This is a genomic window from Ruminococcus sp. RTP21484sp1_RTP21277st1_D2_RTP21277_210401, assembly GCF_040924225.1.
GTDB lineage: Bacteria > Bacillota > Clostridia > Lachnospirales > Lachnospiraceae > Blautia_A > Blautia_A faecis.
Genome location: NZ_JBCOMJ010000010.1, coordinates 1 through 115343 on the forward strand (window position 1 = coordinate 1; position 115343 = coordinate 115343).

Genomic DNA, 115343 nt, shown 5'->3' on the forward strand with positions numbered 1-115343 from the left:
TTGATTTTGGCATGAAAAATACCTCCAAAGTAACAGATTTTTATATTTAATCTGTCTACTTTAGAGGTATCATATCAGTACTAATGGCGGCTGTTTTGATGAAACTTAAATAAATTGACCGAAATCCCATCTGGGAGTATAATTGTGTCAGAAAAGTGAAACAGTAAAAATCCCCATAAAAGCCAAAGTTCACCCCTCTGTTCAAGGCCTTCCAGATAAGGTAAAATGAAGATTGCAAAGTGGGAGATCATCACAAAACGGATTTGTTGCCTATTTGTGACATCACTATATATGAGAGTCAGCTGTAGAGCGGGACTTTCACAGGATATTACAGTATAAAAGGAGAAAACAGAAATGGCAGTTACAGAGAATAAATATCAGCTTGGAACAGCTGAAAACCAGAAATTTCTGCAGGATGTTAGAGATGGCTTATTAAGCTTCGGACATCAGTTTCCGTCACCAGGAGGAAGCTCCTATTATCTTGGAGATGACGGCACTCCCTGGAAAGACCGTAACCGTGAAACCTGGATCACAAGCCGTATGACACATGTGTACAGCATTGGTTCCATGCTTGGACATGAAGGCAGCGAGGCATTGGCTGATGCAGCGTTGAAGGGGCTTAGAGGCGAGCTTCACGATGATCAAAATGGTGGTTGGTATGCAGGTCTTACAAAGGACAATGAAATTGTTCCAACCAAGCAGTGCTATGCCCATGCATTTGTAATTCTGGCAGCTTCTTCCGGCGTGTTGGCCTGCAGAGAAGGGGCAGCAGAGCTTTTGAAAGATGCCTTGGCACTTTATGATCTGAGATTCTGGAATGAGGAAGAAGGACTTTCCTGTGATACCTGGAACACAGAATTTACAGAGCTGGATTCCTATCGAGGCTTGAATGCAAATATGCATACCGTTGAGGCGTTTCTTGCCGCAGCTGATGTGACCGGGGATGAGAAATATCGTGTACGTGCAGGCAGGATCATCGACCATGTTCTGGTATGGGCAAAGGACAATAACTGGCGTATACCGGAGCATTTTTCCAGTGACTGGGTACCGGATCTGGAATGCAACAAAGACCGCCCGGACGACCAGTTTAAGCCATACGGCGCAACTCCGGGACACGGAATTGAGTGGGCAAGACTGATCACACAGTGGGCGCTTTCTACATATAAAGAGGACAAGGCTGGCGCAGCACCTTATATTGAAGCTGCAGAGAATCTGTATAACCGCGCAGTTGCTGACGCATGGAATGCAGACGGTGCACCGGGAATCTGTTACACAACAGACTGGAACGGCAAACCTGTAGTCCATGACAGAATGCACTGGACTCTTGCAGAAGCAATCAACACCTCTTCCGTTCTGTTCCATGTAACAGATAATGAGAAATACGCAGCAGATTATGCAGAGTTTATGAAATATCTGGATGAGAAAGTTCTGGATCACGTAAACGGTTCCTGGTTCCATCAGCTGGACAGAGAGAACAATCTTCTGGAGACCGTATGGCCTGGAAAGTCTGATATTTATCATGCACTGCAGGCTACATTGATTCCATATTATGCTCCCGGTCTGTCCATTGCAGTGGCAGTGAAGAAGCAGGCAAGATAAAACAAAAATATTTTGTAACTGAGAAGGTTCTGACCAGGTACAGTGATAAAATTAATGGGGAGGCTTTGCCTCCCCATTTTGGACTTATTAGGTAAGTCAGTGAAGTCTGGAACGTAAGCGGACATTTCAAACACTCACGGTAAACTTCATTCATCCCACCCATCATACAACCGGATGTTCACCTGGATATTTCTGACCACATCCTCATCTTCTAATTCCATATCATCTGGATCTGTGATCGGAGGCAGCTCTGGAACTTCTTCGGAGAGCTCTACAGAAATCCAGTCGAATGCAGCAGCGTTAGCGCTTTCGATAGCTTCGTCTAAAGTGTCTCCTTCTCCGAAGCAGCCTTCCAGGTCTGGGAAAGTTCCCTTATAACGACCATCTTCGGTTTTCTTAAAAACAGCAGGATATATAAATTTCATGATAAACCTCCCGAAAATAAAAATAACATATTGAAAATTAATTTCAATTATAAGCGTTTGAGCTGGTAAATACAAGATAAGAAAAAACTTGTATTTAAGAAAATACGAAACGAGAAAAGACGTGGCAGCGGAGCCAAAAAGAATCTAAGAAACAGGATTGTCAAATATAGGGGAAAATGATATTCTTACAGCAAGAGACTTTAGAGCGTGTTTGAAAAATCATTCCCGCAATCTGCACGCCCCACTTTGCGGTATATTTCACCCGAATTCGGTTGCCGTAGCCCGCTACGGCGCCCTCATCCGAGCGAAATCTCCCACAAATTGTGACGCACATCTTGCAGAAAGCCTTTTTCAAACACGCTCTAGCCGGTTCGGAACTGAAAGAAAATGGCGCGGCTTTATAGAAATATACCTGCCGGAGGTGAAATCTTGGAATTTCAGCATGAATTGATCATACCAAACGAAGGTCTTCCTTTCAAAATCTTTTTATTTGAAGGCAGACACGGCAATTACGAAAGAGAAAAACACTGGCATACCTCAATTGAGATTTTTGCAGTGCTAAAAGGCAGACTGACTTTTTTTCTTAATGAAGAAGAGTACCCCCTGGAGGCTGGCGGGCTGATCATCATCAATTCCAATGAGATCCACTCCATTCACGCCCCCAGGAAAAATGAGACTGTGGTTTTGCAGATTCCACTGAAGCAGTTTGAAAAATATTTTACTGCCCAGCGGTTTATCCGATTTACAAGTGCAGCCCGTGTGGCAAAGGATCAGAAGTCCAAGGCTCCGGATAACCGGAAGCTGGCATTTTTTATTGAGGAGCTTTATAAGGTGTACTGTGCCCGTGAAGAAGGATGGGAGTACCGGACTATGGCACTGTACTACAATATTTTGTACCTGATGGTAAGGGATTATCGTGAGACCGAGGCTGCACAGGAGGAAATTCAGGACAGCCGACGACTGGATGCTTTGTCAAAAATTACCACTTATATGCGTGAGCATTATACAGAAGAACTGAAACTTTCTGAGATGGCAAATTTATTTGGCTATTCAGACGCTTATTTGTCGCGAATGTTCAAAAAGTATGCAAAAATCAATTTTAAGACTTATTTACAGGAAATTCGCATGTCTTATGCATGTCGGGAACTGATGAATACAGAGAAAACAGTGAGCCAGATTGCCCTGGACAACGGTTTTGCCAGCAGCAGAGCCTTTTCCAGAGAGTTTCAGAAGAAATATAACAGACTTCCAAGCGAAGTAAGACAAAAATTTAATACAACTCCAAAAGAATAAAATGTCAAAAAAGTGCTATAGATAAGACAAGAAAACCGTCGTAAAGCATACCAGAATATGGTATGCTTTTTTCATGCAGAAAGAACCAGGGCAGACTGAGATCAGCAGCTGGTTCGGGAATCTTGAGTATGAGCATGTTGGACTGCTGTGAGAGTGGCAGATAGCAGCCATGTCCGCATTCTGATATGCGCAAAAGGAGGTTAATCGTGAAGATTCAGAAAGTAACAGATCCGGCATTCCGTAAATATGGACAGGTGCTGGAGGGATACGACTTTACAGGTCTTATCAAGGAGATGAAACACACTCCGGTTCCAGAGGACGTAATCTACGTTCCATCTGTTGAGGAACTGGAGGCACTGGATATTATGAAAGACCTGCAGAACAAGGGATACGGCGGGCTGCCGGTCCAGATCGGATACTGCAATGGCCATAACAAGAAGCTGAATGCAGTGGAGTATCATCGCAATTCCGAGATCAATGTAGCGGTTACAGATCTAGTCCTTCTTATCGGACATCAGCAGGACATTGAGCCGGATCACACCTATGATACATCTAAGATCGAGGCATTCCTTGTACCGGCAGGAACCGGAATCGAGGTATACGCTACCACACTTCACTACGCACCATGCCATGTGAATGAGGGCGGTTTCCAGTGTGTTGTCGTACTTCCGAAAGGAACCAACACAGACCTTACTTTCCAGACTGAGAAGACAGGAGAGGACAGCCTGATGACAGCCAAGAACAAATGGCTGATCGCACATGAGGATGCGAAGATCGCTGGCGCATTTAATGGTCTGAAGGGTGAGAATATCACAATTGACTGATAAAATAATTCATAGTTGCTCATTTTTTCAGAAGATAAACCGACACGTTGTTGGTGGGCAATTACTAAAGTCTGTTTGAAAAATGAATATTGAGACCTGAGGTGCTTACATAGCTACCACAATTGAAAGTTTCTAAAAAAATTAAAATATGGAGGAATACCAATTATGAACAATATACCAGTAGTAAAACTTGGATTAATCGCAGTAAGCCGTGACTGTTTCCCGATTCAGCTTTCTGAGAAGAGACGCGCAGCTATCATGGACGCTTACAAAGGTGAGCTTTATGAATGTCCGGTAACTGTTGAGAATGAGAAAGACATGGAGAAGGCTCTTGATGATGTAAACAAAGCTGAGTGTAATGCACTTGTTGTTTTCCTTGGAAACTTCGGACCAGAGACTCCAGAGACCCTGATTGCTGAGAGATTTGACGGACCTTGCATGTATGTAGCTGCTGCTGAGGGCGATGGCGATATGATCAATGGTCGTGGTGATGCTTACTGCGGTATGCTGAACTGCTCCTACAACTTAAAGATGCGTCATCTTGAAGCTTATATTCCGGAATATCCGGTTGGAACTGCAACTGACATTGCTACCATGATCGCTGACTTCGTACCAGTTGCACGTGCCGTTATCGGTGTTCGTAACCTGAAGATCATTACCTTTGGACCACGTCCACAGGACTTCTTCGCATGTAACGCACCGATCAAAGGACTCTATGAGCTGGGTGTTGAGATCGAAGAGAACTCTGAGCTTGACCTTCTGGTTGCTTACAAAGAGCATGAGAACGATCCTCGTATCCCAGAGGTTTGCGCAGATATGGCAAAGGAAATGGGCGAGGGCAGATACTATGCTGACCTTAGTGAGAGAATGGCACAGTTTGAGCTTACTCTTCTTGACTGGGCTGAGGCTCACAAGGGAGCAAGAAAATACGTTGCATTTGCTGATAAATGCTGGCCTGCATTCCCGTCACAGTTTGGATTTGAGCCATGCTATGTAAACAGCCGTCTTGCTGCAAGAGGAATCCCGGTATCCTGTGAGGTTGATATCTACGGAGCTCTTAGCGAGTACATCGGACTTTGCATTTCCAATGACGCTGTTACACTGCTTGACATCAACAACTCCGTTCCTCAGTACATCTATGATGAGGATATCAAGGGCAAATATGATTATAAGCTTACCGATACATTCATGGGCTTCCATTGCGGAAATACTCCGGCCTGCAAGATGTGCGATTCCAGAGCTGTTAAATATCAGCTGATCCAGCACAGACTTCTTGAGCCGGAAGGATCTGAGCCAGATTTCACAAGAGGAACTCTGGAGGGAGATATCGCTGCTTCTGATATTACATTCTATCGTCTGCAGTGCAACTCTGAGGGAGAGCTTGTTTCTTATGTTGCAGAAGGTGAAGTTCTTGACGTACCTACAAGATCCTTTGGTGGTATTGGTATCTTCGCAATCAAAGAGATGGGAAGATTCTACCGTCACGTACTGATCGAGGGCAACTACCCGCATCACGGTGCAGTTATGTTCGGACATTATGGAAAGGCATTCTACGAAGTAGTGAAATTCCTTGGACTTGATGTTAAGAAGATCGGTTACAACCAGCCAGCTGGTGTAAGATATCCTACAGAGAATCCATGGGGCTAATGCTTAAATAAACAGTAAGTAATTGCTGTGTACAAAGTTGAGAGCAATGTAGAATGATTGCTTCTTGCTTAAAAAGCAGGAAGGGACGATTTGAATAGAATTATAGGCGTATATAGAAACGGCCGTACCACTTTATGCGGTACGGCTGTTTTTAGAATAGGCGGGCAGAGCATTCTAAGAGGGTTCTGGCCGGAAAGCCTAGAAGGAACGCCTAAGGTATGAACTTAAGGAGGATAAAAATGTATTTTATCGGTGTTGATCTTGGTACTTCCGCAGTAAAACTTCTTCTTATGGAAGAATCCGGAAAAATCTGTAATATCGTATCAAAAGAATATCCATTATTTTTCCCGCATCCGGGCTGGTCTGAGCAAAATCCGGAAGACTGGTATACCCAGAGTATGGCTGGTATGAAAGAACTGACAGAGGGCATTGACCGCTCCCAGGTTGCCGGAATCAGCTTCGGCGGACAGATGCATGGATTGGTAACTTTAGATGATCAGGATCAGGTAATTCGTCCTGCAATTCTGTGGAATGACGGACGTACTTCTGAAGAGACAGATTATCTGAATAATGTGATCGGAAAGGACAAGCTTTCCCAGTATACTGCAAATATCGCATTTGCCGGCTTTACTGCTCCGAAGATCCTGTGGATGAAGAAAAATGAGCCAGAGAAATTTGCAAAAGTTGTGAAGATCATGCTTCCAAAGGATTACCTGGCTTATCGTTTAAGCGGCTCCTTCTGCACAGATGTATCTGACGCTTCAGGTATGCTTCTTCTGGATGTAAAGAATCGCTGCTGGTCTAAAGAAATGATGGAAATCTGCGGTGTGAAAGAGGAGCAGCTTCCGAAGGTTTATGAGAGCTGGGAGGTTGTTGGAACACTGAAGCCAGAGGTTGCTAAAAAGCTTGGCTTCTCTGAGAATGTAAAGGTTATCGCTGGTGCTGGAGACAATGCGGCAGCAGCTGTTGGTACTGGAACAGTTGGTGATGGACAGTGTAATATTTCCCTTGGTACTTCTGGAACTGTATTTATTTCCAGCAAGAATTTTGGTGTAGATGAGCACAATGCCCTTCATTCTTTCTGCCATGCAGATGGAAGCTATCATCTGATGGGATGTATGCTCAGCGCTGCTTCCTGTAATAAATGGTGGGCCGAGGAGATTCTTGGAACGAAGGACTTCGCAGCAGAGCAGGCGCCTATCCAGAAGCTTGGTGAGAATCACGTATTCTTCCTGCCATACCTGATGGGCGAGCGTTCCCCACACAACGATCCAGATGCAAGAGGCGTATTCTTCGGCATGTCCATGGACACCTCAAGAGCAGATATGACTCAGGCTGTATTGGAGGGAGTTGCTTTCGCACTTCGTGATTCTCTGGAGGTTGCAAAGAGTCTTGGAATTAAAATTGAGCGTACCAAGATCTGTGGCGGTGGTGCAAAGAGCCCGCTGTGGAAGCAGATTATTGCAAATGTTATGAATATTAAGGTTGACGTTCTGGAAGTGGAAGAGGGACCATCCCTTGGCGGTGCTATGCTGGCAGCAGTAGGATGCGGTGTTTATCCGGACGTTGAGACTGCTGGCAAGAAGCTTGCAAAAGTAGTGGATACTGTAGAGCCTACTCCAGAACTGGCTGCGAAATATGAGGAGAGATACCAGAAGTTCAAAGAACTGTATCCGGCTATGAAGCCGCTGTTTAAGAATCTGTAAGAGATATAGCAAGGCGGACATAATTTGGTTTAAAACAGATTAATAGAATGGTGATTGTGTTGAATGTGAAATAATTAACACAATCACCATTTTTGTATAGTCATGATTCTATAAAACAAATTTCTCCAGAACTTCTGCAACACCATCCTCATTGTTAGTGCGTGCAGTGATATAATCCGCAGACTCTTTCACGCCATCTGGTGCATTTTCCATGGCAACGCCAAGGGCAGCATAGCGGATCATGGAGAGGTCATTGAAACCGTCGCCGATAGCGATAGTTTCAGCGGGGGTGAAATCGTAGAGCTTACCAATGCAATCAATAGCTGCAGCCTTTGACACCTTACTGTTGAAGAACTCCAGATAGAAGGGCTTGGAGGTGCAAAAAGTTACGTTATGAAAATGAGCTGTTTTCCGTAGCTCTTTTTCTATTTGCTGAATTTGGGAAACATCGTCATACCAGAGAATTTTCGTAATCCCCTGCGCCAAAAGCTTGTCGATAGATGGCATGAGAAGGGGCGTTACCTTGGTAGCCTGGCTGTATTCCTGAATCCGGTCATTCAGCTTGTTCCCATATAATTTATTGTCCGACCAGATGCACATGGTAGTATCATAGTTCAGTCCTGCTTCCAGAATCAGACGCGCATCGTCAGCTTTCAGCTCCTGTCTATACAGAACGCGTCCGTCAGCAGAATCCAGGATCATAGCCCCATTATAAGTGATCACAGGTCCCTGAATGCCCAGCTGTTTCTGATAGCGCTCCACTCCCTGAATGGGGCGCCCGGTGCAAATGGAGAAAATCAGTCCCTGTGCGGCTGCCTGCCGGATTGTTTCAATGGTGTATGGTGTAATTTCGTTTTTGTCATTTAATAAAGTACCGTCCATGTCGGCGGCTGCAAATTTATAGATCATAGTGCCTCCTGGAATATATGGTAAATTAGTTTTGTGAGCTGAAATGCCCCTCGCAGGCAGAGTATCCTGCTGGTTGTTTTTTCTTATTATAAAACGAAGATAGTGTAGGAATCAATCACTTTGAATGGATACATGTGAAGATTCACATGGATTTCGGGAAAAGATGCCTTGATTTCGGCATTTAAGAGAATTGTTTTTTTGTTTGCAAAATGGTAAAATAATTGGGTGCTGTAAAAGCGGAAACAGGCAGGCTGAGATTGTGAAACAGTCATGCCTTTGGGACTTTTACAAAAATGAAAAATAGAAAAGTGATGAGGTGTAAAGCTATGCAGGAAATGAAGCCAGTTAAAGAAGGCAAAGTACGCGAGATTTACGACAACGGAGACAGCCTGATCATGGTTGCGACAGACCGTATCAGCTGTTTTGATGTGATCCTGAACAACGAAGTGACGAAGAAAGGCACTGTTCTTACACAGATGTCCAAGTTCTGGTTCGATATGACCCAGGATATCCTGCCGAACCACATGATTTCTGTTGATGTAAAAGATATGCCGGAGTTTTTCCAGCAGGATAAGTTTGACGGAAACAGCATGATGTGCCGCAAGCTGGATATGATCCCGGTTGAGTGCATCGTTCGTGGATATATCACTGGAAGCGGCTGGGCAAGCTACCAGAAGAATGGTACAGTTTGCGGAATTACTCTTCCGGAAGGTCTGAAAGAGTCTGACAAGCTGCCTGAGCCTATTTACACACCTTCTACCAAGGCTGAGATTGGCGACCACGATGAGAATATTTCTTTTGAGCAGAGCGTTACCCATCTTGAGAAATACTATCCGGGACATGGTCAGGAGTATGCAGAGAAGATTCGTGATTACACCATCGCATTATATAAAAAATGTGCTGAGTATGCTTTAAGCAAAGGTATTATTATTGCAGATACCAAATTTGAGTTTGGACTTGATGAAAATGGTAATATTGTTATTGGTGATGAGATGCTTACACCGGACAGCTCCAGATTCTGGCCGGCAGATGGATATGAGCCAGGTCATGGCCAGCCATCCTTTGACAAGCAGTTTGCCCGTGACTGGCTGAAAGCAAACCCGGACAACGACTGGACTCTTCCACAGGAAATCGTGGACAAGACAATCGACAAATATCTCCAGGCATATGAGATGCTTACAGGGGAGAAGCTGAAATAAGCAATATACAAATACTGCCAGGGCATTTGTCCCTGGCAGGCTGATAAAATCCTTTATTTTATTTTCAAAGGATACACTTTGCTTGTATGTAAAAAGCGCCCGGGAGTTTGGGTCTCCCGGGCGTTGATTTTTGTGAGCAACGTGCCAAATCCATGTTTACACGGAAACCTGGCTGACATGTAAAAATCAGAACAGTCCTGTGATCTTACCTGTTTCGTCTACATCGATTTTCTCAGCAGCCGGAACCTTTGGAAGACCTGGCATGGTCATGATCTCTCCTGTGAGGGCTACGATGAAGCCTGCACCTGCAGAAATCTTCAGGTTACGAACAGTTACTTCAAAGCCTGTCGGAGCACCAAGCTTGGTCTGGTCATCTGTTAAGCTGTACTGTGTTTTTGCCACACAGATCGGGCAGTTTCCGAATCCAAGCTCTTCCAGCTGTTTTGCCTGCTTCTGAGCATTAGCTGTAAGAACAACTCTCTTACCGCCATAGATCTTCTGAACGATCTGATTCAGCTTATCTTCGATAGAGCCTTCAAGCTCATAGGAATATGTGAAGTCGTTTGGCTCTTCAACAAGACGGATTACTTCCTCAGCTAATTTAATACCGCCTTCGCCGCCTTTTGCCCATACTTCAGAAAGTGCAACATTAACGCCAAGCTCTTTACATTTTGCTTCTACCAGGTCAAGCTCTGCCTTGGTATCTGTCGGGAATGCATTGATTGCAACAACACATGGAAGCTTGTAAACATTTTTGATGTTGCTTACGTGTTTCAGAAGGTTTGGAAGACCTTTCTCAAGAGCCTCAAGGTTCTCATTGTTAAGATCAGCCTTCGGAACGCCGCCATTGTATTTCAGTGCACGGACAGTAGCAACGATAACAACTGCATTTGGTTTCAGACCAGCCATACGGCATTTGATATCAAGGAATTTCTCGGCACCAAGGTCAGCACCGAATCCAGCCTCTGTGATGGTGTAATCAGCAAGCTTCAGAGACATCTTGGTAGCGGTTACGGAGTTACATCCGTGAGCGATGTTTGCGAATGGTCCGCCGTGAACGATTGCAGGTACATGCTCCAGTGTCTGAACAAGGTTTGGTTTCAGAGCATCTTTCAGAAGTGCTGTCATAGCACCCTCTGCATGAAGATCACCAGCTGTTACCGGTTTCTGCTCTGACGGTTTGCCATATGTATAACCGATGATGATTCTGGAAAGTCTTTCTTTCAGGTCTTTGATATCACTTGCAAGACAGAGAACAGCCATGATCTCGGAAGCTACCGTGATGTCATAGCCGTCTTCACGAGGCATACCGTTTGTTCTTCCGCCAAGTCCGTCTACTACATTACGAAGCTGACGGTCGTTCATATCTACACATCTTCTCCATGTGATCTTACGTGGGTCGATGTTAAGAGCATTGCCCTGGAAAATATGGTTATCGATCATTGCTGCAAGAAGGTTGTTTGCTGCGCCGATTGCGTGGAAGTCACCTGTGAAGTGAAGGTTGATATCTTCCATCGGAACTACCTGGGCATATCCGCCGCCTGCTGCACCGCCTTTTACACCGAATACCGGTCCAAGGGATGGCTCACGAAGAGCTACCATAACGTTCTTGCCAAGCTTCTGCATAGCGTCTGCCAGACCAACTGTAGTAGTGGTTTTTCCTTCTCCGGCAGGAGTCGGGTTGATAGCGGTAACCAGAATCAGTTTGCCATCATTCTTATCTGTTTCTTTCAGAAGATTGTAGTCGATTTTTGCTTTGTATTTACCATACTGCTCAAGATATTTGTCCGCAATACCTGCTTTAGCTGCAATCTCAGTGATTGGTTTCATTTCACATTCCTGTGCGATTTCGATGTCACTTTTAAACCCCATAATAAAAGCTCCTTTCGTTGTGTAAGATTAAATGGTTTTTATATGACCGCTTCTTAAAAAGACAACGGTATTTCCCTCATGTCAGAGGTACCTCCCGGTAAAAAAAGGGCAGTATCTGATGATTCAAATACTGCCCAGACGGTCGGCTGGAAATTACGGTCTATGCTGTCTGCAAAATATGGTGCAGCGGCTGTAAACAGTAATCTTCATGATCTGCTCCTGAAGTCCCTGTGGTTAACTCCACGATCCGTCAGTATTCAGAAGCTTTTCAATTGATGTGTTCATTGTATCATTAAAAAAACATTTTGTCAATAAATTAACAGACAGCATTATTGTCAAAAAAGACGATGTATATTTGTGAAATATAACAAATGCTTTGAATGTGGAGAAAATCTGTCTGAATGGAAAAATATAATCTCCGCTTCAGACTTCATAAAAATTTTATGACTTGGATAGTTGCGTATGAGGGCAAGTATTGTTAGAATAGAAAATGCACAGAGCCTGTTTGAAACAGGATAATGATTCGTGGTTTTATATAAGAAAGGTTGAATAATTGAATGAATAGAACAGAATTTCTGGATACATTGAGAAGTCAGCTGTCCGGACAGATGCATGAGGGTAAGGTGGCGGCGCATGTGCGTTACTATGAAGATTATATTCAGTCACAGGTACGTAGTGGACGTGATGAGCAGCAGGTTCTTGATGAACTTGGAGATCCAAGGCTGATCGCCAGGACTTTGCTGGATACAGATGTGGATAACGGGCAGCTGGATTATGAGGAGTACAGCACCTATTCGGATGACGCACAGAATACCCAGAGCTCCAGCCGGAATCATGTACATGTATGGCGGTTTGATACCTGGTACAGCAAACTTCTGGGCGTGGTGATCCTGCTGATAGTCGTCTTTTTGCTGTTTCATATTCTGGTGGCAGTGATTCCGTTTTTTGCGGTACTGGCGTTGATTTTGTTTATTGTGTCACTGATAAAAAATCGGAATTAACATGATACTATGAACGTCACGAACGGCAGATGCGGGAGTGTCGCAGGCGCACAGCAGCTGATTTTCATATATAGAGATGTCGCCGATAGACGACATGTCCGTTTTGTAACAAAAAAATGTCGGACATGCTTTAGAGAATCATATGTTACTGTTCACTCCGTTCACAGTAACGCGCTTCGCGATGCACAGAAATCATGCATTCGCATGATTTCGCGCCGCAATTCTCGGGTTTTCTGTGAACTTTGTTCACAAAAAACGCCTCGCGGAACGTGACCAGTGAACAGTAACAATCATATTCAGCAAGGTTTCTTCTGAGCAGGAATGAGTTACAGTTTTGTTGAGATCGTGATATAAAGTATGGACATTATAGAATATATTCAGGGAAGGATTTAAATGAGCAGTATAACAATAGAAGAATTAAAAAAGTTACCAGCGGAGTCCTATCAGATCATTGATGTCCGCGACGAGATTGAGATTTCCCATGGCGCTGTTAAGGGGGCTTTGGCCTGTAAGCCAGAGGAAATCATGGAGAATCCGGAAGTGGATAAGACCAGAAAACTGGTTATTTGCTGCAGCCGCGGAATCAATAGTAAAGAAATCGCTAAGAAGCTCGAGGAAGAGGGGCTGGATGCAGTAAGCCTTGAGAAAGGGTACATTGCCTGGCTTATGGATGCCATGAAGAGTTCACAGGACGAAGATTTTGTGAAAAATGTGGAGATCAGTCTTCGCAAGAAATTTAAGAAAAAAATCTGGTCCAGGTTTACCAAGGCAATCAATACTTACGAGCTTGTGAAGCCGGGAGATAGGATTGCAGTCTGTATTTCCGGCGGCAAGGACTCTATGCTGATGGCAAAGTGCTTCCAGGAACTGAAGCTTCATAATAAATTTGATTTCGAGGTGAAATTTCTGGTTATGGATCCGGGCTACAGTCCGGCCAACCGTCAGGTAATCGAGGAAAACGCCAGAAGGTTAAATATTCCTATTCGTATTTTTGAGTCTGATATTTTTGAGTCTGTATTTAATGTGGAGAAATCTCCTTGTTATCTTTGCGCAAGAATGCGCCGCGGGCATCTCTATGCTTTTGCAAAAGAAATGGGTTGCAACAAGATTGCACTGGGTCACCACTATGATGATGTGATTGAGACCATTCTTATGGGCATGCTTTACGGTGCCCAGGTACAGACTATGATGCCCAAGCTTCACAGCACCAACTTTGAGGGAATGGAACTGATCCGTCCATTGTATCTGGTGCGGGAGGATGATATTAAGGCATGGCGTGACTACAATGATCTCCATTTTATTCAGTGTGCATGTAAATTTACAGATACCTGCACTACCTGCAATAACGAAAATCGCTCCAAACGTGTAGAAATCAAGGAACTGATCCGTGACCTGAAAAAGGTGAATCCGTTTGTAGAGGGCAACATTTTCAAGAGCGTAGAGAATGTAAATATTGATACAGTTGTGGGATATAAACAATATGATGTGAGACATTCTTTCCTGGAAAATTATGATGGGGAGCCCGGTTCTGCCTCTGAGAATGCTGCTGATGCAGTAGAGTAACAGAGAGAAAATGTGGATTTTAGACCTGCACACTCGGATCTACATCCTACGCGATTGGTATAGTTATTTACGAAACGATGTATTAGTAAAAATATTGAGCCAAGGTCAATGCTGCATGTGACCTTGGCTCGTTTTTTGTCGGGGATGAAAAGAGAAGCGCTATAGATATATTGGAGTATTTATTTTCCGATTTTTCCGAGAAGCCATACACAAAGAATGATGAACAGAATGGCAGTAAAGATTCCTGCCATTCCTTTTGCCATGATTTCAAGTGCAATAATGATATTGGATGTATTCATAGATAAGACCCTCCTCATTATAAAAATTTTTTTATAAAAATTTTGTGACCAGGTTGATAACCATGCCGCCTGCGATTACAGAAGCAATCTGTCCGGACACGTTGGCACCGGCGGCCTGCATGAGAATTACATTTGTGGGATCTTCTTCCATGGCCATTTTCTGAACAACTCGGGAGGACATTGGAAATGCAGAAATTCCGGCACCGCCAATCATTGGGTTGATCTTTTTTTTCAGGAAAAGATTCATAAATTTTGCCAGGAGAACGCCGCCGATGGTGTCCATGACAAAAGCAAAAAGTCCAATCACCAGGATCAGTAAAGTCTCTTTTGTTACAAACTGGTCTGCACGCATGCTGAAGGAAATGGTGATTCCAAGAAGCAGGGTGATCAGATTTGCCAGAATATTCTGGGCTGTGTCGGACAGGGTGCCCAGGACGCCGCATTCCCGGATCAGGTTGCCGAACATGAGAAATCCAACCAGCGCAACAGATTGAGGTGCTACCAGCCCAACGATTACAGTAACTATAATGGGAAAAGCAATTTTCATGGTTTTGGAAACGGATTTCGGATTATATTCCATGTGAATGCAGCGTTCCTTCTTTGTAGTGACAAGCCGGATGGCAAAGGGCTGTACAATTGGGACAAGTGCCATGTAGGAATAGGCGGCAACTGCAATGGCGCCGATATATTTGGAATTCAGGACCTGGGATACCAGAATGGAAGTAGGTCCGTCGGCAGCACCGATGATTCCGATAGAAGCAGCGTCTTTTAGGTCAAATCCAAGGATGGTGGACAGTAAAATTGCAGCAAAAATTCCAAGCTGTGCACCTGCGCCAAACAGGAACAAAGAGGGATTGGAAAGCAGGGGACCGAAGTCGATCATAGCGCCAATTCCGATGAAAAGTAAAATCGGCATGACTTCTGAGGCTTCAATTCCCACATGGAACAGCCATTCAATGACTCCGTTTGCCTGGATCCCGCCAGCCAGAGTCTGGTTTAAAACTCCGGAAAAAGGCAGGTTCACAAGTATGGCACCAAAGCCCATTGGCAGAAGCAGGGCTGGTTCAAATCCCTTTTTGATAGCCAGCCAGATCAGGGTGATTCCGACGGCAAACATCACAATTTGCTGCCAGGTTAATGCAAGGATTCCGTCTGTTAAAAATTCCATTTCTTTTTCCTCCTTTTGGGTGTTTGAATGTAAGTGCTTAAATAGATAAAAATACTTGCATAATGTTAATATTGTTATAAAAATGAAAGCTTTGTAGGGAAGGAATTTTATAACCTGTTTTTGGGGTATAAAAAAGACTTTTATTACAATACTGCATATCTGAAGATATGCGACTATTGTAATAAAAGTCTTGCCATTTCAATTTTCTGCGGGCGACAGATTCATGGAACTGTCTACCGTTCTGACGCATGAAAATCCATATACAAAAATGCACTAAAACAGAAACAATGCATTTGATATGCCAGCTACTCCCTTTTATTGAAGCGTGACTGCAAATGTATTTTGTTGTGGTAATTATAATTCGGCAAAGGTGGGAATGTCAACCCTGAATTATATAAAAGAAAGAATTTATTGGCCATTTGGTTACGGAACTGTTATCCGGAAACATTTTTCTTGTAAAAAATTCAGGGCAGGTATATGATTAAAAAACGAAATCAAAGTAAAATATACCTGTATGGTACAAGTGAAAAATATGAAACAAAGGAGTTACATCATGTTGTATTTTGAAAATGATTATTGTGAAGGTGCTCATGAGGCAATCTTAAAAAGATTAATGGAAACCAATATGGAAAAGGTTCCGGGATATGGACAGGATCCTTTCTGTGACAAAGCGAAGGAAAAAATAAAAGAGGCATGTGGCTGTCCAGATGGGGAGGTCTATTTCCTGGTAGGGGGTACCCAGACAAATGCAGTGGTGATCGCGTCCGTGTTGAACCGGTATGAAGGAGTGCTTTCCGCAGTTACCGGTCATGTAAATGCGCACGAAGCCGGAGCAATTGAATTTACCGGACATAAAGTTCTTCCACTTCCCCAGGACAATGGTAAAATTTCTGCCGCAAATCTGAAAGATTATCTTCAGACCTACTATGCAGACGGAAGCTATGACCACATGGTTTTTCCGGGCATGGTTTATATTTCACATCCGACAGAGTACGGAACTCTTTACACAAAGCAGGAACTGGCAGATATTTCCAGTGTATGCAGGGAATATGAGATCCCGTTATTTCTGGACGGAGCCAGACTGGGCTATGGACTGGTGGCAGAGACAGATGTGACTTTGAAAGATATTGCAAATTATACAGACGTATTTTATATCGGAGGAACCAAGGTTGGTGCCCTGTGCGGTGAAGCAGTCGTTTTTCCGAAGAAAGCACCGAAACATTTCTTTACTATGATCAAACAGCAGGGAGCGCTTCTTGCGAAAGGCAGACTGCTTGGAATTCAGTTTGATACTCTTTTCACAGGAAATCTGTATCTGGAAATCAGCAAAAATGCTATCGAAACCGCTGCAAAACTGAAAGCTGCATTAAAAGAGAAGGGCTATGAATTTTTCATTAATTCCCCAACCAATCAGATTTTTGTTATCCTGGAAAATAAGAAAATGGAGGAATTGGGCGAAAAAGTGAAGTTCAGCTTCTGGGAAAAATATGATGATAGTCATACAGTAGTCCGCTTTGCAACAAGTTGGGCAACGAAAATGGAAGACATTGACTCGCTGATTGAGACATTGTAATAAAACAAGAAAAAGTTATGTTTCGCGAGTGTTGTTTGTTATCGTGCAGGCGGTAAGGTCCTGTGAAAGCATGAATTTCGGATGCCCATTGTGTAAATGAGATAACACTTGTGTAAAACAGATGGCTATGTAAGCGTTGATTTACATAGCCATTCTGTAAATAAAATCTTATGTTTTCACTTCTTTCATTTTAGAATCCCCAACATTTGTTAAAAAAGCATAAAATATAGCTGATTATTTTGTATACAATATCCAAACACAACAACTTGTCCGTATGTGCGTACAAGTTGTAAGATGGAAACAGGAGGAAGGAAGAATGACTGAAAATGGCAAGCCAAAATATTTTACTCTGATGGAAGAACTAAAAGAGAAGATCATTTCCGGCAGGATTCAGCCAGGAGAGAAGCTGCCATCAGAGAATCAGTTTACAGTACAATATTCCCTCAGCCGGCATACGGTGCGAAAGGCACTTAGTCTTCTGGAACAGGAAGGCTATATAGAAGCCTGCCATGGAAAAGGAACTTTTTGTTCCGAGAAAATGCGCCATATGAAAAAGTCCAGAAACATTGCGGTAGTGACAACTTATATTTCCGACTACATTTTTCCAAGGCTGATTCAGGGAATGGATAATGTACTGTCTGAGCAGGGCTACAGCATCATTTTGAAAAATACAGGTAACAGCCGTCAGAAAGAGGCAAAATGTCTAGAAGAGCTTTTTCAGAAAGATATTGATGGTCTGATCATAGAGCCAAGTAAAAGCCAGCTTAGCTGTCGGCATCCTGGCCTTTACGAAAATCTGGAGAAATATCAGATTCCATACATTTTTATCCAGGGAATTTACACGGAAATGAAGGACAAGCCCCACATTCTTATGGATGATGCCAGGGGCGGCTATCTGGTGACAAAGTACCTTTTGGAGCAGGGACACCGCAGGATTACCGGTTTTTTCAAGGCAGATGACATTCAGGGTATCCAGAGACATAAAGGGTATGTGAGGGCATTGCAGGAGGCTGGTATTCCTTATGATCCAGATCTGGTAGTATGGTTCCACACCGAAGATCGGCGGAGTAAACCATCTATGATGGTAAAAGAAATGGTAAAAACCGGATCGCTTCCTCATGGAATCGTCTGCTACAATGATCAGATTGCTGTACAGGTGATTGAATCTCTTGAAGATTGTGGTCTTCAAGTACCAAAGGATATTTCCGTCACAGGCTATGACAATTCCCTCTATGCCCAGCGCGGAACCGGAATCACAACCATTGCCCATCCACAGGAGCGGCTTGGAGAGATGGCAGCAGAATTGATATTAGAAAAAATCAATGGAGTGTCAGAAGAGGATAGCAAAGTAGAACGTCTGATTCAGCCGGAATTAATTGTTCGTGGTTCCTGCAGAAGGCTTAAATGATATTTTCTGCAAAGAATTACTGATAATTGTTTCCTTGCAATTGGAAATATACATTGCAAACCATCACCTGAAAATTGAATCAATAACAATATTTACAAAAATATAATAAACAGGAGGATTTTTACAATGAAAACAGGAAGAAATTACAAATTCTGGTTTTGTACAGGTTCACAGGATCTTTATGGGGATGAGTGTCTCCGTAAAGTAGCTGAGCATTCCTGTATTATTGTGGAAGAGCTGAACAAATCCGGTATGTTTCCATACGAGATTATATGGAAACCAACCTTGATTACCAATGAACTTATCCGTAAGACTTTCAATGAGGCAAATGCTGATGAAGACTGTGCTGGTGTGATCACCTGGATGCATACTTTTTCCCCGGCAAAATCCTGGATACTTGGTCTGAAAGAATATAGAAAGCCTCTTTGCCACCTTCACACACAGTTCAACCAGGAAATCCCTTACGACACCATTGACATGGACTTTATGAACGAGAATCAGTCCGCACACGGTGGCCGCGAGTATGGTCACATGGTAACCCGCATGGGAATCGAGCGAAAGGTAATTGTGGGCCACTGGGCTGACAAAAAGGTTCAGGAGCGTCTGGCTTCCTGGATGCGAACTGCTGTTGGCATTATGGAGAGCAGCCACATCCGAGTTTGCCGTGTGGCCGACAATATGCGAAATGTTGCCGTTACAGAGGGGGATAAGGTAGAAGCTCAGATTAAATTTGGCTGGGAAGTTGATGCCTATCCGGTAAATGAAATCGCAGAATATGTGAACGCTGTTTCCAAGGGAGATATTGACGCTCTTGTGGAAGAATATTATAATAAATATGACATTCTTTCTGAGGGAAGAGACCCGGAAGAATTCAAACGTCATGTAGCAGTACAAGCAGGAATTGAGATAGGCTTTGAGAAATTCCTGGAAGAGAAAAACTATCAGGCAATCGTAACTCATTTCGGTGATCTTGGAGCACTGAAGCAGCTTCCGGGACTGGCAATCCAGAGACTTATGGAGAAGGGCTATGGATTTGGCGCAGAAGGTGACTGGAAAACAGCTGCAATGGTTCGTCTGATGAAGATTATGACAGCAGGCATGAAGGACGCTAAGGGAACCTCCATGATGGAAGATTACACCTACAATCTTGTTCCTGGAAAAGAGGGAATCCTGCAGTCACATATGCTGGAGGTTTGCCCATCCGTAGCAGATGGCAAGCCGGCTATCAAAGTCTGCCCGCTTAGCATGGGTGAGAGAGAGGATCCTGCGAGACTTGTATTTACATCCAAGACAGGCTCTGCAATCGCAACATCCCTTGTTGATCTGGGGGATAGATTCCGTCTGATCATCAATGATGTAGATTGCAAGAAGGTTGAGAAACCTATGCCGAAGCTTCCTGTAGGAAGTGCATTCTGGACACCACAGCCAGATCTGGCTACCGGCGCAGAAGCATGGATCCTTGCAGGTGGAGCACATCATACTGCCTTTACTTATGATCTTACAGCAGAGCAGATGGGTGACTGGGCTGCAGCAATGGGAATTGAAGCTGTATACATTGACAAAGATACTACAATCCGTAACTTCAAGAATGAGCTTCGCTGGAATGAAATTGCGTTTCGAAGGTAAAAACGCATAGAATGGCAAACACGCTCTGGAGCCTGTTTACGGCGTTGGGTTGAACAGTGAAGAATGTTACACATTATAAAAAGACAACGGGAGGATTTTACACATGGGAGCAGCAGAAGCAAAGCAGGCAATCCTGGACAACAGGACATCACTTGGAATCGAGTTTGGTTCCACAAGAATTAAGGCAGTTCTGGTAGATGGAAATAATGCACCAATCGCATCCGGCGGACACGAGTGGGAGAACCGCTATGAGAATGGTGTATGGACATACAGTCTGGAAGATATCTGGTCCGGTTTGCAGGACTGTTATCAGCAGATGGCAAAGGATGTAGAGGAGAAATATGGTGTGGAGCTGACAAGCGTTGGTGCTATTGGAATCAGTGCCATGATGCACGGCTACATGCCATTTGACAAAGAAGGAAATCTTCTGGTTCCGTTCAGAACCTGGAGAAATAATATTACGGGAGAGGCAAGCAGAAAACTGTCCGAACTTTTTCAGTATAATATTCCTCAGAGATGGAGTATCGCACATCTGTATCAGGCAATTTTAAAAGGCGAGCCTCACGTAAAAGATATTGATTATATTGCCACTCTGGAGGCATATGTACATTGGAAACTGACTGGAAAAAGAGTTCTTGGAATTGGCGATGTTGCAGGAATGTTCCCGGTGGACAGCACTACCAGGGATTACAATGAAAAAATGGTTCAGCAGTTTGATGAGCAGGTTGCTTCTTATGGATTCCCATGGAAGCTTCGCGGCATTCTGCCGAAATGTCTTGTTGCGGGACAGGATGCTGGCTGCCTGACAGAAGAGGGAGCAAAGCTTCTTGATGTAACAGGCAGGCTGAAAGCCGGAATTCCTATGTGCCCGCCAGAAGGTGATGCTGGCACTGGAATGGTAGCTACAAACAGTGTTGCAAAGCGTACCGGAAATGTTTCTGCAGGTACTTCTGTATTTGCCTCTATTGTTCTGGAGAAGGAGTTATCTGCACCATATTCTGAAATTGATATGGTTGCGACTCCATCCGGACATCCGGTTGCAATGGCACACTCTAATAACTGTACTTCTGATCTGAATGCATGGGTAAATATTTTCCGTGAGTTTGCAGAGGCAATGGGTATGGAAGCTGATATGAACAAGCTTTTCGGAACTTTATACAACAAGGCTCTGGAAGGGGATGTGGACTGCGGCGGACTTTTATCCTACTGCTATTTCTCCGGTGAGCATATGACTGGATTTACAGAGGGAAGACCGCTGTTTGTACGTTCTCCAGAGAGCAAATTCAACCTTGCCAACTTTATGAGAACCAATCTTTATACCTGCCTTGGTGCTATGAGAGTTGGTCTTGACATCCTGTTTAAGAAAGAAGGGGTAAAGGTTGACCGTCTTCTTGGTCATGGCGGACTGTTTAAGACAAAAGGTGTTGGACAGCAGATCCTTGCAGATGCTGTAAATGCCCCGGTTTCTGTTATGGAGACTGCCGGTGAAGGCGGTGCATGGGGAATTGCAGTGCTCGCTTCCTATCTTGTAAATAAAGAGGAAAATGAGACTCTGGAAGACTTCCTGGATACCAAGGTATTTGCAGGAAATCAGGGAAGCACCCTGAATCCGGATCCGGAGGGTGTAGAAGGCTTTAATATGTTCATGGAAAGATATATGAAAGGCCTGCCGATCGAGCGCGCAGCTGTGGACTCCAGAATTTGGTAAGTGGCTTGGAATGAGGAGGGTATGCCTCAGATCATTCCCGCAATCTGCATGCGAAAAAAGTTCTGTGTAGTTATAAAACGAAATAAGTGAGAACGGATGGATTTTTCTCTCAGTTAAAAACGGAGACCTTTCTCATACCAGAATGTGAATTTTTTCAGGATACTGGTATGGGGAGGGTCTTTTATGTTATAATACTGAGCATTGACAGACAAACATGCTCCAGAGCCTGTTTGAAAAATAAAGGAGATACACATGGTTTTCAGCTCGATGCTCTTTCTATGGATCTTTCTGCCCTTAGTACTGGCAGCATATTATATAAGTCCCGGAAAAATCCGAAATGGAATCCTGGTATTTTTCAGTCTGCTTTTTTATGCATGGGGAGAGCCACTTTATGTTTTTCTTATGCTGTTTTCCGTAGCGGTGAATTTTACCGGTGGAATTCTGATTGAAAAATATCAGACCAGAAAAAAAAAGATTCTTGTGGCAACTTTGCTTATTAATCTGGGGCTGCTGGGATATTTCAAGTATTTTGGAACTCTGACAGAAGCCATAACCGGACTTTTTTCAGCAGATGGAACAGGAACCACTCTTTTTCAGGTGGCGCTTCCGATCGGAATTTCTTTTTATACTTTCCAGGCGTTGTCCTATGTGATCGATGTGTACAGGGGAGAGGTGCCGGCACAGCACAATTTCTGGCATATGCTTTTGTATATTTCCTTTTTCCCACAGCTGATCGCAGGACCTATTGTAAAATATCGCGACATTGCAGCTCAGATTACAGGAAGAAAAGAGACTACCCGAAAATTTGCAGCCGGGATAATGCGTTTTTGCTGGGGACTTGGGAAAAAGGTTCTTCTTGCCAATTCCTTTGCCCGTGTGGTGGATGAAATTTTCAAATATGGTCCATACGCGGTATCCAGGAAGGCTCTGTGGCTGGGCGCAATTCTTTACATGATGCAGATTTATTATGATTTTTCCGGATATTCCGATATGGCCATTGGTCTTGGAAAAATGTTCGGATTTGAATTCCAGGAGAATTTCAATTATCCTTATACAGCTGGTTCTGTGCAGGAATTCTGGCACAGATGGCATATTTCCCTGTCTTCCTGGTTTCGCGATTATGTCTATATTCCTTTGGGAGGAAATCGCAAAGGCGCGGCATGCACCTATCGAAACCTGCTTATCGTATTTTTCCTTACCGGAATGTGGCATGGGGCTGGAATAGCGTTTATCCTCTGGGGGCTTTATCATGGCCTTTTTCTTATACTGGAACGTGTGTGGCTTGGAAAAAAACTGGAAAAACTGCCTGGAATTGTGGGCTGGGGCTACACGGTGACCGCGGTGTTTTTTGGATGGATTCTGTTCCGTGCAGAAAATATTTCCCTGTTTTTTACTTATGTGAGAAATATGTTTGTGGCACATGGAGGAACCATTCTTCTTTCTGCATATCTTGACAGCAAAATGATCTTTCTGATCGTTATGGGTGTTTTATTTGCAGGAGTTTTGCAGAAGATATATGAGAAGGTCCGGGTACATTCAGATGGAAAAATCCCTGCCAATGGAATGGTGACAGTTCCGAGAATGATCGCCTGTCTGGTGATTTTCTGGCTGAGTGTAGCGGCACTTGTAAATAACAGCTATAACCCGTTTATTTATTTCAGATTTTAACAGGAAGCATATGAGAAAACAGAAAATTCTGATCGTATTATTTGCAGGAAGTCTGGTTCTGCCAGGAGTGGTGTGGACTGGATTTTCCGGCAGATTTGATACGGAAAACAATGAAAACAGAAAACTGGCTGAATTTCCGGAGGTGAATCTGGAATCTCTGGGAGACTTCCCGGAGCAGTTTGAGGCGTATTATAAGGATCATGTGCCCTTCAAAAATGACCTGGTGAAGTTCTGCAACTTTATTGATACGGAAGTTTTCCGCAATACAAAGATCGGGGATGTGGTGATCGGAGAAGATAACTGGCTGTTTTACCTGCCGGAAAGGGAGGGAGAAAATGCCATGGCAGATTACCAGAAAACCAATGTGTATACACTGGAACAAAGTGCGGAAATTGCATCCGGAATTGCAAAAGTGCGGGACTGGTTTCTGGACAGGGGTGTGGAACAATTCCATTACTACGTGGCTCCCAACAAAGAGACACTTTATTCGAAGTATATGCCGGAGAAGCCAAAGGTGATTGGAATCGGGGATTCCAGAATGGAGACTTTTGCAAAATATATGAAAGAAAATTCCGACGTGGAATTTGATTTTCTGGCAGATTATCTGAGGGAGTTTACTGAAAAATACCAGCTGTTCCGAAAATATGATACTCACATGAACAATTTAGGCGGATATATTACCAACGAGAAAATTGTACAGGATATGACAGGTGAAAGTCTGCCCATCGAAGATATTCAGGTTATGATCGGGACTAAGCCTTGCAGGGGGGATCTGTCCAGGATGATCGGGCGATATAAAGAGCTGGATGATGACAGGGAATATGGGTTGAAGTATTTTCACGATGGTATCCGTTACAAGGTGAAAAAAGAGGAGAGCGAAGGCGGCGAGGAGATCCTGAAAGTGTTTAAATCCAATTCGGATAATGAGAAAACTTTAATGGTGATCGGGGATTCTTTTCGCCTCCGCCTTGAAAAATACATGCCCTATCGCTATCAGAAAACCTTATTTGTGAGAATTGATGACTTTGACCAGGAGCTTTTGGATAAATATGAACCGGACGACGTGATTGTGATTACTGTTGAGCGTGATCAGAGGTATATGGAAAAGCTGGATAGTTATATTATACAGGACAGCGGAGAGTAAATGGTACAATATAACATATCAGAGCCTGTCCGGAATTATAGGATTTGTTTGTGGGAAAAATTTTTGTTTTATTGGTCACAGATGGAACAGTAACCTTTTTTGTCACGGGAATCGTCAGAATATTTATGGGTTATTGACAATAAGTTCGGCAAATGCTATTCTGATATTAACTTGTTTTGTCAGATATGTCTATTATGGATCATTGTATGGTCTGTAGCGGATCATTGACAGAAACCGGCTGTTTTACTGGTAATGAGAGCAGTTGGGAATGTTACTAGAGCCTGTTTGAAAAATCATTCCCGCAATCTGCACGCCCCACTTTGCGGTATATTTTGCCCGAATTCGGTTGCCGTAGCCCGCTACGGCGCCCTCATCCGGACAAAATCTCCCACAAATTGTGACGCACATCTTGCAGAAAGCCTTTTTCAAACACGCTCTAGTGAACAGCAACGGAAAGATTGCAGAATCCGTAAGGATTTATACCAAAGGAGGATCTTATGAAGAGAAAGAAAATTACCGCAATTTTGTTAGCATCCCTTATGGGAATCAGTGCAGTACCGGCTACCACATGGGCAGCAGATTCTTACAAGGAAACTGAGAAAGCAGCCTTTGCCAAAATGATCGAGGAATTTGGTGCAGATTACGCAAAGAGCCTTTCTGAAATGGATACAGAAGAAGTTAAGGGAAATGCGGAAATAAAGGTCAGTCTGGAAGATGGTGGAAAAGCAATTCTGGGAATGCTTTCTCCTGTGGATATCTCCTGGCTGGCGGATGCTTCCATCAGTGGAAATGTAAGCATGTCTGATAAGTCCATGACTGAGTTTATGGATGTGAATGTAAATGGAACCAAGATCTGTACAATAGAATATTATTTTGATACAGAGAATTCTGAAATTTATATGAGAATTCCGGAGCTGAGTGATGGCTATATTAAAATGAACATGGAGCAGATGACTCAGGAAGCTGTGGAAGAGGCAGATCAGGAACTGGATTCTTCCTTTACCACGAGTCTTGATCTGGCAGATAGCATGAACAGTTATTTTTCCACTCTGGAGAACCTTCCGGAAGCAGACTTAGTGACATCTATTCTTACAAGATACACAGATATTATTTTTGATAATGTTGCAGATGCTGAGAATCCTGGAGCACAGGAAGCTGTTGCAGGAGATGTAAGTCAGGAGCTTAGCGTTCTGGAAGGACATGTTACACAGGCAGAGGCACTTCCAATGTTCCAGCAGATTCTGGATACAGCCAAGTCTGATGAAGAACTGAAGGGGCTTATTGAGACCTGGACAGAAGCCATGAATGATCCGGATTATACTTATGAGACTTTCCTGGAAGCAATCGAGGATATGGAGAAAGATCTGGATACAGAAGCTGATGAGACTGACGAGTCCGGATTTATTTTAAGGGCATGGGTTGACAGTGATGGAGAGGTTGTTGGACGCCAGTTCCTTCTGAATGATGATGAGCAGGAGGAAGAGCTTTTCGGATATCTGTGTACAGCGGATGGAGAGAAGAGAGGATTTTCCATGCAGCTGGGTTCCGGAGATGACAAGGTTGCCATTGAAGGAAGCGGTGAGCTGAATGGTGATCTGTTAAGCGGAACTTACACGCTTTCTTCCGGTGACGCAGATGCTGCTGTTATTGATGTTGCAGACTATGATACCAAGGCAGTACAGGACGGAATCTGGAAGGGAACTTACACAATTTCCGGAGCACCTGTGGAAGATGAAGATGGAAATTCCTATGATCCATTTGGTGGAATGCAGCTGATCTTTACAGCCGATGGTGCAGATGAGGACAGCATTGACTGGAATCTTGCTATTGCAGCAGGTGGTGCGACTCTTGGTTCAGTTTCTCTGACCGGCGGCAATGGCGGTGAGACACTTGCCGCAGTTGATGTTGCTTCTCTGACAGATGTTTATGATTTCAGTAATGATGATGAAGTTGAGGCTTATACAGCTTCCATGAATATGGATGCAATCACAGAGAATCTGACCAACGCAGGCATGCCTGAGGGATGGCTGGACGATGTGATCGCTGCTACAGGCGACAGTGATATTGAGAGTGCGGAGACAGATGGTGTTGCTGAGTCCGAAGAGCAGACAGATATGGCTGGAGATACACTGGATGACAGTGAGACACCGGCAGCTTAATCAGTAATTTATGCGAGCAGGCGACCGCATAATAATTACCTGCAGCAAGGCAAATACAGCGGGGCAGACGAAGTAATTTGTCTGCCCCGTAATTTTTTATAACCAGAAAGTAAAGGTTTAGTGAGTTCGGTGCATTACGGAGCGTGTAACTGTGAAGGTACTGAACCGTTACGATTTTCTTATTGAAATGAGGGGGAGAAGGAATTGAAAAAAAGAAGCTTTGGGATTATCTGTTTTTTGTTTTTGATATTTACCATGTGTTCCTCTTCGGTGTGGGCCGCTTCTTATGTGAAGGCTTCCAATACGACTGTGAGTATCACTTCGAAAAAGCATGGATGGGTGAAGCGGGGGAAAGACTATTATTTTTATAATTCCAAGGGAAAACTGCTTTGGGGAAAAATTACCTACAAAGGTCAGCGTTATTACAGCACAAAGAATGGCAAACGCTATACAGGCTGGCTGAAATCAGGCGGAAAACGGTATTATTATAACCGGAAGAATGGCATTATGTTCCGTAACCGCTGGGCTACTGGAACAAAATACTCTTATTATTTTAATAAGTCAGGTGTTGCAATTGCCAACCGCTGGCTAAGCTACGGAGGAAAGCGATATTATTTCCTTCCTAATTCCAGAATGGCAACAGGATGGCAGAAAATTGGTGAATATCGTTATTATTTTGATAAGAAAACAGGTGCTTTGTATACAAATGTGTGGGTGGGGAAATATTATGTAAATGATAGCGGGAGAAGAACAGGACAAACCAGACCGGATGTGAAGGTGAATGATAACCGCTATACATATAAAAGCAGCTCTCTTAATATTGATCTGCGCAGAAAATTCACACATAATGTTCCTTACTGGGTAGCGCTGATAAAGATCAAAAATTCCAGACAGCTGAAATCTGCTCTGTCTTATGGAAGCTATGGTGGTGCCAGACAGACTACCTCCGGTGCAGTTTCTGGTAATGGGGGTATTATCGGAGTGAATGGAAGTGCGTTTAGTTACCAGACAGGGCGGCCGTCACCTCTTGGAATGTGCATCAAGAATGGTGTGATTTATGGAAATTATGAGACCAGTTACAGTGTAATGGCTGTAAGGTATGATGGCACTATTTATACACCAAAGCAGGGATTGAAAGGCGAAGCTCTTCTGGAAGAGGGGGTAAAAGATACCTATAATTTTGGCCCAATCCTGATCAAAGATGGCCAGGCCCAGCCGGCCTGGTCAGAAACAGCCAAATATTATCCGAGAACTGCTGTGGGAATGGTGAAACCTGGCATTTATGTGCTTCTTGTCACCGACACTGGCAGTTACGCCGGCCTGAACCACTGGGATCTTGTTAATATCTTCAACAGCTATGGCTGTCAGTACGCTTACAACCTGGACGGCGGCGGCTCCGCCACATTGTATTACAATGGTCAGGTCATGAATAAGCTGATTAATAATTACGAGAGACCATGTGGGGATTTTCTTTATTTTACGAATTGATGTGTTGACAATGAAAAGCATTTAAGGATCATGTTGTTTGAACGACGGTAGTGTAAAACGAATTAAGAAAAAATTATCTCTTTTTTCCTTGGTGCTGACCAAGTATATTTTACTTACGGAAACCCCGTCAAGGCTGAATTTTACGGGCTTTCAGCCCGGCCTTGACAGGTTTTCCAACGTAAAATTAAGGTCACCTAAACCAAAGAAAGGGGAGGTAAAGGCTATATAGCCCAGAATCGTTGATTTTACTGGGGGTGAGCCGATTTTGGAGGTATGAAGTTGACACTACCTCATGCATTTTTGAGGTATAAATATGATATACACATACAAATATAAATCGCCGTTAGGGCATATTTTACTGGCGGCAGATGAAGTGGGAATTACTGGTCTATGGTTTGAAGGACAGAAATATTTTGGGAATACACTTCCAGACAAGCATATTCCACAGGAAACAGAGATTCTCACGGAAGCGAAAAAATGGCTGGATGTTTATTTCTCCGGTGAAGAACCGAAATTTACTCCGCCACTTCATCCGGACGGCTCAACATTCAGACAGGCAGTGTGGAAGATTTTATTGCAGATTCCCTATGGACAGACGATCACATACGGAGAAATTGCCCGCAAAATGGCAGAGATGAAAAATGTATCCCGCATGTCTGCCCAGGCAGTTGGAGGTGCGGTTGGACACAATGAAATTTCTATTATCATTCCCTGCCATCGTGTGATAGGCACAAATGGAAGTCTGACAGGGTATGCCGGGGGAATTGATAAAAAGCTTTCGTTGCTTGAACTGGAACACGCGGATATGAGTTATTTATTTGTTCCAAAGAAAGGGACAGCATTGTAGGAGGCAGTGATAAAACTGTCCTCATTTTGGGTTATTTTGGAGAGCCAAGATTGGACGGAAAATAGAATCTTGGACATATTTTGGACATATCTATTAAATGTTACAGAAATATTACGAGAATGGTGAACCCCAAAACCCCGCAAACCCTTATAAATCCAAAGAGAAACACCCGGTAGGGGAGCTACCGGGTATTTCGAGGGGAGTATAAATAATTAAATAAGGGGTTATGTAAAAAAATTTTTGAAGGGTAAATTCTTTTACAAAGCCAATTATAATATAAATTGGAAAAAAAAGCAATATCATTTTGATGAATATTCTTTCTGCAATTGGTTACAATACACAAAGTAATTTGAAAACAGCTGCTGGGTGCGGAACAGAACGCGAACAGCGGCATTCAACAGGAGGAATACTCAAATGGCAAAAAATTATGAGTCTGAAAACAAGAACAGCAAAAATTCAACAAACAGATCTTATGAAAATGAGATGAATTCTCAGGATTGCAAGAATTCTTACTCAAAAAACAGCAGCAAAAACAAGAGTCGTAATTCTTACGAGTCTGGGGAAGATACTACTTCCAGATATTAAAATATTTTAAGAAAGGGCGCAGGGTCTGTTGACTCTGCGCCCATGTTGGGAGGTTTAATGTATGCCGGAGGTTTTTGATGAGCAATGCGGAAGAAAATCCAGAGCCTTTTTCAGACACGCTCTAACGTTGCACGCGTCCTGCACCGTCGCTTTCAATCATGGAAAGAACTTATGATTCAGTAATATATTTAAGCCAGTGCTTTCATTACTTCATACGCACCATTTTCACGGATCTGAGTTAAGTAATTGCATACAGCTGCTTCAAATCCGGAAATCTGTGTCAGATCTTCGCCCCAGAAGGAAGTATTGGTGCAGACTGCATGAACAAGATCCGCTGCGGAATCATCTTTATGTGCAAGGTAGAATTCGAGAACTGCTTTGTCATCTTTTACAGTGTATTCATTAGCTGCTCTTTTGGCTGTAAGTCCGTCTTCGCTCATAGCATATCCGTTATAGAATGCAATGTAGAAGGCGAAAGAAGCTGTGATGCATGCAGGAAGTGTACCTTTGCGTTCAACATATTTTTTGAGTGACGGCATAACACGTGCTTTCCATTTGGATGTAGAGTTCAGAGAAATGGAAAGAAGAGCGTGATCGATAAATGGGTTTTTGAAACGTTCTGTAACAGCAGCGGCAAAATCTTTGAGCTCTGCTTTTGGAAGGTCCAGAGTAGGGATGATCTCATCATAAATAGTTTTGTTCATAAATCCACAGATCACATCGTCGTTCATGCAGTCTCTGACAATATCCTGTCCTGCAAGGTAAGCACCCAGTACAAAGGAGGTATGAGCACCATTTAAGATACGTACTTTTCTCTGCTTGTATGGTTTGTGATTGTCTGTGATCAGGATTGGAAGGTTCGCTTTGTCAACCGGGAATTCGTCTTTGATTGACTGAGGTCCTTCGATTACCCAGAAGCCGAAGATTTCACCTGTGTCGATCAGGTTATCTTTATAGCCAAGTTCTTCACAGATTGCAGCAGCTTCATTTCTTGGATAACCTGTTACAATACGGTCTACAAGTGTAGAGCAGAAGATGTTTTCAGCTTTGATCCAGTTGATAAAGTCTTCACCAAGATTCCACTGTTCAGCATATTTTAATACACATTTTTCAAGCTCTTTTCCATTATCATCGATCAGCTCACAGGAAAGAATGATAAATCCTTTGCCGGCTTCCTGACCGAATTTCTGGAAACGGCGATACATAAATTGAGTAAGTTTTCCAGGATAGCTGCCAGCCGGAACATCAGTAAACTGACAGGAAGAATCATAAGTAATTCCGGCTTCTGTTGTATTACATGCGATAAAACGGAGGTCCGGGTTATCTGCACATGCGAGAACTGCTTCAAAATCCTTATATGGATTGAGACAACGGCTTACACAGGAGATAACACGCTTTTTATTTATTTTTTTGCCATCCTGGAATCCACGGAGAAATAAGGTATAAAGACCCTCTTGTTCGTTGAACCTGTCATCGAGATCTGGAGCGATTGGCTGGCACAGAACAACTTTGGAGTTGAATCCGGCTTTTTCGTTTAACTCATCTATAAAATAATCTACAAATGCACGGAGGAAGTTTCCTTCACCAAACTGAAGTACACGTTCCGGCGCTGATTCAAGAAGGTATCCATCATAGCCCTGTTCTTTTAAAACAGCATAAGATAATTTTTTCATTTTCATTTTTCCTCATATATAATGATATGAGTGTTAAAAGGTCTTTTGACACTCATTTGATATCCGGATTGCTACGCAGCTACGCTGCTTCCGCAATTCGATTTATGTTTTATAAAGTAACGCCCTGTTTGAAGATTGCCATATCATGGAAACCTGCTTCTTCGGATTTTGATTTCTTTCCGGATGCAATCTCAAGGACAAAATCCAGAAGATTTTCTGAAAGCTCATCAAGAGGAGTATCATTTACCATGACTCCACAGTTGAAATCAATCCAGTTCTGCTTCTTTTTTGCAAGCTGGTTATTTGTGGAGATTTTTACTGTAGGTACAGGACTTGCAAATGGTGTTCCGCGTCCGGTGGTAAAAAGTACAATGTGTGCACCGGATGCAGCAAGGGCAGTAGAGGCGACAAGATCATTGCCAGGTGCACTCAGCAGGTTTAATCCTTTTTCCTTTACAGGTTCTCCATAAGAAAGAACTCCCATGACAGGTGCACTTCCGGATTTTTGCGTACATCCGAGAGATTTATCTTCCAGACTGGAAATACCGCCTTTTTTGTTTCCAGGAGAAGGATTTTCATAAATGGTCTGGTTGTGACTTTTAAAATAGTTTTTGAAATCGTTGACAAGGGCAACTGTCTGGTTGAACAGATCTTCTGTCTCGCAGCGGTTCATAAGTAATTCCTCAGCACCGAACATTTCAGGAACTTCTGTAAGAATTGTAGATCCTCCCATAGAAATCAGTTTGTCAGAAAATGCACCAACAGTAGGGTTTGCCGTGATTCCGGACAAACCATCAGAGCCGCCGCATTTCATACCGATTATCAGTTCAGATGCACGGATTGGTTCACGTTTAAATGAGGATGCATAGGAAATCAGTTCTTTGACAGTTTCAATACCATCACGGATCTCGTCTTCACATTCCTGGGCAACGAGAAAACGTACACGCTCAGGATCATAGTTTCCGATAAATTTCTTTAATTCATCGATGTTGCTGTTTTCGCAGCCAAGTCCAAGAACCAGAACACCGCCTGCATTGGGATGGTTCACTAAATCAGCAAGAATCTGACGTGTGTTATTCTGATCATCACCCATCTGGGAACATCCGTAAGGATGGGGAAAAGCGCAGACACCATCAATCTGGTCTGTCATGTATTTCTGTGAGGCCCGCTCAATAGCAGATGCGACATTGTTAACGCAGCCTACTGTAGGGATGATCCAGATTTCATTACGTACACCAACACGGCCGTCTTTTCTGCGATAGCCCTGGAAGAATTTTGGCTTCTGGTGTGGAAGCTCTGTGACATTTTTATTGTATGTATAAGTAAGAAGATCTCCCAGCCCTGTTTTTAAATTGTGAGTATGAATCCAGGAACCTGCGGAAATTTCTGTGGTTGCACATCCAATGGGATTACCATATTTAATAATGGAATCACCAGGCTTGAGATTTTTTAATGCAAACTTGTGTCCCTGCATGATGTCTTCTGTAAGAGTGAGTGTGGAGTTATCAAGTTCGATCACAGTGCCTTTCGCCAGAGGCTGAAGCGCAACGGCTACATTATCTGAAGGATTAATTTTAATAAAAGATTTCAAGAAATCAACAACCTCCTTTATGTGAAAATAATATATGTAAGAGCTTACATTCAAATTACATCAACAAAACAGGAACGTCAATAGAAAATGGAAAAAAAGCTAAAAATGGTAAAAATACACAATATATCATGCGTAAATTTGGCTGTTCTTCAAATGCTGTATGAATTGAAAATGACACTTATTTATCGTATACTGTGATTAAAATGTAAGACCTTACATTTTCGCTGGAACGGATAGAGAGAAGAGGAGAATTATTCTATGAAAGCATTTATGGACAAAGATTTTTTACTTTCAACAGAAACTTCAAAAAAGTTATTTCATGAGTATGCAGAGACAATGCCAATTGTAGATTACCATTGCCATATCAATCCCCAGGAAATTGCAGAGGACCGTAAGTTTGAGAATATTACCCAGGTGTGGCTTGGCGGTGATCATTATAAATGGCGTCAGATGCGGTCAAATGGAGTAGATGAGTACTACATTACTGGTGGTGCCAGTGACCGTGAAAAATTCCAGAAATGGGCAGAAACTCTTGGTAAAGCAATCGGAAATCCGCTCTATCACTGGAGCCATCTGGAATTGCAGAGATATTTCGGATATACAGGATATCTGAACGGAGATACAGCCGAAGAAGTGTGGAACCTGTGTAACAAAAAGCTTCAGGAAGATGATATGTCTGTAAGAAACATTATTCGCAAATCCAATGTAAAATTAATCTGTACAACAGATGATCCGATAGATGATCTGAAATGGCATAAAGTTCTTGCAGAAGATGAAAGCTTTGAGGTAAAAGTGCTTCCTGCATGGCGTCCGGACAAGGCAATGAATCTGGAAAAACCGGAATATCCGGAATACATGAAAAAGCTTTCACAGGTTAGTGGCGTTGAAATTGCTGATTTCGCAGATCTGAAAGAAGCCCTTCTTAAGAGAATGGAATTCTTTGCACAGATGGGATGCAGTGTATCTGACCATGCACTGGAATATGTTATGTATGCGCCTGCGGCAGAAGAAAAAGTAAATGAAATCTTTAAAAAGAGACTGAATGGCGAAAGCATCTCAAGAGAAGAAGAAATGATCTTCAAGACAGCTTTTATGCAGTTTGTTGGAAAAGAATATCATAAAAAGAACTGGGTAATGCAGATCCATTATGGATGCAAGAGAGACAACAATGCATTTATGTATGAGCAGCTCGGACCGGATACCGGATATGACTGCATCAATAACTATGCGCCAAGTGCTCAGACAGCAGATTTCCTGAACTCTCTGATCGCATCAAATGAACTTCCAAAGACAATCCTGTACTCCCTCAATCCTAATGATAATGAGGCAATCGGAACAATCCTTGGCTGCTTCCAGGGAACAGAGGCAGCAGGCAAAATTCAGCAGGGAAGTGCATGGTGGTTCAACGATCACAAAACCGGTATGATCGCACAGATGACATCACTCGCAAATCTGGGACTGCTTGCAAACTTTGTTGGCATGCTTACTGATTCAAGAAGCTTTTTGTCTTATACCAGACATGAGTATTTCCGCAGAATTCTTTGCGAGCTTATTGGCGGATGGGTGGAAAATGGAGAGTATCCAGCTGATTATAAAACTTTAAAGGAAATTGTGTGCGGAATTTCGTACAATAATGCAGTAGACTATTTTGGATTTGACCTGTAAAATTATTGATGTTAAAATAAATAAACAGCTTGATAAAAGCATATCAGATATGAATCTGTCTGATATGCTTTTTCAATAGAATGTATTAAGCGAATGCTTATTTTCTATTATTACCAGAACGAACAGGAGAACTATAGTGAATATATATGATATTGCAAAGCTGGCAAATGTTTCCATCGCAACAGTATCCAGAGTGGTCAATAACAGTCCGAAAGTCAGCCCGAAGACAAAAGAAAAGGTTCTTACGGTTATGAAAGAAAATGAATACACGCCGAATGCGTTTGCCAGAGGCCTTGGTCTTGGATCGATGAAAACAGTAGGAATCATCTGTCCAAACATTGACGATATCTATATGGCAAAAGCAGTATCTTATCTGGAGCGAAATCTTCATGCTCATGGATATGACTGTATTCTTGGCTGCAGTGGATTTAAACAGGAAGAAAAGGAGGATTATGTCAGACTCCTTTTGTCTAAGAAAATAGACACGCTGATACTGGTTGGTTCTACATATGCAGGAAATGGTAAAGATGAATCTGACACAGATTATATTCGGGAGGCAGCGGAACAGGTTTCCATATTTATGATTAACGCAAAGGTTTCAGGCGATAATATTTACTGCACCTATGCGGATGATTTTCAGGCTACTTATGAAGTGACGAAAGCCTTTATACGGAGAGGAAAAGAGAAAATTCTTTTTATGTATGATTCAGAATCCTACAGTGCCAGGCAGAAAATGGCGGGATACGAAGCTGCATTGCAGGAAGCCGGATATCCGATTTGTGGAAATCTGAAATTCAAGACCAGAAATGACATTGAATATACACGGGATATGCTGCTTGAATACAACCGGACCCTTGATTTTGACAGTGTCCTTGCAACGGAGGATGGAATTGCAATCGGAGCAGTAAAGTATGCAAAGATTAAGGAACTGGCGATCCCTGAAGAGCTTCCGGTTGCCGGATATAATAATTCAATTCTTGCAATCAGCAGTGATCCTGAGCTCACGTCGGTGGACAGTAAGCTGGGCGTAATGTGCAAAAAGACAGTGGAACGAATGATCGATCTTCTTGAGAGAGAAATACAGATTGAAAAGAATGTGTGTGTTCCGTGCGAAATAGTCCGCAGGTGTACAACGGATTTCTGATCTTGATTTATATTTAACCGAATCAAGTAAGTCCCCTGCGGAGGTTACGAAAAGCAATACTTAAAAAAGGTGCATTTTGGCACCTTTTTTGTATTTGCGGATATACTGATAAAAAAGGGGATTTTCCATGTTTCCTGTAGAGCCGATTTCCGGAAAAATGCTGGATTATTATGTTGGACGGAAAGATTCCTTTCTTATAGATTTGAGAAATCCGAAAGAGTACCATACCGGACATATAAAGGGAGCGGTAAATGTGCCATATGAGAAGTTTGAAGAAATGCAGACATATGATTTTCCAAAAGGGAAAATACTGGTGCTGTATTGCGACAGAGGCGGGGCAAGTCTTCAGGCAGCCAGGATTCTGGCGCGAAATGGATATAAGACAAAAACGGTGATCGGGGGAATGAAGGAGTACAGAGGGAGAAATCTGATATGCGATATATGAGAAAAAATTCAAAAGAGTACTATCTTGTAATTTCCATCAAGGCATGATAATGTAAAGAAGAAAAATGTCCTTTTCATGAGGTTATGTAAACCGAAAAGGAGAGAGACAATTCGAACACTAAAAACAGAGGAGAAACCAAGTTTATGAAATATATGTTTGCTTCTGACATCCATGGTTCTGCTTACTATTGCAGGAAAATGCTGGATGCTTTTGAGAAAGAAGGGGCAGAGCGCCTGGTTCTGCTGGGCGATCTGCTTTATCACGGACCAAGAAATGATCTGCCAAAAGAATATGCACCGAAGCAGGTGATCCCCATGCTGAATGCCATGAAAGACAAAATTTATGCTGTGCGCGGTAACTGTGAGGCAGAAGTGGATCAGATGGTTCTGGAGTTTCCGGTGATGGCAGATTACTGCATTCTGTCAATTGACGGCAAGACACTTTATGCGACGCATGGACATGTTTATAATCAGAATAACCTTCCGCCTTTATGCAAGGGAGATATTCTGATCCATGGTCATACCCATGTTCTGAAAGCAGAGCAGATGGAGGGATACATTCTTTTGAATCCGGGTTCCGTATCCATTCCGAAAGAAGGAAATCCGCCTACCTATGCGGTGCTTGAGGACGGTGTTTTTTCCATCATGGATTTTGACGGAAATATTGTAAAAAGCATAGTGCTTTAAGAAGGGAAAAACGGTGAATGAGTACAGAAAGATTTGAACTGATCGCTCCCTGCCATTTTGGCCTGGAAGCGGTTTTGAAAAGAGAAATACTGGATCTGGGATATGAGATCAGCAAGGTGGAGGATGGCAAGGTTACTTTCCTGGCAGATGCCCAGGGAATTGCAGATGCCAATGTTTTTCTGCGTACTACAGAGCGTATTCTTCTGAAGGTTGCGGAAGTGAAAGCTGAGACATTTGATGAGCTTTTTGAGGCAACGAAGGCTTTGCCATGGGAACGTTATATTCCAGCAGATGGCAAATTCTGGATTGCGAAAGCCAATTCAGTGAAGAGTAAGCTGTTCAGCCCGTCTGATATCCAGTCTATTATGAAAAAAGCCATTGTAGAGCGTCTGAAGGGCGTATATAACGTGTCCTGGTTCCCGGAAGACGGAGCAAGTTTTCCTATCCGTGTGGCGTTTATGAAGGATGTGGCAACTATTGGAATCGATACTTCCGGTGTTTCTCTTCATAAGAGAGGATATCGTCAGATGACCGTGAAGGCACCTATTACAGAGACTCTTGCCAGCGCATTGATTATGTTAACTCCGTGGAAAAAGGACAGAAGTCTTGTGGATCCCTTTTGCGGAAGCGGTACTTTTCCAATCGAGGCGGCTATGATGGCTGCAGATATTGCACCGGGTATGAACCGTTCTTTCCTTGCAGAGGACTGGAAGCATGTTGTGCCGAGAAGATGCTGGTATGAGGCGGTAGAAGAGGCTCAGGACAGAGTGAATCTGAAAATCGAGACGGATATTCAGGGCTATGATATTGATGCTGAGGCACTGAAAGCGGCCAGGGCAAATGCGAAAATGGCAGGAGTAGAAAGCCTGATCCATTTTCAGCAGCGTCCGGTGAAGGAGCTTCATCACCCGAAGCCATACGGATTTATCATTACGAATCCCCCTTATGGCGAGCGTCTGGAAGAAAAAGCAGCTTTGCCGCAGCTTTACCGCGAGATCGGTGAGAGCTACCGCGGTCTGGATAAGTGGTCAATGTATCTGATCACTTCTTATGATAAAGCTGAGAATGACATTGGACGCAAGGCAGATAAGAACCGTAAAATCTATAACGGAATGCTGAAAACATATTTTTACCAGTTCCTGGGACCAAAGCCTCCAAGACGTGCGGCACAGGAAAAGAAAGAGGGCACTGATAAATGAAGAAGATAATTTTTGCAACAGGAAATGCAGATAAAATGAAAGAAATCCGTAAAATCCTGGCAGATCTGGATGCAGAAGTGGTATCCATGAAAGAGGCTGGAATCCAGGCGGATATTGTAGAAGATGGCAAAACCTTCGAGGAAAACGCAGTGATCAAGGCGACTGCCATCAGCAAGCTTACCGGTAATGGCGAAATTGTACTTGCAGATGACTCGGGGCTTGAGATTGATTATCTGAATAAAGAGCCGGGAGTTTATTCTGCACGTTATATGGGCGAGAATACAGACTATCATATTAAGAATGCAAATTTGATCCAGAGACTGGATGGCGTGCCGGATGAGCAGCGTACAGCCCGTTTTGTCTGCGCTATTGCAGCTGCCTTTCCAGACGGAAGAGTGGAAACTGTGCGCGGAACCATGGAAGGCCGTATTGGATATGAGGAAAAGGGTGCCAATGGATTTGGGTATGATCCTATCTTTTTCCTGCCGGAATATGGCTGTACATCTGCAGAGCTGTCTATGGAAGAAAAAAATAAAATCAGCCACAGAGGAAAAGCTTTGCAGGCAATAAAGGAAGAATTACGATGAAGGTGCTGGTTGTCAGTGATACTCATGGGAGAGATGAGTCACTGGAGATGGCAGTAGCTTTGGAGCAGCCCTTTGATTATCTGATCCATTGCGGCGACGTGGAGGGCAGGGAATTTTTTATTGAAGCGCTGGCAGAATGTCCCTGTACCATTGTGGCAGGAAATAATGATTTTTTCAGTGATCTTCCAAGAGAGGACGAGATTTTGCTGGAAGGACATAAGATCATGGTGACTCATGGGCACAATTATGGTGTGTCCATGGATCTTTATGGGGTTTCGGAAGAGGCGGCAGCCAGAGGCTGTGAGATTGTTTGCTTCGGACATACCCATAAGCCAGTGGTGGAGAAGAAAAATGGTGTACTGGTGATCAATCCGGGAAGCCTTTCTTTTCCGAGACAGGAAGGCCGCAGACCAAGTTATGCGGTGATGGAGCTGTATAAAGGGGAAGAGCCGGAAATTGAAATTCGGTATTTGTAACTGAAAAATACCTGTATATTTGACTGTGGAAACGAAATATTTTTTGAAATATTTTTTTGAAAATTGTCGAAAAAGAGAAAAATGCAGATGGTGGAGAACCTGGAAACCCGCATTTTTAGCGGGTTTTCGGGAATTACATCTTTTTTCGAAAAAAATATAAAAATTTATAAAAAAGGTGTTGACAAATGGGAGACCATATAATATAATAACTCTTGCCTTGAGCGAGAGAAAAGAAATTCTTGAGAGCACAAGGAACGACAACTTCATAGAAATGATGTTGTAAGACATCGGGGTGTGGCTCAGTTTGGCTAGAGCGCCTGGTTTGGGACCAGGAGGCCGCAAGTTCGAATCTTGTCACCCCGACTGCTGTAACAACATTACCGTTTCAGCGTAAATGCGGGTGTAGTTCAATGGTAGAACACTAGCCTTCCAAGCTAGATACGTGGGTTCGATTCCCATCACCCGCTTCTCTGATGAAGAGAGATATGTGTCAGTAGCTCAGCTGGATAGAGCAACGGCCTTCTAAGCCGTGGGTCGGGGGTTCGAATCCCTTCTGACACGCTGTGGTGGGTATAGCGCAGTTGGTTAGCGCGCCAGATTGTGGCTCTGGAGGCCCAGGGTTCGAATCCCTGTATCCACCCTTTGCCTTTGGGCTATCGCCAAGCGGTAAGGCACAGCACTTTGACTGCTGCATTCGCTGGTTCGAATCCAGCTAGCCCAGTCCTATATGGAGCATTAGCTCAGTTGGTAGAGCACTTGACTTTTAATCAAGTTGTCCGGGGTTCGAATCCCCGATGCTTCACTTGCGAATGAGAACCGGAAGCCTTATGATTAGGGCATTCCGGTTTTTTAAATAATATATATGCGGATGTGGCGGAATTGGCAGACGCGCCAGATTTAGGTTCTGGTGTTTACGACGTGCAGGTTCAAGTCCTGTCATCCGCAGGAAATGAGGAATGATCTGGATCGGATTTTCGAGATGAAAATTAGATCGGGGTCATTTTTTTAATTTGTTTGTTGCTGTTCACTGGTAACGTTCCGTGAGGTGTTTTTTGTGAACTAAGTTCACAGAAAAACCGAGAGTTAAGTTTGCGCAGCAAACGCTACTTCTTGTGCTTGTCACAAGAAGGTTCGTCTTTCTGTGCACCGCGAAGCGCGTTACTGTGAACGGAGTGAACAGTAATGCCTTGATTTTACAGGACGGATTTGTTATAGTTTACACAACGAAGAAGCATGGAGGAATAATATGGACGTTGTTCAGTTTCAGGAGAAATTAAGGGATATTTGTGAGCTTGGAAAGCAGAATGGAAATATGCTGACTCATGAGCAGATCCGGGAGCATTTTGCAAGTACTGATCTCGAGACCAGTCAGATGTTAAAAGTACTGCAGTATCTGAAACTGCAGGGAATTATGATAGAGGGAGACACTGCCCCGGTGGAGACAGAGGAAGTGGCTGAGACGGAGCCGGAGTCAAAAGGAACCAGCATCCCGCTTACTTCAGAGGAAGAAGCATATCTGAAGGATTACCTGGCAGAGGTAAGCAACGGTAAGGAAGTAAGCCAGGAGATGCTTCACACACTGTTTGAGAATCTGGCAGATGGGGATGCCATTGCAGAGGCAGCTCTTACCAGCATTTATCTGCCGGTAGCAGCAAATATGGCCGCTGATATGAACTGTACAGAGATTCAACTTGCAGATCTGATTCAGGAGGCGAATGTGGTGCTGCTCACGGCTCTTTCCGACCCGGAGACAGAACGTAAAGATGATGCTTGGCTACGTCTTCAGCTTCGCAAGGGAATTATCGCTGCCATTGAGGAGCAGACACAGAAGAAATTCCAGGATGACTGTCTGGTAGCTAAGGTGGAGAAGCTGGAATCGGCAGTGAAGGATCTGACGGACGATGACGGGGAGAACCGTTTTACCATTGATGAGCTGGCGGTTATTCTCGATATGAATGTGGATGAGATCCGGGATATTCTGCGCCTTACAGGAGACGATAAATAATTATGGCAAGTGAAATACCGGGAAAATTATGGAGATAAGGCTATCCTGTCGGAAATGAAAAGAATGCTGTAGAATTGATGGAAACACCGGAGGTGATTTAAAAGTAAAAATCATCTTTGGTGTTTTTTTGTCTTTTCCGGATGTTTTGAAATTTACATTGAAATTTCACTGTACAAGTGTTACTATCATAAATAATAATCAAAATATTTTTGCGTGTAATAAATATTATTTGACAAATGAAAGGAGGATATATATGAATTTGGAAAAATATCAGCAGTATTCCAGAATTGCAAGAGGTTTGGAAAAGGCAGATCTGGTATTGAAGGATGCGAGGATTGTGAACGTTTTTACTGAAGAGATCATCCGCGGAGACATTGCCATACAGGATGGGATTATAGCAGGAATTGGAAGTTTCCATGGAAAGGAAGAACGTGATCTGGCTGGCAGATATGTATGTCCGGGATTTATTGACAGCCATCTTCATCTGGAATCTACACTGGTTACACCGGCTGAACTGGTAACGGTTGCCTCCAGGCACGGAACCACTACTTTTATCGTGGATCCCCATGAATCAGCCAATGTGTCCGGTCTGGCAGGAATTGATTATATTCTGGATCAAACCGAAGATGTGAAAGCAAATGTATATGTGATGATGCCATCCTGTGTTCCTGCTACTGCCATTGATGATAATGGATGCACTCTTACTGCTGAAGATATGGCTCCTTACCTTCATAACAGCCGGATTCTTGGACTTGGAGAAGTAATGGACAGCATTTCTGTGGTACAGGGAGATAAGACCATGCATGACAAGCTGGAGCTGTTTGAGGGCAGAATCCGTGATGGTCACGCTCCGTTTCTGGAAGAGGGAGATCTTCAGGCATATGCCATGGCAGGGATTGCTACAGACCATGAGTGCAGCTTCTTTGATTATGCCATGCGAGAACGGCGGAACGGTCTTACCATTCTTGTAAGGGAAGGCAGCGCTGCCCGAAATCTGGAGGCGCTTGTTGGCGGTCTGGTGCAGAGACATATGAATGGTGACGGATTCTGCTTCTGCACAGACGACAAGCATATTGAGGATATCCAGCGGGAAGGGCATATTGACCATAACGTGCGAAAAGCTATCCGTCTTGGCATGAATCCGGTTTCCGCTATTAAGATGGCAACCATTAATGCAGCTGACTGTTATGGACTGAAAGACAAGGGTGCAGTGGCACCCGGCAGACAGGCAGATCTTTTGGTTCTTTCGGATCTTGTCAGTGTGACCATAGAAGACGTGTACTTTAAAGGTCAATTGGTGGATAAAAATGCAAAGATTGTTATAAAGCCGTGTGCCCCTGAATTGAAAAATACAGTGCATGTGGCTGAATTTTCCAGCGAGGCATTTCAGCTGGAGTCTGCAGATGGAATCTTTCCGGTGATTCTGGCAGAAGAAGGACAGATTACTACCAGAAAGGGAACTCTGAACGCAGGGGATGGTCCTTGCAAATTCCAGTCCGATGACGATTATCAGAAGATTGCAGTTGTAGAACGTCATAAGATGACAGGGAAAATCGGCTGCGGCGTGATCGGAGGTTTTGGTATCCGCGGTGGAGCAATTGCGTCCAGTGTATCCCATGATTCCCACAATATTATTGTGATCGGAGATAATGATGAGGACATGGAGCTTGCTGTGCGGGAGCTGATGCGTACTCAGGGAGGCTATACGATCGTAGAGAATCATAAAGTATTTGACACTCTTGCCCTTCCTGTAATGGGACTGATGAGTGATAATGGTTTTGAGAAAGACAATGAGACTCTTGGGCGAATGATCCATAAAGCTCATGAAATGGGTGTGAAAGACGGTCATGATCCGTTTATTACGCTGTCCTTTATGGCTTTGCCGGTTATTCCGCAGATCCGAATTACACCGAGAGGCGTTTTTGATGTGGAAGCGTGGAAGTTTTTATAAGATACCAGGATTGCGGGAGTGCAATACACGAGACGGTTGTCTTGTTTTGAACGAAACCCCGAAACCTATTTAAGAACTGTGACGGAATATAAACCCGTAGATTTTCAGCCCTCTGCCTTTTCATTGGCAGAGGGCCGTTTTTTGCTTAACAGTTATTGAGCATCCCTTAATTGCTCTACAACACTGCATTTCGCTGCGTTGTCATACATCATGCAAGGAATCAGCCACCCCAGCAGAAGAAATACCGGAATTGTCAGCAGGACAGGCAGAATGGTGAATCGATACTCAAAGAACCAGAACATACTGCCCAGCATTTTTCCCGCAAGAGGTCCCACCGCCAGCGACAAAATAAAGGCCGCCGCTACAGAAGACATTGCGTAAAACAACCCCTCGTAGATCAGCATGGTTTTGAGCTGCCGGTTCGTCATTCCTACAGCCTGAAGCACAGCAAATTCACGGCGGCGGGAAAGAATACCGGTCATCATGGCGTTGAAGAAATTTAAGAGTCCCACCAGCCCAATGATAGCACAGAGGATACCACCTATCAGAAGGAACATCTGCCGGAACTGAGCAAATTCAGAGCGAGCCGTGGCTTTGCTTTCATACATCAAGGGCGAAAACTCACCGGCAGTGAGCTTCGATAGATATTGCTCTGCTTCGGCCTCGTCAACTTCGTCCGCTGTGTCGAACAGGTAGAGCATCGGAATGGCTGCACCACCGCTGTCCCTCTGTGCGGTGTCCACAGACAAAACTGCGTCATATCCAATACCACCATAACGATAACTCATGGAATTCGGAAGTTCTACCAAGGCGCAGACCGTGTACTCTACATCTCTGGCTCCATACAATTTTGCCTGAAAGTACTCCTCCGGTGTATCTTCGGTGCGGAGTTCCCCGGTGCGGCTGTCGATATATTTCACATCATCCGCATAGGTAGCGGTAATCGTGTCCCCCACCTTGGGGTAGTATTCAGGATTGAGCAGATTGCCGTAATCATCCAAAGAAACCGCAATGGCAATAGCGTTATTGTTTGGCTCCAGCATAGGAGAAATATCTCCGTCGAGCACTTGCAGCTTGTCAAACAGACTGTTATCCAGAGCCTCGATTCTGGTATCTCCCATCACCATATTGCCCCGGTGCTCCAGACGGCTCATATGGCTGTCCAACTGCTCAGCACTTTCGTACCTTGCATAGTCCTGCCGCAGAGCATCCTCCGTCATCCACAGGTATGCGGGTTTTCGCACAGCATATCCCGTGCCGGAAAGATTGGCCTTTGTGTTTGCTGCGATCTCTTCGATTTGTTCTGGCGTGATGAATTCATCTGCCGGGTTGTAACGGAAATAGTCGGGCGTGCTGACGATAAAATCGGCGCAGGTCATGGAGGATACATACTTCTCCATGCTGAAGCCTCCCACAAAGGCACACAGCGCATTGAACAGTGTCACCGACAGTGCCAGAGACACCACCACCAGCACCGTCTTTTTCTTGTTTCGTCCCAGATTGGCAAAGGCCATCTGATGGAGCTTGGCTCCCCGGGTGCTGCGCTGTTTTTTCTTAGTCTGCATTGCATCCGTATATTTGGTAGCCTCTACCGGAGAGACCCTGGCTGCCATTTTTCCGGGCTTGGAACAGGACAAAAGCACCGTCAACAGGGCAAACAGCATGGAACCAAGGAAGATCACAGACGAAGTGCTGATGGTGGTGATGCCTGCATCCAACTGGGTGGAGCGCAAGACAACAGGTACCAGAACAGCGCCGATGCCGTAGCCCAGCAACAGTCCTGCCGGAATGCCGATCAGACAAAGTAGAAGTGCCTGCTGGCGAATGATACGTTTGAGCTGCCGGGGCGTTGTGCCAATGGTTTTCAGAAGTCCGTAAAACCGGATATCCCCTGCAACAGAGATCTGAAAAATGTTATAGATGATAAGATACCCCGTGAAAATCACCAGCAGCAAAAAAGCTGCTATGGCGATCATCAGCTCTGGATCGAGCTGTGACTCCAGCTGGGATGAGGTATATCCCCAGTTGACGCCGATCCGGACGCTGTTGGGATCGGTATAGCTGTCCCATGTGTAGCCAAGATCGGTATCCACCTGCTCCATCTGCCCTTGAATATTTGTGCTGGAGGCCAGCATGACATTCAAATCGGTGCGGAAAGGCTGTAACCCTGTTTTCACTGCCTGCGCTTCGATGTCATCTGCGTAATCACGGCTGATGTTGATGTAATGAACAGGCATTAGTTCATCATAGTCCCAATAGCCCACCAGCGTAAAGGTATCTGTTACAGTAAAGGCGGTTTGATCCTTGTCCGTGATGGAATAGGAAACCGTGACCTCGGCGCCCAGCTCCGGCGTTACGCCAAGCAGCTGCAACGCTGCCGTATCCATGGCTACTTCTTTGCCGCTTTCGGGCATCCGCCCGGTAGTAGGGGTGGCATAGCTCCATTTGGTGCAGTTGGCATCCATGTAGCTGATCTCTGCAGGCGTTTTGGAAAAGACACCATCCACAGTGATGCCGATCACCTTCCGTGCCCCCGCAGCCTTCACCTTTGGGTGGGCAGCGATACGTTCCGCCTGCTCGGGGGAAACATCTTTAAAGGTACCGTGTGCATAGCCACCTACCTGCCGAAACTGGTAGGTTTCATAACTGGCGTTCAACGACAAGACAATGGTGAACATGGACGTAAATAGCATCGTTGTCAGCGCAATGGCAAAAATGGCGATCAGATTGCGGCGGCGGTTCGCATAAAGGGATTTTAAGCTGAGCTTTCGAATACATTTTCTGTTTTTGACATTCATCGTAGCCACCTCCCGTTAGTTCTGGGAGACGATCCGACCGTCTTCGATACGGATAATGCGGTCTGCCATCTGCGCAATTTCTTCGTTGTGGGTAATCATTACGATTGTCTGGGCGAACTTTTGACTGGTTACTTTCAAAAGGCTCAATACATCCTGGCTGGTTTTGGAATCCAGATTACCTGTCGGTTCATCTGCCAGAATGATAGCGGGTGCTGCCGCCAGCGCACGGGCGATTGCCACACGCTGCTGCTGACCGCCCGAAAGCTGATTGGGCAGGGCATCCAGACGCTCATCCAGCCCAAGGGTCTGCACGATCTGCTGTACGAAATCCTTGTTGACCTTGCCGCCGTCCAGCTCAATGGGTAGAACGATATTTTCATACACATTCAGCACCGGAACAAGATTATATGCTTGGAACACAAAGCCTATTTTTCTGCGGCGGAAGATGGTCAAGGCTTCATCCTTCAGGGAGAAAATATCCTGTCCGTCCACCATGACCGTGCCGCTTGTAGGGCGATCCAGCCCGCCCAGCATATGCAGCAGTGTGGATTTGCCGGAGCCGGATGTGCCGACAATCGCCACAAATTCACCTTTCTGCACACTTAAATCCACTCCGTCCAACGCATGAACCGCATTATTGCCGGAGCCATAAATTTTTCTCAGGTTTTTTGCCTGTAAAACTTCCATAAACGAGTACCTCCATGAAAAAATCTGTATGTATGCAAAGAAATCATCCTTTGATACATACAGATTATCGCATAGGATTCTTTCCACATTCTTTCCAGCGGAAAATGAAATCTAACAGTTTTGAAAGAATGGATGCTATTTCGGCAGAAATATGGAAAACGTACTTCCTTTTCCCGGAACGGAAGCGACCTTGATATAACCGTCCTCGCCGGATATGATCTGTCGGGCAAGGTATAAGCCGATGCCTACACCTTCTTGTTTCCGCACACTATTTGAGCGGTAAAAGCGAGCAAATATCTTCGCTTGCTCGCTTTCCGAAATGCCCGAACCGGTATCCGATATATCGATCCTTGCAAACATTTCATAGCTTACAGCAGAAATCCTGATTGTGCCATGCTCTGTATATTTGATGGCATTATCTACGATATTAGCCAGTGCTTCCGCTGTCCATTTGAAGTCGAATACAGCAAAAGCATCGGTATCTTGCAGTTGCAAAGACAATCCTTTTTCAGAAACCTTGGCGGCATATTGTTCTGCAATACCTTGAAGCAGTGGCTGTAATGCTGAGCGCTGCGGCGATAGTGAAATAATTCCGTTTTCCAGCCGGGACAGCTTTACAAGCGAGTCAATCAAAAATCGCAATTTCTCCGATTGATTGTACAGTGCCTCCATATTTGCCTTCGCCGATACAGGCAGAGTTTCCTCCATCAAAAGCTCGCTGTATAACAGCAGGTTTGCAATCGGCGTTTTTGTCTGGTGGGAGATGTCCGCAATCAAGGTCTTAATTCTGTCCTTCTCCTGTGCTACATTTCGAGAGGAAGTTTCTGCTGCGGAAAGATAGTGTGCAAACTTTGTTTCCAAAGCAGACAGCTGGCTTTCATCAAAAGTGGCTTCAGAAAAGGAGCCGGTCATGGCAGCGTCCAGCATCCTTTCGATTTCTTCTATCGTTTTTCTGACCTTTCTCCGCTCCCATAATACAGTAGCTATCGCCGCCAGAAAACATAGCAGTATGATCACAATGCCGGTTTTATTCATCTTTTGTCACCCAGCTATAACCGATTCCATAGATGGTTTTAATGTATTTCTGTGCACCAAGCTTATCCCTCAGACGCTTGATCGTAACAGACAAAGCATTTTCATCCACATATTCTGCGCCATCTGTCCAGATCCGGTCGACAAGGTCTCCACGGGTCATGGTTCGACCACGGTTTTCAACAAGCAGACGCAGTAATTTTTGTTCTGTTTTACTCAATTCCACTTTTGAATCTCCCACATAAAAGGTCATAGCCTCAAAGTCAAAGTGAAATAGATCCATATGGAACGGCGCATTTTTTTGGTTTGACGCTTGCTTTCGCAGTTGGGTATTCACCCTTGCCCGCAAAACCGAAAGAGAAAAGGGCTTGGTAATGTAATCATCAGCGCCCCGCTCCAGTCCGTCTACGATGTCCAGATCAGTGTCATTGGCAGTCAGCAGAATAACAGGAACTCCGGGCAGGTTTTTCTTGACCTCCCGGAGCAGCTCAAGCCCACTGCCATCTGGTAGATTGATATCCAGCAGGATCAGGGATACACTACCGCAAAGCAATTGCTCTCTTGCCGCTTTTAGCTCATGGCAGGATATAATTTGACGGTCATCTGCTTTTAGTGCTTTACTTAAACCTTGATTCAACCCTATATCATCTTCAATAATCAATAATTGTTCCATGTATCTCACTCCCTCGTTATTCAAAGGCCGCCATCATTTCCTTGGGCAATTTTTCGTTCTCACAGTTCAGAAGATAGGCTATTGGCTATTGCTCTGTTTGCAAATTTGTTTGTTTTCGCTGTATCCCAATCAGCAAGCCGGATGATCTATGCTGTGCCGTTTTTTTACTTTCTTAATTGTATCATGCTAATGTAAAGAAATCCATATTCTCTAAAAAGTTGTCCTGTTTTTTGAAACAGGGTTGTTACTGTTCACTGGTAACATTCCGCGAGGCGTTTTTTGTGAACAAAGTTCACAGAAAACCCGAGAATTGCGGCGCGAAATCATGCGAATGCATGATTTCTGTGCATCGCGAAGCGCGTTACTGTGAACGGAGTGAACAGTAACACAGGGTTAGCCCCTGAACAGCAACAAGGCATTAATAAGAACTGAAAAACATAAAAAAACATCTTGATTTTCATGAATACTTATGATATGATATCGCTCAAAGAAAAGGGAGTAGCGGCCATGAAGAGATAAAAGGAAATCCATTTTTTCTGAATGGTGCATAAATGCGTCAGAACGGTAGATGAAACTACCCGCATTATGAGATAATCAGCGAGACTTTTATTTCAGGCATTATAACAGTGCCTGGGATAAAAGTCTTTTTTTTCCCTTTTTGAACGCTTTACAACTATTGTTAGTAAGAGAGATGGAGGAGAAAAATGAGTAAGCGAAATGGAAAAATGAAATATCTGGCAATCGGTGCTATTGGGCTTATAGCGGCAGGGGGATTGGCTCTGGATACAACTTACCAGATTCAGGAGCAGGAACAGGCAGTACTCACAACCTTTGGAGTGCCAAAGGCAGTGAATGAAACGGGATTACATTTCAAAGTCCCTTTTGTACAGCAGGTGCAGAAGGTAAATACCACGATCCAGGGATTTCCAATAGGATACAGTATGGGGAACAATGCGGTGGTGGAAAATGAAGGAATCATGATCACTTCGGATTACAATTTTATTGATGTGGATTTCTTTGTAGAATATCGAATTTCAGAACCTGTAAAATACCTTTACACCTCTGAGCAGCCGGAAGAGATTTTAAAAAATATTGCGCAAAGCTGTATCCGAACTGTAATAGCAAGCTATAACGTGGATGAGGTTCTGACCACCGGAAAAGGAGAAATCCAGAGCAAGATCAAAGAAATGATTTTGAATCAGATGGAGGAACAGGATCTGGGAATTCAATTGGTCAACATAACAATACAGGATTCCGAGCCGCCTACTGAAGAAGTGATGAAAGCATTTAAAGAGGTGGAAACTGCGAAACAGGGAAAAGAAACGGCGCTTAACAATGCTAATAAATACAGGAACGAAAAGCTTCCCGAAGCGCAGGCCCAGGCAGACCAGATTATTCAGGATGCGGAGGCACAAAAACAGGTGAGGATCAATGAGGCAGAAGCTGAGGTGGCAAGATTTAATGCAATGTATGAGGAATATGTGAAGAATCCGGAGACCACAAAAATGCGAATGTTCTATGAAACCATGGAAGATGTGCTGCCTGGTATGAAGATTGTGATCGACAACGGAAGTGGCGTGGAAAAGATATTGCCGCTGGATTCTTTTTCCGGAGACTGGAAAACAGAAGAAGATACAAGTGAAGAAACTAAGTGAAGTTAAGATAAGTATCTGATAGAAAGGATAAAAAATTATGAAAATGAAAAAAGCGGCACTTATAGCAGGCATTCTCGGAGCAGTAATAATCGGTTCTTCCATAACTATAACCCAACAAAATGAATACAAGCTGATCCGTCAGTTTGGTAAAGTTGACAGAGTGATCTGCGAACCGGGAATCAGCTTTAAAATTCCATTGATAGAAAGAACACAGTCTTTACCAAAGGAAACGTTGTTATATGATTTGGAAGCATCTGATGTGATTACCAAGGACAAGAAAACCATGATCAGTGACAGCTATGTTTTGTGGAGAATCACAGATCCCCTTAAATTTGCACAGACTCTGAACTCTTCTTTGGAAAACAGCGAGAGCCGAATTAATACGGCCGTATATAATGCCACAAAAAATGTGATCAGCAGTCTTTCCCAGGACAGAGTGATCACAAGCCGTGACGGAGAATTATCGGATATGGTGATGGAAGCCATTGGAGATAATATGGAACAATATGGAATAGAGCTGATTAAATTTGAAACAAAGCAGCTGGATCTGCCGGACGATAATAAGGCTGCTGTGTATGAGAGAATGATCTCAGAGCGTGATAATATTGCTGCTACATATAAAGCAGAAGGCGATTCAGAAGCAAAAGTAATCCAGAACAAGACGGATAAGGAAGTGACCATTCAGATTTCAGATGCGAAGAAGCAGGCTGAGATTTTGAAGGCAGAAGGGGAACAGGAATATATGAAAATTCTTTCCCAGGCTTATGGGGAAGATGAGAGAAGTGAATTTTATTCCTTCGTAAGAAGTCTTGAAGCACTGAAAGCTTCTATGCAAGGAGAAAACAAGACCGTTATTTTGTCATCGGATTCCCCGATTGCTCAGATTTTTGAGGGAAAATAATAAAAATTCTTGCATCTGCCGGTATTGACGTATATCATAAGGTACATAAGGAGTGACAAAAGATGGCGATAGTGAGAAAACACATATATTTTTCCGGGCAGGTGCAGGGCGTTGGATTTCGTTACCGTGCCAAAAATGCGGCGAGAGCCAATGATCTTACCGGCTGGGTGGACAATCTGTGGGATGGCAGAGTGGAAATGGAAGTCCAGGGAGAGCTTTCCGGAATTGAGCGTATGATTCAGGAAATCGAGATGGGAAGTTTCATCCGGATTGAGAATTATCAGATGGAAGACCTGCCTGTGGATGAAAGGGAGTGGAGCTTTTATTCGAAATAAAAAGGGATGCCAGGAGCAATGGGAATTTTGCTTCTGGTATTTTTTTGTGTAATAGGAATATTACGGAGTAATTTCCTATTACACAAAAAACGCTCCGCGAGCAAATAGCAAAGCGGATATTGAAAAAACAGGATTGACATTCAGAAACATGCCCCTTATAATTAGTTCGTGCACGAACAGTTCGAACCCGAACAGTTCGCACATGAACTATTTTGTATGGAAGTATATGAAAGAAGGGAAAGATGGAGAAAAAGAAGAAAACTGGTCCTGATGAGTGCTGCAGGGCGGAACGGCAAATAGGGTATGAGGTTCGTACTCTCAATCAGGTAATTGGGCGTCTGGTGAATTCGTATCAGTCCAAGGTGGATGAAAAAGCCGGAATTAACCGCATGCAGGGGTGGATCATTGGTTATCTGTACCGACATTCAGAAGAGGCTGTTTTCCAGAAAGACCTGGAAGCAGAATTTCAGATGGCGCGTTCTACTGCTTCAGGAATCCTTCAGGCAATGGAGAAGAAAGGGCTTATTACCAGAGAACCTATTCCAAGAGATGCCAGACTGAAGCGTCTGGTGCTTACAGAAAAGGGAATGGAATTTCAGATGGAAATTATGGAGAATTTTGACCGGATCCAGAAAGTATTGAAGTCTGACATTCCCCAGGAAAAACTGGAATGCTTTATGGAAGTTCTGGACATAATCCGGGAAAATGCCCAAAGAGAGTGCTGTCTGCGGGATGAAAACTAACAAAAAAGAAAGGGGAGAACCTGATGATAAAGACATTACTTGCCCAGGTAAAGGAGTTTAAGAAGGCCTCCTTCCTCACACCGGTATTTATGATACTGGAGGTTGTGGTGGAGACAATGATTCCTCTTGTAATGGCAGATATGATCGACAACGGTGTGGAAACCGGTAATATCAGTTATCTTTACAGAAAGGGTGCCATTATGGCGCTTCTTGCTGTTGCAGGACTTGTTACCGGTATTCTTGGGGGAAAATATGGAGCATACGCATCCTCCGGCTTTGCCCGTAATCTTCGTAAAGCAATGTATACTAACATTCAGACATTTTCATTTTCAAACATTGACAAGTTCAGTACTGCAAGTCTGATCACACGTCTGACTACAGATGTGACCAACCTGCAGAATGCATACCAGATGATCCTGCGTATGTGTACCCGTGCCCCGGCCAGTCTGATCTGTGCCATGGCGATGGCGTTTATGATCAATGCAAGGGTTGCCAGCATTTACCTTATTGCCGTTATTTTTCTTGGATGTTTTCTCGTATTTATTATGAAAAAGGCGACTAAGTATTTCCGGGAAGTATTTGAAAAATATGACGATTTAAATGCCAGCGTGCAGGAGAATATCAGCGCAGTCCGCGTTGTGAAGGCTTATGTACGTGAAGAATATGAGACCACTAAGTTTCAGAAAGCCTGCAATAAAGTTTACGAAATGTTTGTAAGAGCTGAAAAACTGGTAGTTATGAATATGCCGGTTATGCAGTTTACAGTATATGCATGTATTCTTGGAATCAGCTGGCTGGGTGCGAATATGATCGTTGGCGGCAGTCTGACTACAGGTGAATTGATGAGTCTTCTTACATATTGTATGAATATTCTTATGAGCCTTATGATGCTTTCCATGGTATTTGTTATGGTCACCATGAGCGCAGCAAGTGCAGAGCGTGTAACTGAGGTTATCAATGAAACAGCAGATCTTCATGATCCGCAGGATCCGGTTATGGAAGTTGCAGACGGAAGTATTGAATTTGATCATGTGGATTTCAGCTATAAGAAGGACAGTAAGGAGCCGGTGCTGAAGGATATCAATCTTTCTATCCGCGCAGGAGAAACTATTGGTATTATCGGTGGAACCGGAAGTGCCAAGTCCAGTCTGGTAAACCTGATCAGCCGTCTTTATGATGTGAGCTCCGGATCAGTGAAAGTTGGCGGCGTGGATGTGCGTGACTACCATATGGATAGTCTGCGTAACCAGGTAGCAGTTGTACTTCAGAAGAATGTGCTGTTTTCCGGTACCATTCTGGAGAATCTGCGCTGGGGAAATAAAGAGGCTTCGGAGAAAGAGTGCCGCAGAGCGTGTCAGCTTTCCTGTGCGGATGACTTCATTGAGAAAATGCCGGACAAATACAATACTTATATTGAGCAGGGCGGAACCAATGTTTCCGGCGGTCAGAAACAGCGTCTGTGTATCGCCAGAGCTCTTCTTAAGAAACCCAAAGTACTGATTCTGGATGATTCCACAAGTGCGGTAGATACTGCCACAGATGCACGTATCAGAAGAGCTTTTGCAGAAGAAATTCCGGATACTACCAAGCTGATCATTGCACAGCGTATTTCCAGTATTCAGAGTGCGGACAGGATCATTGTCATGGATGAGGGAAAAATCAGCGGATTTGGAACTCATGAGGAACTAATGAAAACCAATGCCATTTATCAGGAGGTTTATAATTCACAGATAAAGGGTGGTGGAGATTTTGATGAGAATAGAGGAGGTGAGCAGGCATGAGCAATGAAAGACCGATAAAGAAGCCAGGCCGCAGCGGGGCAGCCTTCCGTTCAGGCCCTATGGTAGAGAATCAGGGCAAGATGCTTGGAAGACTGATGGGGTATATTTTTAAGAACTACAGGATCCATATTATTGTAGTTGTGATCGGCATTGTGGTAAGTGTTCTTGCCAATGTGCAGGGAACCATGTTTATGAAGACTTTGATTGACCAGTATATCATGCCTATGCTTCAATCTGAGACTCCGGATTTCCATCCTCTTGCAATGGCAATTCTTCGTGTAGCCTGTTTTTATGCAATTGGGGTGGCGTGCACATATACGTACAACCGTCTGATGATCTATGTCAGTCAGGGCACCCTACGCAATCTTCGAAATGAGATGTTTGAGCGCATGGAAACACTTCCTGTTAAATATTTTGATACACATGCACATGGCGATATCATGTCTATCTACACCAATGATATTGATACACTGCGCCAGATGATCAGCCAGAGTATTCCACAGCTGATCTCCAGTGTGATTACCATTGTCAGTGTATTGGTAAGTATGCTTATTTTGAATGTGCCTCTTACCATCGTGACTCTGGTCATGGTTGGAGTGATGCTGGTGGCAAGTAAGAATCTTGCAGGACTCAGCGGCAAGTATTTCATGGAGCAGCAGAAGAATCTTGGTATTGTAAATGGTTACATCGAGGAAATGATGGAAGGCCAGAAGGTTGTAAAGGTATTCTGCCATGAGGAAGAAAGCCTTGAGAAGTTTAATGAGCTGAATGACCAGCTGTTTGAGAGCGCGAATAATGCCAATAAATTTGCAAACGTGCTGATGCCTACCTGTGCACAGATTGGGAATATCAGCTATGTGCTGTGTGCCATTGTTGGCGGCGTGCTGGCAGTAAATGGTGTGGGTGGATTTACTCTTGGCGGCCTGGCAAGTTTTCTTACTTTTAACAAGAGCTTCAGCCAGCCGATCAACCAGGTAAGCCAGCAGTTTAACAGTATTGTTATGGCACTTGCCGGAGCGAAGCGTATCTTCGACCTTCTGGACGAGAAGCCGGAGGTAGATGACGGATATGTGACCCTGGTAAATGTGAAAGAAGAGAATGGTAAGCTGGTTGAGTCCAAGAAACGTACAGGACGCTGGGCATGGAAGCATTTTCACAAAGCCACTGGCAAAACAGATTATATCGAATTGAAAGGTGATATTGTTCTGGATGGCGTTGACTTCGGATATCGTGATGACAAGATCGTGCTTCACGATGTGAAGATGTATGCGAAGCCAGGACAGAAAATTGCATTTGTCGGCTCCACGGGTGCCGGTAAGACGACAATTACCAATCTTCTGAATCGTTTCTATGATATTCAGGATGGTAAGATCCGTTATGATGGCATCAATATAAATAAGATCAAAAAGGGTGATCTGAGACGTTCCATGGGTATCGTTCTTCAGGATACTAATCTGTTTACTGCTACCGTTATGGAGAATATCCGTTATGGAAAACTGGATGCCACAGATGAGGAAGTTATTGCAGCTGCCAGGCTGGCGAATGCGGATGGCTTTATCCGAAGACTGCCGGATGGTTATCATACTATGCTTCGCAATAATGGTGCTAATTTAAGCCAGGGACAGAGACAGCTGCTTGCAATCGCCAGGGCGGCAGTAGCAGATCCGCCGGTTCTGATCCTGGATGAGGCTACCAGCTCTATTGATACCCGTACAGAGAAGCTTGTACAGGATGGTATGGATAAGCTGATGGAAGGCAGAACTACATTTGCAATTGCACATAGGTTATCCACAGTCAGAAACAGTGACTGTATTATGGTTCTGGAGCAGGGACGTGTTATTGAGAGAGGCTCTCATGATGAGTTAATTGCGCAGAAAGGTAAATATTATCAGCTGTATAATGGGTGATATGGGGTAAATAAGTAAGAGGTAACGTTTGGAAGGTTCAAGCGTTACCTCTTACTTTTGGTTTTGGAAGATTTAGAGCGTGTTTGAAAAAGGCTTTCTGCAAGAATTTTTCAAACAGGCTCTAGAGCGCGTTATTTTTCACTGGCAGTTTCTTTCTGCGGCAACTGGGCAAGAACGATAGCCCCGAACATTACCACACAACCGATGATTTCCCGGGTGCTTAATTTCTGTCCTAAGATAATCCAGCCGGCGAGGACAGAGATGCAGGATTCCAGACTGAGAATCAGGGAGGCTACGGTTGGGTTCATATTTTTCTGGCCCACGATCTGGAGGGTGTAGGCGACACCGCAGGACATAACGCCGGCATAGAGAGTAGCGCCCCAGGCACCACTGAATGAAGAAAGATTGGGATGCTCCAGAATTATGGCTGGGATAGCAGTGAGGATTCCGCAGACCAGAAACTGGATGCAAGACATTTTTACTCCATCTGTCTTTGGTGAAAAGTAATCAATGACCAGAATGTGCAGGGAAAACAGGAAAGCACAGATCAGGACCAGAAAGTCTCCCTTTCCAATGGAAAAGCCGTCTGTGATGCAAAGCAGATAGAGACCAATCAGTGCCATTACAACCGCAACCCAGATAAAAGGACTGCATTTCTTTTTCATAAAAAGTCCAAGGATCGGGACGATGATAATGTAGCATGCAGTGAGAAAACCTGCTTTTCCAACGGAGGTGTACTGGATACCAAACTGTTGGAAGTTGGAAGCAAGACACAGGCAGATACCGCAGATTATGCCGCCGGCAATTAAGGTTTTGTTGCGGGAAAATGGATTTGAACCGCTGGATGCCATTGGCTGTCTGTCGGATTCTGTGAAATCAGCTGAATTGCTCTGTGGATTTATTTTATTGAGCAGTAAAATAACCGGGATCAGCACCAGAGAACCGATAATGTTTCTTGTGGCATTGAAAGTGAGAGGGCCGACAGCTTCACCGCCCTCACTTTGTGCTACAAAGGCGATTCCCCAGATCGTTGCTGTCAAAAGGAGAATCAGTGAATTTTTTAATGGTATTTGTTGTTTTTTCATAATGGATTATCCCCTCGTAAAATTTACAAAAATGCCCTCCTTTAACAGGAGGGGCATCATCGTTTAAATTATCTTTCCATCATGCTGATGGATTCAATTCCTACACTTCCACCTCGGACTACTTCGATGCGGCCGAATTCTTCTTTGATCAGTTTGACAACTGCATCATTTTTGGTCGCTGTCTGTACGAATTCCAGAAGCAGGCTGTCTTTACCGTAATCAATGACTCTGGCTTTGAAAGTCTCAGCAATCTGGAATAATTCAACTTTGTCCTCAGAAGAGCAGTTAAAAACCTTGATGTAAAGAATCTCTTTCATGCGGACGAACATATTGGTGAAATCAATAACTTTGATGACTTCTACCATTCGGTTCAGCTGTTTCTTGATCTGTTCGAACGTTTCATCGTCGCTTACAGTTCCGATGGTCATTCGGGAAACGGTAGGATCCTCTGTAGTACCAACGGTGAGGCTGTCCAGGTTATAGCTTTTGCCGGAGAAAAGTCCGGAAATCTTGGACAGAACACCTACCTGGTTTTCTACGTAGAGGGAAATCCATCTTTTTTTCATGCCTTTATCTGCCATTGGATAAACCTCCTGTTAATTAACAATCCATAATTAAATCTTCCAGTGTTCCGCCAGGCTTTACCATCGGATAAACCATTTCTTCAGGATCAATGATGAACTCGATCAGGGTCGGAACTTTGGTATTTTTCTTTGCTTCTTCAAAGGCTGCGGCAACCTCATTTTTATTGAAAACCCGGATCCCTTTGGCACCGTAGCTTTCTGCCAGCTTTACAAAATCCGGTGTATATTTCGGGTATTCCTCGCCATTTGTACGGCGGGAAAGGGCACCGGAGCGAAGATTGGTCATGCTGTAGCGTTTGCCATAGAAAAGCTTCTGCCACTGACGAACCATACCAAGATATTCGTTATTAAATACACAAAGAATCAGTGGGAGCTCTTCCAGAACAGCTGTGGCAAATTCCTGAATATTCATCTGCATTCCACCGTCGCCGGAAATAACGATAACCGGTTTGTCCAGATTACCGATCTTTGCTCCTACACCACCAGGAAAACCGTATCCCATGGTACCAAGGCCCCCGGACATAACAAGCTGCTTGCCTGGTGTGATCTCAGCATACTGGGAAACCAGCATCTGGTGTTGTCCGACATCCGTGACAATGATGGCTTCTTCAAACTGGCAGTTGATCTGGTTAATGATGTCAACCGGACTTAATCTGTCATTTGGACGCATTACAAGAGGATGTTCCTGCTTCCAGCTGTTTATCTCACTGTTCCATTTTTTGCTGGCATAGTCGGAAACGTATTCGGACATTTTTGCAAGGGCATCTTTTGCATCTGCAACGATTGGAATATCTACCTGGATGTTTCTGGAAATAGAGGCCGTGTCAATGTCAATATGGATAATCTGGGCATTAGGGGCAAATTCATGAAGCTTTCCTGTGATTCGGTCGTTAAAACGTGTTCCAATGGAAAAAAGTACGTCACAGTTGCTTACAGCCATATTGGCTGCATAGGCACCGTGCATGCCAAGGTTTCCGATAAAAAGCGGATGGTTGGTAGGGATTGCACCTCGTCCCATAATAGTAGTTACAACCGGAACACCGGTCTTTTCCACTACTTCCTGGAATACCTTATTGGCATGGGAAATATTGATTCCGCCGCCTGCCAGGAAGAGAGGCTTCTTTGCCTTGGAAAGTGTTTTGATCGCACGTTTCAGCTGTCCGATGTGGACACTGGTGTTTGGCTTGTAGCCGCGGATATTTACGCTCTTTGGATATTCTGCACTGCCCAGTTCAGCCATTACATCCTTGGGCAGGTCAATGAGAACCGGTCCAGGGCGTCCGGTACGTGCAATATAGAAGGCTTCCTTGATGATACGTCCAAGATCTTCACGGTTGCGTACAGTGACTCCATACTTGGTAATACTGCGGGTAATTCCTACAATATCAACTTCCTGGAATGCATCGTTTCCAATCAGATGACGTGCTACCTGACCGGTGAAGCACACCAGAGGAACGCTGTCGTAATTGGCTGTAGCAAGGCCTGTGACAAGGTTGGTAGCACCAGGACCGCTTGTTACAAGACATACGCCAACTTTTCCAGTGGTACGTGCGTAAGCATCGGCTGCGTGAACCAGTGCCTGCTCGTGACGTGGAAGGATTACGGTGACATCATCCTGTTTGTATAATTCATCGCTGATATCAATGGTACATGCTCCGGGATAACCGAAAACGTACTCAACACCTTCTTCTTTCAGTGCTTTTACCAGCAGCTTATTGCCTGATATCTGTTTCATTTAGTGAAGATACCTCCTTTTCGCCGGGGAAAAACCCACAATATAATTATAAAAAAATCTTCCACAAGTTGTGACGCACATCTTGCAGAAAGCCTTTTTCAAACACGCTCTAGAGCAAACGATATTTAATCAATATTATAGCGTTAACGCGGAAAAGTGTCAATAAAGTTCACAGAAAACCAGAGAATTGCGGCGCGAAATCATGCAAAGCATGATTCTTTTGCATCGCGAAGCGTGTTACTGGTCACGGAGGGAACAGTAACACGTTGAATTAAAAGAGGTGGGAAAAAGAAAGGGATAACTGGTCAAAAAGTGGATTTTGTGGTAAGATATGCAGAACAAAAGTGTACTGAGAAAGAAAGGAGGAGGTTGAAAATAGTGGAACTAAATAAGGAAAATATGAAAAAGATAAGGTGGCTGATCGCTTTTTCAGTGCTTCTGTATCTGGGAGTGCAGAATCTGGATGTGGTGCTGAAGTATGTGAAAATTGTGTGGGGACTTCTTCTGCCATTTGTGTTGGGTGGAGCTATGGCGTTTGTGCTGAATGTACCTATGGCATTTATTGAGCGGCATGTTTTTGGAAAAGCAAAGGAAAAAGAAGACAGGAGGGGACGTGCAGCAGCAAAATTTGCAAGACCGGTGAGCCTGCTCTTTTCCATTGTTCTGGTGGTGCTGGCGATTCTCGTTGTAGTACTGATTGTGGCACCGGAGCTTGGAAGAACTCTGGTAAATGTTGTGAAAAAGGTGGAAGAAGATATTCCGTTAGTTCAGAAATGGCTGACAGATACCTTCCAGAGTGATTCTGAAATTGTGAAATGGGCATCTACCATAGAAATTGATCCGCAGAAAATTATTGATTCTATTGTGAGCGTTTTGAGAAGTGGGGCGGACAATCTGGTATCCTCCACTATTACCGTGACTATGGGACTGGTGAGCATGGCTATGAATTTTGCAATTGGTTTTGTGTTTTCCTGTTATGTGCTCCTTCAGAAAGAGAAGCTGGGCAGGCAGGTCCTGAAAGCAGCTTATGCGATCTTACCTGTGAAAACAGTGGAATATCTGGGACATGTTTGTACACTGGCAAGTAAGGTGTTTTCAAGCTTTATTACCGGGCAGTGCATAGAGGCGGTGATCCTGGGAAGCATGTTCTTTGTTTCCATGACGATCGGAAGATTTCCATATGCAATGCTGATCGGAGTGCTGATCAGTTTTACGGCGCTGATTCCTGTGTTTGGCGGAATTATTGGATGCTGGGTGGGATTTTTCCTGATTTTGATGGTAAGTCCTCTGAAAGCTTTGGCATTTCTTATATTGTTCTTGATCCTGCAGCAGATTGAGGGAAATCTGATCTATCCTCACGTAGTTGGAAACTCTGTGGGACTGCCGGCAATCTGGGTACTGGTTGCAGTGACTCTGGGCGGAAATCTTATGGGAATTGTGGGAATGCTGATTTTTATTCCGTTGGTGTCTGTAATTTATACATTGTTTAAGGAATGGGTGTCTGAGAGGCTGGAGCAGAAGAAGGTAAAAATTAGTTGAGAAAATTTTTAATGAGCGCTGGTTGCTAAATAAAATAAGCGCTGGAAAATAATTGGTTTACATAAAACAAAAAAGCTGCAAAAAAACATCTCCGGGAGGATTAAGAACTTCCGGAGATATTTTTTGCTTATTTTTATGAAGATCAGTCGTTGGTCTGTTTCTGACTTTCTACTTCTGCAAGCTTCATTGCACGAACTTTCAGCGGCAGACCGAACAGAGTGATGAATCCGTCTGCATCATGGTGATCGTACATATCACCTGTTGTGAAGGAAGCAAGAGATTCATTGTAAAGGCTGTATGGAGAAGTGGTTCCGGCTTTGATGATGTTGCCTTTGTAAAGTTTGAATTTTACTTCACCAGTTACATATTTCTGTGTGGACTCTACGAATGCCTGGATTGCCTCACGAAGTGGTGTGAACCATTTTCCTTCGTAAACAACCTGAGCCAGCTGGCTGCCAAGTTTCTTCTTGGTTTCCAGAGTTTCACGATCAAGGATCAGCTCCTCAAGCTGTTCATGTGCTTCCATAAGGATTGTTCCACCAGGAGTCTCATAAACACCACGGGATTTCATACCTACAACACGGTTCTCAACGATATCGATAATGCCGATTCCGTTCTCGCCGCCAAGCTTGTTCAGTTCTGTGATGATCTCGGAAACTTTCATTGCCTTTCCATTTAAGGTCTTTGGAACACCTGCCTCAAATGTCATGGTGATTTCGGTCTCTTTATCCGGAGCTTTCTCAGGCGTTACGCTGAGTACTAACATATCATCATAGTTTGGAGCCTGCGCCGGATCCTCAAGTTCAAGTCCCTCATGGCTGATGTGCCACAGGTTACGGTCACGGCTGTAGCTGTGTTTTGCATCGAATGGAAGGTTGATACCATGAGCCTGGCAGAACGCGATCTCGTCTTCACGGGACTGCATGGTCCAAACGTCTGTCATACGCCATGGAGCAATGATCTTGATGTCTGGTGCAAGAGCTTTGATTCCAAGCTCAAAACGGATCTGGTCATTTCCTTTACCAGTTGCGCCGTGACAGATTGCAACAGCGTTCTCTTTTCTTGCGATCTCAACCAGTTTCTTGGCAATAGCAGGACGTGCCATGGAAGTACCAAGAAGATATTTGTGCTCATATACAGCACCTGCCTCAACACACGGCATAATATAGTTGTCGCAGAAGTCATCTACGATATCCTCAATATATAATTTGGAAGCTCCGGAAAGCTTTGCTCTTTCCTCAAGTCCGTCCAGCTCATTTCCCTGTCCGCAGTTAACGCAGCAGCAGACAACATCATAATCAAATGTTTCTTTCAGCCACGGAATCAATGCTGTGGTATCAAGTCCGCCTGAATATGCAAGTACAACTTTTTCTTTCATAATATTTACCTCTTTTCTTTTATCCCTCTGAAACAGATAGGGTTATAAAGCATATTAAATTTTGAATAAATATTCATCGTGATAACAGCTCTTACGTTCTGTACGTTATTCACAAAGAATAATATACAACAATACTCATAAATATGCAATAGTAAATTTGAAAAAAATTTATAAAAACTTTGCATAAAAATGCATCATATAATAGGTAAATACGCGTTGAAATGCACAAAAAAGATAGATTGAATGGAAAATAAGGAAAAAATGACTATTGCATAATATGCAAAGAAGATGTATAATTCATTCATCATTGTTTATAAAGCACATGTTACTGTTCACTCCGTTCATAAAACGGACATTGTTGCCAGTGAACAGAGTAACAAGTATGAGTTCTAGAGCCTGTTTGAAAAAGCATGCTTTTGACACCATAATAATGGAGGACACTAAAATGATAAAAGCTGGAATTATTGGAGCAACCGGTTATGCGGGAAATGAAATTGTACGTCTCCTTCTGGGACATAAAAATGTGGAAGTAGCATGGTATGGATCCAGAAGCTACATTGATAAAAAATATGCAGGAATTTATCAGAACTTTTTTAAGCTGGTAGATGCAAAATGTATGGACGATAACATGGAAGCTCTGGCAGATGAGGTTGATGTGATTTTCACTGCAACACCGCAGGGGCTCTGTGCTTCTCTTGTAAATGAGGGAATCCTTTCCAGAGCGAAAGTAATTGATTTAAGTGCAGACTTCCGTATTAAAGATGTGAAGAAATATGAAAAATGGTACGGAATTGAGCACAAATCCCCTCAGTTTATTGATGAAGCTGTGTACGGATTATGTGAGATTAACCGTGAGGACATCAAAAAAGCCCGTCTGATCGCGAATCCGGGATGCTATCCAACTTGTTCTACACTTTCTATTTACCCATTGTTAAAGGCCGGAATGATTGATCCGAACACGATTATTATTGATGCTAAATCCGGAACGACGGGTGCTGGAAGAGGGGCTAAGGTTGATAATCTTTATTGTGAAGTAAATGAAAATATCAAGGCTTACGGTGTTGCCACACACAGACATACACCAGAGATCGAAGACCAGTTAGGATATGCCTGCGGACAGGAAGTGACCATTAATTTTACCCCGCATCTTGTTCCAATGAACAGAGGCATTCTGGTTACAGCATACGCTTCCCTGACAAAGGATGTGACCTACGAAGAAGTAAAAGCTGCTTATGATGCATGCTATGAGAATGAGACATTTGTGAGGGTTCTGGATAAGGATGTGTGTCCGCAGACAAAGTGGGTAGAGGGCAGTAATTACGTGGATGTGAATTTCAAGATCGATCCGAGAACCCACAGAATCATCATGATGGGAGCTATTGACAACCTGGTAAAAGGTGCTGCCGGACAGGCAGTTCAGAATATGAATCTGATGTTTGGGTTTGATGAAGCGGAAGGATTATTACAGGTTCCGATGTATCCGTAAAAGTGAAATTGGAGACAGGCTCCGGGCCTGATTTCAGGACTGAGTTACATTGAAAAATAAACATATAATTTGCCTGATCGGGCAAAGGAGGAGTATCAATATGGAAATAATTACAGGTGGTGTTACCGCAGCAAAGGGGTTTAAAGCAGCTGCGGCAGCAGCAGAAATTAAATACAAAGGCCGTACAGATATGGCCATGGTTTACAGTGAAGTTCCATGTGTTGCAGCTGGCACTTTTACAACAAATGTGGTGAAGGCAGCTCCGGTAAAATGGGATCAGAATGTGGTCTATAATCACCCATCTGCACAGGCTGTGATCTGCAACAGCGGTATTGCAAATGCATGTACCGGAGCAGAAGGATATGGCTATTGTAAGGCGACTGCTGATGCAGCTTCTGAGATACTTGGAATCCCTGCAGCTAGCGTGCTGGTTGCATCTACAGGCGTGATTGGAATGCAGATTCCGATTGATAGAATTGTAAATGGTGTAAAGGCTATGGCTCCGAAGCTTGACGGTTCTTTAGAGGCCGGAACAGAGGCAGCCAAGGCTATCATGACTACAGATACCGTAAAAAAAGAGGTTGCTGTACAGATCGAAATTGGTGGAAAAACAGTAACAGTTGGCGGTATGTGCAAGGGATCCGGAATGATCCATCCTAATATGTGTACCATGCTTGGATTTGTCACAACAGATGCTGCAATTTCCAAGGAAATGCTTCAAAAAGCACTAAGTGCAAATATTAAAGATACCTTTAATATGGTTTCTGTAGATGGCGATACTTCCACAAATGACACTGTTCTGCTCCTTGCAAACGGCATGGCAGGCAACCCTGAAATCACAGAAGAGGGTGCTGATTTTGATAAATTTATGGAGGCTTTGAATTATATTAATACCTGTTTATCAAAGAAAATTGCAGGTGACGGAGAGGGTGCGACTGCACTTTTTGAAGTGAAAATTGTGGGCGCTAAGACAAAAGAAGATGCAGTTACGCTTAGCAAATCCGTAGTAACTTCTTCTCTTACAAAGGCTGCAATTTATGGTCACGATGCAAACTGGGGACGGATTTTGTGCGCTATGGGATACTCTGGAGTGCAGTTTGATCCGGAAAAAGTTGACCTGTATTTTGAGAGCCGCGCAGGAAAATTAAAGATTATTGAGAACGGTGTTTCAACAGGATATGATGAAGCAGAGGCAACCAGAATCCTGTCTGAGGATGAGGTAACAGCTATTGCAGATGTGAAGATGGGTGACGCAAAAGCAACTGCATGGGGCTGTGATCTTACTTATGATTATGTGAAAATTAATGCAGATTATCGTTCTTGATATTAAAGCTTGAGAGTGTGTAAATTAGATGCCAGAGGAAGACTGAAAGGCATGCAGTTGTAGGACTTTTGTAACATAAAGATATAGGAAAGAAAGGTTAAGAGAAAAAATGGTAAATCAGAAATATCTTGATAAGGCAGAGGTACTGATTGAGGCGCTTCCATACATACAGCGTTTTAACCGTAAAATTGTTGTAATAAAGTATGGCGGAAGTGCTATGCTGGATGAAAAATTGAAGGCGAATGTAATTAAGGATGCAGTTCTCCTGAAACTGGTTGGATTTAAGCCAATTATCGTACATGGTGGCGGCAAGGAAATCAGCAAATGGGTTGGAAAAGTAGGCATGGAGGCTAAGTTTATCAATGGTCTTCGGGTAACAGATTCCCAGACAATGGAAATAGCAGAAATGGTCCTTGCCAAAGTAAACAAAGAACTTGTTTCCCATGTGGAATCCCTTGGCGTACAGGCTGTTGGTATCAGTGGAAAAGACGGTGGATTGCTGAAATGTAAGAAGAAATATTCCAATGGAGAGGATATTGGATTTGTAGGGGATATTACAGAAGTAAACCCGAAAATTCTTTATGATCTGCTGGAAAAAGATTTTCTTCCGATTGTTTTTCCAATCGGATTTGATGATAATTATGACAGCTATAACATTAATGCAGATGATGCAGCCTGCGCAATTGCAGAGGCTGTACATGCAGAGAAGCTTGCATTTCTTTCTGATATTGAGGGAGTTTATAGGGATAAAGATGATCCGTCATCTCTGATTTCTGAGCTTCATATTCAGGATGCCAGAAAACTGATCGAGGATGGATATGTTGGCGGCGGAATGATTCCGAAGCTGAATAACTGTATTGAAGCAATTGAGCATGGTGTTAACCGGGTTCATATTCTTGATGGAAGAATTCCTCATAGTTTACTGTTGGAAATCTTTACAAACAAAGGTATCGGAACTGCTATTTTAAGAGAGGATGGAGAGAAATATTACCATGAACATGAATAATCAGATGGAAGAAGCGGAGTCCAGTATTCTTCATACATATAATCGTTTTCCTGTTGTTTTTGAACGTGGAGAGGGTGTGCACCTTTTTGATTCCGAAGGCTCCAAATATCTGGATTTTGCAGCAGGAATTGCTGTAAATTCGCTTGGATATCATTATCCTGGATATGATGAAGCACTGAAAGAACAGATTGATAAGCTGACTCATATTTCTAATTTGTATTACAATGAGCCAATTATCGAAGCTGGCGCAAAGCTGGTAAATGCAAGCCGCATGGACAAGGCTTTCTTTACAAACAGTGGTACAGAGGCTATTGAAGGTGCATTAAAGGCTGCGAAAAAGTATGCTTATGAACGTGACGGACATGCAGATCATGAGATCATTGCCATGAATCATTCTTTCCATGGCAGATCTATTGGAGCACTTTCTGTCACTGGAAATGCACATTACCGTGAGCCTTTTGAGCCGCTCATGGGTGGTGTGAAATTTGCTGATTTCAATGATCTTGAGAGTGTAAAAGCCCAGGTTACAGATAAAACATGTGCAATTATTATGGAGACCGTACAGGGAGAAGGCGGTATTTATCCAGCGGAAAGAGAGTTTCTGGAGGGCGTTCGCGCACTGTGTGATGAGAAAGATATTCTCCTTATTCTGGATGAAATCCAGTGCGGAATGGGACGTTCCGGATATTATTTTGCATGGCAGGCATACGGTGTACAGCCGGATATTATGACCTGTGCAAAAGCGCTTGGATGCGGTGTTCCTGTTGGTGCATTTGTGTTGAGTAAGAAGGTTGCACAGGCTTCTTTGAAGCCGGGAGACCATGGTACAACTTATGGCGGAAATCCGTTTGTATGTGCGGCTGTAAGCAAGGTTTTTGACATTTATGAGAAGGATATGATCCTTACTCATGTACAGGAATTAACCCCATATCTTGAAAAAAAACTGGATGAACTTGTGGAAAAACATGAGTGTGCTGCAGCAAGAAGAGGTATGGGATTCATGCAGGGAATCGTCATTGCAGGACGACCTGTAGGAGAGATTGTTAAGAAGGCTCTGGAGAAGAAACTGCTGGTTATTTCTGCAGGAAGCGACGTGCTTCGTATTGTGCCTCCGCTTGTGATTACCAAGGCGGATATTGATGAAATGGCGGAGATTTTGGATGAATGTCTGGCGTAAATCAGGGCTGGAGTTTTGGTGAAAAAATAGGTGAAAATTAAAAAAGATTCACTAAAAAAGCATTGTAGGTTGATTTTAAGCTATAAATGAGAATAAAATGACAGAAAAAAGGTACTTTGAAATGGTTTTCAGGTACCTTTTTTCTATTGCTCAAGATTCTGTTTTAAAAAATTATTCCGGCAATCGCCCATAAATCCTGACATACATCTTGTCAAAAGTTGGGGGATGGAACTTTTTACACTGTATAGAGTACAGCTGCTTAAAAGCTTTTTGTGAATTTACTCTTCTGCGAAGTCGAATTCGTCTTTAAATTTCTCTTTGAAAATGTCAAAAACAGCGGTGAGAATGTCATCGTCATCAACGAAAACATAGCTCTCGTTTTCTTCATTTCTGTCGTCCTCAACCTGAAGAATCAGTACTTCTTCATCTTCGTTCTCGTCCTCACCTTCCACGTCCTCTACAGGTGGGAGAAGAACTGCGTAGCGCTTTCCTTCATACTCAACAAGGTCCAGGAACTCAAAATCCATGTCTTCCCCGTTTTCGTCGGTGAGGGTGATGATCTCGATTTCCTCTTCTGCTGGGGTACCAATGTTCTTTTCGTCTGCCATTGTGATTCTCCTTTCAAGTTGACATGCCAGCCCGGCTGTCATATTTGTTGAAAATATTATATCAATTGTGAGAGCTGTTGAATAGATGGAAAATATAGAAAATTTCGAAAATATTTTTGCATAATGTCAGAAGAAAGACTGGAAAAGCGGTTTTCAGTAGAGATATAACAGGATTGCAAGGTTGTTTTGGGAAAATATAAAAAACCTGTTGACAAGTAAAGTTGTCAATGATATTATGCAAATACAAGGAATGACAAATAAACTTGTCATAATGACAATGAAATAAGTCATTTCAAAAAATTGAATACACTACGAATGAGAAAGGAGCCTTTGAAATGGCGCTGGAGAATCGATTGAAGGAATATCGTGCCAGGCTTGGAATCAATCAGGCGGACATGGGGAAACTGGCTGGTGTGTCCAGACAGACGATCAGCCTGATTGAGAGGGGAGACTATTCACCTTCAGTGACGCTGGCTTTGAAGCTGGCGAAGATCTGTCAGGTGACAGTGGAAGATATTTTTACTTATACGGAGGATGGAGAAGATGAATAAGGGAAAATCTAAGAAGAAAATGAATTCCTATTTAAAAATGGTACTGATTATGCTGGCTGGTGGTGTTGTTGGAGGAATTTTTGGCTTTGTTACATCATACACTGGGGAGAATTCTATAGCAGCTATTGGGCATGGGATGAATGCATTTCTTTTGGCTGTACGTGATCATACAGTGCTGCTGGAATGTATCTGCGGTGCGATCTGTATTATGATCTGTGAGATCCATTTTGGAAAGATGAAGAGAATGGGAAGCCAGATACAGGATGCAGAGGATGAAGAATATCATGAATTGCAGTATCATATTGAAGTGTCCTCCAGCTGGGGGATGATTGCGAGTACAGTGGGAACTGTTCTTATGATGCTGCTTATTTCACCAGGATACTCTATGAAATATATTGAGAGCCAGAGTGACGGTGAGATATGGATGTTCTTAGCAGGACTGGTTGTGTTTGTGGGAATGGTTGGATATTTTGGTATGTGGCAGATTCGCTATATAAAGCTGGTTCAGAGAATTTATCCGGATAAGAAAGGTGATCCTACTTCTATAAACTTTCAGGAGCAGTGGCTTGCAAGCTGTGACGAAGCAGAGAAGGAAGAAATTTACGAAGCAAGCTATAAGACTTATCTGCTGACTGGAAAGGTACTTCCTTTTTGCACATTGGTAGCCATGCTGCTTCATATGGTATGGAATACGGGCGTTCTTGCTATTATCATTCCTGCTTTTCTCTGGATCTTATCGGCGTCTAATTACTGCCGGTGCTGCGTTACGAAAAAAAGCGAAAAACTTGCGAAGTGAATGAATCTTTGAAAAATACATATAATACTATTATGGAGGTGCCTGCTGCAAGTGCACCTCCTTTTCTTCCCGGGAAAGGGAGTATCCTTTTGGAGGCTGTCAGAACATTGATTGGCTTAGAGCGTGTTTGAAAAATCATTCCTGCAATCTGCACGCCCCACTTTGCGGTATATTTCACTCGAATTCGGTTGCCGTAGCCCGCTACGGCGCCCTCATCCGGGCGAAATCTCCCACAAATTGTGACGCACACCTTGCAGAAAGCCTTTTTCAAACACGCTCTAGAGAAAGAATCTGGAAGTATAGGATAGTTTATGGAGGTATTGTATGTGGGGATTTCTTGTAGCGTTGATATCTGGTGCATTGATGAGTATTCAGGGTGTTTTTAACACAGAGATGACTAAGCAGACCAGCTTGTGGGTATCCACCGGCTGGGTACAGTTTTCGGCGTTTCTGGTCTGTGTGTTGGCGTGGATTTTTACCGGGAGGGACAGTGTTGGCGCGTTGTGGCAGGTGGAGAATAAATATACTTTACTTGGCGGTATTATCGGAGCATTTATTACCATAACTGTCATTCAAAGCATGGGAAGTTTAGGTCCTGCAAAGGCTGCTATGCTGATTGTAATTTCCCAGCTGGCAGTTGCCTATATAATTGAATTATTTGGTCTGTTTGGTGTAGAAAAAGTGGATTTTCAATGGCGGAAACTGATTGGTATGGCTGTGGCTATTGTAGGAATTGTCATATTTAAATGGGAGAAATAAGGCAAATAGATAAAAGACTGATAAAATTTAGAAATGGTATTGTAAAAAATGTAAAGTTTCGTTAAAATAGATTAGGTAAAGCATGAGTGGAGGGGAACCTGCGCATAAAGCGAAAGGGGAACCTGCATGGGAAGAAAAATAAAATACAGATGTGGAATCTGGACAGTTTTGTTCTTTCTCTGGACGGCGTCTGCAATGACAGGCTGCGCACGTCGGGAAGAGGTTTTTCTGGAAGAGATGGATTCAGATGAAGAGAACTCGAATAGAAAAGCCGGAGAAGAGAGCACTGCGTATGAGAATAACGTGGCGGCAGGGGAAAATCCCAAAAAACAGTCTGCTGTTTCAGATGCAGGATCAGAGGGAAATACAGAAAATTCAGCTTTGGATTTGCTGCCAGAAACGCCAATTCCACAGAAAATATTCGTTGATGTATGCGGAGCTGTTGTAAATCCAGGTGTTTATGAGCTGGATGAAGGAGCGCGTATTTTCCAGGCTGTTGATGCAGCGGGAGGATATTTGCCAGAGGCAGCCATAAATTATCTGAACAGAGCCAGAAGTATTGGAGATGGGCAGCAGATTTATGTGCCTACTGAGAAAGAAGTGGCTGAGAACCTGGAACTTGCTATGGCGAAAGTGCCAGAGGCATTGAACGATGGTGACAATTCTGGGAATTCAGGATTGGAAGAAATTCAAGGCAGCTCAGTGGAAAATCCATCGGGAACTGTTGGAAGAGATACAGGAAGTTTCGGAGATGGCGTAGGCGATGATCCGCGAATTAATCTGAATACTGCAGATGCCGGACAGCTTTCCACTTTAAGCGGAATCGGGCAGTCAAAGGCAGAAGCCATTGTTGCATACAGAGAGGAGCATGGAGACTTTGCTTCTATCGAAGAGATTATGAATGTAGAAGGTATCAAAGAGGGTACCTTTTCAAAGATAAAAGACAAGATATCAACTGGATAAGGGAGATTCTTAAATGAGCAGGAAAGTTTTGGTAGTAGATGATGAGAAACTGATAGTAAAGGGTATCCGTTTCAGCCTGGAACAGGATGGAATGGATGTGGATTGTGCCTACGATGGCGAAGAAGCCCTGGAGATGGCCCAAGAGAAGAAATATGACATTATTCTTCTGGATCTTATGCTTCCCAAGATGGATGGCTTTGAAGTATGCCAACAGATCAGGGAATTTTCAAATGTTCCTATTGTAATGCTTACAGCGAAAGGTGAGGATATGGATAAGATCCTCGGCCTTGAGTATGGCGCGGACGACTATATCACCAAACCATTTAATATTCTTGAGGTAAAGGCAAGAATCAAGGCCATTATGCGCCGTGCAGGCAGCAATCAGGAAGAAAAAGACAAGGCGAAGACAATAGAGGCTGGTGACCTGAAGATGGATTGTGAGAGCCGTCGCGTGTTTATTTCTGGTAAGGAAATCAATCTGACTGCCAAAGAATTTGATGTGCTGGAACTTCTGGTGTTTAATCCCAATAAAGTGTACAGCCGTGAGAACCTGCTGAATATTGTATGGGGATATGAATATCCTGGTGATGTTCGTACAGTGGATGTACATATCCGTCGTTTACGTGAAAAAATTGAGGCGAATCCCAGTGAGCCCAAATATGTACACACCAAATGGGGTGTGGGATATTATTTCCAGGCATAAGCCATGCCAGAGAAAAAGAAACCAAGCTTTTTAAAAAGTCTGCGTTTTCGTATTCTGATCATTCTGGTCATTCTGGGAATCGTACCAAGTGTCATTGTTGCTCATGTGATGGTGGCGGCCTATGAGAGCAAGGCTGTGGCTGTCCGTAAGCAGACTGTTGAGAAGCAGTGTGACATTCTGTGTAACCTGTTAATTAAAGAGAATTATATGAATGACTCCAGCTCGCAGGATGTAAACAGCAAGCTGGAGTTGTTGTCTAATGTGTATGACGGCAGAATTCTGTTAGTTGACAGGGATTACAGGATTATCAAGGATACCTATGGCGTAGATGAGGGAAAAACTTTGATCTCCACTATGGTGATCAAATGCTTCAAAGGTGAGGAAGCCAGCCGCTATAATAGTAAGACACAGAAGATTGAGATGGCTCTCCCTGTGAAAAGCCCGGAGGTGAAGCAGCTTCAGGGTGCTATGCTGATCAGCTTTTCCTCCAATGAAATTGCAGAGAATATTCTGGAGCTGGAACAGAAGAGTCTTCTGATCACAGGAATCATTATTGTGCTGGCGGTCCTTCTTGGATATGTGCTTTCTACGGTTCTTGTAAAGCCGTTTGCCAGAGTTACCAAGTCCATTGAGGATTTGACGGATGGATACCAGAATGAGGAGATTTCTGTCCCGGATTATACAGAGACAGCACTTATTACGGATGCGTTCAACAAAATGCTTTCCAGAATGAAGATTCTGGATGAGTCCAGAAATGAGTTTGTTTCCAATGTGTCCCATGAGCTGAAGACACCGCTTACCTCCATGAAGGTACTTGCCGATTCACTGGTGGGCCAGGAAGGGGTGCCGGAGGAGCTGTATCAGGAGTTTATGGGCGATATCACTGCAGAGATTGATCGGGAGAATAAGATCATCACAGACCTGCTTTCTCTTGTAAAAATGGATAAGAAAGCAGCTGATCTGAATGTGGAGCACCTGAATATCAATCAGCTTCTGGAGGATATCCTGAAGAGACTCCGTCCAATTGCAGATAAGAGGCACATTGATCTGATCCTGGACAGTTTCCGCCCTGTTGAAGCAGATGTGGATGAGGTAAAGTTTACTCTTGCCGTGAGCAATCTGGTTGAGAATGGTATTAAATACAATGTGGATGATGGCTGGGTTCGTGTAACCCTTGACGCTGACCATAAATATTTCTATGTGAAGGTTGCAGATTCCGGAATGGGCATTCCGGAGGAGTCCATCGGAAGAATTTTTGAACGTTTTTACCGCGTAGACAAATCCCATTCCAAAGAAATTGGCGGCACAGGTCTTGGACTTGCGATTACCAGAAGTGCTGTGACCATGCATCATGGAACTATTCAGGTGGCAAGTAAGGAAGGCGAGGGAACTACCTTTACTGTCCGCATTCCTTTATCATATATTCCGTAGGAGGTGCCAGATGAAGAAATTGTTGAGTACAGCGATGGCTCTGGTTCTGATCATTGGCCTTCTTACCGGATGCTCGGTGGAAAGCCAGGGAGAGAAGACTGAAAGTGTCAGCAATCAGTACTATCTATATTACTTGAACAAAGATGAAACGAAAGTAACAAAGACAAGATATTATCCGGAGCAGGAAAGTGCAGAATTTATGCTCCAGGATTTAATGGGAATCCTGAATGGACAGGAGAGCAGCGGAGAGAACCTGCCTTTGCTTCCAGCAGGAGTTCAGCTGGTGACTTACCGCTTAAATGAATCCCTTCTGGAATTGGAGTTTAATGCTGATTACAGTAATATTTCCCGAACCAGGGAGATTCTGGTGCGCGCAGGTGTGGCAAGAACTTTTCTTCAGATTCCAGGAATCACCGGCATAAAGATTTTTATAGGAAATCAGGAGCTTACCGATTCCAAGGGACAGGCTGTAGGCTTGCTTGACGGCAACACTTTTGTAGAAATGTGGGGCTCTGATAAAGATGCGTATCGGTATGATACTTTTACTCTGTATTTTACAGACAAGACAGGAGAGCATCTTGTGGCAGAACAGAGAAATGTATATTATAAGAGAATTCTGCCAAGAGAGAGAGTAATACTGGAACAGCTTGCCAAAGGACCGATGGTGAAAGGGCATTATCCAACAATTCCGCAGAATACGGATATTCTGGGAATAGAGGTGTCTGATAATGTGTGCTATGTGGATTTTAGTTCCGCTTTTTCAGATTCAGGAATTGATATCCCGGTGAACACCATGATCTATTCCGTGGTAAATTCTCTTCTGGATACGACATCTGCTGATAAAGTGCAGATTTCAATCGAAGGTGATACAGAGGCTAAGTTAAGTGATGGAACATCTTTGTACAGTCTTTTCAGTAAAAATACAGATCTGATCCTGAAAGAGAATTAGAGCGTGTTTGAAAAAATCAATCAATAACGCTTATAAAATGAAATACTAAAGGAGTTTATAAATGACGAAAAGACCGCTTTGCATGGTGTGTCTGGTCTTGATGCTCCTTATGTGTGTGGCCGACCGGGCAGGATTTCCACTGATCAGAGGGAATCCTGTTCCGGAAAATGTGGACTCCTGGATCCGGGAACATCCCAAGGTCACAATCTGCGGAGAAGTGACACAGACCACAGAAAATGAATTTTCACAATCTGTTTATCTTAGCAATACATATCTGATTTATCAACCAAAGAAGAATCAATCAAAGGAAAATCAACCGAAGAAAATATCTATTGAAAATGTAAAAGTATTTTTAAAGAAAAAAGAAGATGTTCCGGCAGGAACTGTTGTTTTGGTGTCTGGAAATCTGGAGAGAGTAGGTGAGATGCGAAATCCAGGAGAATTTGATGCCAGACAGTATTATGCCAGCCAGCATATTTTCTATTTTATGAAAAAGGCGGAATTGTTAAAAAAATCGGAAAATTATTCTGCTTATCGACAAGGTATGAATGATCTAAGGAAATATCTCAGTAAAGTTCTGAATGGAATTGGTGGAAAAGAAGCCGGGGTTTTTCAGGCAATTGTTCTCGGGGATAAAAGCAGTCTGGATGAGGAAGTAAAGCTTCGCTACCAGATGGCTGGTATTGTGCATGTTCTGGCAATTTCGGGGCTGCATATCAGTGTGATTGGGATGGGAATTTATAATCTTCTGATGAAGACTGGAATGGGAATCTGGCCGTCTGGGATAATTGCCCTGCTGATTTTGCTTCAATACGGCGTGATGACTGGTGGAAGTGTGTCTACTATGCGTGCAGTCTGTATGTTTTTGATATCTGTAGGGGCGAAAATAACCGGAAGGATTTATGATCTGCCAACGGCGCTGGCTGTTTCGGCTATGTTAATTCTTGGAGATTCAGGAGCATATTTATATAACAGTGGGTTCCTTTTGTCATTTAGCGCGGTAGCAGGAGCTGGCGTAGTGGTTCCTGCATTAACAAAGAGTATGGATTTATCCCGTATTGAAAAAGGGGAAAATGTGCGGAGAAAAAAGAGTGTATGGAAAAGACATGCTGGAAAAAAGTTTAAAAATATTTGCTGTATGATTTTAGGAAAACATACAGGGCAAATATATGAAAAATTTGCCGGAGGTTTTTGCAAAGCAAATCTGGCTTTAGGCGCATCTATAGGAATACAGCTGACCATGCTTCCTGTTTCCTTATATTTTTTCGGAGAAGTTTCACTGGTTGGAATTTTTTTAAATTTGCTGGTGCTTCCTACAGTAGGAGTTGTTCTGGGAAGCGGAGTTATTGGATTGCTTGCTGGGTGTGTAAGCTTTTCCGTTGGGCGTGTTGTGATTTTGCCTGGAAAGGTTCTTGCTGGAATTTATGAAGAGTTATGTAAACTATCTGGGAATCTGCCTTTTGGCATCTGGATCACAGGACAACCAAAGCTGTGGCAGGTGGCTGTATATTATATTTTGTTTGCAGGAGCAGTCTGGCTACTTACACAGAAAGGGAAGAGGGAGAGAAAAATAATTGCTTTCGTAGTTGTATGCCTGGCCATGTCTATTCTTATATGGCGTGAGCCGGAACCATTTTCTGTCAGCTGTCTGGATGTGGGACAGGGCGACGGGCTTGTGCTGCGGACGCCGGAAGGGAATTGCTTTCTGGTGGATGGTGGAAGCACAAACAAATCAGGTGTGGGACAATATCAGGTTTTACCGTATCTGAAAAATCAGGGGATTTCTCAGATTGATGGAATTTTTATATCTCATACAGATCAGGATCATATCAGTGGTGTACAGGAAATATTGGAGATGGCTGTAAAAAAACTGAATTCAGTAAAATTGGGATGCTTGTATCTGCCTGAGTGGGAAAATCCTCCTGCTGCATGGGAAAAACTGAAACAGACAGCAAAAGCGGCCGGAATTCCAGTGAGAACCCTGAAGGAAGGAGACTGCCTGAATGCAGGTAAATTGCAATTGCAGATAATTGCTCCTGCTGTCAGCGCTTCTGGCGCAGACGTAAATGAAGATGGTATGGTGATTAAAGTAAAATATGAGGAATTTCTTGGCCTTTTGACAGGTGATATCGGGGAAGAAACGGAAAAGAAATTGCTGGAATTGGGAATGTTGGAAGATGTGGACTTTTTGAAGGTGGGACACCATGGCTCCCATTACTCTACCTGTCAACAGTTTCTTGATACAGTGCGCCCGGAATATGCTGTGATTTCCTGCTCTTCTACCAATACCTATGGCCACCCGTCACCGGAAATTACGAAACGCCTGGAAGAAACCGGGTGCCAGACCAGTTTTACTATGGAGAGCGGTGCTGTGAAAGTTTGCTGGGAGAAAGAGGGGATAAGGATTAAGAAATTTTTGGAAAAGGGAAATAGTATGTAGAGCGAAAAAGGCACTTTTATAAAGACACAATTTGTGGTATGGTTTAGTAGAATGTCGGGTACAGCTCTATCACCCTGGCTGAAAGAGTCTGGGGGGCTACTGGTTAGATCGTGAATAGTAACCTTTGGGGAATGTCCTGACCGACAAGAAGATGACAGGAGCGTATATTTTGAAGAATATCCAGGAAGATATAAAGACGGGCAATTTTAAACAGGCGTATTTGCTGTATGGTGAGGAAGCTTACCTGAAACAGCAGTATAAACATAAACTGGTGCAGGCGCTGAATCCAGAAGATGACACCATGAATTTTAATCATTATGAGGGTCGGAACATTGATGTGAAGGAACTGATCGACCTTTGTGAGACCATGCCTTTTTTTGCAGACCGTAGGGTGGTTTTGTTGGAAGATACCGGCTTTTTTAAGAATAAATGTGATGAACTGGCTGATTATATGAAAGAACTGCCAGACTATCTTTGCCTTATTTTTGTAGAAAATGAGGTAGATAAAAGAAACCGTATGTATAAAGCCGTAAAGGCAGCAGGTAGAATCGGAGAATTTGTGCAGCAGGATGAGAAAACGCTAATGCGCTGGGCTGCCGGGCTTTTGAAAAAAGAAGGCAAGATGATCACCCAGCGGGATATGGAACTCCTTCTTACCATGACTGGCGTGGACATGGGAAACCTGCGGATGGAACTGGAAAAGATAATTTCCTATACCGGTGACCGGGATGTGGTAACGGGAGAGGATATTCAGCAGGTTTGTACCACTCAGACCCAGAATAAGATTTTTGATATGGTCCGGGCAGTAACGGAGAAAAATCAGAAGAGAGCATTGGATCTGTATTATGATCTTCTCACGCTGAAGGAGCCCCCGATGAGAATTCTTTTTCTTTTGGCGAAACAGTTTCGCCAGCTGCTTCTGGTAAAAGAATATGCAGAAGAAGGAATCCCTCAGCCGGTGATGGCATCAAGACTGGGAGTGCCGTCTTTTGTGGTGAAAAATATTGCAGTCTGTGCAAGATCCTATAGAATCAGTGAACTTCGTCAGGCAGTGACGGATTTTGTGGATGCAGAGGAAGCTGTGAAGACAGGCAGATTGCAGGATGTGCTTAGTGTGGAATTACTGATCGTGAAGTATAGTTCAGCCAGAAGATGACGTTTTGGTGTAGGCTATGATGTTTGCAAAAATAGGCAGTGGGCTGAACAGGAATGCAAAAAAATACAGAAAAAAGGCAGTCGATGACGGTTCGACTGCCTTAATTTTCACTTATAAGCTTATAACTAAAAATTCAGATATCTATTAGCCAATGCTGTTAACGGCTTTGGATAAACGGGAAACTTTTCTTGCGCAGTTGTTTTTGTGATAAACACCTTTGGAAGTTGCTTTGCTGATTGTAGAGATAGCCTCTTTTAATGCAACCTCTGCTGCTGCCTTATCGTTGTTTGCTACTGCCGCGTCAACTTTTCTGATGGAAGTCTTAACAGCAGAACGGATGGATTTGTTTCTCGCAGCTTTTGTTCTGTTAACTAAAATTCTCTTTTTTGCAGATTTGATGTTAGCCAATTCGTACACCTCCAATTCGTGAATGATGATTAATTTTTTGCATCATAAGAACAGACACGGGCGTTCCTATGAACATGCTTATATAGTTTATAATAATTACCTTGGATTGTCAATACATATTTTTACAAAAATGCTTGACATACATATTTTTACAAAAATGCTTGACATACATATTTTTGCAAAAAAGTGGGGAGATTATATAAAAATCGAAAGGTGTGGCTGTGAAAGGTATGAATTGCAATGAGAAATACATTTTGCACATAGAAAACAGCAGGGCGGAGCCGGTGATATGGGAGAATTTGGGAAAGTATGGAGGAACTGATATGCTGGGAACTTATAAGATCAGAACCGATTTGGCGGTAGAGGCAAGAGAACGCTTTACAGAGGACAATGTAGAAGTGCGCGGGGTGGAGGTTCAGGAAGATTATAATGAGGAAAAAGACATTCGAACCACTGTGGTGAAAATAACCACGGAAAATGGTGCCAGGGCGATGGGGAGGCCTCAGGGGACATATATTACAATTGAATCGGAAGGGCTTTCAGCGCCAGATGAGGACTATCACAGGGAAGTGTCTGAAGAACTTTCCAGACATTTACGCCAGCTGATCGGTCTGGAAAAGGAAAAGTCCGTGCTTATTGTTGGGCTTGGAAATCCGGGTATTACGGCGGATTCATTGGGACCGGAAGTAATTGGGAATCTTCATATGACACGCCATCTGATCCGCGAGTATGGACTGAAAAGTACAGAAAAGCAGATTCTTCATGCAATCAGCGGAATTGTTCCAGGAGTAATGGGGCAGACTGGAATGGAAACTTCGGAAATCGTGGAGGGCGTGGTGGAAATAACACGGCCAGATGTAGTGATCGCTGTGGATGCTCTTGCCGCAAGAAATACCAGGCGCCTTAATCGGACCATTCAAATCACGGATACAGGAATTACTCCGGGATCAGGGGTGGGAAACCACAGAAATGGTCTTACAGAAGAAAATCTGAATGTAAAAGTGATTGGGATCGGAGTGCCTACGGTGGTGGATGCGGCGACTATTGTTCATGATTCTATGGCTCATTTGCTTGAGACACTGGACGAGGCCGAACAGAAAGAATTTTTGGAAGAAATGATTTCCCCACATCTTCATGGAATGTTTGTGACGCCGAAAGATGTGGACGAGACCATAAAATATCTGAGTTTTACGATTTCAGAAGGATTAAATATGACTTTTGCAGAGATCTATTAGAGCGTGTTTGAAAAAGGCTTTCTGCAAGATGTGCGTCACAATTTGTGGGAGATTTTGCCTAGATGAGGGCATCGTAGCGGGCTACGGCAACCGAATTCGGGTGAAATCTTCAGCAAAGTGGGCGTGCAGATTGCGGGAATGATTTTTCAAACACGCTCTGGCGCATGAAGCTGATGTAAAGGTGGTGAGCTGTGGAAAAATACTGAAAATATGGAAAGTTAGCCTAAAAAAAGAAACATACGGAGGAAAAATCTGTCATAGGATAACCTTAAAGAGGTGATTTCGTGACAAAAGTCCAGAAGGTTTTCTGCGTGTTTCTTTGTCTGTGTTTTTTTGCGGTTCTGGCTATGCTGCCAGGACCTTTTTCCATGCGGGAAATTGTGCATAATGTGTACAGGCAGTTTCCGTTCTATTATTTTACAGAGGAAAAAGCACAGGAAACCTGGATGGAAATGGATGGGGAAACTCTGGCTGAGATTGAGAAGAGAAATGGAGCATATTTAGAAGAAGTTGCAGAGAATGAGCGTAATTTGCGAGAGGAAAATGCAAAGAAATCCAAGGAAGCCAATCTGGAAAAAAACAGCAGTGTTTCTGAGGAAAGTAAAAAAATAAATAATACAGATAAAATAGAAAATAAAGATAACTCTGAGATGTCAGAAATCATAGAAAATAGTGAAAATCACTTAAATTCAGAAACTCAGCCTGCAAATACCCTTCCTCAGTCTAACATCGTTCTCCCGCATCCAATTCTGGATCTGTCCAGAGACAAGCTGTCGGATTACGATTATCTAATGAACAATTTTTACATTGTAGATGAGAACACAGATGCATCTGCCGTAAAAATAAATGCTGCTGAATTTCTGGCAGAGGATTTTTCCTTGAGTCATGGACCGTTGGAGCCGCAGATTCTTATTTATCACAGTCACTCCCAGGAAACGTTTTCCGATTCCAGGGAAGGAGAAGAGGAAGATACGATTGTGGGTGTTGGAAATTATCTGACCAGTTTGCTGTCAGAAAAATATGGTTATCAGGTGATCCATATAAAAGAAGCTTTTGATATGATGAGCGGAGAACTGGATCGGAATAAGGCCTATAATTATGCTTGTGATTACGTGGAAAAGGTTTTGGAAGAAAATCCGTCTGTGGAGGTGGTTATTGATCTGCACAGAGATGGCATCGATGAAGACAGACGGCTGGTAACTGAAATAAACGGAAAAGATACTGCGCAGATTCTTTTTTATAATGGCCTTAGCTACACGAATGACCAGGGGAAGGTTTCTTATTTGCCAAATCCTTACATACAGGACAATCTTGCTTTTTCTTTTCAGCTGGAATATCAGGCGGCGTTGTATTATCCTGATTTTTACAGAGGGATTTACCTGGCGGGCTTGCGCTACAATCTTCATTTACGAAAAAGAGCCCTGCTTCTGGAAGCCGGTGCCCAGACAAATACGGTGCAGGAAGTAAAAAACGCCATGGAACCCTTTGCAGACATTTTGAACAGAGTGTTAAAGGGCTGCGGAACAGGATAAAAATAATATAATTTATCCCGTCAAGAATGTTACTGTGAACGGAGTGAACAGGAACCATATAAAAGGAAGTGACAAACAGATTTAATCTGTGCTATAATCTCTTGATAGAATAAACAGTAAAGCATAACCAGAGGAGGAATGTCTGGAATGACAGACCAGAGTAAAATTCGAAATTTTTGTATTATTGCACATATTGACCACGGTAAATCTACACTGGCCGACAGAATTATAGAGATGACAGGACTTTTGACTGAGAGGGAAATGCAGGCCCAGGTTCTGGATAATATGGAACTGGAGAGAGAACGTGGAATTACCATCAAATCCCAGGCTGTCCGCACGGTATATCATGGAAAAGATGGAGAAGAGTATATTTTCAATCTGATCGATACACCTGGACATGTGGATTTTAACTATGAAGTTTCACGAAGCCTTGCAGCCTGCGACGGTGCCATCCTTGTAGTTGACGCTGCACAGGGAATTGAAGCGCAGACGCTGGCAAATGTTTATATGGCACTGGATCATGATCTTGAGGTTATTCCAGTAATCAATAAGGTTGATCTTCCAAGTGCAGAGCCAGAGCGTGTTATCAATGAAATTGAGGATGTGATTGGACTTGAAGCCCAGGACGCACCGCAGATTTCTGCAAAAACAGGTCTGAATGTAGATCAGGTTCTGGAGCAGGTAGTGGCTAAGATCCCGGCACCTGCAGGAAATCCGGATGCACCGCTGAAGGCGCTTATTTTTGACTCCATTTATGATTCTTATAAGGGTGCCATTGTTTTCTGCCGAATGGTAGATGGAAAAGTCCGCAAAGGCACAACCATCCGTATGATGGCCACTGGATTTGTGGCAGAAGTTGTGGAAGTTGGGTATTTTGGAGCTGGGCAGTTTATTCCATGTGAGGAACTGACAGCTGGAATGGTAGGTTATATTACCGCCAGCATTAAGAACGTAAGAGACACTCGTGTTGGTGATACTATTACGGACAATAACCGTCCATGTGAGGAGGCTTTGCCTGGATATAAGAAAGTAAATCCAATGGTTTACTGCGGCCTTTATCCGGCTGACGGAGCGAAATACGGGGATCTTCGTGATGCTTTGGAGAAACTGCAGTTAAATGACGCCTCTTTATTCTATGAGCCGGAGACATCTGTTGCTCTTGGATTTGGTTTCCGCTGCGGATTTCTTGGATTGCTTCATCTGGAAATCATTCAGGAACGTCTGGAACGTGAATATGACCTGGATCTTGTTACTACAGCTCCAAGCGTTATTTACAAAGTACACAAGACAAACGGCGAAGTGATTGATCTGACAAATCCGACCAATCTTCCAGATCCATCTGAGATCGAATATATGGAAGAGCCAATCGTGAATGCTGAGATTATGGTAACTACAGAATTTATCGGTGCCATTATGGATCTTTGCCAGGAGCGCCGTGGTCAGTATCTTGGCATGGAATATATGGAAGAGACACGAGCTCTTCTGAAATATAAGCTTCCATTGAATGAGATTATTTACGATTTCTTTGATGCCCTGAAATCTCGTTCCAGAGGATATGCGTCTCTGGATTACGAACTTTGTGGTTATGAGAGAAGTGAGCTTGTGAAACTGGATATTCTGGTAAATAAAGAAGAAGTGGATGCCCTTTCTTTTATTGTGCATGCAGATACTTCTTATGAAAGAGGCCGCAAGATGTGCGAGAAGCTGAAAGATGAGATTCCGCGTCAGCTCTTTGAAATTCCAATCCAGGCCGCAATCGGAAGCAAAATCATTGCCAGAGAGACGGTTAAGGCTATGCGTAAAGATGTTCTTGCCAAGTGCTACGGCGGTGATATTTCTCGTAAGAAGAAACTTCTGGAAAAACAGAAGGAAGGTAAGAAGAGAATGCGCCAGGTTGGAAACGTAGAGATTCCGCAGAAAGCATTTATGAGCGTACTGAAACTGGATGAAAATTAATTGTTGTCAATCCTGTGGTGAAAAGCAACAAATAAAGGTGTCTGAGTGTGACTGATTGACATAAGATATATGCCAGCTGGCATCAGACGCGGAGGTATCCGATGAAAGCTAAGATACGTATTTTGATAAGAAGAATAAAGAGAAGTTATAAAAAAGACAGGGAACAGTGGATCAAGGGCGGGATTTTGACAGTGATCCTGCTGGTGATCGTAATTTTTGCAGGCAGCTGTGCATGTGGGAAGAAAACGGTGAAAGCACCAGACGCAGAGTCGCAGGGCGTAATGAAGATCACGCCGATCCCTACAGCAACACCTACGCCGGTACCTCGCCAGGTAAATAAAGATGCGGTAGCGCAAAGCGGAAGCGTGACTATGGTGAATGAGTATCTGGTTCAAAAAGAAGAGGGAAAGGCTGCAGGCAGCAGTAAGAGCGGCTCTTCAGAAGAGCAGACTGCTGCAGATTCGTCTGACAGCGGCAGTGATGCTACTGGAAATTCAACAGATGAAGAAACTGAGACCGGTAGTGGAGATTAATTTTACAGAAACAGCATTGTAAACAGAAGAAAATAAACAATGTGGAGAAAATCAGAATGGGAACAAAGAAGAATGGTTTGGAATTGTACCTTCACATCCCGTTTTGCATAAAGAAATGTGATTATTGTGACTTCCTGTCAGGTCCCTCTACCAGGGCCGGGCAGGAAGCTTATATTTATGCACTTTTACGGGAAATGGAGACGGTTTCAAAGAATCTGAAAAAACGTCCGGTAGATACAGTTTTCATTGGCGGGGGAACACCTTCTGTGCCGGAATGTGATGTAATGGAAAAGCTTTTACAGGGGCTGAGAGATTATTTTTTGTTTTCGGCGGATGCGGAGGTAACGATTGAAGCAAATCCTGGAACATTGACGCCTGAGAAACTTTCTATTTACAGAAAATACGGAATTAACCGGATCAGCATTGGCTTACAGTCGCCAAACAATAAGGAACTGGCTATGCTTGGAAGAATTCATAATTATGCACAGTTTCTGGAAAGCTTTCAGATGGCAAGAGAGGCTGGCTTTTCCAATATAAATGTGGATCTGATGTTTGCCATTCCGGGACAGTGTTATGAAGGTTGGATAGAGAACCTTCGGATGGTGGCGGCACTTGGCCCGGAGCACATTTCGGCATACAGTCTTATTATTGAAGAGGGCACCCCTTTTTCCAGAAAAAAGCTGGATTTGCCTGATGAAGATACGGAGTACCGCATGTATGAAGATGTTGCTGTAGTTCTGAAAGAGTATGGCTATCATCAGTATGAGATTTCCAACTATGCAAAAGCAGGGTGTGAATGCAGACATAATGAAGGATACTGGCAGAGAAAGGATTATCTGGGGCTTGGGCTTGGAGCGGCTTCCTTATTGGGAAAGGAACGTTTTTCCAATACTTCCGATATGCAGGAATATCTGAAAAACAGCAGTGCACCAGAAAAAATTCGAAAAAACAGGGAACTTCTTACAAGAGAAGATGAGATGGCAGAGTTTATGTTTCTTGGACTTCGTATGACACAGGGTGTGTCCAAAAAGGAATTTCAGGAGTATTTCGGCACTGTAATAGAGAATATATATGGAGAAGTTCTGAAAAAATATAAGAAACAGGGACTGCTGTTGGAAGAAAGCGGCAGGATATTTTTATCAAGAGAAGGCGTTCATGTGAGTAATGCAGTGATGGCAGATTTTTTGCTGTAAGTTTTGGTGAAAAAAGAATTTAGAAATGGTTGACGAACAAATGTTCTTGTGATATTCTTGAAGAACACATTAAGAAATGTCTGAGCCGGAGGATTCCGGATCAGATCAGGATACAGGGAGTTACAGCCGGTGCTTTCCGGTTAAGAAATGGAGGAACAGATGGCAGCAGAGAATAAGAAACAGTTTATCAGAATCAGAGGAGCCAATGAGAATAACCTGAAGAATCTCAGTGTGGATATTCCCAGAGATAAGTTTGTAGTTCTTACCGGCTTAAGCGGATCAGGAAAGTCTTCACTGGCATTTGATACGATCTATGCAGAAGGGCAGAGAAGATATATGGAATCTCTGTCTTCCTATGCCAGACAGTTCCTTGGCCAGATGGAGAAGCCAGATGTGGAGAGCATAGAGGGACTTCCACCGGCTATTTCTATTGACCAGAAGTCTACTAACCGCAATCCCAGATCCACAGTAGGAACGGTGACAGAAATTTATGATTATTTCCGTCTTTTATACGCCCGTGTTGGTATTCCACATTGTCCGAAATGCGGCAAGGTGATCGCCAAGCAGACAGTAGACCAGATGGTGGATCAGATTATGGAATTGCCGGAGCGCACCAAGATCCAGCTTCTTGCACCGGTAGTACGAGGACGCAAGGGTACCCATGCGAAATTACTGGATCAGGCCAGACGCAGCGGTTATGTACGTGCGGAAATCGATGGAAATGTGTATGAACTTTCTGAGGAGATTACCCTGGATAAGAATATTAAACATACGATTGCCATTATTGTAGACCGTCTGATCGTGAAGCCTGGAATTGAGAAAAGACTTACAGATTCTCTTGAGACAGTATTGAATCTGGCTGACGGATTGGCTGTGGTGGATACAATGGACGGAGATTATATGAATTTCAGCCAGAGCTTTTCCTGTCCGGATTGTGGAGTCAGTATTGATGAGATCGAGCCAAGAAGTTTTTCATTTAATAACCCATTTGGGGCCTGCCCGGAGTGTCTTGGCCTTGGTTATAAGATGGAATTTGACCCGGATCTTATGATCCCGGATAAGTCTCTGAGCATTTCTGAAGGGGCTATTGTAGTGATGGGCTGGCAGTCTTGCACAGATAAGAGCAGTTTTACCAATGCTATTCTGAATGCCCTTTGCAGGGAATACGGTTTTGATCTGGATACACCTTTTAAAGATTATCCCAAGAAGATACAGGATATTATTCTATACGGCACAGGCGGACATTCTGTGAAGGTTTATTATAAGGGACAGCGCGGAGAGGGTGTTTATGATGTGGCTTTTCCAGGCCTTATAAGGAATGTGGAACAGCGCTATAAAGAGACTGGCTCTGAATCTATGAAACAGGAATACGAGAGCTTTATGCAGATCACTCCATGTAAAGCATGTAAGGGTCAGCGACTGAAGAAGGAGTCACTTGCGGTTACGGTAGCGGATAAGAATATTTATGAAATTACCAATATGTCCATTGATAAACTGAAGAGATTTCTGGCAGAAATGCAGCTGTCTCCGCAGCAGCAGCTTATTGGAAAGCAGATACTAAAGGAGATCAGAGCCAGAGTGGGGTTCCTGGCAGATGTAGGTCTGGAGTACCTTTCCCTGGCACGTGCCACTGGTACTCTGTCTGGCGGAGAGGCACAGAGAATCCGTCTTGCTACCCAGATCGGTTCCGGCCTTGTCGGGGTTGCCTATATTCTGGATGAGCCAAGTATTGGTCTGCATCAGAGGGATAATGATAAACTTCTTGGTGCTTTGATGCACTTAAGAGACCTGGGAAACAGTCTTATAGTGGTTGAACATGATGAGGATACCATGCGCGCAGCGGACTGTATTGTAGATATCGGACCCGGCGCAGGAGAACATGGTGGACAGCTTGTTGGAATGGGCACTGCTGAGGAACTTATGCAGAATCCGAAGTCCATTACAGGAGCATATCTCAGCGGAAAACTGAAAATCCCGGTTCCGGAAGTACGAAAGGAACCTACCGGTTATCTGACTGTTAAGGGGGCGGCAGAGAATAATCTCAAACATATAGACGTGGATATTCCTCTTGGAATTATGACCTGCATTACAGGTGTTTCCGGGTCAGGAAAGAGTTCTCTGATCAATGAAATCCTTTACAAACATCTTGCAAGGGATCTGAACAGGGCCCGCGTGATCCCGGGAAAGCATGATGAAATTATTGGAATAGACCAGTTGGATAAGGTAATTGCCATTGACCAGTCTCCAATTGGCCGTACACCAAGATCTAATCCTGCTACTTATACAGGCGTGTTTGACCAGATCAGAGATCTTTTTGCTGCTACAGCAGATGCCAAGGCAAAGGGGTATAAGAAAGGGCGCTTCAGCTTTAATGTAAAAGGCGGACGCTGTGAAGCCTGCAGTGGTGATGGTATTATTAAAATTGAAATGCACTTCCTGCCAGATGTTTATGTCCCTTGTGAAGTTTGCAAGGGTAAGCGCTATAATCGGGAAACTCTGGAAGTGAAGTATAAGGATAAGAGCATCTACGATGTACTGAATATGACAGTTGAGGAGGCAATGACGTTCTTTGAGAACGTTCCATCCATCAGAAGGAAGATAGAGACCTTATATGATGTCGGTCTTTCTTATATTCGTCTCGGACAGCCTTCCACCACTCTTTCCGGCGGAGAAGCACAGCGTATTAAGCTGGCTGCAGAGCTGAGTAAGCGCAGTACAGGTAAGACTATTTATATTCTGGATGAGCCTACCACCGGATTGCATTTTGCAGATGTTCAGAAACTGGTGGAGATTTTGCGTCGACTTTCGGATGGTGGAAATACGGTTGTTGTAATTGAACACAATCTGGACGTGATCAAGACCGCTGATTATATAATTGATATCGGACCGGAAGGCGGAGATGGCGGGGGAACAGTTGTTGCCAAGGGAACACCTGAAGAAGTGGCGAAGAATCCAGCTTCTTATACAGGACGTTATGTTGCGAAATATTTGAAGTGATTCTGATAATAAACCTCTTTCCAATTGAAGCATTTTTGTTTATAATGGTACGAAGACTATTAATTATGAAAAATCTATGAGACAATTATAAAGTCACATCTGCAGAATGTGGTGTTTATGATTACAGTTCGGAATGTGAATGGTAATCATTTACGGCACAATTCTTGCAGAGAAAGTGTGATAAAGTGTTTTGAGAGAAAGGGGAATTTAATGCCTGCCAGTGATATTGGAATTGACCTGGGAACCAGAAACAGTCAGGTATATTCCACTGGACGGGGGCTGGTAGTCAGTGAGCCGTCTGTAGTGGTTTATGATAAGAACTCAGAGAAAATAAAAGCAATCGGTGAGGAAGCCAGACAGATGACCGGACATGTTTCATCAAATATGGAAGTAATCCGGCCAATCCGCCAGGGAGTGATCGTAGATTATACGGTTATGGAGAAGATGCTGAAGTATTTCATTTCCAAGGCAATGGGTCGCCATGCTTTTCGAAAGCCTAGAATCAGTATCTGTATCCCCAGCGGAACCACAGAGATTGAAAGAAAGGCAGTAGAGGAAGCTACTTATCAGGCCGGAGCAAGGGAAGTGTTTCTTGTGGAAGAGCCGATTGCAGCTGCAATTGGTGCCGGAGTAGATGTGACGAAGCCTTTTGGTAATCTGATCGTGGATATAGGAGGCGGAACCACTGATGTTGCCGTGATTTCCATGGCTGGCTCTGTTGTGTCTGCTTCCGTAAAGGTTGCCGGAGATAATTTCGACCAGGCAATCATGAGCTATGTGAGAAAAAATCACAGCCTTTTTATTGGGGAAGAGGCCGCTGAGAACATAAAAATAAAAATCGGAACTGCCTGCCAGGAAGCATCTCCGCGGATGCTGGAGGTAAAAGGCAGAAATGTGATCACCGGACTTCCCAAGGTTGTAACTCTGACTTCAGAAGAAATCCGTATTGCATTGAGGGATGCTACCAATCAGATTGTGGAGACTGTGCACGGAGTGCTTGAGAAAACTCCGCCGGAACTGGCTGCAGATATTGTAGACAGAGGAATTGTTCTCACAGGTGGCGGAGCATTGCTCCATGGAATGGACACCCTCATTGAGCAGAAGACCGGCGTAAGCACTCTGACTGTGCAGGATGCTATGTCTGCGGTTGTGGTGGGAACCGGTAAATATGCGGAAGTAATTACCAGGATGGAAGAATAATCTGATTGCTTTGAAAAGCGTAAACAGTAACATATAATTTGGCTATTCTGTTTTGCAAAAGATAAAATATTATGTAAACTATAATGAAAAGGGTACTGCGTTCTAGAGCGTGTTTGAAAAAGGCTTTCTGCAAAGTGGGGCGTGCAGATTGCGGGAATACTTCTTCAAACACATTCTAGCAGTGCCCTTTGGTTAGTGCTGGCGGCAGGAGAAGAACAAATGAGTGAGAAAGTTACAGGCTATATAGATCATGTCATATTCCGTAATGATGAAAATGGATATACAGTTATGGTTCTTAAGACCGCGGATTCAGAGGAAGAGCTGACTTGTGTAGGAACATTTCCTGACGTTACACAGGGTGTGACCATTGAAGCTGAGGGACAGTTTTCCCAGCATCATATATACGGCAGACAATTTAATATCCAGTCTTATGCGGAAAAGGCACCAGAGGACACCCAGGCTATGGAACGTTATCTGGGTTCCGGAGCGATTAAAGGGGTAGGTGCAGCACTTGCTGCCAGAATTGTGCGGTGTTTTGGCGAGGATACCCTTAGAATAGTGGAAGAAGAACCGGAAAGGCTGGCGGAAGTCAAGGGAATCAGTGAGAAGAAAGCCAGAGAGATTGCAGTACAGGTGACTGAGAAGGCAGATATGCGAAAAGCCATGATGTTTCTGCAGAAATATGGCATTTCCCTGAATCTTGGAGCAAAGATATATCAGAAATATGGTCAGTCCGTATACAGTGTGCTTCAGGAGAATCCCTATCGTCTGGCAGATGATATCTCGGGAGTTGGCTTTAAAATTGCAGACACCATTGCGTCACGTATTGGTATACATGCAGATTCAGATTACAGGATCCGCAGCGGTATGATGTATACTCTTCTCCAAGCTTCAGGGGAAGGACATGTATATCTTCCGAAGGACGAACTGTTTGACAGAGCTTCCCAGCTGCTTCAGGTAGATGTTTCTTATATGGAGAAACATCTGATGGATATGGCAATTGACCGGAATGTTGTTTTAAAAGAGAATGACAGAGAGGTACTGGTTTATCCAAGCCAGTATTACCGCTTGGAACTGAATACAGCAAGAATGCTCACTGAATTAAATATCCGTTATCCACAGAATGAGCAGATGATGGAGCGAAGAATTGCCCAGATTGAGAAAGAAACAGGTACTGTTTTGGAGGAAATGCAGAAGAAGGCTGTTGTAGAGGCTGCTGGAAATGGCCTTTTTGTACTTACAGGAGGACCAGGTACCGGTAAAACTACCACGATCAATGCAATTATTCGTTTTTTCGAGGGCGAAGGCGCAACTCTTCGTCTGGCAGCACCTACAGGACGCGCAGCCAAGCGAATGACAGAAGCTACAGGTTATGAAGCACAGACAATACATCGGCTTCTGGAATTGAACGGTGTGCCGGATGAGGATGGCAGAGAGTCTCAGGGTGTTCATTTTGAACGGAATGCAGAGAATCCGCTGGATACAGATGTAATCATTATTGATGAGATGTCTATGGTGGATATTTTTCTTATGCATTCACTGCTTCTTGCGGTGACTGCGGGAACCAGGATCATTCTGGTAGGAGATGAGAACCAGCTGCCAAGTGTAGGTCCTGGAAATGTGCTGCGGGATATTATTCAAAGCGGCGTTTTTCCAGTAGTAGAACTGAAGAAAATTTTCAGGCAGGCCTCTCACAGTGATATTGTAGTAAATGCACACAAGATCCATAACGGAGAGCAGGTTTCCCTTGATAACAAAAGCCGCGATTTCTTTTTCCTGAAGAGATATGATGCCGATATTATTATCCGCGTGGTCATCGCACTGATTCAGGAGAAACTGCCGAAGTATGTGGATGCAAGACCTTTTGAAATACAGGTTCTGACTCCAATGCGAAAGGGGCTTCTGGGCGTAGAGAGGATGAACCAGATCTTACAGAGATACCTGAATCCACCAGAATCAGGTAAAAAAGAGAAAGAAATTGGAGAACGGCTTTTCCGTGAGGGAGACAAGGTTATGCAGATTCGGAACAACTATCAGCTGGAATGGGAAGTCCGGGGGAAATACGGAATTCCTGTAGAAGAAGGGGTGGGCGTATTTAATGGAGATACTGGCATTCTGAAGGAAATCAATGAATTTGCAGAGACTGCCACTGTGGAATTTGAGGATGGACGTTTCGCTGACTATTCTTTTAAGCAGCTGGAAGAATTGGAACTTGCCTATGCTATAACCATACATAAATCCCAGGGCTCAGAATATCCGGCAGTTATTCTGCCGCTCCTTTCCGGCCCCAAGATGCTGATGAACCGCAATCTTTTGTATACAGGTGTTACAAGAGCCAGGAAATGTGTTACTGTAGTTGGAAGTGAGGAGACTTTCGGGGAGATGATCCGCAATGAGAAGCAGCAGAAACGTTACAGCTCTCTTTGGGCAAGGATACAGGAACTTTCTGGATCTGTTGTATCCAAGACGGTGTCCTCTGTGTCACAGGATTCTTAGGAACAGCCATCAGTTGATCTGTCTGGACTGTGCCGGAGATTTAAGACCTGTATCGGGGCCACGGTGTTACAAATGCGGAAAACCGGTAAATGGAGATGAAGAATACTGCAGGGACTGCGGCGCCCATCCAGGCGCTTTTGACCAGGGACGCGGGATTTTTCTCTATGATGACCGGATGAGATACTCTATAATGAAATATAAATATTTTGGTTGTCAGGAATACAGCCGCTTTTATGGAAAAGCATTGTATATCTACGGAAAAGATATGCTTGCATTATGGAAGCCGCAGATAATCATTCCGGTTCCGCTTCATAGAAGAAAGCAGCGCATAAGAGGGTTTAATCAAGCTGAACTTCTGGCGAAAGAACTGTCCCGTTATGCTGGGATTCCTGTAGATACTGCTATTCTAAAAAAGTGCCATGCTACCCGATCACAGAAAAAACTGGATGCGGCTGAAAGAAAGAAGAATCTTCAAAAAGCTTTTCAGGTTGTAGGAAATCCTGCAGGAATGCGTATCTTGCTTATTGATGATGTATATACTACTGGAAGTACCATGGATGTGCTGGCAAAGCTTCTGCTGGAAAAGGGAGCATCCCATGTATATTTTCTCACGCTGTGTATTGGAAACAACAGGTAAAAAAATGCTTTTCATGGCATGGGATATATGATACAATCATCCTGTATGAGTATAGCTTTTCAGCTTTAAAAGAAACGCATAAGGAGCCATTTATGATAAACGAAGAAAAAGTAAAGATAATGGACCGGCTTGCTGTATATGAGAAACAGGAAGGCAGAAAGTATCTTCCAGTAAGCAAGTACTACAGGAGTGACTATATTGGTCTGGCGCTGATTAAGAATTTCTTTCTTGTAACAATTGGATATGGATTGATACTGGCTGTGATTGCAGCGTATAATTTGGAATATCTGCTGGATAATGTGCACAAGATGGATCTGATCTCTCTTGGAGTTGTAGTCCTGGGGGGATATATAGGGATATTGGTATTATATTCTGTGCTGACATATATCCAGTACACTGTGAAGTACCATAAGGCGAAGAAGAGTGTAAAACAGTATTACACTCAGCTGACGAAATTAGAGAAAATCTATACTCGTGAAGAAAAGAAATTCGCAGGACGTGAAATGTCAGGAGGATATAGAAAATGACAGCATTACTTGAGTTAAAGCAGAAAATAAAAGAAATATACGGACAGTATGAAATGTATATCCTGCCTGTAATGAAGTTTGTTCTTGCACTGGTTTATTTCCTGTGGATCAATGCGAATATGGGATATATGTCTCGCCTGAATAATGTATTTTTAGTACTGATCCTGGCATTGATCTGTTCCATTTTGCCGTCTTCCGCTATGATGTATATTGGTTTTGTGCTGATCCTTGTTCACAGTTATGCACTTGGAATTGAAATTGCGGCATTTATGCTTGTTCTGATCCTTCTGATGATGATCTTTTTCCTGAGGTTCAGTGGTGAACAGAATGTAACATTTGTATTTACACCGCTTTCCTTTGCATTCAGCCTTCCGGCATTACTTCCTATTGGAAGCGGACTTATGGAGAGCAGTTTATCTGCAATTCCGGCTGGCTGCGGTGTGGTTATGTATTATTTTATCCGTTTTTTAAGATCACAGTCAACAATTCTTGTGAATCCGGATCTGGAGATGACAGATAAGCTGCAGATCATGGCTGACGGTCTGGTACAGAACTGGGGAATGTGGATTGCAGTTGTTGCTTTTGTAGCAGTTATCCTTCTGGTACATCTGATCCGTACCCGCTCTTTTGATCATGCATGGAGGATATCTATTATTACAGGCGGTGTTGCCTATGTGTTTATAATGCTTGTTGGAAGTTTTGGAATGAACCTGAATGCAACTGTTGCAATGGTTCCGCTTTTGATCTGTACGATTGCAGCTGTTCTCCTGGCACTTGTGCTTGAGTTCTTTGCATTTGGAGGAGATTACAGCCGTGCAGAGCGTCTGGAGTATGAGGATGATGAGTACTTCTATTATGTAAAAGCAGTTCCCAAGGCTTCTGTTGCAACTTCCGAGAGAAGTATTAAGAAAATAAATGCAGAACCTGTTCGTGAAGAGCGCAAGGCAGAGGACAACTCTGGTACTTATGCCAATCCAATCTTCCGACAGGATGAGAAGCCTAAAAGAAAGAAAGCTTCTCCAGCAGCAGACAGAAAGCCAAGACAGGCAGAGAAACCTGCTGCTAAGGATATTGATTTTGAAAAAAAGCTTGAAGAATCTCTTAAAGATCTTTAAGGTTACTGCTTGGCAGTGAATGGTAACAAAGAAAGGAGTACACTATGCAGGATATGGCAGTCAGATTATCAGGATATTTGTCAAAACTCTCCCTGCCCAGTCTGGGAGTAACAGACATACTGGAGATTGCCCTGATTTCCTTCTTTATCTATCAGTTTATGGTGTGGATCAAGTTTACCCGCGCTTATACTCTGTTGAAGGGAATTCTGATAGTACTCCTTTTTATTTTATTTGCATATGTGTTGAAAATGAATACGATCCTCTGGATCATTAAGAATCTTTCTACTATACTTCTTACCAGTGTTGTTGTTATTTTCCAGCCAGAACTTCGGAAAATGCTGGAGCAGCTGGGACAGAAGAAGTTTATGGCTTCTATTTTCCCTTTGGATGCCGGCAAAGAGGTACAGGAAAGGTTTACAGATAAAACAATCAATGAGCTTGTGAAGGCATGTTTTGACATGGGAGAAGTAAGAACTGGCGCATTGATCGTCATTGAGCAGAATATCCGCTTAAGTGAATATGAGCGCACAGGAATCAATGTGGATGCAGTTCTTACAAGTCAGCTCCTGATCAATATTTTTGAACATAATACACCACTCCATGATGGCGCTGTCCTGGTGCGTGGCAATCGAATTGTAGCAGCTACCTGTTATCTGCCTCTTTCCGACAATATGGAGCTGAGCAAACAGCTTGGAACCAGACACAGAGCTGGTGTGGGAATTAGTGAAGTAAGTGATTCCCTGACAATTATTGTTTCAGAAGAAACCGGGCAGGTGTCTATGGCCCAGAACGGACAGCTCAGCAGAGGTCTTACCAGTGCTGAACTGAGATCTGCATTGATCAAGGCTCAGAATAAAAAGGTTGTAACTAACAGTAAACTGCGTCATCTGTTGAAAGGAAGAATGAGACATGAAGAAGACAAAGCTGACTAGGAATTTTACCTTGAAGATCATGTCTGTTTTCATCGGATTTCTGATCTGGTTTATTGTGGTAAATGTGGACAATCCGGTATCCAGTAAAAGTATCACCATTGCCGGAGAAAATGTAGAACTCCAGAATACGGCTTATGTGGATAGTGCAAACATGATGTGTATGCAGGATGATGATCCGGATCCTATAAGGGTTACAATCACAGGAGAGAGAAGACTTCTTTCCAGGATTACTCAGACCAATATAACCTTGACGGCAGATCTGCAGCAGGCAGGAAGCCTTGATACAGATCCGGTTATGGTTCCGATCACTGCCTCCTGTCCGGGAATCAGCCCCGAGAATATTAAAGTGACACCACAGTATCTCAGTGTCAGACTGGAAGAAAAAGTAACACAGGAGTTTCTGGTTAATGTAAATTACGGTTCCAGCCAGCCGGGCAAGGGCTACGAGGTTGGTTCTCAGACTGCAAGTCCGGAGAAAGTTAAAATTACAGGTCCGAAATCTCTTGTGAATAAAATTGATAAAGTAAATGCGACCGTTGATGTTGATGGCCGAACAAAGGATTTTTCCGAAGAGGCAGAACTGAATATTATTGATAAGAATCAGGACAGTCTTGCCGGAAGAATGGCTTATCTCACCATAGATAATACCAAAGTTGTTGTTACAACTAAATTTTGGAAGATTCGCACAGGCGTTAATATTGGTGCGGACTATGTAGGTGTGCCGGCAGATGGCTATCAGGTGGAGAGTGTGACTACTGTTCCGGATACTGTAAGTATTGCGGGAACAGATGAGGCATTGGAGACTCTGAAGCAGAATGACAACACGATCTGGATAGGCGGTACTGATATTGATATTACAGGAGAGACAACTGATATTGAGAAGAAAGTCAGTCTGAAAGATGTGCTTCCTGAGGATGTGAAGCTGACAAGCGGAACCAGTGAGGACGTTTGGGTGAAGGTAAGTATTTTACCTATTGGAAGTCATTCATATGGTCTTCCCTCCAATCAGGTTACGGTAGATAACCTTGCTGATAATCTTCTGGTAACATTTGGAACAGATAAGATTGAAATCCGCGTGAAAGCAACAGCTGGAGAGCTTGATGACTTTAATCTTGACGAAGTGAAAGCTTCTGTTGATCTGAAGGATATGGAAGTAGGAAGCTATCAGATCCCTGTGACTGTGAAGCTGCCTAAGGGATTTGAACTTCTGGATGATGTGGTTGCAGATGTGACTATATCAGAAGTTTCCAATTCAGATACTAATAATGAATGAGCTGTTGTTTACGGATAACGTTTGGCAAAATATATTGCCATGGATCCAGAGAACAGCAGCAATAAGGGAGAGAAACTATGGTAAGTGAGAAAGTAAGGGTGAACAATCCTTCCGGCCTTCATTTACGACCGGCAGGCATTCTTTGTAAGGAAGCTATGAAATATAAATCTCTTATAACATTTCAGTATGGTCAGGGGTCTGCCAATGCCAAAAGCGTGCTCAGTGTTCTGGGCGCGTGTGTGAAATGTGGTGATGAGATTACTATATTTTGCGAAGGCGAGGACGAAACAGAGGCTTTAAGAAATCTTGTAACTGTTATCAACAATGGTTTAGGAGAATAAGATTTACAACGTTACAATAGGGAGGCATAAAAGTGAAAAAGAGAGTAGCAGCCGCAGTTTTAGGGATTATGTTAAGTGTGTCCATGGGTCTGGAAGTTCCAGCCGCAGCTTTGGATAGCGGATTTGAATCCGGATTTACATCTGAACAGGCAGCAGATGTGCAAACAGAAGACGGAGCCGAAGCAGTACAGCCGTCTGAGGATACAGAGGTGCCTGCAGATACGGCAGCAGCTGAGGAGCAGCAGGTACAGGAAAGCCAGGACAAGGAAGAACATACAGACAGCGAAAATTCAGGAGAAAGTACAGATGGTTTTTTCGATGGCTTTACTTCAGGTGAAACAGTGGAGGAGAATGGAAGTACTGCTCCGGTAGATGGATTTGAAGCTGTTCCGGAAGGCACATTGGATGGGACTCAGGAAGTACAGGCAGATAATTCAGACGGAGTATTTGACTGGAAAGAATGGGAGCAGACAGCTGATGGTTTTAAGCTTCGCAAGAAGAAATCAGCTGTAAGTGCAGCTGCTGAGGCTCAGAATGTGGCTGGTTCTGATGAGATTCAGGCTTTTGATGAAGTCCAGGAGAATGGCGAAGCAGCAGGTACGGAAAGTGTAGAGGCTGAAGGAACAACTGCTCAGGCTGAATATTATACTGCGGCAGATGGAATTGTAGAGATTACTACAAGAAACGAGGCTGGAGCAGTTCATACAGGAAGTTATCTGTTTGATGCCAATGGATTTCTGGTTACTGGCATTAAGACTTTAGCTGGAACGGAGAGTGCAAATGGGGCTGTTGGTGAATTCTATTTTACAGCTTCCGATAGTGCACAGGCATATACAGAATATAATGGACAGGGTGCTGCACTGGTACCGTGGAAGACCACACTTGGTCAGATGAAGAAGGATTACTGGTTGTGGAACAAAGAAAGCAGAAACTTCCATTATTATGGCGCAGATGGTAAGGCATTAACCACCGCACAGCTGGATGAAGCCGCCAAGGCAAATAATACATATACAGGATATTATAAGATCAATGATGAGTATTATTGTCTGGATGAGAATGGAACACCACGTACAGGGGATGTTACTCTGACAGTAAACGGAGTAGCTGCACAGTACTACTTCCAGCCAGCAGAAACAGATCAGGAAATTCCAGGAAAGATGTACCGTGATGGATGGAAGAGTTTTGCAGGAACAGCCGGTGAGCAGTGGAAATATTATGATTCCGGTGAGCTGGACAGCAGTAAGATTGGACAGCTTATGGTTCATGGCGTTATTGTAACAGATCTTGACGGACATAAAGATGCGGAAAATTCCTATCTGATCGATAAGAATGGCTATCTTCTTAAGAAGACTATGAAGAAAGCCACAGATGGCAAATATTATCTGACAGATAAGAATGGTTGCATTTATAAGAATCGTATTGTCACTTATAAAAAGAAACAATATTATGTAACAGAAACCGGTGCAAGAGCAACATGGAAAAAGGTATGGCACCGCTGTCCTGGGGCTGGAAACAGAATGTACTATTTTGGTTCTACTGCTGGCCGGATTGTGAAGAAAACCGGATGGCAGAAAGTAACCACCTCTAAGGGGAAATTCTATGGCTGGTTCCTGTTCAATAAAAAAGGAAATCATTACGCCAATACACTGAGAAACGGATATTATTTCAAAGCTGACGGAAGACTTGCCAGCGGAGTTACCGTAATCAATGGCAAGAGTTATTTCTTTAAACCATCTACATCTAATACAAGAAATGGCCAGATGGTTAAGAATGAAATGTTTGTTTACAAGAAAAAAACATATTTTGCAGACTCTAAGGGTGTACTTCGCAAGAGCGGATGGCAGAAGATTGATGGAAACTGGTATTACTTCAAGAATATGAGTCTTGTGAAGAATGCATTCGTGAAGAAAGGCAAAAAATACGGATATGTAGATGCCACTGGTAAGTTCACTACAGGCTGGGTGGTTGTAGACAATTCCCAGAATCTGGTTCGTTACATTAACCCGGATAAGAAGGGCTTTGTACAAAATGAATCCAAGTGGATTGATGGCAAGCTGTATTACTTTGATAAGAATGGTTACAGAATCAATGACGTGACAAATATTTACAAATCCGGATATACAGTTGAAGTGGATCGTGTAAATGGTGTTATGACAATTTATGCAGATGCGAACCGTACAATTCCGGTTAAGACCATTCGTGTTTCAGTAGGCAATCCTGGAACAGATACTCCGACAGGTAGATATAAACTGACAAGATACAGCAGATGGCAGGCGCTTATGGGACCGTCCTGGGGACAGTATGGTACTCATGTAGATGGTGCTGGTCAGGGCGGAATTTTCGTCCATTCTATTGCATGCGGCTCAGCAAACAGCTATAATTTGCCGGTTAGTGCATATCTTAAGCTTGGAAGCCCAGCTTCCCATGGCTGTATCCGTACCTGTGTTGCCGATGCAAAATGGGTATATGAGAACTGCAATGGTTCCACTATTTATATTTTCGATGGAACCTATAAATCTGATGAGGTATTCAAAGGACCGCTGGGACGTCGCGCAATTACACCGCTGAGGGGAATTAAGAATGGCGGATACTACGATCCGACCGATCCGGCAGCTTAATAGCTTACTCTGAAAGATAGTTGTTGATAAAAAAACGACATAAAAAGCCAAAAAGAGTGTCTTAAAATTATCAGATTTGATGATTTTAAGGCACCTTTTTACTGTTTTGGAGAATAACATTGAAATTTGAAAATGGAAACTGTATAATAACAAAGTAACACATTTTTAACATCTTGTAAGAAACAAGCGAATAAGGGTAAACGGTAAACACTACTGGTCCGGTAAGGAACGTAACCTGAAACTGTTTATCAGGAGGAGATATGGGAAAATGGAAAAAATGGCTGTCTGCCGGTTTATTTACAGCTATGCTTGGAACTGCAATAATTGCAGGACCAACTGCAGATGTAAGTGCCAATGCAGGAAATAAGCCATATAATATTGAAAATGTTTCACCAGATGCGCATCTGGCACCAAGTGTAGGAGATTCCTCTTCCAAGACAAGCTCAAAGGCATGGCACAAAATTGACGGAGTCTGCTACAATGGAAGCGGAAAGAAAGTAGAAGGAGCCATTACCAGAGGCATGGATGTCTCAGAATGGCAGGGAAAGATCAATTGGAAGGAAGCCAAGAAAGATCTGGATTTTGCCTTTGTGCGTATTTCCTATGGAACCAGACATCTGGATGATTATTATGACTATAATATGACTGAGGCAGAAGCAGCAGATGTGCCGGTGGGAACTTATGTATACAGTCTTGCCAAGACAAACAAAGAAGCACTTGCTGAAGCGCAGCTGGCTATTCGTCAGATGCAGGGACATAAGGTTTCCTATCCGGTAGCTTTTGACCTGGAAGATGAAGCTACATTGGGAACCTTGACCAGAAAGGAAATTTCCCAGATTGCTCTCACATTCTGTGATGAGATCCGCAAGGCAGGATATACACCAATTCTCTACATGAATCTGAATTGGTATAATAATTTTGTAGACTGGAACGTTCTGGAAGGCTCCGGTCTGGATGTCTGGATTGCAAGCTACGGAGATACAATTCTTGCACCGAGCGCCAGCAAATACAAATACACCATCTGGCAGTGCACAGCTGGTGATGAAGTTCCAGGTATGATCAGTACCAAGAAGCTGATCAGCGGTGTTCCAAAAGAGAACAATGTGGATCTGAACTTTGGCTATGTAGATTATACAACCAAGGTTGTTCCCAGATGGAATTCTCAGGAAGGCTATACCCCTGCAAAACAGCCTTTATATTCAGATCCCAAGCTTCACAAGAATGGCTGGACCACTGTTAAAGGCAGAAAATATTACTACACAAATGATAAAAAGGCCAAAGGCTGGCTGGAAATTGATGGCAAGTATTACTGCTTTAGTTCCGTAGACGGACACTTATATAAAAGCAAGCTGATCAAGAAAGACGGCACTGCTTATTACGTGGACAAAAACGGCGTACGTGTAGAAAATAAAGTTGTGACAAAGAAAGGCAAGACCTACTATTTCGGAGCAGATGGCAAAGCCCTGACAGGTATGCGCAAGGTGGGCAGGAAATATTATTATTTCAGCACTACATCCTTTGCCATGGAAAAGAATTACAAATATGTAGCAGCCAACGGCAGCATTTACTATTTTGGAAGTAAAGGTTACCGTGCAAAGAACAAGTTTATCACCCTCACAGAGAATGGCAGGAAGAATACTTATTATTTTGGAAAAAATGGAAAGGCTTATAAGGGCTGGTACACTATCAAAGGAAAAAAATATTATTTCTACCGCGGAACGGGTGCTGGCGCAGGAGTACGTGCGCAGAACTTGAGCCTGACCAGTGCAGATGGACTCGTTTCCGTATTTAACAAAAATGGTGTATGTACCAAACAATACAGATAGGATGACCAGTAACAGTAACCAATAATCTTGATTTATCAGACGGAATCATGTATATTAGAGCGTGTTTGAAAGATCTCCCACAAATTGTGACGCACATCTTGCAGAAAACCTTTTTAAACACGTTCCAAGAAGTCGATAAGACTGTAAATTTGACTGAATATAAAATGAAAGATAAATAAGGAGAAAAGAAAATGGGAAAAATTAAAGTAACAAATTGTGATGATATTGAAGGATTAAAAGTAATCGAGCCAACCGTATTTGGAGATTCCAGAGGTTATTTTATGGAGACTTACAATTACAATGACTTCAAAGAGGCAGGAATTGACGTAGAATTCGTACAGGATAATCAGTCCAGCTCACGTTATGGTGTTCTTCGCGGTCTCCATTTCCAGCTTCATTATCCACAGGACAAACTTGTCCGCGTAGTAAACGGAGAAGTGTTTGATGTGGCTGTAGATTTAAGAGAGGGCTCCAAAACTTATGGAAAATGGTACGGAGTTGTTCTTTCAGCAGAGAATAAGAAACAGTTTTTTATTCCGAAAGGATTTGCACATGGCTTCCTGGTTCTTTCTGAGAATGCGGAGTTTACTTATAAATGCTCCGATTTTTATCATCCAAACGATGAGGGCGGTCTGATCTGGAATGATCCGGACATCAATGTACAGTGGCCGATTCCGGAAGGTATGGAGCTGATCTTCTCTGACAAGGATCAGAAATGGGGCAGCTTTAAGGAACTTAACAGATAGGAGACTGTAAATGCTTAAGTCTATTTTTTCCCTGCCGGCGGATTTATATAAAAACCGCCGGCTGGTTATGAAACTGGCAAAAAATGATTTCAAGACCCGATATGCAGGTTCTTATTTTGGAACCTTCTGGGCTTTCGTTCAGCCAGTGGTAACAATTCTGGTATACTGGTTTGTATTTTCAGTGGGGTTCCGGTCCAACACAGATGAACTGGGAGTCCCTTTTGTGCTTTATCTGGTAGCTGGTATTGTGCCCTGGTTTTTCTTTTCTGATGCGCTTTCCGGAGGTACCAATTCGCTTCTGGAATACAATTACCTTGTAAAAAAGGTAGTGTTCAACATTAGCGTCCTTCCAGTGGTAAAAATAATTTCCGCTTTATTTGTACATGGCTTTTTTGTACTTCTGGCAATTATTCTTTATATATGTAACGGAAGATTTCCTGACTGGTACTACCTTCAGATATTGTATTATAGTGCATGCGTCTTTTTTCTTGTGTTGGGACTTTGCTATGCTACCAGCGCAATTGCAGTCCTTTTCCGCGATCTGAACCAGATTATTGGTATCGGATTACAGGTTGGAGTATGGTTGACTCCTATTATGTGGGTGTCAGAGAGCATGATCGGTACCAACAGCCTTCTATACAAAATTCTTCAGCTGAATCCTGTATTTTATATTGTATCAGGATATCGTGACGCATTTATTATCAAGCGCTGGTTCTTCGAAAGACCAGTCTGGACATTATATTTCTGGGTATTTGCCATCTGCTGCTTCCTGTTTGGAAACTGGATTTTTAAGCGGCTTCGGGTTCATTTTGCAGATGTTCTGTAAAAAGAAGAAAAGCAGTTATGAATCGAAATGTATTCAGCGAAGAGGAAAGGTAACGGCTCATGAGACATGTTCGATGAAGTACAGAACTGTAGAAGAACTGAGCAGTTATGATGCGGATAGAAAAGAAAGGAAACAACGTGGAAAGTAAAAACGCCATTGAAATAAGAAATTTGTCCAAGATGTATAAGCTCTATAACAGACCACTGGATCGCCTGAAGGATTCTCTGGGGCTTAGTCGTAAGAAGCTGTATAAAGAGCATTATGCACTTAAGGATGTTAGTTTTGATATTGGAGAAGGAGAATGCGTTGGTATTATTGGAACAAACGGCTCCGGAAAATCCACTATTCTGAAAATTATTACCGGTGTACTGGCTCCTACAACCGGAACCGTAACCGTAAATGGAAGAATTTCGGCTCTTCTGGAACTGGGAGCCGGATTTAATCCGGAATATTCTGGTATGGAAAATATTTTCCTGAATGGTACCATGTTAGGCTTTTCCGAAGAAGAAATCAACGCAAGGCTGGATGAAATCCTCAGTTTTGCAGATATTGGTGACTTTATCCATCAGCCGGTAAAGACCTACTCCAGTGGTATGTTTGTACGCCTGGCCTTTGCTGTGGCTATCAACATAGATCCGGAGATCCTGGTAGTGGATGAAGCACTTTCTGTAGGTGATGTATTTTTTCAGGCGAAATGCTATCATAAGTTTGAGGAATTTAAGAAACAGGGCAAAACTATTTTGTTTGTAAGTCACGACCTGGGAAGCATTTCCAAATACTGCGATCGTGTTATTCTTTTGAATCAGGGTGTCATGCTGGACGAGGGTACGCCTAAAGCTATGGTAGACATGTATAAGCAGCTTTTGGTACATCAGGATCCGGTGAAACAGGCAGAAGGCTCAGAGACAAAGAAAGAAGACTGGAAACAGGGATTCCTTGTGAACCCGAACACATTGGAGTATGGGGAAAAACAGGCTGAGATCACAGACTTCGTTGTAATGGATTCCAAGAGCCTTCAGACCAACACGATCGAGAAGGGGTCTAAATTTCAGATTAAAATGCGCATTCATTTTCATGAAAGCATTCAGCAGCCTATTATGGCTTTCACATTCAAGAATATTCAGGGAACTGAGATCACAGGAACCAACACTATGTATGAAGGTGTGAATGTGGAACACACAGACGCAGGGGATGAGTGTGTAGTGGTTTTTGAGCAGAAAATGGATATGCAGGGTGGGGAATATCTTCTCTCCTTTGGCTGTACCGGCTATCGGAATGGAGATTTTACCGTATTCCATCGTTTATATGATGCATGCAACATAACTGTGGTTTCTTCCAAAAATACAGTTGGATTCTACGATATGAATTCCAAAGTGTGGATAGAGGAATAATAAAATATGCAGGAAAAAATCGGAAACGTAACATTAGATTATGAATATTACCCAGGCGAGGATCTGTACAGTGATGGTCCTGTGGAAGAAGAACTTCTGGAAATTGCGAAAAATTATCAGGAGAAGGAACTAAACCAGTTGATCTATGAGCGAAACAGCTGGCCGGTCCTTTATCATTTTTCACATATTCGCCAGAATATTCTGGAGTGGCTTCCTATCACAAAAGAACAGAAGGTTCTGGAAATCGGGTCCGGATGTGGACCGATCACAGGAGTTCTCGCGCGAAAAGCCAAAAGTGTCACCTGTATCGATCTGTCAAAAATGCGCAGCACCATCAATGCATATCGAAATCGCGAATGTGATAATGTGAAAATTATGGTAGGAAATTTTCAGGATGTGGAGAGTAGCCTTACTGAGAAATATGATTACATTACCCTGATCGGTGTGTTTGAATATTCCCAGGGCTATATCGGGACAGCACAGCCTTATGTGGAAATGCTCCGACGCATTGCCCGCCATCTGGCACTGGGAGGCAGAATCGTGATCGCGATTGAGAACCGACTTGGCCTGAAATACTGGGCCGGCTGCACCGAAGATCATGTGGGAAAATATTTTGAAGGACTGGAGAACTATCCGGATACCAGAAGTGTGCGGACTTTTTCCAGAAAGGAACTGTCTGATATTATTGACCAGGCTGGTGAATTTAAGACCACTTTCTATTATCCATATCCGGATTATAAATTCCCGATGACTATTTATTCAGACAAGCGTCTGCCGAAGAAAGGCGAGCTTCGGGATAATTTCTGCAATTTTGACCGTAACAGAATACAATTGTTCAATGAGGGAAAAGTATACGATTCCCTCACTGATGCAGGACTTTTTCAGGAATTTTCCAATTCATTCCTGGTGATTGTGGAAAGGAAGGAAAACAAATGAAAGAGATTATTTTCAGTAAATATTCCAATGAAAGAAGCCGTTCCTTCGCAATTCGCACTGACATTGTGGAAGAAGATGGGAAAAGATGGCTGGAGAAAAAATGGCTGTATCCGGAAGGAAAAGAACATGTTCTTCGCATGAAAAAATGGAATCAGAAGCTTGATCAGATGTATGGGGAAGTTCCGTTTCTGAGCAACAAGTGCGAGATAGGCGAAGACTGTGCTTATTTTGAGTATCTGGAACAGGAGAATCTTGCAGAATATCTGGATGATCTGCTGGGAAAGGGAGAAAAGGAAAAAGCTGAGAAAATTTTTACGGAATATCTGGAAAACGTACAGAAGCTTCACAGCAAAAAGCCGTTCACAATAACTGAGGAATTCAAAAATGTTTTCGGTGATGTGCCTATGCCTGGCGGACTGACATGTACAGATGTTACGAATATTGATATGATCTGTGACAATGTTGTAATGACCCGTCCATATACACTTCTGGACTATGAATGGACATTTGAGTTTCCTGTTCCCTGTGAATTTGTACTGTATCGGATCATCCATTACTATATACAGACGCATAAAGTGCGTGAAGTGCTGAATGCAGCCGGATTTTATGAGAAATTTGGTATTTCAGAAGTGATGAGAACCAGTTTTTCCAGAATGGAAAGCGGTTTTCAGGTATATATCACAGGCACGCATGTTCCTATGAGGGAGATGTATGCCACAATGACTCCAGGGGTGGAATATTTGTCCCTGAGTAATCTGGGACCGCTGCAGGTATATTTCGCGGAACAAAGAGGTATGTATTCCGAAGCAAGTTCTGTAAAAAGGCCTATTATGGCCGGAAAGGTAAAATGCACCTTGAATCTGCCGAAAAGCTGCAGGTTTATAAGAATTGATCCAGGTGATCATCCGTGTACGGTACATCTTGCAGCAATCCGCTTTGACAGGATGCCTGCTTCCATGGATGGGGTTCTGACACCCGATGGAACAATCTGCGGCAGCTGGGCCTTCCTTTCACGGTTTGATCCCTGCATTGTAGATATAGAGGTTCCGGAAGGTGCTAAGAATCTTACACTGAACCTGGAGATTGATGAGGCAAAAGAAGATATGCTGAATGAGATCCGTGCCCTTGAGGTGAGAAGCCATAGTCTTAAAGGAGTGCTTGGAGAGCGGGCGAGAGAAGCAGTGGACCGTCTGAAAAATGGTCGGGAATCTTCTGCAAAGAAAGGAAAGTAGAATGAATCAAAAGGTAATGCTGGTTGAAAAAGAACGGTTTCTTTTGAATGATAATTGCAAATATATGATCACAGGAAGGGTTTCAAAGGAAGCAGATATAGAGTGTTATCTGGATGGTATCCGCCTTCTTTCTGAGGCAAACCTGATTACTGTGATGACCGGATTTATGAGGGCTGTGGAGACGAAAAATCCAGGAGGCAAATGGGTGGAGGTATTAGTTACCCTGCCTGAAAATCTGCAGAGTTACAAAAAACTTGAGGTGTACGCTGTTAATGGAAAGGAGCGTTTCCTCTGGTATAAGATGAAAACCCCGGATCTTATGAGAAAACAGGGAAAACCTCAGCTTTTTGTAGATGGGGAATCTATAGTCAGAGAACAGAAGAAGGTTATCCTTGCCGGCTGGGCAGTAGGAACCACACCGGTTTCCCTGCAGGTATATGATGAAAATAAAAAGCCTGTGAAAATAACCCTGAAGCGGAATACCCGAATGGACGTGGCTGAAATGTTTCGGGAATGCGAAGTGAATAAGGATTGCGGATTCCATATCCAGGCAGAAAATGTATCTGGAAAGAAGGCTTATCTTGTTGCAAAGGATGAGAACGGAAAAAAGGCAGTCTACCAGATTGGTATTTCAAAGGGCGAACGCTTTAAGGCAAAAGCCAGCCTTTATTCGAAAAAGGCAATGGAGAATTATCGTTCCAATGGTATTCATACTGTGATCCGGAAGTCTCTGATCAAGCTGGAAGCGTTGAGCAAGGGAGACGGTCTTTACCAGACCTGGCTGAAGGAGAACAGGGTTACTAAGAAAGAACTGAATCAGCAGAGAAAGACTGTTTTTCAGGAGAACATTAAGTTTAGCCTTGTGGTTCCTCTCTATAAGACGGATAAGTATCTTTTGAAGGCTCTTGTGGATTCTGTGCTGGCGCAGACATACAGTAACTGGGAACTTTGTCTTTCAGATGGAAGCGGAGCAGATTCTCCAATCCGCAGTATTCTGGAAGAGTATCAGAAAAAGGATCCAAGGATCAAAGTTGTTTTCAATGACAAACAGCTGCAGATTTCAGACAATACAAATGCTGCTATTGGAATTGCCACTGGAAATTATATTGCATTTGCAGATCATGATGATACCCTGGCAGAGGAAGCTTTTTATCAGATGGCAAAGGAGATTTCACAGCATCCGGAGGCGGATCTTATTTATTCTGATGAGGATATTATTGATATAAGAGGAAATCGGCTTTTCCCTCATTTTAAGCCGGATTTTAACCCTGATTATCTGTGCTGCGTAAATTATATCTGCCATCTGGTGGTTGTAAAGAGAACGCTTCTCGACCGAACAGGGCTTCTGCGGCCAGAATATGACGGTTCTCAGGACTTTGATTTTCTGCTTCGCTGCACGGAGCATACAGACAGTGAGAAAATCCGCCATATTCCCAAAATTCTGTATCACTGGAGAAGCCATGAGGGTTCCACAGCGGGAAATCCGGATGACAAGCCATATGCAGTGATCGCAGGAGAAAAGGCACTTGCAGGGCATTATGAGCGCATGGGAATTAAGGCAGAGGTGGAATACACTGGATGCCCGGTCGTTTTCAGAACCCGTTTTGTTATAGAGGGTGACCCGAAGGTATCCATTCTGATTCCGAATAAGGATCATACAGAGGATCTGAATAAATGTGTGACTTCCATTCTGGAGAAGAGCACCTGGAAAAATATCCAGATTATCGTAATTGAGAATAACAGTGAGAGGGAAGAGACCTTCCACTATTATGAGAAACTTGAGAAGCGGTATCCTCAGGTAAAAGTGGTTACATGGGATGGTCCCTTCAACTATTCAGCAATCAACAATTTTGGTGCAAAATATGCGGATGGAGATTATTTCCTTCTGCTCAATAATGATACAGAGGTTATTACTCCAGAGTGGCTGGAGAACATGATGGGCTATTGCCAGAGAGAGGATGTGGGCATTGTAGGTGCCAAGCTCCTTTACCCGGATAATACGGTTCAGCATGCTGGTGTCGTGGTAGGAATCGCAGGTTTTGCAGGACATATTCTTACCGGATATGACAGATATGCCACAGGATATTTGTGGAGACTGGCAACTACACAGGATGAGAGTGCAGTAACAGGCGCCTGTCTGATGGTGAAGCGAAGCGTTTTTGAGGAACTTCATGGGCTGGATGAAAGCTTTGCAGTGGGACTGAATGATATTGACTTCTGTCTTAGGGCAAGGGCACTTGGTAAACTGGTTGTATTTACTCCGGAGGCCTGCCTGTACCATTATGAATCTAAGTCACGCGGACTGGAGAATACGCCGGAGAAGAAGGCGCGTCTTCAGAAAGAGGTGGATCATTTCCGGGAACGTTACAGAGATTTTCTGAAAAAGGGTGATCCGTATTACAATCCGAATCTGAGCATTGTGAGAGGGGATTGTGCATTCAGGATGGCGTATGAGAAGAAGGATGAAATAGTTTGATGCAGAACTAATATAAAAACCCAGTCGGGAGAGGAAGATACCCTGTCCTGACTGGGCTTTTTATTAGGATTTTACGATTTTCACGATCCTCCAGATCAAAAGAATCAGAAGAAGTAAGAATACACCGGCAATTACAAAATACGGAATTTCAGTGTGATTATCGGAGTAATCCTTGGCAGCCTGCATGTGCTGCTGACCTTCCTGGACGGAGGCAGTATCATCAGACTGAACAACTTCAAGGACTGCAGATCCCACAGAAGTGCCGTTAAAAAGGTAGGTGCGGTCAATCTGGTCGCCGTTCTGGGAATCTTCTGTGGTAAGGCTATCGGCACCGGTGCCGGCTGGAACTACTACGTCACCGCCGGAGATAATGCTGAAATCGCTGTCTCCAAGGGATAAAGTTACAAACTGATCGAATCCATAATTGAGAATAGAGGCTGCATCAGGAGCTGTCTGACCGGAAGCACCTTTCAGGACTACGCTGATCAGAGTCATGCCATTTCGCTGGGCTGCACATACCAGTGTACTTCCGGAGGCTTCCGTATAACCTTCCTTACCGCCGATACATCCTTCATAAAATCCGGTGCTGCCAGTATCTGTCATGGTGAATTTGCTGGTCAGGTTACGGGCTGCCGCTTTATTGGTGGCAGGGATCGTGTAGCTGGTGGCTGCTGCGATGGTTCTGAAAGACTCATTCTGGATGGCGGCCTGCATGATCAGCGCCATGTCGTGGGCTGTAGTGTGCTGGTTGTCATCCGGAAGTCCGGTGGGATTCGTGAATACGGTATTGGTACATCCAAGCTCCTGTGCCCGGGTATTCATCTGCTGGACAAAGCCGTCTACAGAACCGCCTACATGCTCTGCAATCTGCAGTGCAATATCATTGGCAGAGGCAACCATAATGGCATACAGGCACTGCTCTACAGTGAAGACCTCGTCAACCTGTGAGGAAATACTGGCACCACCGTCTGTGACACCGGAAACTCCGGTGGCGGTCATGGTAACCTCATCTGTGAGCTGTGTATTCTCAAGAGCCAGAAGACAGGTCATGATCTTGACTGTACTTCCAGGGAAAAGTACTTCGTCTGCATTCTTGGAATAGAGAATGGTATTGGTGGTATTCTCCATGACTACAGCCGCTTCAGAAGAAATATCGGAAGCCTGTGGCCATCCGGAAATGGAATTGGTAGATATGGTACCTGATGCTTCAACTGCTGCACTCTGGTCTGCCTCTTCTGCAGATATGGGAACCTGGAAAAGAAGAGATGCAAAAAGACCAAGAGCCAGAAAAACTGAGGTTATCTTTCGCTTTTTCATAGTATAATGAACTCCTGTATTAAAATAAGGGTATCTGCAGTGCTGTCTGTGAACAACATGGTAACACTCTTTCTGACAGTGCAGATACAATTCTGCTGCAAGTATAACATATAGTATATTTTTCCTGTAAAATAGAAAAATATAATACAAATATAATCATATCCTAAAATGTGGTTCAATTCAACCTTTCTTTTACAGCTTCCTTGCAAAATTGTTTCTTCAATGTTAAAATAGGGTCATTATAAAAGCAAAGGATTTTAATATGAGCGATAAAAACGGATCAGAGGGACGGATCCAGTGGTCTCGTTTCTTCAAAAAATTATCTCCTTACATGATCCAGAAGGGACTTTTGTATCTGAAGCATTATGGTCCAAGGGAGTTCTGGATACGGCTGCACGAGCGCTTTGAGCCGGAGGAGATCCCTTATGGTCCCTGGTACGCGGCATATGTGCCGGACCAGACGGTCCTTGACAAACAAAGAAAGAAAAAATTTGCTTACGCACCTCTTATCAGCGTGGTAGTTCCGGCTTATCGTACTCCGGAATTATTTTTGCGGCAGATGATCGATTCACTGGAAGCACAGACCTATGAGGACTGGGAGCTTTGCATTGCCAATGGAAGTCCGGAAGATCAGTCCATGAGAAAAGTGCTGGAAGAATACAGCAGCAGGGACAGGAGAGTACGCTGGCAGGAACTCACTGAGAATAAAGGGATTGCAGAGAACACCAATGCTGCATTTGCCATGGCAAAGGGAGAATTTGTGGGGCTTCTGGATCATGATGATCTTCTTGCGCCAAATGCTCTTTACGAGGTTGTGAATGCACTGAACCAGCATGAGCACGGGGATGCAGTATACACAGATGAGGATAAGGTGACTGCTGAACTGGATGAGCATTTTCAGCCGCACCTGAAGCCAGATTTTAATATTGATCTGCTTCGTTCCAATAACTATATCTGTCACTTTTTTGTTGTGCGGCGGCAGCTTGTAGAAGAAGTGGGCGGATTCCGCAGGGAATTTGACGGAGCACAGGACTATGATTTTATTTTCCGTTGTGTGGAAAAAGCCAGGGAAGTGGTGCATGTACCGGAGATTTTGTACCATTGGCGTACCCACAAGGCATCTACTGCTGATAATCCTGCAAGTAAGATGTACGCTTTTGAAGCAGGCAAACGTGCTATCGAGGCACATCTTGAGAGGACTGGAGTAAAAGGCACTGTAAGCCATACTCCGGATCTTGGATTTTACAGAGTGAAATACCCGGTACAGGGACATCCGCTTGTTTCCATTATCATTCCCAATAAAGACGAGAAGGAAACTCTGGAGAAATGCCTGGAATCTATTAAGAAGAACACACTCTACGACAATTATGAGATCATTATCGTGGAGAATAACAGCACTACAGATGAGATTTTTGATTATTACAGGAAGATTTCAGAGGATCCCAGGATCCATCTGATCTGCTGGAAAAAGGAATTCAACTATTCCGCGATCAACAACTTTGGGGTTAAAAATGCCAGAGGTGAATATCTCCTTTTTCTGAATAATGATGTAACGGTCATTACAGAGGACTGGATGGGAGAAATGCTGGGGGTGTGTCAGCGAAGAGAAGTGGGAGCGGTAGGTGTGAAACTGATCTATCCGGACAATACCATCCAGCACGCAGGCTGTGTGATCGGAATTGGTGGAATTGCAGGTCATATGTTTGTGGATATGCCTGCGGATCGTACCGGATATCTCCACAAGGCGTCTATTTTACAGGATATGAGCGCTGTAACTGCAGCCTGTATGATGATGAAGCGCAGTGCTTTTGACAAAGTGGGCGGCTTCACAGAAGAACTTGCAGTCGCCTTTAACGATGTGGATCTGTGCCTGAAGACTACGAAAGCAGGTTATCTGGTGGTTTATGATCCTTATGCAAGGCTTTACCATATGGAATCCAAGACCCGCGGAGCAGAGAACAATGAGGTGAAAGTCAGACGTTTCCAGCGGGAAATCGAATATATGAGATGTAACTGGATCGATATTCTGAAGAACGGTGATCCCAATTATAATAAGAATCTTTCCCTGACCAAGTGGAATTATTCTTTAAGACCACTTCCGGGCATGACCGGCAAAAAGGAGGAAGACTAAGAAGACATTATGCAGGAAGTATCAGTCATTATTCCCAATTATAATGGGATGGCATATCTGGAGGGTGTGCTTTCAAGCCTGGAGCAGCAGGCGTTTCAGAATTTTGAGACCATTCTGGTGGACAATGGATCCTCAGATGGAAGCGTTGCCTTTGTAATGGGGAACTTTCCCTGGGTACACATTGTGGAGCTGCCAGATAATTTCGGCTTTTCAAGAGCTGTAAATGAGGGGATTTATGCATCACGGACACCTTATGTGCTCCTTTTGAATAACGATACAGAAGTAGATAAGAATTTTGTGGGGGAAATGCTGGCAGCTATAAAGCGTCATAAGAAGGCCTTCTCCTGCAGTGCAAGGATGATCTGTTATCATGACCGGAATAAACTGGATGATGCAGGAAATTATTATTCTGCTCTTGGCTGGGCATATGCCCGGGGCAAAGGAAAGGATATTCATTCCTTTGAGAAGGAAGGGCGGATATTTGCTTCATGCGCTGGCGCAGCTATTTACCGTAAGAAGGTTTTTGAGAAAATCGGATATTTTGATGAAGAGCATTTTGCATATCTGGAAGATATTGATGTGGGCTATCGTGCCAGGATCTTTGGATATGAGAACTGGTATGTGCCAGCTGCACTGGTCTATCATGTAGGCAGCGGAACAAGCGGATCCAGATACAATCAGTTTAAGACCAGATATTCTTCAAGAAATAATATTTATCTGATCTACAAAAATATGCCGGTTCTTCAGATTATTTTGAATCTTCCTTTTCTGGTGCCGGGCTTTGGCATGAAGATCCTGTTTTTTTCCCAGAAGGGAATGGGCAGGGAGTATGTGGCAGGAATCAAAAATGGGTTCCAGATCAGTCATAGAAATAAAAAAGTGAAGTTCCACATGAGAAATCTTGGAAGATACGCCAGAATCCAGCTGGAACTGTGGTGGAATATAATTTACAGATTTATGGTATAAAAAGTTTGTGCAGAAGTGATTCGTTAGTATTTCGTAACTATTTTTCACATTAATGTATGAAGAATTTATTGCAATTCTGTTTTATCTATTATAAGATAGAGAAAGTCACAGACCAGATAGTGCTTAAAGCGTGAGATGTGGATGAAACGCGCAGCAGGAACAGGTTTGTGAAGGTTGCTGTGAGTGACAGACCCAGCAACATGTGAAGAAGGGCAGAGGTGGCAGAGATTGATTAAAGATAATCAGAAGAACTTCAGTCGGCTCCATGTCGTTATAGATGCCTGTGTAATTACGTTATCTTATATGTTTGCCTGGGCGCTGAGATTTATCGGACCTTTTGCAGCAAATGCAGTCCGGGCCAGAAGCTTCCAGCAGTATATGTCTGCACTGGTATTTATTCTGCCGGCGTATATTCTGCTGTATCATGCGTTTTCGCTGTATGAACCAATGCGTATGCAGGGAAGACGTCTTGTGCTGTCTAATATTGTGAAAGCCAATTCTCTTGGTATTCTGATCACTACATTTATTTTGTATACCATTGAAGAAGGCGATATTTCCCGTTCCGTACTGTATATGTTTTACGGAATCTGCATTGTGGCAAGCTGGGGAGCAAGAATGTTCATTTTCTACAGCCTGCGCAAAATGCGAAAGAAAGGACTGAACCAGAAACAGGTAGTACTGGTTGGGTACAGCCGGGCAGCAGAAGAGTATATTGACCGCATTCAGCAGAATCCTCAGTGGGGATATGTGGTAAGAGGCATTCTGGATGACAATATTACTGCAGGTACCATGTATAAAGGCGTCAAGGTGATCGGAAGAATTGCCAATCTAAACGTGATCCTGCCGGAGAACAGGCTTGACGAGATTGCGATTACACTGGGATTAAGTGAATATTACCGACTGGAGGAGATTGTAGCGCTTTGTGAGAAATCAGGAGTGCATACAAAATTTATTCCGGATTATAATAAGATTATTCCTACGAAACCATATACAGAGGATATTCTGGGACTTCCGGTGATCAATATCCGGTATGTTCCTCTTAGTAATACTTTTAATGCCATGATAAAAAGAATAATGGATATCTGTGGCTCCATTATTGGAATCATTGTGGCGTCGCCGATCATGCTGGTACTATGTGCGCTGATAAAGCTCACTTCTCCTGGACCGCTGATCTACCGTCAGGAACGTGTGGGTCTCCATAATCAGACTTTCTGGATGTATAAATTCCGTTCTATGGAGATTCAGCCGGAGGCAGAGGAGAAGAAAGCCTGGACAGTAAAAAATGATCCCAGGGTTACAGCAATCGGCAGATTTATGCGAAGAACCAGCCTTGATGAACTTCCCCAGCTTTTTAATATTTTAAAGGGAGATATGAGTCTGGTAGGGCCAAGACCTGAGAGACCATTTTTTGTGGAAAAGTTCCGTGAAGAGATTCCGAGATATATGGTGAAGCACCAGGTAAGACCCGGGCTGACCGGATGGGCACAGGTAAACGGATACAGAGGTGACACTTCCATCCGCAAGAGGATTGAGTGTGATCTTTACTATATCGAGAACTGGACTGTAGGGCTTGATATCAAGATAATGTTTATGACGATCTTTAAAGGATTCATTAATAAGAATGCGTATTGAGAAAGGAAAGAAAAATGGCAAGACCTGGTAGAAAAAAGAGGACTGCTTTGTTTATTGTGGAAATTATCTGTCTTTTGCTGTTTATTGGCGGATTGTATGTATATGGACAGATTGATTCCAGATTGAACAAGATTGAGACACCTCAGCTGGATGAGAGCAAGATTGTTACGAATGTGACAGCACCACAGATGTCTGGCTATACAACTTATGCACTTTTCGGAATCGACCAGCGTTCCAAGAATGCTGCGCTTGATGCACAGAACAGTGATACCATTATCATTGCAAGTATTAATAATGATACCAAAGAGGTGAAGCTTGCTTCCGTATATCGTGATACTCTTCTGGATATTGGAAATGATACTTATACCAAGGCAAATGCTGCTTACGCATATGGTGGTCCGGAACAGGCCATTTCCATGCTGAATACCATGCTTGACCTGAAAATTACGGATTACGTAACTGTTAATTTTAATGCAATGGTAGCTGCAATAGATGCACTTGGCGGTCTTGATATTCCTCTTTCCTATGCGGAAATGGTGTTTATGAATGACTATTGTATAGAAACTTCCCAGGAGACCGGCAAAAGCTACACGCCAGTAGAACTGCCGGATCCCAAGCCGGAGAACGAGGAGGAAATCCTTGGAACATACCATCTGAATGGTGTACAGTCAGTTTCTTACTGTCGTATCCGTTACACTGCAAGCATGGATATGGGACGTACTGAGCGTCAGCGCCGTGTGATCGGAATGATGGTTGACAAAGCAAAGGCAGCAGGAATTACCACCATTTTCAATATTATGGACGAGGTATTTCCTATGATTTCCACATCCATCACGAAGACTGAGATTCTGAACCTGATTCCGACGCTGATGGGGTATAACATTGCAGATACTACCGGTTTCCCAGCCAAGTACAAATTTGCGGATGTGAAGAAGGCCAGCATGGTTGTTGCAGACACGCTGGAGGATAATGTAAAGGAACTTCATAAGTTTCTGTATGGTGCTGATGAGAATTACCAGCCGTCACAGAACATCGTGGAGGCGAATGCCCGGATCATTGAGCTTGTAGGCGGTGCAGATACCTTGGTTGACCAGTCTCCGATTGCAAGTAATGAAGCAGGAAATTCTTCTGATATTGTATGGCAGGGTGACGGAAGCGGAAACTATGATTACAACGATTATGGTGGAAGCGATTACGACAATAGCTATGATAACAGCTACGACAACAGCTATGATAACAGCTACGACAATAGCTATGACAGCGGAAACGACTATAGTGGAGACGATAGCGGCGATTATAGCGATGGCAGTTATGACAGTGGAAGTGATTCTGGAAGCAGTTACGATAATGGAGGAGACTACAGCGGCGGAGATTATAGTGGAGACAGCTCCGGCGATGGCGGTTTCGAAGATGGAAGCGGATATTGATCAGTAGATAAATATTCCATGATTGAAAATTTAAAGGGACCATCCGAAAGGAAGTGGTCCCTTTTTCGCGAAAAGGATGTGCGCTCTGCCAGCATTGTTACCATATTGCGAAAGTATATTTATTCGTGC

The 115343-nt window shown here is 43.4% G+C and carries 97 protein-coding genes, 7 tRNA genes, 2 pseudogenes and 1 riboswitch; of the genes and pseudogenes, 85 read left to right on the forward strand and 21 right to left on the reverse strand.

The window, feature by feature from the left end:
* The first annotated feature begins 354 nt into the window (after positions 1 to 354).
* On the forward strand, positions 355 to 1599 hold the full coding sequence (locus AB5706_RS08445; protein WP_118581814.1) for an AGE family epimerase/isomerase: 1245 nt from the start codon (positions 355 to 357) through the stop codon (positions 1597 to 1599).
* Between the two features lie 146 nt (positions 1600 to 1745).
* Here the strand turns inward: AB5706_RS08445 and AB5706_RS08450 are convergent, their stop codons facing one another.
* Entirely contained in the window at positions 1746 to 2024 is a 279-nt protein-coding gene (locus tag AB5706_RS08450; RefSeq protein ID WP_118581811.1) for a type II toxin-antitoxin system HicB family antitoxin, read from the reverse strand.
* 160 nt (positions 2025 to 2184) lie between these two features.
* Entirely contained in the window at positions 2185 to 2358 is a 174-nt protein-coding gene (locus AB5706_RS08455; RefSeq protein WP_319017296.1) for a DUF6783 domain-containing protein, read from the reverse strand.
* Between AB5706_RS08455 and AB5706_RS08460 the strand changes: the two genes are divergently transcribed.
* The 5 genes from AB5706_RS08460 (at position 2278) to xylB (ending at position 7494) form a co-directional block, all read left to right on the forward strand.
* The gene (locus AB5706_RS08460) at positions 2278 to 2475 is read left to right on the forward strand and encodes a DUF6783 domain-containing protein (protein ID WP_319017295.1); all 198 of its coding nucleotides are present in this window, start codon (positions 2278 to 2280) and stop codon (positions 2473 to 2475) included. The genes AB5706_RS08455 and AB5706_RS08460 overlap by 81 nt on opposite strands.
* On the forward strand, positions 2454 to 3317 hold the full coding sequence (locus AB5706_RS08465; protein WP_173734940.1) for an AraC family transcriptional regulator: 864 nt from the start codon (positions 2454 to 2456) through the stop codon (positions 3315 to 3317). The genes AB5706_RS08460 and AB5706_RS08465 overlap by 22 nt, the downstream gene beginning before the upstream one ends.
* Before the next feature lie 206 nt (positions 3318 to 3523).
* Positions 3524 to 4141: a DUF4867 family protein gene (locus AB5706_RS08470; protein WP_226815961.1), complete on the forward strand. Its 618-nt coding sequence runs from the start codon at positions 3524 to 3526 to the stop codon at positions 4139 to 4141.
* A 165-nt stretch (positions 4142 to 4306) separates the two neighbouring features.
* Positions 4307 to 5788: an L-fucose/L-arabinose isomerase family protein gene (locus AB5706_RS08475; protein WP_173719167.1), complete on the forward strand. Its 1482-nt coding sequence runs from the start codon at positions 4307 to 4309 to the stop codon at positions 5786 to 5788.
* A 239-nt stretch (positions 5789 to 6027) separates the two neighbouring features.
* Positions 6028 to 7494 (forward strand): xylulokinase, encoded by a 1467-nt coding sequence (gene xylB / locus AB5706_RS08480; protein ID WP_173719168.1) that lies wholly within the window; start codon positions 6028 to 6030, stop codon positions 7492 to 7494.
* Between the two features lie 108 nt (positions 7495 to 7602).
* On the opposite strand, the gene AB5706_RS08485 is transcribed toward xylB, so the two are convergent.
* Positions 7603 to 8403, reverse strand: coding sequence for a Cof-type HAD-IIB family hydrolase (locus AB5706_RS08485; RefSeq protein ID WP_173734939.1), 801 nt, complete (start codon positions 8401 to 8403; stop codon positions 7603 to 7605).
* A gap of 326 nt (positions 8404 to 8729) precedes the next feature.
* Between AB5706_RS08485 and AB5706_RS08490 the strand changes: the two genes are divergently transcribed.
* A complete protein-coding gene (locus AB5706_RS08490; RefSeq protein ID WP_173717512.1) occupies positions 8730 to 9602 on the forward strand; it encodes a phosphoribosylaminoimidazolesuccinocarboxamide synthase in 873 nt (290 codons plus the stop codon).
* Between the two features lie 186 nt (positions 9603 to 9788).
* Here the strand turns inward: AB5706_RS08490 and AB5706_RS08495 are convergent, their stop codons facing one another.
* Positions 9789 to 11474, reverse strand: a complete 1686-nt coding sequence (locus AB5706_RS08495) for a formate--tetrahydrofolate ligase (RefSeq protein ID WP_173719170.1) — start codon at positions 11472 to 11474, stop codon at positions 9789 to 9791.
* A 125-nt stretch (positions 11475 to 11599) separates the two neighbouring features.
* Positions 11600 to 11742, reverse strand: a riboswitch (ZMP/ZTP riboswitch).
* A gap of 289 nt (positions 11743 to 12031) precedes the next feature.
* Between AB5706_RS08495 and AB5706_RS08500 the strand changes: the two genes are divergently transcribed.
* Both AB5706_RS08500 and AB5706_RS08505 read left to right on the forward strand, forming a co-directional pair.
* Positions 12032 to 12475, forward strand: a complete 444-nt coding sequence (locus tag AB5706_RS08500; RefSeq protein WP_118581793.1) for a DUF1700 domain-containing protein — start codon at positions 12032 to 12034, stop codon at positions 12473 to 12475.
* 393 nt (positions 12476 to 12868) lie between these two features.
* Complete coding sequence (locus AB5706_RS08505; protein WP_368365990.1) at positions 12869 to 14038, forward strand: PP-loop family protein; 1170 nt, start codon at positions 12869 to 12871, stop codon at positions 14036 to 14038.
* A gap of 330 nt (positions 14039 to 14368) precedes the next feature.
* Here the strand turns inward: AB5706_RS08505 and AB5706_RS08510 are convergent, their stop codons facing one another.
* Positions 14369 to 15505, reverse strand: coding sequence for a sodium ion-translocating decarboxylase subunit beta (locus AB5706_RS08510; protein ID WP_148461773.1), 1137 nt, complete (start codon positions 15503 to 15505; stop codon positions 14369 to 14371).
* 553 nt (positions 15506 to 16058) lie between these two features.
* Between AB5706_RS08510 and AB5706_RS08515 the strand changes: the two genes are divergently transcribed.
* From AB5706_RS08515 to AB5706_RS08540, 6 genes are all read left to right on the forward strand, one after another.
* On the forward strand, positions 16059 to 17078 hold the full coding sequence (locus AB5706_RS08515; protein WP_148461772.1) for a threonine aldolase family protein: 1020 nt from the start codon (positions 16059 to 16061) through the stop codon (positions 17076 to 17078).
* Between the two features lie 316 nt (positions 17079 to 17394).
* Positions 17395 to 18486, forward strand: a complete 1092-nt coding sequence (locus AB5706_RS08520) for a GntR family transcriptional regulator (RefSeq protein ID WP_173734935.1) — start codon at positions 17395 to 17397, stop codon at positions 18484 to 18486.
* Positions 18487 to 18612: 126 nt separating this feature from the next.
* Positions 18613 to 20112 carry an L-arabinose isomerase gene (gene araA / locus AB5706_RS08525; protein ID WP_173772831.1) on the forward strand — a complete coding sequence of 500 codons (1500 nt, stop codon included), beginning with the start codon at positions 18613 to 18615 and terminating at the stop codon, positions 20110 to 20112.
* Between the two features lie 103 nt (positions 20113 to 20215).
* On the forward strand, positions 20216 to 21820 hold the full coding sequence (locus tag AB5706_RS08530; protein WP_173772830.1) for a xylulokinase: 1605 nt from the start codon (positions 20216 to 20218) through the stop codon (positions 21818 to 21820).
* A 252-nt stretch (positions 21821 to 22072) separates the two neighbouring features.
* Positions 22073 to 23488: an MBOAT family O-acyltransferase gene (locus tag AB5706_RS08535; RefSeq protein ID WP_173772829.1), complete on the forward strand. Its 1416-nt coding sequence runs from the start codon at positions 22073 to 22075 to the stop codon at positions 23486 to 23488.
* A gap of 10 nt (positions 23489 to 23498) precedes the next feature.
* A complete protein-coding gene (locus AB5706_RS08540; protein ID WP_173772828.1) occupies positions 23499 to 24632 on the forward strand; it encodes an alginate O-acetyltransferase AlgX-related protein in 1134 nt (377 codons plus the stop codon).
* Positions 24633 to 24875: 243 nt separating this feature from the next.
* Here AB5706_RS08540 and AB5706_RS08545 read toward each other — a convergent pair whose 3' ends face one another.
* The gene (locus tag AB5706_RS08545; protein WP_308768401.1) at positions 24876 to 25028 is read right to left on the reverse strand and encodes a DUF6783 domain-containing protein; all 153 of its coding nucleotides are present in this window, start codon (positions 25026 to 25028) and stop codon (positions 24876 to 24878) included.
* On the opposite strand from AB5706_RS08545, the gene AB5706_RS08550 reads away from it, so the two are divergent.
* The 5 genes from AB5706_RS08550 to AB5706_RS08570 all read left to right on the forward strand — a co-directional run bounded on the left by AB5706_RS08550 (position 24960) and on the right by AB5706_RS08570 (position 29711).
* Positions 24960 to 25133: a DUF6783 domain-containing protein gene (locus AB5706_RS08550; protein WP_308768402.1), complete on the forward strand. Its 174-nt coding sequence runs from the start codon at positions 24960 to 24962 to the stop codon at positions 25131 to 25133. The genes AB5706_RS08545 and AB5706_RS08550 overlap by 69 nt on opposite strands.
* Positions 25130 to 26791 (forward strand): hypothetical protein, encoded by a 1662-nt coding sequence (locus AB5706_RS08555; protein ID WP_173771189.1) that lies wholly within the window; start codon positions 25130 to 25132, stop codon positions 26789 to 26791. The genes AB5706_RS08550 and AB5706_RS08555 overlap by 4 nt, the downstream gene beginning before the upstream one ends.
* A 204-nt stretch (positions 26792 to 26995) precedes the next feature.
* Positions 26996 to 28279: a phosphodiester glycosidase family protein gene (locus AB5706_RS08560; RefSeq protein WP_173734929.1), complete on the forward strand. Its 1284-nt coding sequence runs from the start codon at positions 26996 to 26998 to the stop codon at positions 28277 to 28279.
* Between the two features lie 313 nt (positions 28280 to 28592).
* Positions 28593 to 29126 (forward strand): methylated-DNA--[protein]-cysteine S-methyltransferase, encoded by a 534-nt coding sequence (locus AB5706_RS08565; RefSeq protein WP_148461765.1) that lies wholly within the window; start codon positions 28593 to 28595, stop codon positions 29124 to 29126.
* 414 nt (positions 29127 to 29540) lie between these two features.
* Positions 29541 to 29711, forward strand: a complete 171-nt coding sequence (locus tag AB5706_RS08570; RefSeq protein ID WP_173716171.1) for a hypothetical protein — start codon at positions 29541 to 29543, stop codon at positions 29709 to 29711.
* Between the two features lie 188 nt (positions 29712 to 29899).
* Here AB5706_RS08570 and AB5706_RS08575 read toward each other — a convergent pair whose 3' ends face one another.
* Together AB5706_RS08575 and AB5706_RS08580 are read right to left on the reverse strand one after the other, a co-directional pair.
* The gene (locus AB5706_RS08575) at positions 29900 to 31384 is read right to left on the reverse strand and encodes a tagaturonate reductase (RefSeq protein WP_118579823.1); all 1485 of its coding nucleotides are present in this window, start codon (positions 31382 to 31384) and stop codon (positions 29900 to 29902) included.
* Between the two features lie 109 nt (positions 31385 to 31493).
* Positions 31494 to 32975 (reverse strand): UxaA family hydrolase, encoded by a 1482-nt coding sequence (locus tag AB5706_RS08580; RefSeq protein WP_173771171.1) that lies wholly within the window; start codon positions 32973 to 32975, stop codon positions 31494 to 31496.
* Between the two features lie 258 nt (positions 32976 to 33233).
* Here AB5706_RS08580 and uxaC point away from each other — a divergent pair, with 258 nt between their 5' ends.
* The 16 genes from uxaC to ade all read left to right on the forward strand — a co-directional run bounded on the left by uxaC (position 33234) and on the right by ade (position 43133).
* The gene (gene uxaC, locus AB5706_RS08585) at positions 33234 to 34640 is read left to right on the forward strand and encodes a glucuronate isomerase (RefSeq protein ID WP_173771169.1); all 1407 of its coding nucleotides are present in this window, start codon (positions 33234 to 33236) and stop codon (positions 34638 to 34640) included.
* Positions 34641 to 34776: 136 nt separating this feature from the next.
* The gene (locus AB5706_RS08590; protein WP_368361488.1) at positions 34777 to 35784 is read left to right on the forward strand and encodes a LacI family DNA-binding transcriptional regulator; all 1008 of its coding nucleotides are present in this window, start codon (positions 34777 to 34779) and stop codon (positions 35782 to 35784) included.
* 127 nt (positions 35785 to 35911) lie between these two features.
* A complete protein-coding gene (locus AB5706_RS08595; RefSeq protein ID WP_118579811.1) occupies positions 35912 to 36229 on the forward strand; it encodes a rhodanese-like domain-containing protein in 318 nt (105 codons plus the stop codon).
* 143 nt (positions 36230 to 36372) lie between these two features.
* Positions 36373 to 36915, forward strand: coding sequence for a phosphodiesterase (yfcE, locus tag AB5706_RS08600; protein WP_342982016.1), 543 nt, complete (start codon positions 36373 to 36375; stop codon positions 36913 to 36915).
* A gap of 17 nt (positions 36916 to 36932) precedes the next feature.
* Entirely contained in the window at positions 36933 to 38114 is a 1182-nt protein-coding gene (locus tag AB5706_RS08605; protein ID WP_173773091.1) for a THUMP domain-containing class I SAM-dependent RNA methyltransferase, read from the forward strand.
* Complete coding sequence (locus AB5706_RS08610) at positions 38111 to 38701, forward strand: XTP/dITP diphosphatase (RefSeq protein ID WP_195379511.1); 591 nt, start codon at positions 38111 to 38113, stop codon at positions 38699 to 38701. Before AB5706_RS08605 ends, AB5706_RS08610 begins: the two co-directional genes overlap by 4 nt.
* Positions 38698 to 39177 carry a metallophosphoesterase family protein gene (locus AB5706_RS08615; RefSeq protein WP_148461758.1) on the forward strand — a complete coding sequence of 160 codons (480 nt, stop codon included), beginning with the start codon at positions 38698 to 38700 and terminating at the stop codon, positions 39175 to 39177. Before AB5706_RS08610 ends, AB5706_RS08615 begins: the two co-directional genes overlap by 4 nt.
* Before the next feature lie 288 nt (positions 39178 to 39465).
* Positions 39466 to 39540 (forward strand) — tRNA-Pro (locus AB5706_RS08620).
* 33 nt (positions 39541 to 39573) lie between these two features.
* Positions 39574 to 39644: transfer RNA gene (locus AB5706_RS08625), tRNA-Gly, on the forward strand.
* 20 nt (positions 39645 to 39664) lie between these two features.
* A tRNA-Arg gene (locus tag AB5706_RS08630) sits at positions 39665 to 39738 on the forward strand.
* Positions 39739 to 39743: 5 nt separating this feature from the next.
* Positions 39744 to 39817 (forward strand) — tRNA-His (locus AB5706_RS08635).
* A gap of 9 nt (positions 39818 to 39826) precedes the next feature.
* Positions 39827 to 39898, forward strand: a tRNA-Gln gene (locus AB5706_RS08640).
* Between the two features lie 8 nt (positions 39899 to 39906).
* Positions 39907 to 39979, forward strand: a tRNA-Lys gene (locus tag AB5706_RS08645).
* Between the two features lie 62 nt (positions 39980 to 40041).
* Positions 40042 to 40122: transfer RNA gene (locus AB5706_RS08650), tRNA-Leu, on the forward strand.
* Between the two features lie 301 nt (positions 40123 to 40423).
* Positions 40424 to 41182, forward strand: a complete 759-nt coding sequence (locus AB5706_RS08655; protein ID WP_173718880.1) for an RNA polymerase sigma factor region1.1 domain-containing protein — start codon at positions 40424 to 40426, stop codon at positions 41180 to 41182.
* 253 nt (positions 41183 to 41435) lie between these two features.
* A complete protein-coding gene (gene ade, locus AB5706_RS08660; protein ID WP_342982019.1) occupies positions 41436 to 43133 on the forward strand; it encodes an adenine deaminase in 1698 nt (565 codons plus the stop codon).
* A 152-nt stretch (positions 43134 to 43285) separates the two neighbouring features.
* Here the strand turns inward: ade and AB5706_RS08665 are convergent, their stop codons facing one another.
* The 4 genes from AB5706_RS08665 to AB5706_RS08680 all read right to left on the reverse strand — a co-directional run bounded on the left by AB5706_RS08665 (position 43286) and on the right by AB5706_RS08680 (position 48323).
* The gene (locus tag AB5706_RS08665; protein ID WP_173734923.1) at positions 43286 to 45931 is read right to left on the reverse strand and encodes an ABC transporter permease; all 2646 of its coding nucleotides are present in this window, start codon (positions 45929 to 45931) and stop codon (positions 43286 to 43288) included.
* A 15-nt stretch (positions 45932 to 45946) separates the two neighbouring features.
* Positions 45947 to 46618 carry an ABC transporter ATP-binding protein gene (locus AB5706_RS08670; RefSeq protein ID WP_148461754.1) on the reverse strand — a complete coding sequence of 224 codons (672 nt, stop codon included), beginning with the start codon at positions 46616 to 46618 and terminating at the stop codon, positions 45947 to 45949.
* 135 nt (positions 46619 to 46753) lie between these two features.
* A complete protein-coding gene (locus tag AB5706_RS08675; protein ID WP_368365991.1) occupies positions 46754 to 47653 on the reverse strand; it encodes a sensor histidine kinase in 900 nt (299 codons plus the stop codon).
* Positions 47646 to 48323, reverse strand: coding sequence for a response regulator transcription factor (locus tag AB5706_RS08680; protein WP_173734921.1), 678 nt, complete (start codon positions 48321 to 48323; stop codon positions 47646 to 47648). The genes AB5706_RS08675 and AB5706_RS08680 overlap by 8 nt, the downstream gene beginning before the upstream one ends.
* Before the next feature lie 704 nt (positions 48324 to 49027).
* On the opposite strand from AB5706_RS08680, the gene hflK reads away from it, so the two are divergent.
* The 6 genes from hflK to AB5706_RS08710 all read left to right on the forward strand — a co-directional run bounded on the left by hflK (position 49028) and on the right by AB5706_RS08710 (position 55645).
* Complete coding sequence (hflK, locus tag AB5706_RS08685) at positions 49028 to 49978, forward strand: FtsH protease activity modulator HflK (protein WP_173769614.1); 951 nt, start codon at positions 49028 to 49030, stop codon at positions 49976 to 49978.
* A gap of 37 nt (positions 49979 to 50015) precedes the next feature.
* Positions 50016 to 50879, forward strand: coding sequence for a protease modulator HflC (hflC, locus tag AB5706_RS08690; protein ID WP_118579775.1), 864 nt, complete (start codon positions 50016 to 50018; stop codon positions 50877 to 50879).
* Positions 50880 to 50941: 62 nt separating this feature from the next.
* On the forward strand, positions 50942 to 51214 hold the full coding sequence (locus tag AB5706_RS08695; protein ID WP_118579773.1) for an acylphosphatase: 273 nt from the start codon (positions 50942 to 50944) through the stop codon (positions 51212 to 51214).
* Positions 51215 to 51456: 242 nt separating this feature from the next.
* Positions 51457 to 51957, forward strand: a complete 501-nt coding sequence (locus AB5706_RS08700) for a MarR family winged helix-turn-helix transcriptional regulator (protein WP_173716161.1) — start codon at positions 51457 to 51459, stop codon at positions 51955 to 51957.
* Between the two features lie 23 nt (positions 51958 to 51980).
* Positions 51981 to 53738 carry an ABC transporter ATP-binding protein gene (locus tag AB5706_RS08705; RefSeq protein WP_173716160.1) on the forward strand — a complete coding sequence of 586 codons (1758 nt, stop codon included), beginning with the start codon at positions 51981 to 51983 and terminating at the stop codon, positions 53736 to 53738.
* Positions 53735 to 55645, forward strand: coding sequence for an ABC transporter transmembrane domain-containing protein (locus AB5706_RS08710; RefSeq protein ID WP_173716159.1), 1911 nt, complete (start codon positions 53735 to 53737; stop codon positions 55643 to 55645). The genes AB5706_RS08705 and AB5706_RS08710 overlap by 4 nt, the downstream gene beginning before the upstream one ends.
* A 131-nt stretch (positions 55646 to 55776) precedes the next feature.
* Here the strand turns inward: AB5706_RS08710 and AB5706_RS08715 are convergent, their stop codons facing one another.
* The 3 genes from AB5706_RS08715 to ilvB form a co-directional block, all read right to left on the reverse strand.
* Positions 55777 to 56730, reverse strand: a complete 954-nt coding sequence (locus AB5706_RS08715; protein WP_179988265.1) for a DMT family transporter — start codon at positions 56728 to 56730, stop codon at positions 55777 to 55779.
* Between the two features lie 68 nt (positions 56731 to 56798).
* Positions 56799 to 57311 carry an acetolactate synthase small subunit gene (ilvN, locus tag AB5706_RS08720; protein WP_118579761.1) on the reverse strand — a complete coding sequence of 171 codons (513 nt, stop codon included), beginning with the start codon at positions 57309 to 57311 and terminating at the stop codon, positions 56799 to 56801.
* A 19-nt stretch (positions 57312 to 57330) separates the two neighbouring features.
* Positions 57331 to 59049 carry a biosynthetic-type acetolactate synthase large subunit gene (gene ilvB / locus AB5706_RS08725; protein WP_368365992.1) on the reverse strand — a complete coding sequence of 573 codons (1719 nt, stop codon included), beginning with the start codon at positions 59047 to 59049 and terminating at the stop codon, positions 57331 to 57333.
* A 3-nt stretch (positions 59050 to 59052) separates the two neighbouring features.
* On the opposite strand from ilvB, the gene AB5706_RS08730 reads away from it, so the two are divergent.
* Together AB5706_RS08730 and AB5706_RS08735 are read left to right on the forward strand one after the other, a co-directional pair.
* Positions 59053 to 59178, forward strand: coding sequence for a DUF6783 domain-containing protein (locus tag AB5706_RS08730; RefSeq protein ID WP_368356910.1), 126 nt, complete (start codon positions 59053 to 59055; stop codon positions 59176 to 59178).
* Positions 59179 to 59427: 249 nt separating this feature from the next.
* The gene (locus AB5706_RS08735; RefSeq protein WP_195409101.1) at positions 59428 to 60588 is read left to right on the forward strand and encodes an AI-2E family transporter; all 1161 of its coding nucleotides are present in this window, start codon (positions 59428 to 59430) and stop codon (positions 60586 to 60588) included.
* Positions 60589 to 60730: 142 nt separating this feature from the next.
* Here AB5706_RS08735 and AB5706_RS08740 read toward each other — a convergent pair whose 3' ends face one another.
* Positions 60731 to 61966: an argininosuccinate synthase gene (locus tag AB5706_RS08740; RefSeq protein ID WP_118579752.1), complete on the reverse strand. Its 1236-nt coding sequence runs from the start codon at positions 61964 to 61966 to the stop codon at positions 60731 to 60733.
* 445 nt (positions 61967 to 62411) lie between these two features.
* Here AB5706_RS08740 and argC point away from each other — a divergent pair, with 445 nt between their 5' ends.
* The 4 genes from argC (at position 62412) to AB5706_RS08760 (ending at position 66959) form a co-directional block, all read left to right on the forward strand.
* Positions 62412 to 63452 (forward strand): N-acetyl-gamma-glutamyl-phosphate reductase, encoded by a 1041-nt coding sequence (gene argC / locus AB5706_RS08745; protein ID WP_148461744.1) that lies wholly within the window; start codon positions 62412 to 62414, stop codon positions 63450 to 63452.
* 100 nt (positions 63453 to 63552) lie between these two features.
* Complete coding sequence (gene argJ, locus AB5706_RS08750) at positions 63553 to 64776, forward strand: bifunctional glutamate N-acetyltransferase/amino-acid acetyltransferase ArgJ (RefSeq protein WP_294424326.1); 1224 nt, start codon at positions 63553 to 63555, stop codon at positions 64774 to 64776.
* A gap of 109 nt (positions 64777 to 64885) precedes the next feature.
* Entirely contained in the window at positions 64886 to 65782 is an 897-nt protein-coding gene (gene argB, locus AB5706_RS08755; RefSeq protein ID WP_118579746.1) for an acetylglutamate kinase, read from the forward strand.
* Entirely contained in the window at positions 65769 to 66959 is a 1191-nt protein-coding gene (locus tag AB5706_RS08760; RefSeq protein ID WP_118579743.1) for an aspartate aminotransferase family protein, read from the forward strand. Before argB ends, AB5706_RS08760 begins: the two co-directional genes overlap by 14 nt.
* 278 nt (positions 66960 to 67237) lie before the next feature.
* Here the strand turns inward: AB5706_RS08760 and AB5706_RS08765 are convergent, their stop codons facing one another.
* Positions 67238 to 67567, reverse strand: a complete 330-nt coding sequence (locus tag AB5706_RS08765) for a DUF1292 domain-containing protein (RefSeq protein WP_148461742.1) — start codon at positions 67565 to 67567, stop codon at positions 67238 to 67240.
* Positions 67568 to 67902: 335 nt separating this feature from the next.
* Here AB5706_RS08765 and AB5706_RS08770 point away from each other — a divergent pair, with 335 nt between their 5' ends.
* Together AB5706_RS08770 and AB5706_RS08775 are read left to right on the forward strand one after the other, a co-directional pair.
* Entirely contained in the window at positions 67903 to 68118 is a 216-nt protein-coding gene (locus AB5706_RS08770; protein WP_118579737.1) for a helix-turn-helix transcriptional regulator, read from the forward strand.
* Positions 68111 to 68914 (forward strand): DUF3169 family protein, encoded by an 804-nt coding sequence (locus tag AB5706_RS08775; protein WP_173716155.1) that lies wholly within the window; start codon positions 68111 to 68113, stop codon positions 68912 to 68914. Before AB5706_RS08770 ends, AB5706_RS08775 begins: the two co-directional genes overlap by 8 nt.
* Here AB5706_RS08775 and AB5706_RS08780 read toward each other — a convergent pair.
* On the reverse strand, positions 68883 to 69164 hold the full coding sequence (locus AB5706_RS08780) for a DUF6783 domain-containing protein (RefSeq protein WP_308768403.1): 282 nt from the start codon (positions 69162 to 69164) through the stop codon (positions 68883 to 68885). The genes AB5706_RS08775 and AB5706_RS08780 overlap by 32 nt on opposite strands.
* On the opposite strand from AB5706_RS08780, the gene AB5706_RS08785 reads away from it, so the two are divergent.
* The 8 genes from AB5706_RS08785 (at position 69084) to holA (ending at position 77315) form a co-directional block, all read left to right on the forward strand.
* A complete protein-coding gene (locus tag AB5706_RS08785; protein ID WP_308768404.1) occupies positions 69084 to 69257 on the forward strand; it encodes a DUF6783 domain-containing protein in 174 nt (57 codons plus the stop codon). The genes AB5706_RS08780 and AB5706_RS08785 overlap by 81 nt on opposite strands.
* Complete coding sequence (locus tag AB5706_RS08790) at positions 69239 to 69673, forward strand: DMT family transporter (protein ID WP_118579731.1); 435 nt, start codon at positions 69239 to 69241, stop codon at positions 69671 to 69673. Before AB5706_RS08785 ends, AB5706_RS08790 begins: the two co-directional genes overlap by 19 nt.
* Positions 69674 to 69799: 126 nt before the next feature.
* On the forward strand, positions 69800 to 70636 hold the full coding sequence (locus AB5706_RS08795; RefSeq protein WP_233455990.1) for a helix-hairpin-helix domain-containing protein: 837 nt from the start codon (positions 69800 to 69802) through the stop codon (positions 70634 to 70636).
* A gap of 13 nt (positions 70637 to 70649) precedes the next feature.
* Complete coding sequence (locus AB5706_RS08800) at positions 70650 to 71339, forward strand: response regulator transcription factor (RefSeq protein WP_148461741.1); 690 nt, start codon at positions 70650 to 70652, stop codon at positions 71337 to 71339.
* Positions 71340 to 71342: 3 nt separating this feature from the next.
* Positions 71343 to 72770, forward strand: coding sequence for a sensor histidine kinase (locus tag AB5706_RS08805; protein ID WP_148461740.1), 1428 nt, complete (start codon positions 71343 to 71345; stop codon positions 72768 to 72770).
* Between the two features lie 10 nt (positions 72771 to 72780).
* The gene (locus AB5706_RS08810) at positions 72781 to 73719 is read left to right on the forward strand and encodes a GerMN domain-containing protein (protein WP_173716154.1); all 939 of its coding nucleotides are present in this window, start codon (positions 72781 to 72783) and stop codon (positions 73717 to 73719) included.
* Between the two features lie 61 nt (positions 73720 to 73780).
* On the forward strand, positions 73781 to 76159 hold the full coding sequence (locus AB5706_RS08815) for a ComEC/Rec2 family competence protein (protein WP_173773093.1): 2379 nt from the start codon (positions 73781 to 73783) through the stop codon (positions 76157 to 76159).
* Between the two features lie 169 nt (positions 76160 to 76328).
* Positions 76329 to 77315 (forward strand): DNA polymerase III subunit delta, encoded by a 987-nt coding sequence (holA, locus tag AB5706_RS08820; protein ID WP_148461738.1) that lies wholly within the window; start codon positions 76329 to 76331, stop codon positions 77313 to 77315.
* 144 nt (positions 77316 to 77459) lie between these two features.
* Here holA and rpsT read toward each other — a convergent pair whose 3' ends face one another.
* On the reverse strand, positions 77460 to 77723 hold the full coding sequence (rpsT, locus tag AB5706_RS08825) for a 30S ribosomal protein S20 (RefSeq protein ID WP_330382769.1): 264 nt from the start codon (positions 77721 to 77723) through the stop codon (positions 77460 to 77462).
* A 323-nt stretch (positions 77724 to 78046) separates the two neighbouring features.
* Between rpsT and gpr the strand changes: the two genes are divergently transcribed.
* Positions 78047 to 78958 carry a GPR endopeptidase gene (gene gpr, locus AB5706_RS08830; RefSeq protein ID WP_118579888.1) on the forward strand — a complete coding sequence of 304 codons (912 nt, stop codon included), beginning with the start codon at positions 78047 to 78049 and terminating at the stop codon, positions 78956 to 78958.
* On the opposite strand, the pseudogene AB5706_RS08835 reads toward gpr, so the two are convergent.
* A pseudogene (locus AB5706_RS08835) lies at positions 78912 to 79010 on the reverse strand (DUF6783 domain-containing protein); the annotation flags it as partial. The gene gpr and the pseudogene AB5706_RS08835 sit on opposite strands and share 47 nt — an antisense overlap.
* On the opposite strand from AB5706_RS08835, the pseudogene AB5706_RS08840 reads away from it, so the two are divergent.
* From AB5706_RS08840 to AB5706_RS08945, 22 genes and pseudogenes are all read left to right on the forward strand, one after another.
* Positions 78966 to 79126, forward strand: a pseudogene (locus AB5706_RS08840) (DUF6783 domain-containing protein). The pseudogenes AB5706_RS08835 and AB5706_RS08840 overlap by 45 nt on opposite strands.
* 116 nt (positions 79127 to 79242) lie before the next feature.
* On the forward strand, positions 79243 to 80490 hold the full coding sequence (locus tag AB5706_RS08845) for a stage II sporulation protein P (protein WP_226840970.1): 1248 nt from the start codon (positions 79243 to 79245) through the stop codon (positions 80488 to 80490).
* 147 nt (positions 80491 to 80637) lie between these two features.
* Entirely contained in the window at positions 80638 to 82446 is a 1809-nt protein-coding gene (gene lepA / locus AB5706_RS08850; RefSeq protein ID WP_330382770.1) for a translation elongation factor 4, read from the forward strand.
* Between the two features lie 101 nt (positions 82447 to 82547).
* Positions 82548 to 82979, forward strand: a complete 432-nt coding sequence (locus AB5706_RS08855; RefSeq protein WP_148461736.1) for a hypothetical protein — start codon at positions 82548 to 82550, stop codon at positions 82977 to 82979.
* 56 nt (positions 82980 to 83035) lie between these two features.
* Complete coding sequence (gene hemW / locus AB5706_RS08860; RefSeq protein ID WP_148461735.1) at positions 83036 to 84172, forward strand: radical SAM family heme chaperone HemW; 1137 nt, start codon at positions 83036 to 83038, stop codon at positions 84170 to 84172.
* A 159-nt stretch (positions 84173 to 84331) separates the two neighbouring features.
* Entirely contained in the window at positions 84332 to 87169 is a 2838-nt protein-coding gene (gene uvrA / locus AB5706_RS08865; protein WP_173716153.1) for an excinuclease ABC subunit UvrA, read from the forward strand.
* A gap of 210 nt (positions 87170 to 87379) precedes the next feature.
* Complete coding sequence (gene mreB / locus AB5706_RS08870; protein ID WP_148461733.1) at positions 87380 to 88369, forward strand: rod shape-determining protein; 990 nt, start codon at positions 87380 to 87382, stop codon at positions 88367 to 88369.
* A 219-nt stretch (positions 88370 to 88588) separates the two neighbouring features.
* Positions 88589 to 90865, forward strand: a complete 2277-nt coding sequence (gene recD2 / locus AB5706_RS08875) for an SF1B family DNA helicase RecD2 (protein ID WP_173734905.1) — start codon at positions 88589 to 88591, stop codon at positions 90863 to 90865.
* On the forward strand, positions 90762 to 91502 hold the full coding sequence (locus AB5706_RS08880) for a ComF family protein (protein ID WP_118579695.1): 741 nt from the start codon (positions 90762 to 90764) through the stop codon (positions 91500 to 91502). The genes recD2 and AB5706_RS08880 overlap by 104 nt, the downstream gene beginning before the upstream one ends.
* A gap of 92 nt (positions 91503 to 91594) precedes the next feature.
* Positions 91595 to 92029, forward strand: coding sequence for a hypothetical protein (locus AB5706_RS08885; protein WP_118579692.1), 435 nt, complete (start codon positions 91595 to 91597; stop codon positions 92027 to 92029).
* Positions 92026 to 93144: a hypothetical protein gene (locus tag AB5706_RS08890; RefSeq protein ID WP_118579689.1), complete on the forward strand. Its 1119-nt coding sequence runs from the start codon at positions 92026 to 92028 to the stop codon at positions 93142 to 93144. The genes AB5706_RS08885 and AB5706_RS08890 overlap by 4 nt, the downstream gene beginning before the upstream one ends.
* A 44-nt stretch (positions 93145 to 93188) precedes the next feature.
* A complete protein-coding gene (gene cdaA / locus AB5706_RS08895) occupies positions 93189 to 94076 on the forward strand; it encodes a diadenylate cyclase CdaA (protein WP_118579686.1) in 888 nt (295 codons plus the stop codon).
* Positions 94054 to 95349, forward strand: coding sequence for a CdaR family protein (locus tag AB5706_RS08900; protein ID WP_148461731.1), 1296 nt, complete (start codon positions 94054 to 94056; stop codon positions 95347 to 95349). Before cdaA ends, AB5706_RS08900 begins: the two co-directional genes overlap by 23 nt.
* 77 nt (positions 95350 to 95426) lie before the next feature.
* A complete protein-coding gene (locus tag AB5706_RS08905) occupies positions 95427 to 95690 on the forward strand; it encodes an HPr family phosphocarrier protein (RefSeq protein WP_118579680.1) in 264 nt (87 codons plus the stop codon).
* Between the two features lie 32 nt (positions 95691 to 95722).
* Positions 95723 to 98308 (forward strand): L,D-transpeptidase family protein, encoded by a 2586-nt coding sequence (locus AB5706_RS08910; protein WP_227198880.1) that lies wholly within the window; start codon positions 95723 to 95725, stop codon positions 98306 to 98308.
* A gap of 260 nt (positions 98309 to 98568) precedes the next feature.
* On the forward strand, positions 98569 to 100134 hold the full coding sequence (locus AB5706_RS08915; protein WP_173734904.1) for a GH25 family lysozyme: 1566 nt from the start codon (positions 98569 to 98571) through the stop codon (positions 100132 to 100134).
* 191 nt (positions 100135 to 100325) lie between these two features.
* Positions 100326 to 100880, forward strand: coding sequence for a dTDP-4-dehydrorhamnose 3,5-epimerase (gene rfbC, locus AB5706_RS08920; protein WP_118579668.1), 555 nt, complete (start codon positions 100326 to 100328; stop codon positions 100878 to 100880).
* Between the two features lie 10 nt (positions 100881 to 100890).
* Positions 100891 to 101706 (forward strand): ABC transporter permease, encoded by an 816-nt coding sequence (locus tag AB5706_RS08925; protein WP_148461729.1) that lies wholly within the window; start codon positions 100891 to 100893, stop codon positions 101704 to 101706.
* A 107-nt stretch (positions 101707 to 101813) separates the two neighbouring features.
* Positions 101814 to 103097, forward strand: a complete 1284-nt coding sequence (locus AB5706_RS08930) for an ABC transporter ATP-binding protein (RefSeq protein ID WP_243284828.1) — start codon at positions 101814 to 101816, stop codon at positions 103095 to 103097.
* A 6-nt stretch (positions 103098 to 103103) separates the two neighbouring features.
* A complete protein-coding gene (locus tag AB5706_RS08935; protein ID WP_148461728.1) occupies positions 103104 to 104033 on the forward strand; it encodes a class I SAM-dependent DNA methyltransferase in 930 nt (309 codons plus the stop codon).
* Complete coding sequence (locus AB5706_RS08940; RefSeq protein WP_173734903.1) at positions 104030 to 105265, forward strand: hypothetical protein; 1236 nt, start codon at positions 104030 to 104032, stop codon at positions 105263 to 105265. The genes AB5706_RS08935 and AB5706_RS08940 overlap by 4 nt, the downstream gene beginning before the upstream one ends.
* Position 105266: 1 nt before the next feature.
* Positions 105267 to 107741: a glycosyltransferase gene (locus AB5706_RS08945; RefSeq protein ID WP_368365993.1), complete on the forward strand. Its 2475-nt coding sequence runs from the start codon at positions 105267 to 105269 to the stop codon at positions 107739 to 107741.
* Between the two features lie 63 nt (positions 107742 to 107804).
* On the opposite strand, the gene AB5706_RS08950 is transcribed toward AB5706_RS08945, so the two are convergent.
* Positions 107805 to 109058: a D-alanyl-D-alanine carboxypeptidase family protein gene (locus AB5706_RS08950; RefSeq protein WP_118579657.1), complete on the reverse strand. Its 1254-nt coding sequence runs from the start codon at positions 109056 to 109058 to the stop codon at positions 107805 to 107807.
* Positions 109059 to 109320: 262 nt separating this feature from the next.
* Between AB5706_RS08950 and AB5706_RS08955 the strand changes: the two genes are divergently transcribed.
* The 4 genes from AB5706_RS08955 to AB5706_RS08970 all read left to right on the forward strand — a co-directional run bounded on the left by AB5706_RS08955 (position 109321) and on the right by AB5706_RS08970 (position 115214).
* Positions 109321 to 111189, forward strand: a complete 1869-nt coding sequence (locus tag AB5706_RS08955) for a glycosyltransferase family 2 protein (RefSeq protein ID WP_187566224.1) — start codon at positions 109321 to 109323, stop codon at positions 111187 to 111189.
* Between the two features lie 9 nt (positions 111190 to 111198).
* Positions 111199 to 112155 (forward strand): glycosyltransferase family 2 protein, encoded by a 957-nt coding sequence (locus tag AB5706_RS08960; RefSeq protein ID WP_148461724.1) that lies wholly within the window; start codon positions 111199 to 111201, stop codon positions 112153 to 112155.
* 228 nt (positions 112156 to 112383) lie between these two features.
* The gene (locus AB5706_RS08965) at positions 112384 to 113787 is read left to right on the forward strand and encodes an undecaprenyl-phosphate glucose phosphotransferase (RefSeq protein ID WP_173734901.1); all 1404 of its coding nucleotides are present in this window, start codon (positions 112384 to 112386) and stop codon (positions 113785 to 113787) included.
* Between the two features lie 14 nt (positions 113788 to 113801).
* Positions 113802 to 115214 (forward strand): LCP family protein, encoded by a 1413-nt coding sequence (locus AB5706_RS08970; protein ID WP_118579654.1) that lies wholly within the window; start codon positions 113802 to 113804, stop codon positions 115212 to 115214.
* The last annotated feature ends 129 nt before the right edge of the window (positions 115215 to 115343 follow it).

What these genes read in the sequence shown, in the direction of transcription:
- AB5706_RS08815 (WP_173773093.1), top strand. Translation starts at nt 73,781, where the DNA reads ATGACGAAAAGACCGCTTTGCATGGTGTGTCTGGTCTTGATGCTCCTT.
- ade (WP_342982019.1), top strand. Translation starts at nt 41,436, where the DNA reads ATGAATTTGGAAAAATATCAGCAGTATTCCAGAATTGCAAGAGGTTTG.
- AB5706_RS08520 (WP_173734935.1), top strand. Translation starts at nt 17,395, where the DNA reads ATGACTGAAAATGGCAAGCCAAAATATTTTACTCTGATGGAAGAACTA.
- AB5706_RS08950 (WP_118579657.1), bottom strand. Translation starts at nt 109,058, where the DNA reads ATGAAAAAGCGAAAGATAACCTCAGTTTTTCTGGCTCTTGGTCTTTTT.
- araA (WP_173772831.1), top strand. Translation starts at nt 18,613, where the DNA reads ATGAAAACAGGAAGAAATTACAAATTCTGGTTTTGTACAGGTTCACAG.
- AB5706_RS08445 (WP_118581814.1), top strand. Translation starts at nt 355, where the DNA reads ATGGCAGTTACAGAGAATAAATATCAGCTTGGAACAGCTGAAAACCAG.
- AB5706_RS08575 (WP_118579823.1), bottom strand. Translation starts at nt 31,384, where the DNA reads ATGAAAAAATTATCTTATGCTGTTTTAAAAGAACAGGGCTATGATGGA.
- AB5706_RS08675 (WP_368365991.1), bottom strand. Translation starts at nt 47,653, where the DNA reads ATGAATAAAACCGGCATTGTGATCATACTGCTATGTTTTCTGGCGGCG.
- hflK (WP_173769614.1), top strand. Translation starts at nt 49,028, where the DNA reads ATGAGTAAGCGAAATGGAAAAATGAAATATCTGGCAATCGGTGCTATT.
- AB5706_RS08800 (WP_148461741.1), top strand. Translation starts at nt 70,650, where the DNA reads ATGAGCAGGAAAGTTTTGGTAGTAGATGATGAGAAACTGATAGTAAAG.
- AB5706_RS08475 (WP_173719167.1), top strand. Translation starts at nt 4,307, where the DNA reads ATGAACAATATACCAGTAGTAAAACTTGGATTAATCGCAGTAAGCCGT.
- hemW (WP_148461735.1), top strand. Translation starts at nt 83,036, where the DNA reads ATGGGAACAAAGAAGAATGGTTTGGAATTGTACCTTCACATCCCGTTT.
- recD2 (WP_173734905.1), top strand. Translation starts at nt 88,589, where the DNA reads ATGAGTGAGAAAGTTACAGGCTATATAGATCATGTCATATTCCGTAAT.
- AB5706_RS08970 (WP_118579654.1), top strand. Translation starts at nt 113,802, where the DNA reads ATGGCAAGACCTGGTAGAAAAAAGAGGACTGCTTTGTTTATTGTGGAA.
- AB5706_RS08500 (WP_118581793.1), top strand. Translation starts at nt 12,032, where the DNA reads ATGAATAGAACAGAATTTCTGGATACATTGAGAAGTCAGCTGTCCGGA.
- AB5706_RS08935 (WP_148461728.1), top strand. Translation starts at nt 103,104, where the DNA reads ATGCAGGAAAAAATCGGAAACGTAACATTAGATTATGAATATTACCCA.
- ilvB (WP_368365992.1), bottom strand. Translation starts at nt 59,049, where the DNA reads ATGAAACAGATATCAGGCAATAAGCTGCTGGTAAAAGCACTGAAAGAA.
- AB5706_RS08450 (WP_118581811.1), bottom strand. Translation starts at nt 2,024, where the DNA reads ATGAAATTTATATATCCTGCTGTTTTTAAGAAAACCGAAGATGGTCGT.
- AB5706_RS08810 (WP_173716154.1), top strand. Translation starts at nt 72,781, where the DNA reads ATGAAGAAATTGTTGAGTACAGCGATGGCTCTGGTTCTGATCATTGGC.
- AB5706_RS08510 (WP_148461773.1), bottom strand. Translation starts at nt 15,505, where the DNA reads ATGGAATTTTTAACAGACGGAATCCTTGCATTAACCTGGCAGCAAATT.
- hflC (WP_118579775.1), top strand. Translation starts at nt 50,016, where the DNA reads ATGAAAATGAAAAAAGCGGCACTTATAGCAGGCATTCTCGGAGCAGTA.
- AB5706_RS08570 (WP_173716171.1), top strand. Translation starts at nt 29,541, where the DNA reads ATGGCAAAAAATTATGAGTCTGAAAACAAGAACAGCAAAAATTCAACA.
- AB5706_RS08905 (WP_118579680.1), top strand. Translation starts at nt 95,427, where the DNA reads ATGGTAAGTGAGAAAGTAAGGGTGAACAATCCTTCCGGCCTTCATTTA.
- uxaC (WP_173771169.1), top strand. Translation starts at nt 33,234, where the DNA reads ATGAAAGCATTTATGGACAAAGATTTTTTACTTTCAACAGAAACTTCA.
- AB5706_RS08945 (WP_368365993.1), top strand. Translation starts at nt 105,267, where the DNA reads ATGAATCAAAAGGTAATGCTGGTTGAAAAAGAACGGTTTCTTTTGAAT.
- AB5706_RS08890 (WP_118579689.1), top strand. Translation starts at nt 92,026, where the DNA reads ATGACAGCATTACTTGAGTTAAAGCAGAAAATAAAAGAAATATACGGA.
- AB5706_RS08930 (WP_243284828.1), top strand. Translation starts at nt 101,814, where the DNA reads ATGATGCGGATAGAAAAGAAAGGAAACAACGTGGAAAGTAAAAACGCC.
- mreB (WP_148461733.1), top strand. Translation starts at nt 87,380, where the DNA reads ATGCCTGCCAGTGATATTGGAATTGACCTGGGAACCAGAAACAGTCAG.
- AB5706_RS08595 (WP_118579811.1), top strand. Translation starts at nt 35,912, where the DNA reads ATGTTTCCTGTAGAGCCGATTTCCGGAAAAATGCTGGATTATTATGTT.
- AB5706_RS08540 (WP_173772828.1), top strand. Translation starts at nt 23,499, where the DNA reads ATGAGAAAACAGAAAATTCTGATCGTATTATTTGCAGGAAGTCTGGTT.
- AB5706_RS08765 (WP_148461742.1), bottom strand. Translation starts at nt 67,567, where the DNA reads ATGGCAGACGAAAAGAACATTGGTACCCCAGCAGAAGAGGAAATCGAG.
- AB5706_RS08505 (WP_368365990.1), top strand. Translation starts at nt 12,869, where the DNA reads ATGAGCAGTATAACAATAGAAGAATTAAAAAAGTTACCAGCGGAGTCC.
- AB5706_RS08565 (WP_148461765.1), top strand. Translation starts at nt 28,593, where the DNA reads ATGATATACACATACAAATATAAATCGCCGTTAGGGCATATTTTACTG.
- AB5706_RS08700 (WP_173716161.1), top strand. Translation starts at nt 51,457, where the DNA reads ATGGAGAAAAAGAAGAAAACTGGTCCTGATGAGTGCTGCAGGGCGGAA.
- AB5706_RS08665 (WP_173734923.1), bottom strand. Translation starts at nt 45,931, where the DNA reads ATGAATGTCAAAAACAGAAAATGTATTCGAAAGCTCAGCTTAAAATCC.
- AB5706_RS08615 (WP_148461758.1), top strand. Translation starts at nt 38,698, where the DNA reads ATGAAGGTGCTGGTTGTCAGTGATACTCATGGGAGAGATGAGTCACTG.
- AB5706_RS08695 (WP_118579773.1), top strand. Translation starts at nt 50,942, where the DNA reads ATGGCGATAGTGAGAAAACACATATATTTTTCCGGGCAGGTGCAGGGC.
- AB5706_RS08490 (WP_173717512.1), top strand. Translation starts at nt 8,730, where the DNA reads ATGCAGGAAATGAAGCCAGTTAAAGAAGGCAAAGTACGCGAGATTTAC.
- AB5706_RS08680 (WP_173734921.1), bottom strand. Translation starts at nt 48,323, where the DNA reads ATGGAACAATTATTGATTATTGAAGATGATATAGGGTTGAATCAAGGT.
- xylB (WP_173719168.1), top strand. Translation starts at nt 6,028, where the DNA reads ATGTATTTTATCGGTGTTGATCTTGGTACTTCCGCAGTAAAACTTCTT.
- AB5706_RS08705 (WP_173716160.1), top strand. Translation starts at nt 51,981, where the DNA reads ATGATAAAGACATTACTTGCCCAGGTAAAGGAGTTTAAGAAGGCCTCC.
- AB5706_RS08900 (WP_148461731.1), top strand. Translation starts at nt 94,054, where the DNA reads ATGAAGAAGACAAAGCTGACTAGGAATTTTACCTTGAAGATCATGTCT.
- argB (WP_118579746.1), top strand. Translation starts at nt 64,886, where the DNA reads ATGGTAAATCAGAAATATCTTGATAAGGCAGAGGTACTGATTGAGGCG.
- AB5706_RS08740 (WP_118579752.1), bottom strand. Translation starts at nt 61,966, where the DNA reads ATGAAAGAAAAAGTTGTACTTGCATATTCAGGCGGACTTGATACCACA.
- gpr (WP_118579888.1), top strand. Translation starts at nt 78,047, where the DNA reads ATGCTGGGAACTTATAAGATCAGAACCGATTTGGCGGTAGAGGCAAGA.
- ilvN (WP_118579761.1), bottom strand. Translation starts at nt 57,311, where the DNA reads ATGGCAGATAAAGGCATGAAAAAAAGATGGATTTCCCTCTACGTAGAA.
- AB5706_RS08605 (WP_173773091.1), top strand. Translation starts at nt 36,933, where the DNA reads ATGAGTACAGAAAGATTTGAACTGATCGCTCCCTGCCATTTTGGCCTG.
- rfbC (WP_118579668.1), top strand. Translation starts at nt 100,326, where the DNA reads ATGGGAAAAATTAAAGTAACAAATTGTGATGATATTGAAGGATTAAAA.
- AB5706_RS08455 (WP_319017296.1), bottom strand. Translation starts at nt 2,358, where the DNA reads ATGTGCGTCACAATTTGTGGGAGATTTCGCTCGGATGAGGGCGCCGTA.
- AB5706_RS08790 (WP_118579731.1), top strand. Translation starts at nt 69,239, where the DNA reads ATGTGGGGATTTCTTGTAGCGTTGATATCTGGTGCATTGATGAGTATT.
- AB5706_RS08530 (WP_173772830.1), top strand. Translation starts at nt 20,216, where the DNA reads ATGGGAGCAGCAGAAGCAAAGCAGGCAATCCTGGACAACAGGACATCA.
- AB5706_RS08555 (WP_173771189.1), top strand. Translation starts at nt 25,130, where the DNA reads ATGAAGAGAAAGAAAATTACCGCAATTTTGTTAGCATCCCTTATGGGA.
- AB5706_RS08515 (WP_148461772.1), top strand. Translation starts at nt 16,059, where the DNA reads ATGTTGTATTTTGAAAATGATTATTGTGAAGGTGCTCATGAGGCAATC.
- lepA (WP_330382770.1), top strand. Translation starts at nt 80,638, where the DNA reads ATGACAGACCAGAGTAAAATTCGAAATTTTTGTATTATTGCACATATT.
- argJ (WP_294424326.1), top strand. Translation starts at nt 63,553, where the DNA reads ATGGAAATAATTACAGGTGGTGTTACCGCAGCAAAGGGGTTTAAAGCA.
- AB5706_RS08495 (WP_173719170.1), bottom strand. Translation starts at nt 11,474, where the DNA reads ATGGGGTTTAAAAGTGACATCGAAATCGCACAGGAATGTGAAATGAAA.
- AB5706_RS08775 (WP_173716155.1), top strand. Translation starts at nt 68,111, where the DNA reads ATGAATAAGGGAAAATCTAAGAAGAAAATGAATTCCTATTTAAAAATG.
- AB5706_RS08855 (WP_148461736.1), top strand. Translation starts at nt 82,548, where the DNA reads ATGAAAGCTAAGATACGTATTTTGATAAGAAGAATAAAGAGAAGTTAT.
- AB5706_RS08960 (WP_148461724.1), top strand. Translation starts at nt 111,199, where the DNA reads ATGCAGGAAGTATCAGTCATTATTCCCAATTATAATGGGATGGCATAT.
- uvrA (WP_173716153.1), top strand. Translation starts at nt 84,332, where the DNA reads ATGGCAGCAGAGAATAAGAAACAGTTTATCAGAATCAGAGGAGCCAAT.
- AB5706_RS08795 (WP_233455990.1), top strand. Translation starts at nt 69,800, where the DNA reads ATGGGAAGAAAAATAAAATACAGATGTGGAATCTGGACAGTTTTGTTC.
- AB5706_RS08655 (WP_173718880.1), top strand. Translation starts at nt 40,424, where the DNA reads ATGGACGTTGTTCAGTTTCAGGAGAAATTAAGGGATATTTGTGAGCTT.
- argC (WP_148461744.1), top strand. Translation starts at nt 62,412, where the DNA reads ATGATAAAAGCTGGAATTATTGGAGCAACCGGTTATGCGGGAAATGAA.
- AB5706_RS08955 (WP_187566224.1), top strand. Translation starts at nt 109,321, where the DNA reads ATGAGCGATAAAAACGGATCAGAGGGACGGATCCAGTGGTCTCGTTTC.
- AB5706_RS08915 (WP_173734904.1), top strand. Translation starts at nt 98,569, where the DNA reads ATGGGAAAATGGAAAAAATGGCTGTCTGCCGGTTTATTTACAGCTATG.
- cdaA (WP_118579686.1), top strand. Translation starts at nt 93,189, where the DNA reads ATGCAGGATATGGCAGTCAGATTATCAGGATATTTGTCAAAACTCTCC.
- AB5706_RS08715 (WP_179988265.1), bottom strand. Translation starts at nt 56,730, where the DNA reads ATGAAAAAACAACAAATACCATTAAAAAATTCACTGATTCTCCTTTTG.
- AB5706_RS08670 (WP_148461754.1), bottom strand. Translation starts at nt 46,618, where the DNA reads ATGGAAGTTTTACAGGCAAAAAACCTGAGAAAAATTTATGGCTCCGGC.
- AB5706_RS08610 (WP_195379511.1), top strand. Translation starts at nt 38,111, where the DNA reads ATGAAGAAGATAATTTTTGCAACAGGAAATGCAGATAAAATGAAAGAA.
- AB5706_RS08760 (WP_118579743.1), top strand. Translation starts at nt 65,769, where the DNA reads ATGAACATGAATAATCAGATGGAAGAAGCGGAGTCCAGTATTCTTCAT.
- AB5706_RS08925 (WP_148461729.1), top strand. Translation starts at nt 100,891, where the DNA reads ATGCTTAAGTCTATTTTTTCCCTGCCGGCGGATTTATATAAAAACCGC.
- AB5706_RS08710 (WP_173716159.1), top strand. Translation starts at nt 53,735, where the DNA reads ATGAGCAATGAAAGACCGATAAAGAAGCCAGGCCGCAGCGGGGCAGCC.
- AB5706_RS08805 (WP_148461740.1), top strand. Translation starts at nt 71,343, where the DNA reads ATGCCAGAGAAAAAGAAACCAAGCTTTTTAAAAAGTCTGCGTTTTCGT.
- AB5706_RS08770 (WP_118579737.1), top strand. Translation starts at nt 67,903, where the DNA reads ATGGCGCTGGAGAATCGATTGAAGGAATATCGTGCCAGGCTTGGAATC.
- AB5706_RS08535 (WP_173772829.1), top strand. Translation starts at nt 22,073, where the DNA reads ATGGTTTTCAGCTCGATGCTCTTTCTATGGATCTTTCTGCCCTTAGTA.
- AB5706_RS08885 (WP_118579692.1), top strand. Translation starts at nt 91,595, where the DNA reads ATGATAAACGAAGAAAAAGTAAAGATAATGGACCGGCTTGCTGTATAT.
- yfcE (WP_342982016.1), top strand. Translation starts at nt 36,373, where the DNA reads ATGAAATATATGTTTGCTTCTGACATCCATGGTTCTGCTTACTATTGC.
- AB5706_RS08940 (WP_173734903.1), top strand. Translation starts at nt 104,030, where the DNA reads ATGAAAGAGATTATTTTCAGTAAATATTCCAATGAAAGAAGCCGTTCC.
- AB5706_RS08485 (WP_173734939.1), bottom strand. Translation starts at nt 8,403, where the DNA reads ATGATCTATAAATTTGCAGCCGCCGACATGGACGGTACTTTATTAAAT.
- AB5706_RS08880 (WP_118579695.1), top strand. Translation starts at nt 90,762, where the DNA reads ATGAGAAGCAGCAGAAACGTTACAGCTCTCTTTGGGCAAGGATACAGG.